Origin of the sequence: Mesorhizobium sp. M2D.F.Ca.ET.226.01.1.1 (assembly GCF_004022705.2) — a bacterium.
Classification (GTDB): domain Bacteria; phylum Pseudomonadota; class Alphaproteobacteria; order Rhizobiales; family Rhizobiaceae; genus Mesorhizobium.
The window spans coordinates 228,654-337,338 of record NZ_RZOY02000008.1 but is presented as its reverse complement, the minus strand read 5'-3'; the positions used below and the strand labels follow the sequence as shown (position 1 = coordinate 337,338).

Here is a 108,685-nt window from a genome sequence, read left to right as displayed (position 1 = left end):
GCCGAAATCTCAATAGACTAGTCCCAAATCCCGCTCGTCGAGCAGCTAACTTAGGGCACTAGGCCTTATCAGGGGCCTGCCACATATGCGAGTAGTCTATGCTACATGACAAGCTGAAGGAGTGAAGTGTGAGACAAGAATCAGACAATCGTCCGCCAGGTTTCGTTGATTGGGACAACCGGCCTGCCATTATTGGCAAAGGAGGTGCGTACGCTATGCTGGAGCCCAATTCTCCCTGGGTTCGCGTCAGTGCCGCAAGTGTCGGAAGTGATGGCGACCTGCTCGACGAAGAGGAGTGGCGCCAGCGCTTTGAAGAGGAGTTTGGCAAACTCGACCCGCCCTTGGAACTGGCCAGCACGCGGTCAAATGTTCCGTGGCATTGGCGAGACAGCAAGAAGTGAGGGCGCTGGGAGACAATCGACCACCAAACTTCGTCGATTGGGAGAACCGCCCTGCTATAATTGGTGTGGGAGGCGCCTATGCGATGCTTGAGCCGAACTCCGATCCGGGTCAGTGCCGTGGACGTTGCAAACAACGCCAATGTGCTAGATGAGCAGGAATGGCGTCACCAGTTCAAGGAGGAGTTTGGCGACCTCAAGCCGCCACTGGAGCTTGCCAACACACGATCCAATGTCCTGTGGCACTGGCGAGATGGCAAGAAATGAGAAAATTGTGGTGACACTGCACCATTTTCCCCACCGTCGTTTCGTCGTGGGCCGGCGCATGCGGCTGCGGTGGCTTCGCTCGCGTCCGAATCGAGACTGACCGCCCTCAGCCCGCGCACTGACCCCAAAACCTTCCAAGCCTCGCTTTCGCGGGGCTTTTTTTATGGAGCAGCCTTATGGCCCGACCTGCAACTGCCGCCGTTCGCCTGTTGACCGGCGAGCGCGAACCCGTGCGCCTGGCGACGACCGCGAACATCACCCTTTACGGCCTCCAGACCATCGACAGCGTGCTGACGCAAGTCGGCGACCGCGTGCTGGTCAAGGACCAGGCCGACCAGACCCAGAACGGCATCTACACCGCGAGCGAGGGCCAGTGGTTTCGCGCCGCCGACGCCCGCACTGCGCGCACCCTGCAAAAGGGCACGACCGTGCATGTGCAGGAGGGGGCCGTCTCGGCCGATCGCGTCTATGCGTTCGAGACGCTGGATCCGGAGATCGGCGCCGACCCGATCACGCTCAGCTTCTATCTCTCGCAGGACACGCTCGGCGATGCCGTGAATGCCGCCAATGCCGCGGCCGCGAGCGCGGCGGCCGCGGTGACCTCCAAGAACGCCGCCGCGACCAGCGCCACCAACGCGGCGGGTTCGGCGACAGCAGCGGCCGGCTCCGCCACCGCCGCGTCCACTTCCGCCGCCAATGCCGCGACCAGCGCCACCAATGCCGGCAATTCGGCGACGGCAGCGGCCGGTTCCGCTTCCACGGCAGCCGGTTCGGCAACCAGCGCCGGCGGCTCGGCAAGCGCTGCCGCCGGCTCGGCTTCCGCCGCCTCGAGCTCGGCCACCGCCGCCTCCGGCTCAGCCACCAGCGCCGCGACCTCGGCCACCAACGCGGCGGCAAGCGCCGTCGCTGCCGCCAATGCCGTGGCAGCGCTTGGCTACACTTTTTCCACCGGCACCGCCGATGCCGACCCCGGCAACGGCACGCTGCGGCTGAACAATGCCAGCGCCGCCTCCGCCACCGCGGCTTATATCGACAACCTCGATTCCAGCGGCGCCACGGTGAGCGGCATCCTGGATACGTTCGACGACAGCACCAACACCATCAAGGGCCAGCTCACGCTGCGCTCCAAGGCGTCAGCCGCAATCGCCTATGTCTACAACGTCACCGGCTCGGTGGTGGACGGAACGGGCTATCGAAAACTGACGCTGGCCTATGTCAGCGGCGCAGGCACCTTGCCGACCACAGCTGACGGCATCTGGCTGATCTTCACCCACGCCGGCGACAAGGGCGCGGATGGCGCCGGCGCGGGCGACTTCACCGGCCCGGCCTCATCGGCGACCGACAACATCGTGACCTTCGCCGGTACCACGGGCAAGGCCGGCAAGGACAGCGGCGTGGCCGTGGGGAGCTTGGTCGCCGGGCCAGCCTCGGCCGCGACCGACAATATCGCCACGTTCAACGGCACGACCGGGAAGCTGGTGAAGGATAGTGGCGTGGCGGTGGGGAGCTTGGCACCGAAAGCGAGCCCAGCTTTCATCGGCACGCCGACTGCGCCTACGGCGGCCGCAGGGACCAATTCAACCCAGATCGCGACGACCGCCTACGTGGACACCACTTTCGCACCTAAGGCCAATCCGACCTTTACCGGAATGCCGGCTGCACCGACTGCGGCACCAGGCACCAACACTACGCAGATCGCCACCACCGGATTCGTGAAGGCATCGATCGACGTGGTGCTAGGCGGTGTTTCAGCGGCGTTTGATACGCTGTCGGAAATTGCGGCGGCGATGCTGCTGAAGGCGGCTGATAATTTGGGCGTGACTGCGGGATTTACCACAGTCGCTGTCGACGACGGTACGAAGTCGAGTGGTACCTACACGCCAGCGCCGACCGGTGGGAATTATCGAAAGATCACGAATAACGGGGCATTCACGCTTGCTGCACCGACGACTGCCAATAGCTACAACATAGAGATCGACATCACGAACGGCGCGTCGGCCGGGGCAATCACCTTCTCAGGTTTGGCGGCTAACTTCCCTAAGGGCGACTCGCTTACGACGGTGAGTGGCCACAAGTTCAAATTGCATATCAGCAAGACCGATGCTGGCGTGACAGCTTTCATCGAGGCCCTCCAATGAGCATCGCCACCACCATCGGCAATAAGCTCAGGCTACATATCAGCAAGAACGATACCGACGTCACTGCCTAAATGAAGGTGCCGTAATGATCTACAGCATGCCGGAATATCACCCGCGCATCGGACCGATTGAAAGCTTGATCGGATCCATTTCGCGAAAAGGGCTGTCGAACGGGCTGAAACTCTGTCTCGATATCGGCGATTCTGTTTCTTACCCGTTCGGGTCCGGTCAAACGTGGTTCGATCGCAGCGGCAACGCCGTTGATTTCTTCCGTGGCGCATCCAGCTCTGTGCAGACCAGCGATCCGACCCCGAACGGCTCGGCGGGTGACTTCTCGAAAAACACATATTGGAGCTTCGACGGTGGAGACTATTTCCAGGCCAACACCGCCGCTTCGGGCTATTCGGCGGCTCTCGCTGGGTGGATCAGCAACATCCACAAGGACGGGGCCAAGTTCACGTTCTTCGCTTGGTTTTACCCGGCGGTGACCGGCACCTTTTGTATGTTGGGCACCTCGGGGGCGCAGGCGGCGGCAGACCGTGGCTTTCAATGGTGGTCATTCACCGGCAACAACAATATGGGATTTGCCCTCAAACATGGCTTTGGTGGCGTCGGCGATGCCAATCAATTCACGATAGGCGCGTGGAATTGTGTGGCCTTAAGCATTGACGAGGCACTCGGCACCAATAACGCAACCTTTTTCTCTAATGGTGCATTCAGCATTCAGAATTGCGATTACGTTGGCTCCGACACTGGCAACGCAACGAACACCATTATGGTGGGCGGTACCGGCAACACGGGCGATCTTCGCGGCCTAACGAACGGTTCGCGTCTTTCACAAATCGCAGTCTGGGAGGGTGTCGCGCTGACGCAAGCGCAAATTGGGGTACTCTACGACGCGACAAAGACCCGCTTTAAGTAGGCGGTGTTCAAGCCTGGGGTACGAGGTGCACTATAGTGAACCCTTTCGTCTTTAAATAGGCAAGTAGGGTAGGCAGAATAGTGACTGTGCGTGCATGTATATCATGCAAAAGAACAACGCCCGAGCCGCGTCGAAGTATCCGTCTTATGGCTTGGCGGTAAAGCAGTTGCGGCGACAGGAACTCTTTGCTGTCGCCGATATTGATATCGGCATCGAGCACCACGATTTTTCGCCCGCTGAGTTCATTGCGCAGCAACGGCGTGCTGAGCAGGAAGGGGAAGCGGAAAAAGGGCGCGGCCCGAAATCGCTGCTGTTGCAGCGCCGCTGCCACATTTTCCCTGCCTGCGTCGATTTCTTTCCTCGCGCTTTTAGGGTCGAGTTCTTTCAAATTGAGATGGGTGTTGGTGTGGCTTCCGATTGTGTGTCCTCTTTCTGCGACCATTCGCACAAGGGCAGGATACGCCATGGCTTGCGCGCCAATCATCAAGAATGTTGCCTTGACGCCAGCGTCGTCCAGCGCGCGCAGAACGGCTTCGGTATGTTCTGGGATCGGCCCATCATCGAAGGTCAGTACTAACTCCCGATGTCTCAACCTAATGTCAGCAATACTACCGACCTCGATCGTGCGGCCGCCCAAAGCTTGTGCCGGTTTTGGCGGCATGACGACGTCCCAAAGCTGCCAGCAGCACCGATACGCGATGGAGAGCATAACAGTCTCCCGGTCATTGGACATAGATAGACTGAGGAAAGCGGCTATCCGGTCTTTTGGTCGACCACAAGGGCTCGTTTAGTCAGCAGCAGTAGGTCAGGCATCCTCAAACCTGTCGGGCTATAATCGCGGAGAATGTCCAATTTTCAAGCGGCCTGGACGTCAACCGATCGCTCAAATTCCCAAGAGACGTCCCACGGAGTGCAATTTCCAGCGGGCACCTGCACTCGTCCTGAAGTCAGAAGAATGTCTGTCTAGGTAGAGCACCAAATCCGCGCCGGCAAATTTTTCCTCCACAACAGACCAACTCCAATGAGGCCCCCATGGACCGCAATTTCGCGCGCGCCCTTTCGCTCGTCTTGAAGTCGGAAGGAGGCTGGTCGGACAACCACGCCGATCCCGGCGGCGCCACCATGAAAGGTGTCACGCTTGCCACCTTCCGCCGCTATGTCAAAGGCGATGCCAGCAAGGCCGAGCTTCGCGCCATCACCGATGCCCAGGTAGCCACGGTTTATCGGCGTTTCTATTGGGATGCCGTGGCCGGCGCGGAGCTTCCCGATGGCATCGATTATGCCGTCTTCGACTTTGCCGTGAACAGCGGGCCGGGCAGGGCGGCGAAATATCTGCAGGCGGTGCTCGGCGTCACGCAGGATGGCCGTATCGGTCCGGAGACGCTTGCGGCCGCGAGGGCAAAGCCGGCCGGCGTCATCATCGATGCGCTCTGCGACGCGCGGCTTGCCTTCTTGGAAAAGCTGCTGACCTGGCCGAATTTCGGCCGGGGCTGGAGCGCGCGCGTCGCCGCGGTGCGCAGGCAGGCGCTGCTGATGTCGGCCGCGCCGCAGCAGACGACGGCAGCCGGGCCGCCGGTGCAAGCTGCCGCCGATGGCGCAGCGCCCGCGGCATCGCCGGTCGGCGGATCGCCCGCCACGGCGCAGGCGCCCGCCGCACAGCCAGGATCCACGCGCGCCGGGGCAGCCGGCATCCTCGCTTTGATCGCCCTGGCGCTCGGCTCGCTCACCGCTTGGGCCACTTATCTTCCCTGCAATCTCTTCGGAGTGCTCTGCCAATGATTGCCGTCATTATCCGCATCGCGCTGCGCTATCTCGCCGCCGCCCTTGTCGCCCGCGGCTTGTTCGGCGCGGACGACGCATCCGCATTCTCATCCGACCCGGACATCCAAATGGCGATCGAGGCGGGCATCGGCTTCGCCATCGCTGGCGCAACGGAGTGGTGGCACTGCCTCGCCCGCAAATTCGGCTGGGAGCACTGACCATGGAAAACCTCAAAGCCGTTCTCACTGAGCTCATCGAGAGCGCCAGGCCATATGTGATCGTCGGCGTCTCCTGCTTCGTTGCCGGCCTTCTCATCGGAGCGCTGCTATGAGCGCGCTGCTTGCCTGGCTTCTCACCAATCCCACGGTGCTGGCGATCGGCGCCGGTCTCGTCGGCGCGCTCGGCTGGGGCTTTCACCAGCGCCTCGCCGGCGCACGGGCCGAACGAAACAAACAGGCCGAGGCAGAGACCGCGGCCCGCAATGTCGCCGACCAGGTCGACAACGACATTGGCGCCTTGCCGGCGGAAGCGCTCAGGAAGGAGCTGAAATCATGGGCAAGGGATTGATCGTCGCGGTGGCCGTCGCCGCGATTGCCGGCTGCACGACGGCCAAGGGCGGCTTTTGCGCGGTTGCCTCTCCCATGCGCCTTTCCGCCCAGACCGTCGAGGCGCTGTCGGACCGGGAGGCAAGGGCGCTGCTCGCGCACAACCGCAAGGGTGAAAAACTCTGCGGCTGGAGGCCATGATGCACGATATCTTCGATCTTCTGGGCATCAAGGGCCAGGTCGTGGCGGCGGGGCTTGCCGGCGGTGTGCTGCGGGCGCTGTCGCGCCATCGCTACAAGCTGCGCGAGATGATTGCCTCGCCCATCTGCGGCGCGTTGGCCGCCGCCTACCTGACATTGCCTGCCGTCGCCTGGGTTCAGGCAAGCGGTCTGCCGATCCCGGATGCCGCCGACGACACCACTACGCTTGCCGCCGCCTTCCTGATCGGCGTGTCGGCGATGTGGATTTCGGACATCGTGTTCGAGGTGGTGATCCGAAGGTTCAAATCGAAATCCGACGAGTGATCGAGGCGGAGTCGCGGTGGGCAGGTTTTTGAAATACTGATACAGGCGCAACGGCATTTTTCCCGAGAACTTCGTGAACCATTTCATGTTCACAAGCGACATATCGCTGCAAATGGACATTCATTGGACGGAGAACCTCAGATGACCAAAGTGCTTCGTAATACTCTTTTTGCCTTTATTGCCGCCGCTGCATTCGCCGGTTCGGCAATGGCCGAACAGCAAGGATGCGCCAACACTTCGTCGAACAAGCTTTGGAGCGGTCGCTGCTGCGGCCTCGGCGACGGGTCCTGCCTTGGCGGCGGCCACGATCACGACCACGGTGGCCGGGGCCGGCAGCGCTGATCACCGCAATTTCGAACACCCGCCGCGCACTTGTCGGCGGGTGTTCGCCTTCGGTGACCGACTAATCACGGTGCAATACGCCAAGCCTTGGCGCACGGCCACTCGAGCCGCTGGAAGTAGCCAGCCACAACGCCTATCTATGGAGCAATCCAAAGGAGGTATGACATGGCTTCATCCAGCGAACGCGCAGTCCTTGCCGGGGGCTGCTTCTGGGGCATGCAGGATTTGATCCGGCGCTTGCCCGGCGTGATCTCAACGCGAGTGGGCTACAGCGGCGGCGATGTCCCCAACGCCACCTACCGCAACCACGGCACCCACGCCGAGGCGATCGAGATCATCTTCGACCCGGCCAGGACTGATTTCCGCGCGCTGCTCGAATTCTTCTTCCAGATCCATGATCCGACGACGAAGAATCGCCAGGGCAACGATATCGGCATGAGTTATCGCTCGGCCATTTACTACACCAGCGAAGACCAGAAACGGATCGCCGAGGATACGATCGCCGACGTCGATGCGTCCGGCCTGTGGCCCGGCAAGGTCGTCACCGAACTCGCCCCGGTGGGCCCGTTCTGGGAAGCCGAGCCCGAGCACCAGGATTACCTCGAGCGCTATCCGAACGGCTACACCTGCCATTTCCCGCGGCCGGGGTGGAAACTTCCGGTCCGCCAGAAGGCCGCCGCATCATAAATCAGCGGCGAGGAACTGTCGGATAGCTCCGACGCTTGGGATCAAGATCCAGCCCGTCATGCCGAAGGCATGGCGGGCTTTTTTGCGTTCCTGGGCTGCCTCGGCGGCCAAAACGGTGCCGTTTCACGCAAACGAGGAAACCGCTCTATCCATTTGTTTTCACGGACGGAAAACTGCGACACGCTTCCCGCAATTGCCTTGCGCCTCAGCCCTTGGCGCGGCGGCCTTCGTGCTCGTGGCTGCCGATCCAGTGCGCGCGGATACGGTCGCTGGCTTCCAGGTAAGCCATATCGATGAGATATGTCAGGAGCTTCTCGCCGTCCGCTTCCGCCTTCTGGCGAAGCTCTCGCAAGATCCCCTGCGCAAACTGCAGGTTTTCCATTTTGCTAGGCTGGTCCATGGGTGCCCCCAAATGTCTGCGCGGTAAGTTTGGCTGACTATGCTTGTATGAAGATTGCGGCCCGGCTCGCGGTGAAGCTGTGCCCGGTTGCACTGCCGTCCGATCAACGAACCTGTTGGACATCACGCGGAAATGTCGATATTTTGCGCGCCCAATCGGACAGCGACCATGCACGAAGATGAGGGCAGCACTCCTGACAAGCTCCAAGCCATGCTTGACGTGATTACCAGGAGCGAGCCCTTGGGCGCGAGCGGGCAGGCCGATTTCGGCCGGTTGAGGGCCGATGCCGTCAAAGCGGCCGGCGTGCTGATTGAATTCTACGGCGATGCGGCCCTGGAGCGGGCCAAGCTTATCGAGTGCCGGTCGCCCCAGTCGCATTTCGCGCGCCTGGTCACGGCTGAAGTGGGCAGGCGCGGCAAGCTGCAACCTGGAAGCTGATCCGGAAACGGTTGGCTTCAGGACGATCTTCGCCTCCTAAGTCTTCCGTCAAGCCGCTGCTCGACCTCATCCTCGATATTGTCCAGAAGATAGGACAGCATGTCATGACCGATTGATCGCGCGATGTCCTTCGCCAGCCCGACATGATTGTGGATCTCGCGCAGCGCCTGCTCCTCGCAGGCGGCATCCTTCGTCAGATCGACGAACCAGCCAGGATAGAGCGCTGCCTCGCCCACCTCATCGACGTAACATCGGCCGACGGCCAGGATCTTGCGCAGCCCCATTTTTTCCGAGCGGACCCTGTAGACCTCCCGGAAGCTGGACCTGCGCTCTATCGCCTTGCGGATAGCCAATCGAACCCGTGGACGGTCGTCCCGGTCGATGCTTTGCATGCATCGTTCCAGCGACGCGCCATGCGAAAACTCATCGAGGGTCAGACCGAAATAGTCTGAAAGATTGGCGTCGCCATAGACGCGGTCACGCTTGATGTCCCAGGTCCAGAACCCGTCGATCGGTGGATACCGCATATGCATGTTTCGGCCGTGTTCAGGCGCCGACGTCATGAAAACCGCCCCGTCCGGTTTCAAGATTCCACAACACTATGTATCAAAAATTGAAAGAAACAAAGTTGGCCTTTTGTACAAGGACTGAAGTCATAAGCGTTACTGCTCGCGGCAATTTCGAGCGTCATATTCGATATAACCAGAAGGAAAATGGTTAAAAAAATTTCTTGAGCCGAAAGAATTTTCACTTTGGCGTTGCAACTGCAGTTTGGTACTTCACCTGGTAAGCACAGGGAAAGGCGGGCAACACAGTCTCAGAGGTTGTATTGCCGCCAGAAACATGGTTAAAATCCTTATATTTTCTAAATGGACAAACTCTATTTCGCCGCGTTGCAAATGCTAGCGGCAGCGGCATGGCCGGCAAACCGACCGCCGGTTGAAAAACGCGAAACCCCAAGAGAAACTCCGAGAAAAGTCCGCGCGGATCAATAGCCGGCCATCCGTTTCCCGGACATTGCGGGAGACTTTGTCAGACTGAAGGTCACAACCGTTCAGGCTTAAGTCCTGTTAGAGCCAGACCTAGGCCGACCTTTGCTGCGGCTCTCGACCGAGGTCAGCGCCGGCAGCCGAATCATCGGCGATCCGATCGTGTTCAAACTGCTGTGCTTCGGGCACGGCCTGCAACCAGGACTCGCGGCGTCCCGTCCAAAGCTCGTAGCCCGGCACCAGCCCTTCGGTCGGCGCAATGTCCAGGCTGCCGATCGGGACCTCGACCGCATCCTCGCCGACGACCGGAACCCGGCTCCCGCAGGTGGGGCAAAAGCTTCGGGCGCCATAGGTGCTGGTGATGCCGGTGGTTTCGAACGCGCGAAGCGGCCACACCGCATAGGCATGAAAAGCCGATCCGCTTGTCTTGCGGCAGTCCTTGCAGTGGCAAAGGCCGACCCGCAGCGGCTCGCCAGTAACCTGGAACTGCACGCCGCCACACAGGCAACTGCCGCTGCGCATGATCTCGTTGGGCACGACCGTTCCTCCTGCAGCCTGATCCGGCGCGGCAACGCCGCCGTCCGTTACAATTCGCCTGGGGTCGGAACGGTTCCGCGCCCCAATGCATGTCGCCCAAAAGTGCCTGGCGGTTTCGGGAGGACGATATGCATTACAATAAAGACCCCAAGCGCGTCGGCGCTACGCTTTTTTGGCTGTGCGTGGCATCGTTCAGTTGGGGAAATTCAGGACCGGCTCCTCGCATCTATAGAGGCGGCATTGGCCATCGCGGGTAGGAACCGGCATCGATACCGGCACCTCCGGCCAGTCGCATTCATTGCCGAACTGGCGCACGAAGCGGTCATAGGTGTTGGGTCCGGTGGTCAGCACCGCGGCGTGCCGGCTTCGAACGAGCGCCTGCGCTTGGGCGCAAGTCATGCCGCGCGTGTCCTGGCGGGCGGCGTGGGCAGCGCTCGCGGCGCACGCAACGACGCCGGCAACAAATGCGATCGACAAATATCTCATGGACACCAGGCCCTCTCGGTTTTCCGGTGTCGAATATGGATCGGCGCTAGAACATCGCAAGATATTTCAGCAACGAGATGATACCGATGATGATGACGATGATCTGCGCGATCTGTCGCGCGCGGGCATCGAGCGGCAGGCGCTGTACGAGATAGAGCACCAGGATCACCACCAGGAAGGTGATCAAGACGCCGATAAGTACCGACACGCCCATATGCCTGCCTCCTTGCCAGATCGCCTGGATAGGCATGTGCCAACGTGGCTGGCCGGGAGATGGTTCCGCGCGGGTCGGGCTCATCGGCTGTGCTGTCCGAAAGCAGAACTGATCCGGCGGAACATGCGCGCGGCTCGCGAGTTCATTTCCTCGATAACAAAGCGCGGGATCGCAGTCAGAAAGAGGAAGAAACCATGGGCCTCGGCACAATTCTCATCATCATTCTCATCCTTGTCCTGCTTGGCGGCTTCAGCGGCCTTGGCGGCGGACCTTTCTACGGCACCGGCTATTATGGCGGCGGCGGCCTCGGGCTTGTCCTGCTTATCGTGATTATCCTGGTGGTGCTCGGTCGCATCTGACAGTCGCTAGGCTAGCGCTTCAGGGGCTCGCCAGCGCGTCCCTGAGCTTCGCCGCCAACTGTTCCATCGTGAACGGCTTGGCGATGAAGTGCACATCGTGGTCGAGCACGCCATTGTGCACCACCGCGTTGCGGGTGAAGCCGGTCATGAAAACCACTTTCAGCGAACGGGACTGCTTGCGTGCCTGTTCGGCCAGTTGGCGGCCGTTCATGCCCTGCATGACGATATCGGTCAGCATCAGCGCGATGGCGGTGTTCTCGCCAAGCTTGCGCAACGCCTCGTCGCCGCCGGCGGCCTCGATGACGGTATAGCCGAGCTCGAGCAGCGTGGCGGCCGTCGAAGCACGAACGCGGTCGTCATCCTCGACAAGCAGAACCGTTTCGTTAGCCTTAGCCGGGACATCGCTCCTGCCGCTTGTCCTTGCCGGCGTCGCCACTTCTTCCGAGCCGGTGAAGCGGGGAAGGTAGATTTTGATCGTCGTGCCTTCGCCGGCCTCCGAATAGATTTTGACATGCCCGCCGGATTGCTTGACGAAGCCGAACACCTGGCTGAGGCCGAGCCCCGTCCCTTTGGCCGCCGGCTTGGTGGTGAAGAACGGCTCGAAAGCCTTGGCTATGATGTCCGACGACATGCCCGCGCCGGTATCGGTCACCGCGATCATGACATACTGACCGGCCTTCACGTCCGGATGCGCCGCCGCATACGCCTCGTCGAGATGGCAATTGGCCGTCTCGATGGTGAGCTTGCCCTTGTCGTCCATGGCATCACGCGCGTTGACCGCCAGGTTGATGATGGCGTTCTCGACCTGACTGGGGTCCGCGTGCGTTTTCCAGAGCCCGCCCGCCAGCACCGTTTCGATCTCGATCGCATGGCCGAGCGTGCGGCGCAGAAGATCCGACATGCCGGTGACAAGACGGTTGGCGTCGAGGATTTGCGGCGCCAGCGGTTGCTGCCGGGAAAAGGCAAGCAGCCTGGCCGTGAGATTGGCGGCGCGCTCCGCGGCATCGGCGGCGGCCTCGACGAAGTTCTGCACGTCATGCTCGCCGCGGGCGAGCTTGCGCTGCGCGAGGTTCATGGCGCTGGTGATGATGGCGAGCATGTTGTTGAAGTCATGCGCGATGCCGCCCGTCAGCTGGCCCACCGCCTCCATCTTCTGCACCTGGCGAAGTTGCGCTTCCGCCTGTTCACGCGTCTCGATCTCCTTGAGCAGCGCGGCGTTCTTGGCTCTCAGCGCATCCTGCGCGGCGGCGACCTCCTGGAAGCGTCGGCCGGATTGGCGGATCGTGTAGATGCCGAGCAGGAAGATGCCCAGCAGTGCCGCGAACGAGCCGGCGCGCAGCCAGCCTTCGATCTGTTCCATACGCTCGCCGCGGGCGGCGAGGCTTGCGCCGTCGATGCGCCGTATCGCGTCGATGTTGGCGCGGATCTGGTCCATGTCCAGCCTGCCCCTGCCGCCGCGCACGATATCCAGTGCCTTTGCCGTGTTGCCTGTGTCGTAGAGCCTGATTGTCTCGGCGAGTTCCGCTTGCATGCGGGCAAGCGCGTCCTTGATGCCGACCACCTGCTGCGCCCTGTCGCTGCCGACGGGAAACATCTCATCGACGCGCTTGAGCAGCGCCGGCAGCGCCTCCACCGCATGCCGGTAGGGCAGGAGATAGTTTTTCTCGCCGGTCAGCAGATAGCCGCGCTGGCCGGTCTCTGCATCCTGGGCGAGCGAAAGCAGGCTCGAGAGCGTTTGCTGGGCTTCGATCGCTTCGAGGCTGGCGTCGCGGTCAGCGATCTGCGTTTCGGCAAGGATGGCGCGCCCACCGACGATCAGCGCGACGATGGCAAAGCCGGCAATGAGTGGGAGCGCTTGCCATCGCAGGGCGCGTCGCAGTCGGACGATCATTGCTTTGCCGGGCCTGACGAAACCGTGAAATTCGGCAAGTGGTAGGCGGCGGCAAAGCACAAGACAAGAGCGAGGTCGGCAATGCAATGACCGCGGCACGCTGGGCGAGCTTGGCTATGTCAAACTTTAATGACGCGGCCTTTTGCCGATGCCAAAATGCCCGGCTGCGCCCCGGTGGCGTTCGCGGCCGACAGGCGCGGCCTCATCGATCGCTAGCTGCCGCGCCCGCTGCATTCGAGACAGGCGATGCTGTGCCCCGGACAGTTAAGCCGGTGCGTGCCGCCTGGGCAGCAATGGCCGTTCGAACTCAGCCAGCGCGCGCAAACGAAAACCTTTTTGGCCCCGTGACAGCGGGGGCATTCCTGCGGACGCATCAATTCCTCCCGTGATGGGACGTGATGTTCCGCTTCAACGACCGTGTTCATCCGTTTCGTCCCCCAACGCCTGGATTATCGGTCACATATGTTAATTCACTATTCTTTACATTAGGGTTTATGAATGTGAAAGCACGAACGCGCCACAACGCTTTCAAACGCTTACGCGCTTCCTCTTTGCGCTGCCTTTGCTAAATGTGGTGCCGCCCGATGCGCGGACAGATTCTGCCGGGGCAGGGCAGGCAACGGGAAGCTTCTTGCAATGACATGGACCGGCGCGGGCGCGCTTTTCATTCTCGTGCTCACTTATGCCGGCGTCGCCGTCGGCCGTATTCCAGGCCTGCGCCTCGACCGCGCCGGTATCGCGCTTCTCGGCGGCGCCGCCATGATCGCCATCGGCGCGATCAGCATCGAGGATGCCTACAAAGCCATCAATTTCGACACCATAACGCTGCTGCTCGGCATGATGATCGTGGTCGCGCATCTGAAGGTGTCGGGCGCGTTTCGGGCGCTCGGCGGCTTCGCCATCGAGCATGCCCATGCGCCTTTGATGCTTCTGGTCATGGTGACGCTGTTGACCGGCGTGCTCTCGGCCTTCCTGGTCAACGACGCGATCTGCCTGGTGATGGCGCCGATCGTCGTTCACGTCACCCGCGTCATCAACCGCAACCCGGTGCCCTACCTCATAGCCACCTGCACGGCCTCGAACTGCGGCAGCGTCGCCACCATCACCGGCAACCCGCAAAACATGGTGATCGGCGCGCTGTCCGGCATTTCCTATCCCGCTTTCACGCTGGCGCTGGCGCCGGTGGCGCTGTTCGGCCTGCTCTGCGTCGTCGTCATTGTGCGCGTCGTTTACCGCACCGAGTTCTCCCGTCCCGCCGAGCTCAGCCCGGAAGTCTATCGCGGCCGAATGCTGCCCGGGCAGGTGCTGAAGGCCACCATCGTCTGCGTGCTGCTGGCGCTCGCCTTCTTCGCCGGTGTTCCCGTCGCAAAGGCGGCGCTGATTGCCGGCGCCTTCCTGCTGGTCACTCGGGCAATCAAGCCGCGGCGCATCTACCGCGAGATCGACGGGCCGCTGCTCTTCATGTTCGCCGGCCTGTTCGTGGTGGTGGCGGGCGCCGAGCGCACGCTGCTCACGCCCGACATGATCGCCTGGGCGAAGAACATCGGCCTCGACGATGTCTGGCGGCTCTCCGGCTTCACCGCGGTGCTGTCCAACATCATGAGCAATGTGCCGGCGGTGCTGGCGCTGAGGCCGTTCATTCCCGGCTTGGAGAACCCGGAGCGCGCCTGGCTGGTCGTGGCGATGAGCTCGACGCTTGCCGGCAATTTCACGCTGCTCGGCTCGGTCGCCAACCTGATCGTCGCCGAGCAGGCCAAGGCGGCGGGCAAGGAGCTTTCCTTCTCCGCCTTCTTCAAGGTCGGCCTGCCGCTGACGTTGGTGACGCTTCTCGCCGGCACCGCCTGGCTGGCGCTCACCTTCTAGCCACCGAGCTTTCTCGTGCCCGAGATATTTTGCGCAAAGTCATCGAAACGATTGCGCAAACGTTTCGATCATTCTAAGGTCCGCTCAGATCCGCCGGAGAGCGGACGGGAAACGCGAGATAGGGAGGGAGCGCTTTGCGAGCACTCCGCACGAGCCGCCATGCCGACAATGGCTGAGGTCGCGCGCCGCGCCGGCGTCTCGGTTTCGACCGTCTCGCATGTTGTCAATCGTACGCGTTTCGTCTCGCCCGAGAAGGCGCAGCTCATCAACGATGCCATTGCCGCCATGGGCTATCAGCCCAATGAGCTGGCGCGTTCGCTGAAAGTCGCCTCGACCAACAGCGTCGGGCTCGCCATTTCGGCCATCTCCAATCCCTACTTCACCGACATCATCTGCGCGGTCGAGGCAGAATGCGCGCGCCTTGGCCTGATGGTGTTCCTGTCGGATACGCAGGAAGACCCGGACCGCGAGCTTCAGGTCGTGCGGGCGTTCCATCAGCGCCGTGTCGACGGTGTGATCCTGGCGCCGTCCGGCTCGCCTCAGCGCGCAATTGACTATCTCACTGAAAAGAAGCTGCCTTGCGTGCTGATCGACCGGTTCGCTGACGACCGCTTCGATCAGATCGGTGTCGAGAACGAGGCGTCGATGCGCTCGTTGATAGATCATGTCGCTTCCTTCGGCCACAGGCGCGTCGGCTACCTCGCCGGTCAGCCAGGCCTCGCCACCACGCGCGAGCGTATCGAGGCCTTTCGCGCATCACTTGCGGCCAATGGACTTGAATGCCTGCCGCACTATGTCTCGACGGAGAATGTAGACACGGCGAGTGCCACGGCATCGACTCACGCGATCCTGTCGCTGCCTGCGCGCCCCACCGCTTTGGTTACCGGCAACAACATGACGACGATCGGGGCGGTCCGCGCTATCCGCGAGAAGGGTCTTTCGATCCCGGGCGACCTCTCGCTTGTCGGCTTCGACGATTTCGAATGGGCCGACTGCTTCGAGCCCAGGCTGACGCTGGTCGAACAGCCTTGCGCCGAGATCGGCCGCCAGGCGGCAACGCTGCTCAGCGAGCGCATCGCATCCAGCCATGCCCCGCCACGCGCTGTGCGGCTTCAAGCGACGCTGCACGCCCGCGAATCCTGCGCGAGGCCGGGTCACACGAGGTCGATATGAGCGCGCCGCTGCTTTCCGTCACCGGCGCCGTAAAGCGCTTCGGCGGCGTGCAGGCGTTGCGCGGCGTCGACTTCGATCTGAAGGCTGGCGAGATCCACGCGTTGCTCGGCGAGAACGGTGCCGGCAAGTCGACGCTGATGAACCTCTTGTCCGGCGTCTACACGCCGGACGAGGGCGAGATCCACATCGACGGCAAGCCGGTCACCTTCAACAACCCACGCGAGGCGCAAGCCGCCGGCATCGCCACCATCTTCCAGGAACTCGATCTCGTGCCCTCGCTCGATGTCGCGGCGAACCTCTTCCTCGGCCGCGAGTTGATACGGCCGGGCGGCATGCTCGACGTGCCTGCGATGCGTCGTGAGGCCAAGCGGCGGCTTGAGGCGATCGAGCTCGCCATCGACCCGGCGCGCCTTGTCGCGGACCTATCGATCGGTCAGCGCCAGGTGGTGGCGATCGTCAAGGCGCTGTCTTATGCGTCCCGCGTGTTGATCATGGACGAACCGACGGCCGCGCTTACCGTCGGCGAGGTCGAGCGTCTGTTCGAGATCATGAGGAAGCTCGCCGCCTCGGGGGTCGGCATCATCTACATATCACACCGGCTGGAGGAAGTACCTGAGATCGCCGATCGCGTGACGGTGATGCGCGACGGCCGTGTCGCCGGCATCACCGAGCCGCACGCACCCCAGGCCGAGCTGGTGCGCCTGCTGGTCGGGCGGCCGCTGGACGAGCTCTATCCCGAACGCGCCAGGAGCGCCGGCAAGGCACTGCTCAGCCTCAGGGATGCCAGCTTCCGGCTCGCCCGTGAAAGCGCCGGCTGGCAGCCCCCGACTGGCGTCTCGCTCGAGGTTAGGGAAGGCGAGATCGTCGGCCTGGCCGGCATCATGGGGGCAGGGCGCACTGAACTGCTCTCCGCGCTTTACGGCACGGGCCTTGCCGGCCGCTGGCAGGGCGAGGTGGCGGTCGACGGCAAGCCGGTGAGGCTCGATTCCATAAGCGCCGCGCGCAAGGCCGGCATCGCCTTCGTCACCGACGACCGGCGCGGCAGCGGCCTGATGTTACGCATGGCGGTCGGCCTTAATCTGGTGATGTCAGTGATCCGTCGCATATCGCCGGCCGGACTGATGTCGCCGCGCCGCCAGGCCGAGGCGGTGACGCGATCCTTCGGCCAGTTCGACATCCGCCCGAAAAACCCGGACATCGCCGTCGGCGCGCTGTCGGGCGGCAACCAGCAGAAGGTCGTGCTGGCCAAGGAAATCCTCGGCAACCCGCGCCTGCTCCTGCTCGACGAGCCGACCCGCGGCGTCGATGTCGGCGCCAAGGGCGAGATCTACGCGAGGCTCAGAGCACTTGCTGCGCAAGGGCTGGGTATTCTGGTCGCATCGAGCGAGATGCCGGAGCTGATCGGGCTCTGCGACCGCATCGTGGTGCTGCGCCAGGGGCGCAATGTGGCGGAATTCAACGGCGGCGTCGACGAGCACACCGTGCTTGCCGCGGCTAACGGCAGGGAGGCCTGATGTCGGATCAGAGGATTGAGGGGACGGCCAACTCTGTACCGTCAGGCACGGCGGCGCCCAGACATCGCGTCGACCCACTGGCCATCGTCGTGCGTTTTCAGAGCCTGATAGGCCTGGTGCTGGTGGCGATCGGCGGCGTCATCTTCTCGCCCCGGCGCCACGGCGAGATATTGTTTCTCAACCCAGACAACATCGCCAACATCGTGCGCGCCGTGTCCGAGACCGGCATCATCGCCATCGGCATGACCTTCGTCATCATCACCGCCGGCATCGATCTCTCGGTCGGCGCGGTGCTAGGCCTCTCGGCCGTCGTCACCGCCACCATGATGATCTCCGGCGGCTTCGGGCTGATCCCGACCATCCTCGCCGTGCTCGTCATGGGCGTCGTCTTCGGCGTCGTACAGGGCACAATCTCCACCCGCTTCCGTCTGGAGCCCTTCATCGTCACGCTGGCCGGCCTGCAGGCGGCGCGCGGCCTGGCGCTGATCGTGTCCGGCAACCAGTATATCAACATCTCCTATGGCGACGGGCCGGGCCTGGCACCGCCGGTCTTCGCGGTGCTGGGCGAGCGGCTATTCGACAACACCGTGCCTGTGGCGACCATCGTCTTCATCATCTTCGCCGCGATTGCCACGCTGGTGCTCAACACCACGCGCTTCGGCCGCTATGTTTATGCCGTCGGCGGCAACGAGCGCGCCGCCCGCATTTCCGGCGTGCCTGTGTCCATGGTGAAGATATCGGTCTACGCCATCACCGGCTTTGCCTCGGCACTTGCGGGCATCGTCCATGCCGGCCAGTTCAATTTCGGCAGTGCCAACGATGGCATGGGCTATGAGCTGACGGCCATCGCGGCCGTCGTCATCGGCGGCACAAGTCTGTTCGGCGGCGCCGGCTCCATGGTCGGCACCGTCGCCGGCACCATCATGCTCGGCGCTTTGGCCAATATCCTTCAGCTCAACAACATCACCCCCGCCACGCAGCTGCTCGCGACCGCCGCGATCATTGTGCTGGCGGCAGTGCTTCAATCCCTCGTTCGCCGCCGCGAGGGATTGGGTCGATAGGAGGTCGGCGGCAGCGTCCCGAAAGAGCAACCAAAGGTCTGGCACCCCGAGCCGGACAAGGAGGAGACTGAGCATGAGAACCACACTGAGAGGATCGCGCGTCCTTCGGGCCGCGCTGCTGGCCGGTGCCGGCCTTTGCATCGCCGGCGCGGCCCAGGCGGCCGAGCCGCTGGTGAAGGCCTGCGCCAAGGACGGCCAGTTCGTCATCGGCTTTTCGCAGGCCAACAATGCCGAGCCCTATCGACAGCACGTCAACGACGAGCTGACGGCGGCGGCCAAGGAAGTGCCGGGCTTCACGCTGCAGATCGCCGACGGTGCCGGCAACGTCAACACGCAGACCTCCCAGGTCGACAATTTCATCACCCAGAAGGTCGATGTCCTGCTGATCTCGCCCTTCGAGGCCGCTCCGCTGACGCCGGCCGTCAAGCGCGCCATGGATGCCGGCATTCCGGTGATCGAGCTCGACCGCAAGACGGTAGGCGATCCCGGCAAAGACTACACCGCCTTCATTGGCGGCGATAATTTCAAGATCGCCGAGGAAGCCGGCAAGTTCACGGCGACGAAGCTGTTGCCGGACGGCGGCGAGGCGGCGGTGCTGGAAGGCCTGCCGAGCTCGACGCCGGCGGTGGAGCGTCTCAACGGCTTCAAGGAAGGCGTGAAGGCGAACTCAAAGATCCAGATCGTCGCCGAGCAGGCCGCCGACTGGGTTCCGGACAAAGCCCAGACCGCCTTTGCCGCGATGCTGCAGGCGCATCCCGACATCAAGGTCCTCTATGCCTCGAACGACATGATGGCGGCGGGCGCGCTGCTGGCCGCCAAGGGCGCCGGCAAGGACGTCAAGATCATCGGCACCGACGGCCTGCCTGGGCCGGCCGGCGGCATCGAGGCGGTGGCCAAGGGCGATTGGGCGGCGACCTTCACTTACCCAACTGGCGCCAAGGAAGCGATCGAGATGTCGAAGAAGATCCTGCTCGACTGCGCGACATCGGTGGATGCGACGGTGACTGTGGATACCACCGCCATCACTTCGGAGAATGCCAAGCAGTTGGCGGGAAAGTAACTGCGGGGCCCTGCAATCGAAGTGTTGCGACAAGGCCCTCCGGGGCCTTGTTTGCTACCCGGCGGTCAAGTCGCCTCGCGGCTAAGGTTGGCCTGCCGCTGACGCCGGTCACGCTTTCGCAGACTCCGTCTGGCTGGCTTGGTTCTGAAGAGGCTGCCCTCGGATGCCTCGATCGACGCGCCGGGAGCGTCACGATCTAAGCTGCGTGTTTGCCTGCCATCCTCGCCCGTATCAGCGTCGCGGCGGCATGGCCGGCGGCGTTGACGTAGTCGGGATTGTGGTGGATCAGCATGCTGGAAAAGGCGCCGTCCATCAGCAGCACGATCTCGCGCGCCAGCATCTTCGCCTCGCCGACATGGTGGCTTGAAAGCGCGCCGGCCAGCCATTTTTCGAAATTGGTCTTGTGGCGCGCTCCGGCCTTCACCGCCGGATGCCCGGGCGTCGCCGCCAACTCGGCCGCCGTGCGCAGAAAACCGCAGCCCTTCCATTTGGGGTGGCGCGCCACCCGCGCCAGATTGGTGAAGATTGCTTCCACCTTTTTGTCCGCGCCGCCTTCGGCCGCTTCGAACCAGCCGGCCATCTGCTCGAGATTGGGCTGGTCACGGCCGTCGAGATAGGCCGCGATCAGGTCGTCCTTGCTCTTGAAATGATAGTAGAGCGTGCGCTTGGTGAGCCCGGCCTTCTCGGCCACCGCATCGACGCTGACGCGGCCGATGCCTTCGGCATAGAACAACCTGGTCGCCGCGTCGACGAGGCGTTTTCGGGTGGGATTGGGCTTTTCGCTCATCCCGCAAGTATACCGACTAGTGAATATACAAGCAATCGAAAGCCTGCTTCCTTCCCGCCGAACCGCTGGAAAGGATAAGTCATGACCGACCTTGTGCTGAGCGAGACGCGCGACCGCATCGCGATCCTCACCCTCAACCGCCCCGACAAGCTGAACGCGCTGAACTACGCGCTGATCGACCGGCTGCTTTCGCTCCTCGACCTGATCGAGACGGACGATGGCGTGCGCGCCGTCATCCTCACCGGGGCAGGGGAGCGCGCATTCTCCGCCGGCGCCGATATCCGCGAATTCTCATCGAGCGTAGCCGAAGGCACCGATGCCGTGCTCAGCGATTTCGTCATGCGCGGCCAGCGTCTGACGGCGCGGCTGGAAGCTTTTCGCAAGCCGGTGATCGCCGCCGTCAACGGCCTCGCCTTTGGCGGTGGCTGCGAGATCACCGAAGCGGTACCGCTGGCGATCGCCAGTGATCGCGCCTTGTTTGCAAAGCCCGAGATAAAGCTCGCCATGCCGCCGACCTTCGGCGGCACGCAGCGCCTGCCGAGGCTGGCCGGCCGCAAGCGCGCGCTTGAGCTGCTCCTCACCGGCGATGCGTTCTCGCCCGCCCGGGCGCTGGAGCTCGGTCTTGTCAATAAGGTCGTGCCGCACGCCCAGCTGATGCCGGCCGCGTTCGACCTTGCGCGGCGCATCACGGTCCACTCGCGGGCGGCGGTGGCGGGCATCCTCACCGCCGTGGCCCGAGGCATCAACCAGAGCATCGCCGAGGGCCTGCTGGTCGAAGCCGAGCAGTTCGCGCGCATGGCCCCTACGGCCGATCTGCGCGAAGGGCTCGATGCCTGGATGGAGCGGCGCCAGCCGGCCTATGACGGGTCACGGGCACACCGGCCGCGGGACGCGGTGCGCCAGACTGGGCGAGTTGGGACCAGTCCGTGATGACGGTTGCAAAGACGATGCGATCGCGAAGCGAGATTCCGGATCGCCCGCGATCCCTGGGCCGCGGCCCTATGCCGCCGACTTCAGATCCGTTCCTTCTGTTGGGCGCACGCGCGCGGCGGCCGCCAAGAGGTCGGTCTGGGTGATCAGGCCGAGGATGTGCCGCTCGCCATCGACGATTACCACGGCATGGCTGCGCCCGTCGGTCAGCACGGGCAGCAGGCTCATAGCCGGTGCGTCGGATGAGGCAGTGCCGGCCTTCGACATCACCTCTTTCACCGTATCGGTCGCTTTTGTCAGCTCGCGCAGACCGACCGCGCCGGTAAGTTTGCCGTCCGCGCCGACCACCGGCAAGGTGCGGATGTTGTGGTCGATCAGCTGTTTGCGTGCCTCGTCGGCCGTGGCCGTTTCCGGCACCGAGATCACATCGCGGGACATGATGTCCCGGCATAGCAGCGTGCGCTGCGAACGCACCATCGCCTGCAGCTCTACCTGGCGCAGCAGGCGCTCGAGGTCGTCGCGGTCGATGTCGAAGGTCTCGTCGAGGGCGGAGAGTGCGGCATCGACATCCTCGGGCCGGAAGCCGACGCGCTCGGCCGGCGGCCGGTCTGCGGTGCCGTGGCCGCTGGCGGCGGGTTGATGCACATGCGGATAGTTGCGCCGCGACAGCTTGTGGAAAAGGAAGCCGAGCGCAACCAGGATGGTTGAGTTCAGCGCTACCGGCACGAAGGGAAACAGGAAACCGGCCGCGGCGACGGCTGGTCCGCCAAGCACGCCGGTGAGCGCCGCGGCGCCGCCCGGCGGATGCAATGAGCGGGTGAACGACATGGCGGCGATCGCCAGCGCCACCGCAAGGCCGGAGGCGACGACCGGATCATGCACGAAATGCGCGACGGTGACGCCAACAAACGCTGAGATCGAATTGCCGCCAATGATCGGCCAGGGCTGCGCCAGAGGGCTCGACGGCACGGCAAAGAGCAGCACCGCGGACGCGCCCATCGGCGCCACCAGCATCGCCACATCCGCGCCTTTACCCATCACCAATCCGCTGATCACGCCGGTCAGCGCGATGCCGATCACGGCGCCGATGCAGGCAAGCAGCCGTTCGCGAAGCGTCGCGCCGGCAAGGATTGGAGCAAAGAGGCGGAACGCCATGGCTGGTCCTGAAAGTGCGAGAAAGTTTGCGGTGCCCGCAATGCCGCCGAAGCGGCGGATTTGAAAGCCAAACCAATCCGCGACTTCGTGGCTTTGGAGAATATTATTGCGCAGCGCCGCGTGTGTGGAATGCCTTCGGCGGCTTTTGCTATGTCAATCGCGCCAAGACGTTGTTTGCGCAATCGGTTCGGCAGGTCGCGGGTTGGCGCCGCTCACTTCGGCCGGACAGTGAACCCAAGCTTGCCCAGCACCTTCACTGCGCCGGTCTTGCCGCCCTCGAAGTCACCCGAGGCGAGCCTCTTGCCGGTGGCGAATTCATAGGCCGCACCGAGGATCGCCTTCGGTGGATAGATCCGGTCCTCCCGGGCCAGTTCGTAGGTCGTGGTCGGCGCAAAGCCATGTTCGGCAAAGAAGCGCGTCGCGCCCAACCGGTCGTATTCTTCCAGCGCGCGCTGAACATGCGCGGGGGTCACACTGTCCCAGGTAATCATGTCTCATCCCACTTCATTCCAAGAAAAGTGCTTCTCAGGTTTCCATCCGGAATTGCCTCACGGGCGACGGGTTTCGACATGGCGAATTGTCCTTTTCTGATCAGCCGAGGAAGTCGCGGATGGCGGCGGCGATGTCCCCGGCATGGGTTTCGAGCGCGAAGTGGCCGGTGTCGAGGAAGCGCACCACGGCATCCGGCATGTCGCGCTTGAACGCCTCGGCACCGGGTGGCAGGAAGAACGGATCGTTCTTGCCCCACACCGCGAGGAAGGGCGGCTTGTGGGTGCGGAAATAGGCCTGGAAGGCGGGGTAAAGCGCGACGTTGCTCTTGTAGTCGCCGAAGAGGTCGAGCTGGATCTCCTCATTGCCAGGGCGGGCGAGATAGAAGCTGTCCAGCGAATGGCCGTCGGGCGAGACCAGTTCCGCCGGCGCGCCATGCGTGTATTGCCAGGCAACCGCTTCCGGCTTGAGGAAGCCGCGCAGCGCCTCGCGGTTGGCGGGCGAAGGATCCCGCCAATAGGTCTGGATAGGGTTCCAGCCGTCGCTCAGACCCTCCTCATAGGCGTTGCCGTTCTGCGAGATGATCGCGGCGATGCGCTCGGGATGCTTCACCGCCAGCCTGAAACCGGTCGGTGCGCCATAGTCGAAGACATAGATGGCGTAGCGGTCGAAGCCGATCACCTCTGTGAAACGGTCGATGATCTCGGCGATACGGTCGAACGTATAGGCGAATTCGTTAGCCGGCGGCATGTCGGAATGGCCGAAGCCCGGCAGATCGGGCGCGACGATATGGAAACGGTCGGCGAGCAGCGGAATGAGATCGCGGAACATATGGCCCGAGCTCGGAAAGCCATGCAGCAGAAGCAGTTTCGGCGCGTCGGGCTGGCCGGCTTCGCGATAGAAGATGTTGAAGCCGTCGACATTCGCTGTCTTGTAAGCGGTCATTTTTCTCTCCATAACTGAATTGATATATTTTATAGGGTTACTCAAAGGTCGAAGCATCAGCCTCGCGCTGCCTCGATAATGATCTCGACCACTGCGTCGGGCGCGGTGACCATCGGTGTGTGGTCCAGCGGCTGCTGACGTGTTTGCGCCTTCATGCGTGCCGCCATGAAGCGCTGGGTTTCGGCGGCGATCATGCGGTCCGCCTCGGCGACCAAGAACCATGCCGGCCGATCGCCACAGCGGCAGCGCCACGGGAACCGTGATGCAGGCCGGCGAGATGGGCCGCTGGACCGCGCGCAGCACGGACAGATCCTGTGTCGAGGCGTTTTGGGCAAAGGCCGCCGCAAAGGCCTCATTGGGCAGATAGATCAATCCATGCGCGTCCGGCGTCAGTTTCGGAGCCCTTGGGTGCGGTTCGGCGCGGGTGAAAACGTCCGCCACCGTCTCGCCCTCGTCCGGCGCGAGCGCTGCGACATAGACCAGCGCCTTAACCTTCTCGCTTCGTGTGGCGCCGATCACCGCGCCGGCATAGGCGTGGCCGACGAGAATGACAGGTCCGTCGATGCGCTCCAGCGTCCGGTCGAGCGCGGCAACGTCGTCCTGGAACGTCGTCAGCGGCAGCGGCGCAGCCACGACATTGAACCCTTGCGCGGCCAGCACCGCGATGACCTTGGCCCAGCTCGATCCGTCCGCCCAGGCGCCATGGACCAGCACGACATTCACTTGCTTCGCGGACATGTCGCTTCCTCTTGTTGGGTGATAACCATATTGATTGAGTTAGAACGGTTACGACCTGGAGGCATAACTTGTCAAGAAGCTCCGAACCGGTTATCACGGAGTCGTGTTCACGGATGGACGCCACGGCGGAAGCCGCTTGGCGTGGAAATGGAGTTTTGATGGTTCGCTCCTCCGCGCTTTTTGTCGGCGATGCGCCCGGCCTCGATTTCCTCAATTCGATCGCGACCCCGCTCGACACGCCGGTCGATTGGATCGACGACGGCGAGGGCCTGCTGGACTGGCTGGAGCAGGCGCGGCTGGTGCCGGCGGAAGCGCTGGCGACGATTCGCGCCCAGGCGCTGCCCGGCGAGCTCGACAAGGTCGCCGGTCAGGCGCGGCATTTGCGCGAATGGTTCAGGGGCTTTGTGTATGCACATAAGGGGCGGGCGCTGATGGGCGCGGATCTGGCGGAGCTCGACCCGCTCAACCGCCTGCTGGAACGCGACGAGAGCTTCAGCCGGATTGCGCCGGCCGCCGGCCGCGCTCCGTTCGCGCTTCAGACGGCCCGCAAATGGCGCACGCCCGAGGCGCTCCTGCTGCCGATCGGAGAAGCGTTGGCCAAGCTCGTCTGCACCGAGGATTTCTCACATGTGAAGGCTTGCGAGGGACCGGCCTGCACGCTGCTTTTTGCCGATCATACCCGCGGCCACAGGCGCCGCTGGTGCAGCATGGCGGCCTGCGGCAACCGGGCAAAGCAGGCGGCGCACCGGCACCGCCACAAGGATCACTAGCATCCCGGGAGCAAGGGGCGCCTCGCTCCCGGGGTGCTGGATCGGATCAAGGGGCCACCTCGATATGGCCGTTCATGTTGGGATGAAAGCGGCAGAAATAGTCGACCGCTCCCGCCGCTTTCAGCGTGATCTTGCCCTTAGATTTTGCCGGGATCATCACGTCCCAGCCGCCTTTGACCGTGGCGGTGTGGGCGAGGATATCCTTGTTCGTCCATTCGATCGTATCGCCGACCTTGGCCTGAACGGTGGCCGGCGAGAACACCAGCTTGTCGATCGTCACCTCGATAGTCGCCGCGCAGGCCGGCGATACGCCGAGCGCCAGCGCCAATGCCGAGCCGAGAAGCTGCGGCCTCATTTCAGCATGCCGGCGACATGTTCGGCATGCTGTTCATGCCCCTGGAAGATCTTGAGGCCGGTCTCCAGCAGGCTCTTTAGCTCGGCATTGCTGGCCGACGGGATGAGCAGCGTTTCGAGCGCGCCGTTGACCTGCTTGTGATAGGCCACTTCGTTCTCGATATAAGCCCTGTCGAAGTCGGCGCCCTTGAGCTTCGCCAGCTTGGCGCGCTCTTCCTTCGCGGCTTTGGCCAGCGCCTTGCTGGTGTCATTGTCCTCGGGCGTGACTTTCAGCTTCTTCACCAGGTCGAGCGCCTGCTTGTTCACCGCTTCATGGTCGCGCTCCATGTCCTTGGCGAAGGCGACGATTTCCTTGTTTTTCGATTTCTCGATCGCCAGCTTGGCGGCCTCGATGTCGATCGTGCCGGCCGTATAAGCGATATGGGCGATCTGCGGGTCGGTGGGCTTCTCGGCGGCCAGCGCCAGCGGCGCGGTGCTGATCAGGAAAAGGGCCGCGAGGGCGGCGGTCGGTCGCATGAACATGGCATCTCCTTCGCCCGGCGCATCGGCTTCGGGCTTCATCTGAGGGTTGACGGCCATTGGATGCCGGGAAGCGAGAAACGTTCCCGGGAAAATCAGTCTTCGAAACCCAGGCGCTTCATCACCGCCTGGGTCAGCCGCTCGCAGCGCCGGCCGGCGAAGGGGAAGGCGTCGAGCAGCACTGGTCCGATCTCGTCGTCCAGCGCCTTGCGCACCAGGCTGCGCGCCCGGTGCAGACGCGTTTTTACGGTCTCGGGCCGCACGCCGAGCAGCTCAGCGGTTTCTTCTATGCTCAGCCCCTCGATGACACGGGCGACGAAAACGCTGCGATAGACATCGGGAAGGCTGTCGGTCGCCCGTTCGACGAGACCGAGGATCTGCCGCTGCGCCATGGTCCGCTCCGGATCGTCGCCTGGATTCAGGTGGGTTGGGTTTAAAGGAAACCGGATGATCTGCGCCTCCGGGCTCTCAGGCATCGCCACCATGCGCTTGCGCTTGCGTAGCCGGCCGAGCGCCTCGTTGATGACGATGCGCGACAGCCAGGTGGACAAAGAGGCCTCGCCGCGAAAGGCGCCTAGACTGGCGAAGGCGCGCATATAGGCTTCCTGCACGATGTCCTCGGCCTCGGCGTCGTTGCGCACCACGCCGCGCGCGATGCGGTAGAGCCGCTGGTTGTGCGTCTTGATGATGGCGCGGCACGCATCCGGATCGCGCGCCAGCGCCCTGCGCACCAGCGCCATGTCGCTGGCCGCTGCCGCGCCGATCCCGGCGGCCTCAATAGCGGGCCTTCTCATCTCGCTCCGATCCTCCGACAGTTTTTGCATCCGCGATTGGATGCGCCTGCCGGCAAAAAGGTTCCCGAGTTGATTGCGCGGACTATGCTATCGCTTCGCCCGATGCGTGTCTGCGGCTGCGAACGTGGCGGCCCGCGCCTGTCGGTCAGCCTGTCAACCGGCGGCAGCCGCCGCGGCGAGCCCGCGCGCGATGTCGGCCTTGAGATCTTCGACATCCTCCAGTCCGATCTGCAAGCGGATCAGCGGACCGGCGTACGAGCCTTTGGCGATGGTGCGGTCGCCGAGGAAGACCGGAACGGCGAGGCTCTCATAGCCGCCCCAGGAATAGCCGAGGCCGAAGATCTTGAGCGCGTCGAGGAAGGCGTGCTGTGCCTTCTGCCCGCCGCCATCGAACACGATCGAGAAGATGCCGCTCGAGCCGCAGAAGTCACGCTTCCAGAGCGCATGGTCGGGATGGCTTTCCAGCGCCGGGTGCAGCACCTGCGCCACGCCCGGCTGCGTCTCCAGCCAGCGCGCGATATCGAGTGCGCTCTTGCGGTGATGCTCGAGCCGCACCCCCATCGTGCGCAGGCCGCGCAGGACCTGGTAGATGTCGTCGGGTCCGGAACAGCAGCCGAGCGTGCAGAAGCCCTCATAGAGCTGCTTCCAATAGGCCTCGTTGGCCGACACCGTGCCGAGCAGCACGTCGGAATGGCCCGCCGGATATTTCGTCGCCGCATGGATCGAGATGTCGACGCCATGGTCAAGCGGCTTGAAATAGAGCGGCGTCGCCCAGGTGTTGTCCATCATCACGATCGCGCCCGCTTCATGCGCCGCCTTGGCGATCGCCGGGATGTCCTGCACCTCGTAGGTGTTGGATCCCGGCGATTCGGTGAACACCACCTTGGTGTTTGGCTTGATCAGCGAAGAAATGCCGGCGCCGATGCGCGGCTCGTAATATTCGACCTCGATGCCGAGCCGCTTCAGCATCGTATCGGCGAAGTGGCGCGTCGGGTGGTAGACGCTGTCGACGATCAGCAAGTGATCGCCAGCGGCAAGGAAGGTGAGCAGCGGCACCGTCACTGCCGCCAGCCCCGAAGGCACCGCGATGGTGCCGGCCGAGCCTTCCAGCGCATCGACGGCGAGCGTCAGCGCATCCATCGTCGGCGTGCCGCGCGTGCCGTAAGTGTATTTCTGGCTGCGGGCGGCCATCGAAGCGGCGTCGGGATAAAGCACCGTCGAGGCGTGTACGATCGGCGGGTTGACGAAGCCGAAATAGTCGCGCGGGTTGTTGCCGGAATGGGCAAGCCGCGTGTTGATGCCCATTTCGATACCGTCTTTAGCCATGGTTCGTCGCCTATCGAATGATTCAGGAGGAGAGCCATAAAGCGGCGGCAAAGCCCGCGCAACCGCGCCGGGTCCGCCAAAGGCCGGTCTTCCGATGGGCCAATCCAGCGGCGCGCGCGCTCAATAAAGCACCGCTATTGCCGAAGCGGATTTCGCCGCCCGGCCATGGATTCGCAACGGCGCAACTTGACTGATTTGTTCGCATCGCCTGCCGGTTTCATGGTGCTCCTGTCTGCAATTCAGGCATTTGCGGCAATTGCTTTTCAAACGTGTCGCAATTCGGTCATTTCCCTTGACCTCACGGGAATAATCGCCTTCGATGCGGTTCGTGAATGGGAGGCAGCGCATCGGCAACCGATGCGGGTCCGGGAGCGGACCTTAAGTGGGAGCTGCATTCACAAACGAAAAAAGATCAAGCGTCGCCTGGCAGCAGGGGCGCCTGTAACAGAAAAGGGTCTGTGGGTCATGAAACACATTGCATTGGGCATCCTTGGCGCCGCCGCGCTCGGGTTCATGGCGTCCGCCGCTTCGGCAGGCACGCTCGATACGGTGAAGCAGAAGGGCTTCATTCAGTGCGGCGTCTCGACCGGTCTGGCCGGCTTCTCGGCGCCGGACGACAAGGGTGACTGGAAGGGCATCGACGCGGATTTCTGCCGCGCCGTGGCGGCCGCCGTCTTCGGTGACGCTTCCAAGGTCAAGTTCACGCCGCTCAGCGCCAAGGAGCGTTTCACCGCGCTGCAGTCGGGCGAGATCGACATCCTGTCGCGCAACACCACCTGGACCAGCAACCGCGACAGCGCGCTCGGCCTGGATTTCGTCGGCATCACCTACTATGACGGCCAGGGCTTCATGATCAACGCCAAGAAGCTGCCGGGCGTGAACTCGGCGCTGCAGCTTTCGGGCGCCGCCGTCTGCGTGCAGAGCGGCACCACCACCGAGCTCAACCTCGCCGACTACTTCAAGAAGAACAAGATGGAGTACAACCCAGTCGTGTTCGAGAAGCTGGAAGAGGTCAACGCCGCCTATGATGCCGGCCGCTGCGACGCTTACACCACCGACCAGTCCGGCCTCTACGGCATCCGTCTGACGCTCTCCTCGCCGGCCGACCATGTCGTGCTGCCCGAGATCATCTCCAAGGAGCCGCTCGGACCGGCCGTGCGCCAGGGCGACGACCAGTGGGCGCATATCGCGCGCTGGACCTATTTCGCGCTGCTCAACGCCGAGGAAGCCGGCATCACGCAGGCGAATGTCGATGAGATGAAGACGTCGACCGATCCGAACATCCAGCGCCTCCTCGGCACCGAGCCCGATGGCAAGTACGGTGCCGATCTCGGCCTGTCGAACGATTTTGTCGTCAACATCGTCAAGGCTGTCGGCAACTACGGCGAAATGTTCGAGCGCAATGTCGGCTCGGGCAGCCCGCTCAAGATCGCGCGAGGGATCAACGCGCTGTGGACTAAGGGCGGCCTGCAATACGGCCCGCCGATCCGCTGATCGAAATGTGATCCGGGAGGCAGGTCGTCTGCCTCCCGGTTTCTCTTTCCAGGGGATGGTCCATGGCTTCGCAGGAAATCCTTCGCGAGGAGCCGAGTCGCGGCTCCTTCATCAATGACCCGAGAATACGCAGCCTGTTCTTTCAGACGCTGGTCGTGATCCTGCTGTTCAGCTCGATCTGGTGGATCGTCCACAACGTCATCGAAAACCTCCAGCGCCTGCACATTGCCTCTGGCTTCGGCTTCCTCTGGAGCAGGGCCGGCTTCGACATCTCCGACACGCCGATCGCCTACACGTCCGACTCGACCTATTTCCGCGCGCTGGTCGTCGGTCTGCTCAACACGATCATCGTTGCCGTCGCCGGCATCGTGCTTGCCACCGTCGTGGGCTTCACCATCGGCATCGGCCGCCTGTCGCAGAACTGGCTGATCCGCAAGATTTGCACGGTCTATGTCGAGATCTTCCGCAACATCCCGCCGCTGCTGGTCATCTTCTTCTGGTATTCCGGCGTGCTGGCCGTGCTGCCGCCGCCGCGCGAGAGCATCCATCTGCCGTTCGGCTCCTTCCTTAACCAGCGTGGCTTCTATTTGCCGCGCACTGTCTGGGGGGACGGCTCCTGGCTGATCGGTGTCGCATTCCTGCTGGCCATAGCAATGGCCTGGTTCGTCGCCCATAGGGCGCATCAGCGGCAGAGGGCAACCGGCCAGCAGTTTCCGGTGTTCTGGACCTCGGTCGCGTTGATCGTCGGCCTGCCGGTACTCGCCTTCCTGCTCAGCGGTATGCCGCTGACCTTCGATTTCCCGAAGCAGTCGACCTTCAACCTGACCGGCGGCTTCTGGATCAAGCCGGAGTTCCTGTCGCTTCTGCTGGCGCTTTCCTTCTATACGGCGGCCTTCATCGCCGAGATCGTGCGCGCCGGCATCAGGGGCGTCAGCAGAGGCCAGACCGAGGCGGCAGCGGCACTTGGCCTGCGTTCCGGTCCGATCCTGCGGCTGGTGGTCATTCCGCAGGCGATGCGCATCGTCATCCCACCGCTGACCAGCCAGTATCTAAACCTGACCAAGAACTCCTCGCTGGCCATCGCCATCGGCTATCCCGATCTGACGGCCACCGCCGGTACGGTGCTGAACCAGACCGGACAAGCGGTCGAGGGCGTGTTCATCATGATGATCGCCTATCTGGTGCTGAGCCTCGTGACGTCCTTCGTCATGAACATCGTCAACGCCAGAATGGCGCTGGTGGAGAGGTAGGGTCATGCAGGAACACGACACGTCCTGGGTGCGCACCGAGATGGCGCTGGCGCAGCCGGCGCCGGCGACGGAGCGCGGCGCCTATGCCTGGGTGCGCAAAAACCTGATCGGTTCGGTCGGCGACACCGTCCTTACCCTGCTGGGCATCGCCATAGTGCTCTGGGTTGTACCGCAGGTCATCAACTGGGCCTTCATCAATGCCGTGTGGACCGGCCCGGACCGCACGGTATGCACGACCGCCTCACAGGGCGGCATCCAGCCCGATGGCTGGACCGGCGCCTGCTGGGCCTTCGTCAACGCCAAATTCGGCCAGTTCATGTTCGGCACCTATCCGGTCGAGGAGCGCTGGCGGCCGATCCTGGTCGCCATCCTGTTTGTGGTGCTGCTGGTGCCGATGCTCATCCCGCGCGTGCCGCGCAAGGGGCTGAACGCCATCCTGCTCTTCGTGGCGCTGCCGATCGTCGCCTTCTTCCTGCTGGTCGGGGGCGTGTTCGGCCTGCCGCATGTCGAGACCCCGCGCTGGGGCGGGCTGTTGGTCACGCTCAGCCTGTCTTTCGTCGGCATTGCCGTGTCGCTGCCGATGGGCATCGTGCTGGCGCTCGGTCGGCGTTCGAAGATGCCGATTGTCAAATGGCTATGCGTCGTCTTCATCGAAACGGTGCGCGGCATTCCGCTGATCACGGTGCTGTTCTTTGCCAGCGTCATGCTGCCGCTGTTCCTGCCGGAAGGCGTCAGTTTCGACAAATACCTGCGAGCATTGATCGGCGTGTCGCTGTTTGCGGCAGCCTATATGGCCGAAGTGATCCGCGGCGGCCTGCAGGCGATCCCGAAGGGTCAGTATGAGGGCGCCGACTCGCTCGGCCTCGGCTATTGGCAGAAGATGGGCCTGATCGTGCTGCCGCAGGCGCTGAAGCTGGTCATCCCCGGTATCGTCAACACCTTCATCGGCATGTTCAAGGACACCAGCCTGGTGCTGATCATCTCGATGTTCGACCTGCTCGGCGTGGTGAAGCAGAATTTTGCCGACGCCAACTGGGCGACGCCGCAAACCGCGAAGTCCGGCCTGATCTTTGCCGCCTTCGTATTCTGGCTGTTCTGCTTCGGCATGTCGCGCTACTCAATGTACACCGAACGCCGGCTCGACACCGGCTACAAACGCTGATGCCTGTCGCCCAAAACTGTGGAGCGGTTTTGGGACATGCATCAAGAACAACGATAAGGGGAATTGGCCATGACCACCGAAAACGCCGTCAGCGCGGAAGACCTGAAGGTCGATGCCAAGAAGATGCACATCTCGACCACCGACGTCGCCATCGACATCGTCGGCATGCACAAATGGTACGGCGAGTTCCATGTGCTGAAGGACATCAACCTCAAGGTGATGCGCGGCGAGCGTATCGTCATTTGCGGCCCCTCCGGCTCCGGCAAGTCGACCATGATCCGCTGCATCAACCGGCTGGAGGAGCATCAGAAGGGCAAGATCATCGTCGACGGCAAGGAACTCACCAACGATCTGAAGAAGATCGACGAGGTGCGCCGCGAGGTCGGCATGGTGTTCCAGCACTTCAACCTGTTCCCGCATCTGACCATCCTGGAGAACTGCACGCTGGCACCGATCTGGGTGCGCAAGATGCCGAAGAAGCAGGCGGAAGAGATCGCCATGCATTTCCTCAAGCGCGTGAAGATCCCGGAGCAGGCGAACAAGTACCCGGGCCAGCTCTCCGGCGGCCAGCAGCAGCGCGTGGCGATCGCGCGCTCGCTCTGCATGAACCCGCGCATCATGCTGTTCGACGAACCGACCTCGGCGCTCGATCCGGAAATGATCAAGGAAGTGCTGGAGACGATGGTGGGCCTGGCCGAGGAAGGCATGACCATGCTCTGCGTCACCCACGAGATGGGCTTTGCGCGCAAAGTCGCCAACCGCGTGATCTTCATGGATCAGGGCCAGATCGTCGAGCAGAACACGCCGGCCGAGTTCTTCGATCATCCACGCCACGAGCGCACGAAGCTGTTCCTAAGCCAGATCCTGCACTGAGCGGCCACTCGATTGTCATCCTAGGGTGAAGCAAGGAGCGAAGCGACGAGCGCAGACCCTAGGATCCACGCCGTTACACTAAGGCGTTGCAACGGCTCAGAATTTTACTCCGCCGCACTTGATGGCGGACGTCACGGCATGGATGCTTGGGTCAAGCCCGAGGATGACGAAGTCACCAGGCGACCGACTTATCGCGCCCGATGAGAAGAGCGCTGCGATACCTTGCGACGCTGGTTGCCGCGGTGGCACTCGCCACGGCGCTCGGCACGCTGGTGCCGCGCCCGCTCTGGCCTGCCGCCGCGGCAGGTGAGGGCACGCGGCATATCCTGGTGCTGAAGAACCCGATCCACACCGATATCGCGATTCCCCTCGATGACGGCGTGCGCCGCCGCTTCGCCTTCCTGGCCGATGCCGGCCTGCCGACCGATGCGCCGAATGCGCGCTACATCGTCTTCGGCTGGGGCGGCCGCGCCTTCTACCTGGAGACGCCGACCTGGTCTGAGTTAAAGACGGTGCCGGTGGTGAAGGCGCTGACGCTTGATGCCTCGGTGATGCATGTCGATGTCGCGGGCGCCATCAAGGAGCCGCATTCCGATGTCGCTGGCTTCGACGTGGATGAACAGCATTTCTCGGCGTTGCTCGACTACATCGCCGCGAGTTTTCAGCAGGGTACGGGCGGGCCTGTGGCCATCGAGGATGCCGGCTACTCGACCTATGACCGTTTCTACGAGGCCAACGGCCATTTCAACGCGCTGGTCGGCTGCAATACGTGGACGGCGGCGGGACTAAGGGTTGCCGGCCTGCGCACGGGTTGGTGGAACCCGCTGCCAATGTCGCTGTGGTGGTCGATGGGGTTGTATGACTAGCTGGTTCTGCCTGTCGCGGAGCTACAAGATCGGGTTGAAGTACCGATTCGGTAGAGCGATTCTGGAATGTCGCTTGTGTCGACATCGTGGTCTGGACGCGCCTTAAGCGCAGCAATCTCCGTTCGTTGAGCATCAGTCAGCGGAGGCGGATTTGCGGGATCTATTTTGTATCGGATCACCTTGGCCATTATCCATCATACCCGGGCAAAGACATCGCTGTCGAACGAAAACGTCGCGTTCCTTCACACCCCCCTCTGTCCTGCCGTTCATCTCCCCCGCAAGGGGGGAGATTGGCAGCTTGGACGCCGGCTCCCGCCTCATGACGTCGGTGATTGGCGAAAGCCGCGGCGACAGCTGATCTCCCCCCTTGCGGGGGAGATGCCCGGCAGGGCAGAGGGGGTGCTGTCCCGCCGACCTATCCAGTTAGCCGTTTGACGATGATACCCTACCGCCGCGCCACCGGCCGCTCCTCCCACCCGTAGAGCCAGTCCAGATCCGCAGCGAGCTTCTCTACCGACCGCGTCGCCAGCACCAGGTTGCGCGCGATCGCCACCGGCCCCCTGGCATGCCAGGCCAGCCGGTTCAGCGCGCCGCGTTTCAGCACCCTTTCGACGCGCGGCCGTCGCAGATTCTCCCAGGTGGCAACGCTTTGCTTCAGGTCGCCCGGAAAATCGGCGACCAGATTGGCGAGCATCGAGGCGTCCTCTATGCCCATGGCCGCGCCCTGCGCCGCGAACGGCGTCATGGCATGCGCAGCGTCGCCGATCAGCGCGATGCCCTCCGGCATAGTCCACCGCCGTTGCTCGACCGTGTGGATGGGAAAGGCTGTCCACGGCCCGGCGAGCGCCACCAGCCTCGACAGCGTTGCCGCCGTGCCCAGCATGGCGCCGGAAAGGATCGCGGGGTCGGCGTGGCCTGACCAGCCTTCGGCGATGCGCTCGCCCTTGGTGAAGGCGGCAAGGTTGAAGGCGCTGCCCTTGCTTACCGGGTAGGCGACCATGTGGAAGCCGGGATGCAGGAAGGTGGTGACGCAATCGCTGGCGCCGATTTGCTCAAAAACCTGGCCGGCGGCGCTTTGTGCCGCAATCGTCGCGCGCCAGGCGAGCTCGCCGGAGAAGCGGCTTGCCGCAAAGCCGGCCGTCCCAGCAAGCGCGGCGCGAACCGAGGACCACACGCCGTCCGCGCCGAGCAGCAGGCCGCCTGCGGCCTGCGTGGCCTTGCCGTCGGTCTCGACCGTTGCGACAACACTTTGCGGGCCGGTGGCGATGCCGGTCACCTGCGCGCCGGTGACAAGCTCGATCTCCGGCCGTTGTGCCACCGTTGCCATCAGCGCCGCTTGCAGGTCGGCGCGATGTGCCGCGAGATAGGGAGCGCCCCAGCGGCTTTCACCCGCCGCTCCAAGCGGCACGCGCGCCAGCTCGCGCAGGTTCCTGGCGTCCTTCAGCACCACCGCTTCCGGCCGGATCGCGTTGGGCAGCAGGCGCTCGAGCACGCCCAGCCGGGCAAGGATGCGGGTCGCGTTGGGGGAAAGCTGGAGGCCGGCGCCGGCCGCTTCGAGCTGCTTGGCCTGCTCGAACAATTTTACCGGGAAGCCGCGCTCGGCAAAGGCAAGTGCTGCGGTCAGCCCGGCAATGCCGGCCCCGGCGATGACGATCTGCCGGGACCGTGTCTCAGTCATGGGCGGGGAAGGAGGTCAGGCGGCCTGGTCGACATAGAGGCAGCCGGCTGGCTGCGTTTCCGTCGCCTTCAGCGACGGCGAATAGCGGTAGAGCGTCGAGCAGTAGGGGCAGACCTTTTCATTGTCGTCGCCCATGTCGAGAAACACATGCGGATGGTCGAAAGGCGGGTTGGCGCCGGTGCACATGAATTCCTTGACGCCGATCTCGATGACCGGATGTCCCGCGTCGTTCTGGAAATGGGGGATGCTACCGCCTGCCATCGTCGTCTCCAATTGGGTTCGGCCAGTGGGTTTGACCAGCCTGCATCTGGAGCATAACAGGCCAGTTTGCAAGATCGATGAAATCAAACTGTCGCAAAAGGCTGGCAGAGGATAAGTTGAGCCGGTTAAGCGCATGCGGCTTGGCACGGAGCGATTCCGTGACGATCATGCGTCACAAAGACATGTTAGAGCGTCGCCGAACGGCAACGTGCGGCGTTCCAGGGCGGTTGCGGGCAAGAGCGGGAAACCATGAACGAACTGAAGCCGGTGCAAAGTGAATTCATCACCGTCGAGGCCGCAAGCCCCGACGGCGGCAATCCCGACCGTTTCGTCAACCGCGAGTTTTCCTGGCTGCAATTCAACCGGCGGGTGCTGGAGGAATCGCTGAACGAGCACCACCCGCTGCTCGAGCGCGTCCGCTTCCTGTCGATCTCGGCCGCCAATCTCGACGAATTCTTCATGGTCCGCGTCGCCGGCCTCGCCGGCCAGGTGCGCGAGGGCATTGCCCTGAAGAGCCCGGACGGACGCACGCCTGAGCAGCAGCTCGAGCAATTGCTGCGCGAGGTCGAGCGCCTGCAGGAGGACCAGCAGAAGAGCCTGTCGACGCTGATGGTTCTGCTCAACAAGGAAGGCATCGAGAGCATCACCCGCGATGCGCTGACCAAGGACGAGAAAGCCTGGTTGGAAGATCATTTCCAGGATCAGGTTTTCCCGGTGCTGACGCCGCTGTCGATCGACCCGGCGCATCCGTTCCCGTTCATTCCCAATCTGGGCTTTTCCATCGCGCTGCAATTGCGCCACCGCAAGAATGGCGAGGAGATGAGCGCGCTTCTGCGCCTGCCCGTGGCGCTCAGGCGCTTCATCCGGCTGCCCGATCGCAAGCACCATGTCCGTTTCATCCCGCTGGAGGAAGCGGTCGGCCTTTATATCGGCAAGCTTTTCCCCGGATATGAGGTCAAGGGCTCCGGCACGTTCCGCATCATTCGCGACAGCGATATCGAGGTCGAGGAAGAGTCCGAAGACCTGGTGCGCCTGTTCGAGACGGCGCTGAAGCGGCGCCGCCGTGGTTCGGTGATCCGCATCGAATTCGACACGTTGATGCCGGCCGCGCTGCGCGATTTCGTCGCCGGCGAGCTCGGCGTCTCGTCGAGCCGCATCAGCGTTTTGACCGGCCCGCTGGCGCTCAACCAGATTTCGGAGATCGTTGCCGTTCCGCGCGACGATCTCAAATTTGTCCCCTACAACCCGCGATTTCCCGAACGCATCCGAGAGCATGGCGGCGACTGCCTGGCCGCCATCCGCGAGAAGGACATCGTCGTCCACCACCCTTACGAATCCTTCGACGTGGTGGTGCAGTTCCTGCGCCAGGCGGCGGCCGATTCCGAGGTGGTGGCGATCAAGCAGACGCTCTATCGCACCTCCAACGACAGCCCGATCGTGCGCGCGCTGATCGATGCCGCGGAGGCAGGCAAGTCGGTAACGGCTCTTGTCGAGCTCAAGGCGCGCTTCGACGAGGAGGCCAACATCCGCTGGGCGCGCGACCTCGAACGCGCCGGCGTCCAGGTCGTGTTCGGCTTCCTGGAGCTGAAGACACACGCCAAGATGTCGCTGGTGGTGCGCCGCGAGGACGGCAAGCTGCGCAACTACGTGCATCTCGGCACCGGCAACTACCACCCGGTCACCGCGCGCATCTACACCGACCTGTCCTTCTTCACCACCGATCCGACGATCGCGCGTGATGTCGCGCAGATCTTCAATTTCATCACCGGCTATGCCGAGCCGGCCGAGGAGATGCGCCTTGCCGTGTCGCCCTTCACGCTGCGCAATCGCATCTTGAAGCATATCTCGGAGGAGATCATCCACGCCCACGAAGGCCGGCCCGCCCGCATCTGGATGAAGATGAACGCGCTGGTCGATCCGACCATCATCGACGCGCTCTATGAGGCCAGCCGCGCCGGCGTCGAGATCGACCTCGTCGTGCGCGGCATCTGCTGTTTGCGGCCGCAGGTGCCTGGCCTGTCGGAGAACATCCGGGTGAAATCGATCGTCGGCCGCTTCCTCGAGCACAGCCGCATCTTCTGCTTCGGCAACGGCCACGGCCTGCCGTCGGACGAGGCGATCGTCTACATCTCGTCCGCCGACATGATGCCGCGCAATCTCGACCGCCGCGTCGAGACCCTGGTGCCGATCACCAATCCAACTGTGCATGAACAGGTGCTTGGCCAGATCATGCTGGGCAACGTCATGGACAACCAGCAAAGTTTCGACGTATTGGCAGACGGGACCTCCCGGCGCGTCGTGCTGGAGGAGGGCGAGGAGCCGTTCAACGCGCAGGAATATTTCATGACCAATCCGAGCCTCTCCGGACGGGGTGACGCGCTGAAATCGCATGCGCCGAAGCGCATTGCCCAGTTCAAGCGCCGCAAGAAGAACGGCGCCGCGTGATCTCAGTTTCCCAGGGCCGGCTTCAGGACCGGCGGCCGCTGTCGATCATCGACATCGGATCGAACTCGATCCGTCTTGTCGTCTATGAAGGGCTGGCGCGCTCGCCGACGCTTCTGTTCAACGAAAAGATGCTGGCCGGCCTCGGCCGCGGCATCGTTTCGACCGGCAAGCTCGACCCGGAGGCGGTGACGCGCTCCATGGAGGAGTTCCGCCGTTTTCGCGCGCTCTCCGATCAGGCCGGCGCCGAGCATATGTATGTGCTGGCCACCGCCGCGGCGCGCGAGGCGGGCAACGGCCCCGATTTCATCCACCGCGCCGAGGATGTGCTGAAGACCGAGATCCGCGTGCTCACCGGCCGCCAGGAAGCCTATTATTCGGCGCTGGGCGTCATTTCCGGCTTCCACCCGGCCAACGGCATCGCGGGTGACCTTGGCGGCGGCAGCCTAGAGCTGATCGACGTCAACCGCGAGACGATCGGCGAGGGCATCACGCTGCCGCTCGGCGGCCTGCGCCTGCAGGACATGGCCAAGAACTCGCTTGTCCAGGCGCAGAAGATCGCGCGCCAGGAGCTGGCGCGGGCAAAGCTGCTCAAGGGCGGGCAGGGCAGGGTTTTCTACGCCGTCGGCGGCACCTGGCGAAACCTCGCCAGGCTGCATATGGAGATGACCAACTATCCGCTCGGCGTCATGCATCACTACGAGATATCGGCCGAGCGCGCGCTGGCATTCCTGAGGCAGGTGGCCAGGGGCGAGATCGAAAAGGTGAGGGGCATCGAGGGCGTCTCCAAGAACCGCCGCTCGCTGCTGCCTTACGGCGCCGTGGTGCTGCAGGAGATCATGGCGGCGATGCAGCCGTCGAAGATCGTCGTCTCGGCGCAGGGCGTGCGCGAGGGCTTTCTCTATTCGCTGCTGGACGCGGAGGAGCAGAAGTCCGACCCGCTGATCTCGGCGGCCGAGGAACTGGCGCTGTTGCGCTCGCGTTCGGTACACCACGCGCATGACCTGGTCGAATGGACCGGCAAGGCGTTCAAGGCCTTCGGCATCGACGAGACCGAAGACGAGGCGCGCTACCGCCAGGCCGCCTGCCTGCTCGCCGATATCGGCTGGCGCGCGCATCCCGAATATCGCGGCAGGCAGTCGCTCAACATCATCGCGCATGCCTCCTTCATCGGCGTCGACCATCCTGGCCGTGCCTATCTGGCATTGGCCAGCGCTTACCGCCATGACGGCATCCTCAACGACGGTATCGCGCCCGAGATCAAGGCGCTGGCGCCGCCGCGCGTTCTGGAGCGCGCCCGCGTGCTCGCCGCCATGATGCGCGTTGTCTACCTGCTCACCGCGGCAATGCCTGGCGTGATGCCAAGGCTGAAATGGGAAAGCCGCGGCAACGGCGCGCTGGCGCTGGTGCTGCCGGCCTCGCTTTCAGATCTCTATGGCGAACGCCCGGCCGGCCGGCTGGCGCAACTGGCGCGCATCACCAACCGCCGCCTGGTGCTGGCGGTTGAGGGCGGTCCGAGCGTTTCGGTGAAGTGACGGTTCAGGTCACCTCGGCGCTGATCCCGAAGCCACGCCCATCAGCCGACCATGCGCCGGCGCCGGCCATGGCCAGCGCCAGGAAACCGCCGGCAATGGCGATGTCCTTCATCAGCATCTGCTGGTGCAGGAAGGCTAACGTGGCGTCGTCGGCGCCCTGGCCGTAATGGCCGATGAAGCCGGCGACCACGCAAAAGGCGGCAAGCAGCAGCGCCACGATCCGTGTCTGGAAGCCGATCAGGATCAGCAGTCCGGCAATCAGCTCGAACAGGCCGGTGCCCCAGGCGGCCAAGGTCGGCAGCGGCAGGCCGAGGCCGGAGAAATAGCTGGTCGTGCCGGCTATGTTGCTGAGCGCTTGGAAGCCCGAGGGCACGAACAGAGCGGCCAGCAGGAGCCGCGAGATGAGAAGCAGTGCGTTGCGCAGCATGGCCACCTCCCTTGCCGTCTGCCGAACCAGTCTACGCCTGTAGGTGGAAAAACGAAAAAGCGGCGCGGAAAATTCCGCGCCGCTTTTGGCTCAAGCTTGGAAGGTAAACGCTCAGCCGCGCTTGGCGTCGATCGAATAGGCGCCGGCGCCCGAAGAGGCGAGCAGGATGAAGCCGCCGGTGATGGCGAGGTTCTTGAGGAACTGGATCATCTGCATCTGATCGGCCCAGCCGGTGTGAGCGACGAGACCGGTGGCGATCGTGAAGATGGCGAGCACCCAGGCGGCGATCCGGGTCTGGAAGCCGACGAGGATGGCGAGGCCGCCGAGCAGTTCGATCAGGCCGACGACAATGGCGGTCACGGTCGGGACCGGCAGGCCAAGCGCGCCGAAATAGGCGGCGGTGCCCGAAATGGCGGTAAGCTTGCCGAAGCCGGAAAGCAGGAAGATCACGGCCAGCAGGATGCGGCCGAGCAGGATCGTGGTGGAGCTGTTGGACTTGGCGCCGTTGCCGGCGACGGAAGAGTTGATGGACATGGCGGTTCTCCGAATGGGTTGAATGCCCAATCAGATAGACGATGCGGACTGTTCACCAAAAGACGCCTATATGACAACACATTGTTCACAGATCTAATGTTCTAACCTTTTGTAGCTAACGCGAAATTCATGTCGCGGGAATCGGCTGCGGGAGCAAATTCTCCCGCCGCAAAACTTTGAGCTGTGATTTGACGGGCCCTCTACCCCGGATGAGTCATGTCCTCTGGGCGCACCAGCCGGTCGTAATCGGCTTCGCTGACCAGTCCGGTGGCGAGCGCTTCCTCGCGCAAGGTCGTGCCGTTCTTGTGCGCGGTCTTGGCGATCTTGGCGGCGTTGTCGTAGCCGATGGTCGGCGCCAGCGCCGTCACCAGCATCAGCGAGCGCTCCAGCGCGGCCTTGATGTTGTCTTCCCGCGCCTCGATGCCGACCACGCAATTGTCGGTGAAGGACACGGAAGCGTCGGCCAGCAGCTGAACCGACTGCAGGAAGTTGTAGGCCATCAGAGGGTTGTAGACATTGAGCTCGAAATGGCCCTGGCTGCCGGCGAAGGTGAGCGCGGCATTGTTGCCGAACACCTGCACGCAGACCTGAGTCAGCGCCTCGCACTGGGTCGGGTTGACCTTGCCAGGCATGATCGAGGACCCCGGCTCGTTCTCCGGCAGCGACAGCTCGCCAAGACCCGAACGCGGGCCGGAGCCGAGCAGGCGGATGTCGTTGGCGATCTTGAACAGCGCCGCGGCGGCCGCGTTGATGGCGCCATGCGAGAACACCATGGAATCATGCGCCGCGAGCGCCTCGAACTTGTTCGGCGCGGTGACGAAGGCAATGCCGGTAATCGAAGCGATGCGGTCGGCGACTTTCTCCGCGAAGCCTACCGGCGCGTTGAGCCCGGTGCCGACGGCGGTGCCGCCCTGCGCCAGCTCCTGCAAACCGGGCAATGTCTGCTGGATGCGCTTGATCGACGAGACGACCTGCGCGGCATAGCCGGAGAATTCCTGGCCGAGGGTCAGCGGCGTGGCGTCCTGCGTGTGCGTGCGGCCGATCTTGATGATGTGGTTGAAGGCCCGCGCCTTGGCGTCGAGCGCCTTGTGCAGATGGTGCAGCGCCGGAATCAGATGATGCACGACCCGCTCGGCGCAGGCGATATGCATGGCCGTCGGATAGGTGTCGTTCGACGACTGGCTCATATTGACGTGGTCGTTCGGGTGCACCGGCTTCTTCGAGCCCATGACGCCGCCGAGCATCTCGATCGCCCGGTTGGAGATCACCTCGTTGGCGTTCATGTTGGACTGCGTGCCCGAGCCCGTCTGCCACACCACCAGCGGAAAATGCGCGTCGAGCTTGCCGTCGATGACTTCCTGCGCGGCCTCGACAATCGCCTTGCCGATCGCCGGATCGAGCCGCTTCATCTCCATGTTCACCTCGGCCGCGGCGCGCTTGACGATGCCAAGCGCGCGCACGATCGAGGCCGGCTGCTTTTCCCAGCCGATCTTGAAATTGCCCAGCGAACGCTGCGCCTGCGCGCCCCAATAACGGTCGGCCGCCACCTCGATGGGACCGAACGTATCGGTTTCGGTTCTGGTCTTTTCAGCGCTCACGGCAAATCTCCGGTCTGTCGATTTGGGCAAGGGCGTATCGCGTTGCACAAACGGCATCAAGCGGAGATTGCGGGCGGGGAAGATGCAAATCGGTTGAAGGCAACGCCAATCTCCCCCCTTGTAGGGGAGATGCCCGGCAGGGCAGAGGGGGACGCGAAGGATCACGGCGTCTGACTCTATGCAAACTCCCCCGCGCACCAACAGGAAGTGCTCAATGGGCTGAAACGCTGGCGGGACAGCGCCCCCCTCTGGCCTGCCGGCCATCTCCCCCACAAGGGGGGAGATCAGCTAATCACCCTGCTGTATAGCCGCCATCCACCGCAAAGATGCCGCCGCTGGTCCAGGCGGCCTCGTCGCTGGCGAGATGGACCGCCATGCCGGCGACATCCGAAGGGCGGCCGATGCGGCCGAGCGGATAGCTGCGCTCGACATAGGCCTTGAGCTCGGCCTGCGCTTCGGCCGGCAGGTTGAGGATCGTTTTGCGCCGCATGGCGGTGTCGATGGTGCCCGGCGCGATGGCGTTGACGCGGATGCCGCGCGGGCCGAGCTCGAAGGCGAGCGATTTGGTCAGCGAGTTCAGCGCGCCCTTGGACAGCGAATAAAGGCTCGACGGCCGCTTGGGGATCATCTTGTGGGCGAAGTAGGACGAGATGTTGATGACCGAGGCGCCGGCGCTCAGATGCGGCAAAAGCTGCTGGGTGAGGAAGAACACCGCCGTCACGTTGAGCGCGAAGGAATTCTGGAACTGCTCGGCGCTCACCGTCTCGAACGGCGCCAGATAGGCGACACCCGCATTGTTGACGAGGATGTCGAGCGGCCGGCCGGATCGCCCGACATGGCCGGCGACGGCACCGATGCCGGCGTCCGTAGCGAGATCGGCCGACAGCGTTTCGATCGCGGCGTTGCCTTTCCCTTGCCGGGCTATCGTGTCGCGCGCCGCTTCCAGCTTGCCCGCATCGCGCCCGACGATCAAGAGATCCGCGCCCTCGCGGGCGAAGGCTAGCGAAATCGCCAGGCCGATGCCGTCCGACCCGCCTGTGACCAGCGCCCATTTGCCATGAAGTCGCATCGCCATGCTCCCTGCAATGGAGCGGCAATGCGGCACTGAAGGGCGCGAGGGGTCAAGCCGAGGACCTATCGCTCGGTATGAACTTTATCGGCCCGAGACAAGTTCGGCAGGGGCAGGCTGGCGCAGGGCAAGCCGACATGCGACATAATCCTTGACCTGCCGCACCGCCTGCTCGCGGCTGACGCTGCCCGGCTGCAGGCCAAGCCTCAGCCACAGCCCATCGATCAGCGCGGTGACGCCGAGCACGATCTCCTCGGCCAGTTCCGGCGAGGCGAGGCCGCGCAGGCCGGACAGAAGATTCGAGCGCATGCGCGCATGGATGACCTTCTGGATGCGCGCCAGCTTCTCGTCGCGCGGCACCTCGGCGCAGAGCGACAGCCAGGCATGGCAGAGCGGCGCCAGGAACAGGTGCTCCTCGAAATTGCCCTCGATCACCGCGTCCAGCCGTTCCATCGGCGTCCGCGCCCGCTGAAGCCGGGCTACCACCGCGTGACAGAGCACGGCGTTGGCTTCGCGCATGGCGTGCTCGAACAGCTCCTGCTTGTTGCGGAAATAATGCAGCACAATGCCCTTCGAGGCGCCGGCCTGGGCCGCGACCTTTTCCAGCGTCGCGCCGGCGATGCCTTCGCGCTCCAGAACGGCAAACGCCGCCTGCCGCAACTCCTTGCGGCGTATGTCGCTGAGGCGCGTGAGCTTCACCGGACTGATCCTTGCATGGCGAATCCATGTTGACATTTTCGTCCGCCCAGATCAATCATTGACCGGTGGGACAATAGCATGACCAATTGGTCAAAGATCGATATCAAACTGATCGATATGAGGAGAACCGGAATGTTGCGCATGCTTGCGAATGGCGTCTGTTTCGCGGCTCTGATGATGGCTTCCCAGGGGGCGTGGGCTGCTGAAGCCGAAAGCTGCAGGGCGGTGCGCATGGCGGAGCCTGGCTGGAATGATCTGGCCTTCACCACGGGCGTGGCCAAGGTCCTGCTGCAGGCGCTGGGCTACGAGCCGCAGAGCGAGGTGCTCGGCATCAACGTCATATACGAGGGCATGAAGAACAAAGACCTCGACCTATTCCTCGGCTATTGGGATCCGGCGATGGTCACCTATTATGAGCCTTACAAGAAAGACGGCACGATCGAGAATGTGCGGGTCAATTTGGTCGGCGCCAAGTACACTTTCGCCGTGCCGACCTATGTCTGGGACGCCGGCGTCAAGGACCTGTCGGATTTGCACAAATTCGCCGACAAGTTCGGCAAGAAGATGTACGGCATCGAGCCCGGCTCGAACCAGTTGATGATGGACGCCATCGCCGATCCGCAGTTCGGCCTCAATGGTTGGCAGGTGGTGGAGTCGAGCGAGGCCGGTATGCTTTCGGAGGTCGGCTACGAGATCAAGGAGAAGCAGTTCATCGTGTTCCAGGGCTGGGCGCCGCATCCGATGAACACCATGTACGACTTCAAGTACCTGACCGGCGGCGACAAATTCTTCGGCCCGAATTTCGGCGCCGCCACCGTCACGACGCAGGTGCGCAAGGGTTTTCTTCAGGAATGCCCGAACGTTGCGCAGTTCTTGAAGAATCTGGCCTTCGACATCGACATGGAAAATGTCGGCATGGGCTACCTCATCAATGACGGCATGAAACCGGAGGACGGGGCGCTTAAGGCGATCACCTTGCACAAGGATCGCCTCGATGCGTGGCTGGCCGGCGTCACCACCTTCGACGGCAAGCCCGGCCTCGCCGCGGTCAAGGAAAAGCTCGGGCTCTGAGCGTGGTGGTATTGGACCTTCCGGACCAGGAGGCCGAGCAGGCCGCCTGGGCCGGCCGCAAGCGGATCGTCGATGTCGGCGGTCTCGACCTTGCCTATGTCGAGAACGCCGGTTCGGAGCCGCCGTTGCTCTTGGTGCATGGCTTCACCGACACCAGCCGCAGTTTTTCGCTGCTGGCGCCCCACCTTTCCGGGCGCCGGCTGATCATGCCGGATCTGCGCGGCCACGGCGCCTCGCAGACGGGCGAGGGCTGCGGCGTCGCCGATTTCGCCGACGACATGGCCAGGCTGATCCGGCGCCTGCGGCTCGATCGGCCGGTGGTCGTCGGGCACTCGCTGGGCGGCATGGTGTCGATCATGCTTGCCGCACGGCATCCGGAATTGATCGGCGGGCTGGTGATCATGGCGAGCGCGCTAAAGCCTGATTTCGCATCGGATCACCCGCTGATCGGCGGTGTAGCCGCATTGCGCGATCCGATCTCGCCGTCCGATCCGTTCTATGACTGGTGGCATGCCTGCGGACCGGGCGTACCGCGGGCTTTTCTCGACGCTCTCGCGCAGGACGCCTCCGCGATTCCCGCAGCGCGGTGGCGCGCCATTCTAGAAGAAGTCCGCGGCACCGATCTGACTGACGCGGCCCGCGCCGCGCGGGTACCGACGCTGATCATCGCAGGCGGCCGCGATCCGCTTTTCGGCGAAGCGCACCAGCAGGCACTGGCCAAGGCTCTGGCCGGGTCTCGACTGGTGTGGGCGCAGGATTGCGGCCACAACCCGCATTGGGAAGACCCGGCCTTTGTTGCCGAGACAATCGGCCGGACCTTCGGTGGAGGCTGAACTCAGCCGAACATAGAGCGCAGCGTCGACACCGGGTTTCCGATGAAGCCTAACGCATGCAGGATCATCGCTATCGCGAAGGCGACGATCAGGACCCGGCTGGCGATGGCGAAGGCAAAGCCCAGCGGGTTGCTGTCGATCTCGAAACGATAGATGTCGTCATAGGCCACGCCGGAGGACAGCGATCTGTATATGCCCCAGACCGCTGCCAGTGCCAGAAGGCCGAAGAGCGTTGCGGTGAACCATTGCGGCATGAGCGGCATCCAGTTGGATGGCGGCATCATAGGCCTTGTCGATTAAGCAATCGCTGATGTGCCGAGCAACGAACGCGCGGTCGGCGAGAGCCGCAGCACTTCTGTCGGCCGCGCCAGGCTCTGTTCCGCAGATCGCTGGAAGGCCTGCAGGGCAGGCGAGACGCCAAGCGGTGCCCGGCTGAAAGCATGGCTATTCTCATTGTCGAAGCCGGCGGCGGACACGAAGACGTTCTCGCCTGTCCGCACTGGCAGGCGCGGGAAGGTGTTTTCGGCGCTCTCCGTCACGAATGCTCCCAGCAGGCGGGCGCCTTTCGCCGCAAGCTGCGGAACCGCCTCTGTTCGAAATAGCTCGGCAAAGCCCGCTTCAGCGCCCGGTCGCAAATGATGAATCGAAATTTCAACAAAACCGGGCAATTGGCTGCGATCGCTCATTTCGGCCTCGGCCGCCGTCGGCCGCTTCAATCCCGACAGGTCGAAACCCGCACCCGGCCACGCCGGCTTCAGAAGCAGCACATCGTCGGAATCGATCATCGTCGCATTGGCGGCATCCCGGTGCGCGGCCCACACCGGGCCGCCATAGAAGGCGCTCAGCGCGTCCTTTCGCGTCTCCATGTCCTCGAAGCCGCGCAGCCAGACGAACATGTCGGGACGGTCGACGTCGCGGAACTGGCCGATGACGGTCATGCCCGTCGCTTCCTGGGTCTCGACGAACTCGCGGTCGAAGAGCGCGATCAGCGTTTCGCGCTGCCCCGGCTTCAGCGTGTATTGCCGCAGCTCGACCACGGGCGAGGCAAGGCGGGAAGGTCGGTTCATGGCAGGAATCTCAAAACAGGGTGATTGTCCTGTTTATAAAACAGACCGGTTGTCCTGTTTTGTCAATCTGCTATTTTCTTTCCCTTCTCCCCCTGTGGGAGAAGGTGGATCGGCGCGCGGCGCCGAGACGGATGAGGGGTGTTGGCAGGAGTGCCGTCGATGCCAAGCTGGAGCACCCCTCATCCGTCGCCTTCGGCGACACCTTCTCCCACAAGGGGAGAAGGGGAGATCGCGTATGGCTCGCAAAAAGCGCACCAACGACCCGGAAGGCATGCGCCGCCGCGTGCTCGACGTGGCCGAAGACTTTTTCCAGGCGCGCGGCTATCACGCCTCGAGCCTTGGCGATCTGATGGCGGCGGCGGGTGTCACCGGCGGCGCGCTGCATCATCATTTCCCGACCAAGAAGGCGCTGGCGCTGGCGGTAATCGAGGAGCGAGTGGCGGCCGCGGTCCGGGAAACCTGGATCGAGCCGGTGCTGGCGGCATCCTCGGCCCGCGAAGGTGTGCGCGCCGTGTTCGAGGCGGTGGCGGCGGAGCTCGAAGAGCAGGGCTATGTGCGCGGCTGTCCGCTCAATAACCTGGCGCATGAATTGTCGCTGGCCGATGACGAGTTTCGGCTGGCGCTGGCCAACATCTTCGCCGGTTGGCGACAGGCCATTGCCGACAAGGTGCGGGCTGACCAGACGAATGGCGGGGAGGGCGGCACCGATCCCGATCGCTTCGCGGCGCTTGCCGTCGCCGCCTATTCCGGCGCCATGTCGATGGCCAAGACATCGCAGGATGCCGGGTTCTTGCGGGAGTGCTTGAAGGAATTGGAGAGCCTCCAGCTGTCGTCCGGTGGATCGACCGTGAGGCGACGCCGCAGGGTGTTGCTGCGATAGGAGCTAGCCGGATAGAGCAGTGGAAAGGATCGCCTTCGCTTGAAACCCAAGCGCCGCCGCCACTACTCCTTCAGCGGCTTGATCGTCTCGAACCCCACCTCGCTCTGCGCGCTCGTCCCTTCGTCATAGCGACGCGCCAGCACCGCCTGCAGGTCCGGCGAATAGAGCGCGGTGAAGCTGTCGATCACATTGCCGGAATCTCCGGTGATCGTTTCGCTGACCACCAGCACATTGTATTTGCAGTCGCCGAGCTTGTAGCTGTCCTTGCCCTTGACGGCGAGCGCCAGCGTCTCGGTGCCCTTCGGTGGCTTCTTCGACGACAGCCGCACGAAAACGGTCTTGCTCTTGGCGCCGGCCTTGAGCGGAAAAAGCTTCTTTAAGTCGCCGAGCGGGATCATCGACAGCCGCCCGGTGTCGCTGTCGCGGAAAACTTCGATCAGCCCGGCATAGAGGTATTCTGTCTGTGGCGAGTCCGACTGGTATTTGTTGGCGACCGCGACCATGCCGCCGGGCGCTGGCCGGAACTCGCTCCTGATGCCCGCCTTTTCGAGGACGAAGCCTGCCTTTGCCGATTTGGCGTCGACGCAGTCCGCGGCCTCAGCGGTGCCGGCGAAGGCGAGCACGGCGAGCGTCATAGCGGTTGCAAGGGCTTTCATGCCTTCCTCTCCTGGATGCATTCTGCAAGAAATGACAGCCCCCCGCCGCGCTGTCGACCCAGGAACTTTTCTTGCCTTGGCATGAAAAGTCTCCAAAGCGCCGACTTGGGGCCAAACTGGACGAGGCGCCGTCGAGCGTGTTCAATCAACGCTTTCGCCAAGCAATTCCAGACGTGAAAAAGGCCGTCTCGCGACGGCCTCTTCCCTGATGCCACCAAGACATGACAGCTACATGGATCAGAACGTCTTGCGGACCTTGTCCTTCACGTCGCCATAGGCCTTCTGCACCTTGCCGACGAGCTTGTCGGCGGCGCCTTGGACCTGGGTCCGCCGGTTGCCGGTGGCCTTGCCCGCCGCCTGCTTGAGCGAACCCTTCACTTGCTTGGCAATACCCGCGACCTGATCCCTGTTCACCATGCGCGCATCTCCTGGGTTTCATCCGGGTCTCTCAACGTGCCGAGCCGATTTGGGTTCCGGACTGCGGCGACGTCTTTGCACCGCCAGTCTGCGAGAATGAAGATTGCAACCAAGCAAGGAAAGTTGACTCGATTGACTGAACCCCAACTGATAACGAACGAAATTATCCTGCGTATTCTGCAAATCGCTCTCATCGAAATTCGTGCGGCCGATAGTCTGGACAAAGCCCGAATGCTCGCCGACGCGTTTCACAATGCACCGGTAATGATCGCTTCTGGCCGTGAGCCGCAAGAGACTTGGGCACGAATTCTCGATACTGCCAGCAGGCTTGAGATCGAAACTTACGTCGCGTCGCTGCTGGGCCACGTTCGATCCTAGCGAAATTCAGCCTGACAAGCTAACTTTTCAGCCGCGGTTGCATCGCGCAACGCAATCCGGCTAGGGTTCGCCGCGGCTGCGGGTGAGGGCAGCCGGGGGAACCGGGTTTTGCGTCTTCGCGTGGCTGTTGTCGCAGTGCTGATGGCCGTGGCCGGCTGCGTCGCCGACGATGTCGGGCCGATCAACGTGCTGACCACCGAGGTTGGCCACCCGTCGCCCACCTACATTCCCGATCCCGCCGATGACGGCTCGACTGTCGTGGGCCTGGCCTTTTCCGGCGGCGGCACGCGGGCGGCGGCCTTTTCCTACGGCGTGCTGCGGGCGCTGGACGACGTCGTCATCGACGAACGGCCGAAACGGCGCACGCTGGTCGACGACATAAGGATGATCTCCGGCGCCTCCGGCGGCGCCATCACCGCCGCTTATTTCGGCTATAAGGGCAGGAACGGCTACCAGGATTTCCGCGAGCGTTTCCTGACCCAGAACGCGGAAGCCGACCTCAGGGAGGCGATCTCGCCGGTCAACCTGGTGCGTGCCTATTATGGCGGCGTCAACGACCGTAGCGGCTTCGCCAAATGGCTGAACGACCATCTCTTCGATGGCGCGACCTTCAAGGCGTTGCACAAGCCGAACGGCCCGATCGTCTGGATCAACGCGTCCGACATCTACAACCGCACGCCGTTCCTGTTCACCTACGACACCTTTGCAGCACTCTGCAGCGATCTCGACAAGGTGCGGCTTGCCGATGGCGTCGCTGCCTCCGCCGCCGTGCCCGTCGTCTTCGCGCCGATCGTGGTCGCGGCGACCAGTCCCGATTGCGGCTACCACCGGCCCGGGTGGCTGAGTGAGGCGTTGGCCGACCGCAACGCCTCGCTGCGGCTCAAGGCCTATGCCGGGGCGCTCGACGCCTATCAGAACGCCGGCCCGCATGACTATGTGAAGCTGCTGGATGGCGGCCTCACCGACAATATCGGCGTCACCGGCTTCACGCTCGAACGCTCCGCCGCCGGCACGCCCTATGGACCGCTGTCGCCCTTGGAAGCGGTGCGCCTGAACACGCTGATCTTCATCGTCGTCGACGCCGGCAGCGGCAGCAACAAAGCCTGGACGAAGTCGCTGCATGGACCGAAGGCCAGCGAGCTTTTCAATGTGACGACCAGCACCACATTTGCCGCCTCGGTGCGCGACGAATTCGATGCGCTGACGCTCGCCGTCTCGCAATGGAAAGGCGAGCTGGTGCGCTTCCGCTGTGGCCTGCCGGGCTCGACCGTTTCGGCCTATCGCGGCTCGGCCGGCGGCTGGAACTGCCGAGATGTGCGCCTCGTCGTCCAGCATCTGTCCTTCGCCGATCTCGACCCGGCAACCGAAGCGAAGCTGAACGACATTCCGACCAGGCTCAGGCTGCCGGTGGATCAGGTCGACCTCCTGATCGGCGCCGGCCGCAAGGCGCTCGAGATCAACCCCGACATAAACGCGGCGGTCGCCGCGATCCAGGCCCGCGCCGGCATCAGGCCGCCGGCGATCATGACGGCTGCAGCGAATTGACATCATCAGGAGACAGTCTTGGCAGAATTCACCCTCTATATCGGCAACAAGTGTTTTTCTTCATGGTCGCTCAGGCCATGGGTGGCGATGAAGCATCTGGAAATGCCCTTCGAGGAAGGCTTCGTGCGCCTGCGTACGCCGCAGACCTTCGCCAATCTTGCCAAAGTGTCGCCGACCGGGCTTGTGCCGGTGTTGAATCATGATGGCAGGATCGTCTGGGAAACGCTTGCCATCCTTGAATATCTGGCAGACCTGTTTCCCGAAAAAAAGCTATGGCCGGATGATCTCGGCGCCCGCGCTCTGGCGCGGTCGGTGGCGACCGAAATGCATTCCGGCTTCCGCGAGGTCCGTTACGGCTGGCCGATGAACCTGCGCCGGCCGAAATCGCACAAGCCGCTCGATGCCGAGGGCGAGGCGCAGCGGGCGAGGATCGAGGCGATCTGGCGCCAGTGCCGCGAACAGTATGGCCAAGGTGGCCCGTTCCTGTTCGGCCATTTCACCGCTGCGGATGCCATGTATGCGCCGGTAGTCACGCGCTTCGACACTTATGGCGGCGAACTGGCGCCGGTCACCCGCGCCTATGTCGATGCGGTGCTGGCGACGCCGGCGATGCGGCACTGGTACGCGGAGGCGGCGAAGGAGCCCTGGCCCGAGCCGGGGCCGCACGAACAGGATTAGGCAGGCGGCGGCTTCAACAACGGTTTTGGATCCTGGAGGACCACGATGGCCAGTACCGACGAAGCGGATGCGACCAAGGCGCCCAAAATCTTCCATTGCCGGCTGATCCCGCCGCGGCCGGATTTCGCCTTCACCATGTCGGAGGAGGAAAGGGCGCTGATGGGCCGGCATGCCGACTATCTGCGCGAGAAGCTGCGCGAAGGCGTCATGATCATGGCAGGTCCGGTCGCCGATCCGGCAGGCCCCTGGGGGCTGCTGATCTTGCGTGCCGGCAGCGACGCCGAGGCGAGGGCGGTGACCGATGGCGACCCTGTTTCGAGATCGGGCCGCGGCTTCCGCTATGAAATCCTGCCGATGTTGAGCGTGATCATGTAGGCGGCGCACAAAAAGAACGCCTCTCGCGCGTTTTATGGCGCGGAAGGCGTCCTTGTGCTGTTAGCCTTCTTTCGACTGCTGACGGCATTGCAACAACGCCCCACTTAGGCGGCGGTTCCCTAATTCGGCAAAATAATTGACGTCGGTTCGCGGACGTCACGACCGGATTGGTATGATCGGCAACCGCAGGTCTTTTCCGTTCCGCTTGCCCGATTGTGTGCTAGGAACCGGTCGACCGCGATGTGAGTCACCGACGCTTTTCAGGGATCGACATGGCCATCAAATTTTCCGCCAAGGAGCAGCCGGCTCCGGCCGCCACGAAACCAGCCAAGCCGGCCGCCGCGCCGCAAGCCGACAAACCGCTCGACGTCGATCTCCTCGGGCAGCCGCCCCAGAAGCCGCCGCGCAAGACCAGGAAGAAGTAGAAGATTGCCGCACGAGGCCGACCACAGTCGCTTGCCTTGGCCGTCCGTCACGGCGGCCGATTTCGGCTGGCCGGCAGGCGATGGCGCGGCCGTGTTCGACTGCCAGAGCTGCGGCGCCTGCTGCTCCTATTCGGCCGACTGGCCGCGCTTCTCGACCGAGGAGGACGCGCAGCTCGACAGCATCCCGGAGAAATTTGTGTCGGCCGACCTGTCCGGCATGCGCTGCGACGGCGTGCGCTGCTCGGCACTCAGCGGCGAGGTCGGCAAGCACACCGCCTGCGGCATTTACGACATCCGCCCCGATGTCTGCCGCGCCTGCATGCCCGGCGGCGATGACTGCCTGATGGCGAGAGCGGCGCATGGGTTCGAACTGCCAATCTCCCCCCTTGTGGGGGAGATGCCCGGCAGGGCAGAGGGGGGCGCTGTCCCGCCGGCGCCTCAGGCGAGCTTCGGTCGAACGTCGAAGTAGATTTCAAAAGAGGAAACTGCGAGGTCGCATTCCTTCGCGCCCCCCTCTGGCCTGCCGGCCATCTCCCCCACAAGGGGGGAGATCGCGCTCTCCACCCGCTTGCCTCACCCCGCACCTCCCGGTAGCTTCCCCCGCCGGGCAGGGCCGCGGAGGAACGCATGAGCATAGAATTTCTGTTGACGTCGCTGATTATCGTGGCCTCGCCCGGCACCGGCGTCCTCTACACGCTGAGCGCCGGCCTTTCGCGCGGCGCGCGCGCCGCGGTCATCGCCGCTTTCGCCTGCACGCTGGGCATTATCCCGCATATGGCGGCCGCCATCACCGGCCTTGCCGCGGTGCTGCACACCAGCGCCGTCGCCTTCGAGACGCTGAAATATCTCGGCGTCGCCTATCTGCTCTACATGGCCTGGAACACGCTGAAGGAGAAGGGCGGGCTGAGCATCGACGAGGATGCTGCGCCGCGCTCGACCGCCAGGACCATCACCACTGGCATCCTCGTCAACGTGCTGAACCCGAAACTGTCGATCTTCTTCTTCGCCTTCCTGCCGCAATTCGTCAGCACCACCGAGCCGCATGCTTTCGCCAGGATGCTGGAGCTCTCATGCGTCTTCATGCTGATGACCTTCGTCATCTTCGCCATCTATGGCGTGTTCGCGGCCTCGGTGCGCAGCCATATCGTGTCGCGGCCGAAAGTCCTGACTTGGATGCGCCGCAGCTTCGCCGGCGCCTTCGTCATGCTTGGCGCCAAGCTGGCGTTGGCGGATCGCTAGCTGCCCGGTGCGCTCCCGGTTTCGGGAGCAGCCCGAACCCCCAGCCGCCAGGCCGAGGGCGGGACGCCGATCATCTTCTTGAAAGCGCGGCTGAAGGCGGCTTCGGACTCGTAACCGATGTCCGCCGCGATGCTGGCGACGTTGCTGTTGCCGGCGCTCAGCAATTCCGAGGCGATCTGCATGCGCCATTTGGCGAGATAGTGCATCGGCGGCATCCCGACGATTTTGGTGAAGCGCTCCGCAAGCACCGTGCGCGACAAGGCGGACTCCTTCGCCAGCGCTTCCACCGTCCAATTGTGTGCCGGCCGGTCGTGGATCAGCGCCAGCGCCTTCGCCAGATGCGGATCGCGCAGGCCCGCCAGCCAACCGGTCTGCTGCGGCGGCAGCGACTCCACATAGCGGCGCAGCACGTCGACGAACATCAGTTCGCTGAGCTTGGTCAGCACCGTCTCGCTGCCGGCCCGCTTCTCGGCCACCTCCGAGACCGCCAATTTGATGAACTGGCCGAGCCACCCGCCGTCGCCTTTGACGTCTCCGGCCTTGATGACGGGCGGCAGCGCTTCGAGCAGCGGATTGAAGGGCAGGGCATGGCAGGCGAGATAGCCGCAGACCAGCCGCGCCGACAGCGATCCGTCCTTGACGTAGTTGATGGGGAAGGGCGTCTGGCTTGCGGCCGCGATCTCCAGAACGTCCGCCGTCGGCGGATCGGCCCGCAGGTCTGGCGTGCTCGACATGATATGCGGGTCGCTGTGGGTGAAGACCACGACCTCGCCGGCCTCTACCGGGATCGCCTCGTGGCCGACGATGCGGGCAAAGCAGCGGCCCTCGGTGAGCACGTGATAGGAAATCAGGTGATCCGCGCCGGGCAATATCCTCGGCAATATCGAGGCGGGCGCCGGCGAGCACACCGCCCACGGGTCCTGGGCCTCGATATCGAAAAACGTCGCGCCGGTGAGGCGCACCGTTTTCAGAAGATCAAACAGAGCATCCCCGGCCATCCACCCGTGTTCCCAAGAGCAATTCCAGGAAAAGTGTGAGCGGTTTTCCGTCCGGAATTGCGTCAAAACAAAAAGATAGTGCGGTTCGCCGTTTCCGTGAAACGGTGAAACCTGCGCGGCAATCCGGCGCGACATCCCTTTCCAGTTCCGGACGCGCTGTCAAGTGAGGCGGACGCCCCGTCATTCCGTTCATTGCCGGAAGTTTTAAACCGCTGCGGCACCGCGCGGTGTCGTCTCAAGCGGCGCTGAACGCGGTCGAACCGAACCTAGATAAGGATCAAGAGTCATGACGGTACATAAGGGCGGATGTTTTTGCGGCGCCGTGGAAATCGAAGTCCACGGAACCGCCGAGGCAATGGGTTACTGCCATTGCAGTTCCTGCCGTTCGTGGTCGGCGTCTCCGGTGAACGCTTTCACGCTGTGGAAGCCCGGGAACGTCAAGGTCACCAAAGGCGCGGAGTTTCTGTCCGGCTTCGAGAAGTCCGCGATGAGCGACCGCCAGTTCTGCACCAAATGCGGCGGGCATCTGATGACGGACCATCCGCCGCTCGGACTGGTCGACGTCTATGCGGCCACCATACCGACGGTGGAATTCACGCCGGGGGTCCACGTCAACTACGCTGAGACGGTCCTGCCGATGAAGGACGGGCTGCCGAAGCTCAAGGATTTTCCGACCGAGCTCGGCGGCTCCGGCATCGCGGTCCCGGAATAGGTCAGGACGATGGCCGACGACCTCAAGCAACCGCAATTCACGACAGGAGAACAACAATGGATATCGCGACGTTTCGCGCCACGCAGGAGCCGATCAAGGATCTTTATCGCAAGAACGCGCGGGCCGCGCTCCTTACCTTGAAGGCCAAGGGCAGCGCCGACGACACAAGGGTGACCTGCAAGGTCGAGACCGGGCGCGGGCTCGCGCTGGCCGGCATCCACCCGAAGGCCGGCGGCAGCGGCCAGGAGCTTTGTTCCGGCGACATGCTGCTGGAGGCGTTGATCGCCTGCGCCGGCGTTTCGATGCGGGCGGCCGCGGCCGTGCTCGACATTCCGATCAAGTCGGCGGAAATCTCAGCCGAGGGCGATGTCGACCTGCGCGGCACGCTTGGCGTCACCGAAGGCGTGCCGGTCGGCTTCAAGGAAATCCGCCTGCGCTTCGACATCGAGTCGGATGTCGAGCAAAGCCGGCTGACCCAACTCATGGAGCTCACCGATCGCTACTGCGTGATCTTCCAGACCATCCAGCGCAGCCCGAAGACCTTCGTGAAGCTCAACAGGGTGGCGTCGTAACAATTTGCCCGGAGCCCAGATCGTGGCGGGCGGGTTCCGGGCTGGCCTGAGCGCGGCTTTCCGCGCCAGGCCCTATCCTTTGACGTAGCCCATCGCCTCGACGATTTTGCCGTCGGCGACGCGCATAAGGTTGACGCCGCGCAGCGAGCTGCCGTCGGACATCCAGAAGCGCCAGCGGATCGTGGCGCGGTCGCCGGCCACAAAAGTCTCTTCGAGGTCGAAGCGGGTGCCGGGTCCGGTGGCGATCGCCGACCACAATTCGACGCAGGCCGCCTTGCCGACGCGGCGAGCGCCATCCGGCGCCGGCGTGGTGTTTTCGATCACGCAATCCTCCGCAACCAATTCGTCGAGCGCCGAAGGGTCGTGACGCTGGAAGACGTGGTTGTAGCGCCGCATGATTTCCGCCGTCTCGGCGGAGCGCTTGGCCGCGGCGACGTCGATGGTCAATTCCTGGGTCATTGGATTTCTCTCCTGTCGTTTCATTAAGCTACGAGGCTGGCCTTGAGCGTGATCGTGGCGACGCCGGCCAGCGCCCGCGAGACGAGGCAGGCCGCCTTGGCCTTGTGCGCCAGCCGCTCGAAATCCTGGGCCGAAATGCCGGCGACGCTGGCGTCCGATTGGAGTTCGATGCGGGTGATGGTCGGCCCGGCGGTGGTGGCGCCGAGATGCACCTTGGCGATCGTATGGATGCTCTCGGCGGTATGGCCTTCGCCGCCGAGTATGGCGCTGAGCGCCATCGAGAAGCAGCCGGCATGCGCCGCCGCGATCAGCTCCTCAGGATTGGTACCCGGGCCATTTTCGAAGCGCGACGGGAAGGAATAGGCGCCTTCGAACACGCCGCTGCCCAGTCTGAGCCGGCCCGATCCTTGCTTCAGCGTGCCCTGCCATTGGGCTGAAGCCTCGCGAATTGTCATGGCTGATCTCCTCTCAGGTGTTGCGAAAAAAAATGCGGTGGTCATGCGCCGTCGATGACGACTTTGCCGAAGACGTCGCCCCGATCGAAATAGCGGTAGGCCTCGCGCGCCTCGGCGAATGGGAAGACCTTGTCGATGACCGGCTTCAGCCGGTGCGTGGCGACAGCGGCAAGCATCGCCTCCAGCCCGCTGCGGCTGCCGACGAAGAGGCGGCCGATGGTGACCAGGCTGCGCTGATAGATGGCGCCCGGGATCTCGACAGACTTGCCGTTCTTGTCCTGTACGGTGAGCAGCACGATGCGTCCGTAAAGCGCGCTGGCGATCAGCGACTGCGCGAAAGTCACCGGGCCGCCGGTTTCGACGACGAGGTCGATGCTGCCGGTCGCTGCGCGCAGCTCCATGCCCCATTCGCGTGTTTCATCTGCAGCGACGACGAGGTCGGCGCCGAGCGCCCGCAGCCTCTCGGCTTTCTTAGCGCGCGAGGTGACCGCGGCCACGCGACAGCCCATGAGCTTGGCGAATTGCAAGGCAAACAGGGCGACGCCGCCTGAGCCAATCACCAGAACCCATTGTCCCGGCTTTGGAATCTCGGCGCCGGTGAGCGCGCTCCAGGCGGTCAGCCCGGCGCAGGTGAAGGTCGCGGCTTCCTGCCAGGAGAGATGCTCGGGCAGCCGCACGGCCCATTGCTCGTCGAGCAGCGCATATTCTGAGAGCATGCCGTCCAACGTGCAACCGAGCTGGTCGACGATGCCAGGATGCATGCGGCCGTCGATCCAGCGCGCGAAATAGCTGCCGGTGACGCGGTCGCCGATGGCAAAGCGTGTGACACGGTCGCCGACGGCCACCACTTCCCCGGCGCCGTCGCTCAGCGGCACGACGCCCGCGCGCGGTGCCAGAGGATAGGTGCCGTTGAGGATCATCGTGTCGCGGCGGTTGAGCGAGGTGGCGCGCACCCGCACCAGGATCTGGTTCGCCGTTGGCTGGGGCATTGCTGCCTCACGCACCACCAGCTTCTCTATGTCGCCGAATTTCTCGAACCGGTAGCTCAGCATTGTTGCCTCCAAAATATGTAGACCGATTTACATATTATGTAGACCGATTGTCATATTAGGAGCAAGGCCTATAATGCGCTCCTCCTGACAGGGATTGACAGTAAGAGAGGTCGACGTGGCGACGGACACACGCACCCGCATGATAGAGGCGACCACGCTGCTCATCCGGCAGCGCGGCTATCACGGCACGTCGCTGAACGACATTTTGAGCGCCAGCGGCGCGCCGCGCGGCTCGCTCTATTTCCATTTCCCTGGCGGCAAGGACCAGCTAGTCGTCGAGGTGACGCGGGCCAGCGTCGCCAACGTCACGGAGCGGCTGGGCGCGGCACTGTTGGAGGAAAGCGACCCGGCCGTTGCCGTCCATCACATCTACCAGTCGGTCGCGCGCATGCTGGAGGACTACGAGTTCTCGCTCGGCTGTCCGGTCGCGCCGGTCGTGCTCGATGCGCCGAACGATGTGCCGGACCTGGTCGAAATCTGCCGCTCCGCCTTCGAGCAATGGATCGGGCTGCTGCGCCAGGCCTTCGTCCGGGCAGGGGTGCCGGAGCGGCGCGCGCAGGCGCTGGCGTTGCTGGTCGAATCCTCGCTGGAAGGCCTGATGGTGATCGCCCGCGCCACCCGCGACCGCACGCCAGTGCAGGCGGTGGCCGACGAGGTCGCCGCGCTGGTCGAGCAGGCGGTGCTGGCCGGCAAGGTCGCGCAGCAAGCGGAGAGCGCGGCGTAACTAACTTCCCTAACAAAAAGGGCGCCTTTCGGCGCCCTTTCCGTATGCATCAGCTTGGTAGGCTGGATTAGAAGTCCATGCCGCCCATGCCGCCCATGCCGCCGCCGGGCATGCCGCCCGGCATACCGCCGGCAGCTTCCTTCTTCGGAGCTTCGGCGATCATGGCTTCGGTGGTGACGAGCAGGCCGGCGACCGAGGCCGCGTCCTGGAGAGCGGTGCGCACGACCTTGACCGGGTCGACGATGCCCATGGCGATCATGTCGCCATACTCGCCGGTCTGAGCGTTGAAGCCGAAGGTCGCGCCCTTGTTCTCGAGGATCTTGCCAGCGACGATCGAAGCTTCAGCACCGGCGTTCGACGCGATCTGGCGGGCCGGAGACTGCAGCGCGCGACGCACGATGTTGATGCCGGCAGCCTGGTCGGAGTTGACGCCGGTAGCCTTGACAGCAGCCGAAGCGCGCAGCAGGGCCACGCCACCGCCGGCGACGATGCCTTCTTCCACGGCCGCGCGGGTCGCGTTCAGAGCGTCGTCAACGCGGTCCTTCTTTTCCTTGACTTCCACTTCGGTCGCACCGCCGACGCGGATCACCGCAACGCCGCCGGCGAGCTTCGCCAGACGTTCCTGCAGTTTCTCCTTGTCGTAGTCCGAGGTGGTCTCCTCGATCTGCTGCTTGATCTGGGCGACGCGGCCCTGGATCTCGGCCTTCTTGCCGGCGCCGTCGACGATGGTGGTGTTCTCCTTGGAGATCGACACCTTCTTGGCGCGGCCGAGCATGTTGAGGCCAACGTTCTCGAGCTTGATGCCGAGGTCTTCCGAGATGACCTGGCCACCGGTGAGGATGGCGATGTCTTCCAGCATGGCCTTGCGGCGGTCACCGAAGCCCGGAGCCTTGACGGCGGCGATCTTCAGGCCACCGCGCAGCTTGTTGACAACCAGCGTGGCCAGGGCCTCGCCTTCGACGTCTTCCGAGATGATGAGCAGCGGCTTCGAGGTCTGAACGACAGCTTCGAGGACCGGCAGCATGGCCTGCAGGTTGGAGAGCTTCTTCTCGTGCAGCAGGATGTAGGCGTCTTCCAGATCGGCGACCATCTTGTCGGCGTTGGTGACGAAGTAGGGCGAGAGGTAGCCGCGATCGAACTGCATGCCTTCGACGACTTCCAGCTCGGTCTCGGCGGTCTTGGCTTCCTCGACGGTGATGACGCCTTCGTTGCCGACTTTCTGCATCGCTTCCGCGATCATCTTGCCGACCGACTCGTCGCCATTGGCCGAGATCGTGCCGACCTGGGCGACTTCCTCGGAGGTCTTGATCTTCTTGGCGGCCTTGCCGAGAGCGGCGACGACTTCGCTGACGGCGAGGTCGATGCCGCGCTTGAGGTCCATCGGGTTCATGCCGGCGGCAACGGCCTTGTTGCCTTCCTGCACGATCGCCTGGGCGAGAACGGTAGCGGTGGTCGTGCCGTCGCCGGCGATGTCGTTGGTCTTCGAAGCGACTTCGCGGACCATCTGGGCGCCCATGTTCTCGAACTTGTCCTCAAGCTCGATCTCCTTGGCGACGGTGACGCCGTCCTTGGTGATGCGCGGTGCGCCGAACGACTTGTCGATGACGACGTTGCGGCCCTTGGGGCCCAGCGTGACCTTCACCGCGTCGGCGAGGATGTTGACACCGCGCAGCATGCGCTCACGGGCATCGCGGGAGAATTTTACGTCTTTTGCAGCCATGGTTAGCTCCTGACAGGGGCTCGGGAAGAGCCCGAAAACTCAGTTGATGGAGAGGCCGAAATTCAGCCGATGATGCCCATAATGTCGGATTCCTTCATGATCAGAAGGTCTTCGCCATTGAGCTTGACTTCAGTGCCCGACCACTTGCCGAACAGGATGCGGTCGCCGGCCTTGACGTCCAGCGGCACGAGCTTGCCGCTTTCGTCGCGGGCGCCGGAGCCGACGGCGATGATCTCGCCTTCCTGCGGCTTCTCCTTCGCCGTATCCGGGATGATGATCCCGCCGGCGGTCTTGGATTCGGATTCGACCCGGCGAACGACCACGCGGTCATGAAGCGGGCGGAACTTGGACTTTGCCATGTTTTCTTCCTCGAATGAGAACGGTGAGAACTGTTCCTCCATCCGGCGAGGCCGCCGGATATAAGTTAGCACTCACCTAGGGCGAGTGCTAACGTGGCGCTGAGATAGGCCGGTGGGTTTCGAGAGTCAAGGCGCGCGCAAGGGGCAAGCGGCGCGAAATTTTTCTCAGGCGAAACGTCACTATGAAAAGCGCCGGCTGTCGCGAGACACAGACGAGCAATCTCACCTGTCAGTCCGAGCGCTTCGGCGAGCGCAGCACAAGCAGCGGGCAGCGTTCGGCGAGGCCGTATGTACCGGTCGAGGCCAGCCGGACATCATCGAAGAAGGTCTTGGCTTCCTCGATGAGCGATGCAGTTCGACTCCGTCATGCATGAGCGCAAAGCGGTGCTGCTCGATGCCAACAAGATGCCCGGCCGTGCCCGCAACCTTTCGAGCTTCATCGCCGCCGGCAATGCCAATCTTGCCGACGGCTTCGAAGGGCTGATCCGTCAGGTCATACAACGATCGCCTAGATGTTCATGCCGCCCGATACTTCGATCCGCTGGGCGTTGACCCAGCGATTGTCGTCGGAGAGCAGCGAGGCGATCATCGGCCCGATATCGTCGGCGACACCGGCGCGGCCAAGCGCGGTCATCCCGGCCACGACGCGGTTGATCTCGGCGTCGTCGCGCACATGGCCGCCATTGAAGTCGGTGGCGATCGCGCCGGGCGCCACGGTGTTGGCGGTGATGCGGCGGCCGGCAAGCTCCTTGGCGAGGTAGCGCGTGAACACCTCGACGCCGCCTTTCATCATCGCATAGGCGGACGAGCCCGGCACCGAGAAGCGCGCCAGCCCGCTCGACACGTTGATGATGCGGCCGCCGTCGTTGATCAGCGGCAGCAGCGCCTGGGTGAGGAAGAACACGCCCTTCAGATGGATGTTCATCAGCGAGTCGAATTCCTCTTCCGTTGTCTCGGCGATCGGCTTGCGCAGTCCTATGCCGGCATTGTTGACCAGATAGTCGAAACGGTCGCGCTGCCAGGTCTCGTGAAGCGTCTTCTTCAATGTCTCGACGAAAACCGGGAAGCTGGCGACGGTGCCGGTGTCGAGCTCAAGTGCTGCAGCCCGGCCGCCGGCTGCTTCGATTTCGGCAATGGCAGTCTTGGCCTCATCGACGCGTGAGCGATAGGTGAGGACGACGTCGACCCCTTTGCGGGCGAGGTGAAGCGCGGTGTTGCGGCCGAGGCCGCGGCTGCCGCCGGTGATGAGGGCGATGGGACGGGTGGTCATGGCGAAATCTCCTTCTCTTCGGATGGAGATGCATATACTCGCCTAAGAAGGCGATATAATCGGGCATGGATTGCCAACACTATTCAGTCTGTGCGAACAATCAGCCATGGATCGTTTTGACAGCATGCGGCTCTTCACCCGGGTCGTGGAGCGGCGCAGCTTCACCGCGGCCGCCGCCGATCTCGGCCTGCCGCGCTCCAGCGCCACCGCCGCGATCAAGCAGCTGGAGAAGCGTCTGGGCGTGCAATTGCTCCGCCGCACCACACGCCATGTCACCACGACGCCCGACGGCGAGGCCTATTACCAGCGCTGCATCGGCATCCTCGCCGACATCGAGGATGCCGAGGGCGGCTTCGAAGCCCGCGAGCTGCGTGGACGCCTCAGCGTCGACGTCAATGGCCACATGGCGCGCACGTTCCTCTTGCCAGAACTGCCGGCACTGCTTGCCAGATATCCGGGCCTGTCGGTCCATATCGGCGAGGGGGACCGCCTTGTCGATCTGGTGCGTGAAGGCGTCGACTGCGTGATCCGGGCAGGCGTACTTCCCGACAGCGACATGATCGTGCGACGTCTCGGCATCGCGCGCGAGATCACCGTCGCGAGTCCCGCCTATCTCGAACGCTACGGTGTGCCGCGCACGTTGGATGATCTTGCCGGCCACATGATGATCGGTTTCGTGTCGTCGCGCACGAGGCAGCTGATGCCGCTGGAATTCACCGTCGACGGCAAGGTTCGAGAAGTTGTCCTGCCATCGCGAGTCACCGTCGCCAATTCAGACACAAGTGCCGCGCTGGTCCGGCTGGGCTTCGGGCTGTTCCAGGCGCCAAAACTCCGTTACGCCGACGACATCGAGGCCGGCCGACTGGTCGAGGTGCTTCCCGACAATCCCCCCGACACCGACGCCGATCTCGGTGCTCTATCCGCCGAGCCGCCAGCTTTCGCCAAGGGTGAGGGTGTTCGTCGACTGGCTGGTGGAAATTCTGGGGCCGAAGCTGGATTCCTGATCGCGCTCAGAGAAACAGCCGCAACTGCGCGTGGATGATCGAACGGTAGTCGTCGATCGTGCGCCGGCCTTCCTCCTTGTCCTGCGTCAACGCCAGCCGCACGACGCCGCCGGCGAGCTGGAAGATCAGGAACACCACGCGCCCGAACGCCTCGCGCTTCCCGGCTTGAAGCATTGGCGCGACATGGTCGCAGAACATCTTCGCCTGGTGCCGCGTCTCGGCGATGTCGAGATGCTGCAGCGCCTTGTCGGCCTGGATGGCGTTCTGCAGGTCCTGGATCGCCGGGTCCGCCGCGACGCGACCGTAATAGTCGTCGAGCAGTCGGTCGGCCGCCGCGGTCACGTCGCCAGGCCCGCTTATCCCGGCGATGATCGCACCGAAGCGCGCGCGGCTTTCCTCGGAAAACCGCTCATAGAGCATCGCCAGGATCGCCGACTTCGACGGAAAGTAATGATACACGGTGGCGATCGGTCCGCCGGCCAGCGCGCCGACCTCCTTCATCGTCACCGCGTCGATGCCCTTTTCGCCGATCAGCCGCATGGTCGTGGCAAGGATCGCGTCGATGCGCTCGCGGCTGCGCTCCTGCTTCGGCCTGCGCCTGGGTTCCGTCGCTATTCGATTTGCATCCGTCATTGTCCGCATCTTTCCCGGAAAAGTGCAAATTCGCGGTTGACAAGAAACATGATCAAGTATCAGTTTTGCTAAATGCTGACAACTTGTCAGTTTTTCGATCGAGCTGCAAGGGAGGCACCTCGTGACGGCATCGCAAGCCGCGCAAGCGGAAAATGGCGATTGGCTTGTCGGCAATCCGACCGGTCTGCAACTGGCCTCTGCGCTGTGGATCGGCTCGGTCGGCCTGCTCATCCTTGGGCTGCAGCCGGTGCTGCTCGGCGCGCTCTACACCGAAGGCCATGTCACCGGCGACGAACTGGCACTGGTCGCCACCGCCGAGATGATCGCGATTGCCATCGGCTCCGCGATCGTGGCCATGCTGCTTCCCGCCAGGAACATACGTTGGAAGAGCGCGGTGCTGCTCGTGCTTTTAGCGCTCGCCAATTCCTGGACCGCTTATGCCGGCAGTCCCAATGCGCTGATCGGCGCACGCACGCTGGCTGGCTTGGCGGAGGGCGGACTGGTCGCCGTCGCGACGGAGCTGATCGCCCGCTCGCGCCGGGCCGAGCGCATCGGCGGCTATTTCGTCACGCTGCAGACCTTGGCGCAATGCGCGCTGGCGCTGATTCTCGCGCTCTATGCGGTGCCGAGAGCGGGCTCGGCCGGCGGCTTCATCGCGCTGGGCATCGTCTGCCTGCTGTCGCTGGCCGTCGCCTGGACCGTGCCGGATGACTACGCAGACCTGCCCAAGGAAGAGCAGTTTCGCAATGTCGCGACCGTGCCGGCGATCACCGCGCTCTTGTCGATCTTCTGCTATTTCATGTTCTTCGGCGCCGTCTGGGCTTTTCTCGAGCCGATCGGCGCGCAGTTTGGCATCGATAGCCGCACCGTCGGCCTGATGGTTTCGGCAAGCCTTGCCGCGCAGGTGATCGGCGCCCTCACCGCGACCGTCTTCGAGGCGCGCATCGACTATCGTTTTGCCATCACCATCATCGGCATTGTCGCGGCGATCAGCTCGATCCTGCTTGCCTCCGGCCCGCGCCTTTCGGTGTTCTGGGCGGTGGCGCTGGTGATGGGCTTCATCCTGCTCTTCATCGTGCCCTACCAGATCCGCCTCGCCATCACCGCCGACGAGACGCGAACCGCGGTGCTCCTGGTGCCGGCCGCGCAACTCTTCGGCCTCGCCATCGGCCCGATCGCCGCCTCGCTGCTGATCGACGGCGCGAACTTCCGGCCGGTGCCTGAATTCGCCGCCGCCACCGCTTCGGCCAGCGTGGTTTTGCTCGGCGTCTTCATGCTGGTCGCGCGCCGGCGCGGTAAGGCTTGAGCGGGAGGATTGGGATGGCAAACGCCTGGAGCAACTGGTCGGGTTTCGTCACAGCATGCCCGAAATCGATCCCGACCCCGGCCGATGTCGGCGAACTGGCCGAGCTGGTGCGCTCGGCGCCCCGTCCGCTGCGCGTCGTGGGTGCCGGCCATTCCTTCACACCGCTGGTGCAGTCGGACGGCACCATCGTCTCGCTGGAGAAGATCGAGGGGCTGGTCTCGCATGATGCCGCGAACAACCGGGCACGGGTGAGGGCGGGAACCAGGCTCGGCGCCCTGATGCACATCCTGCAGGACATCGGCCAGGGCCTGCCCAATATGGGCGATATCGACAAGCAGGCGATCGGCGGCGCGCTGGGCACGGCAACGCATGGCTCCGGCCCGACGCTCGGCGCCTATCACACGCAGCTCGAGGCGGTGCAACTCGTCGACGGGCAGGGCAAGCTGCGCGAATACAGCCGGGCGAGCGACCAGAACATGATCCACGCCACCGGCGTCGCACTGGGCAGCTTCGGCGTGCTTACTGAAGTGACGATGAACAACATCGCGACCTACCGGCTGCGCCGGCGCAAATGGGTGCTGCCGATCGGCGACATGCTGCGCGATTTTGAAAAGATGATGGCGGCGCATCGTTCGGCCGAATTCTACTACATCCCGTTTTCCGGCTACGCCCAGTTCATCGCCAGCGATCTCAGCGACGCGGCGCCCACGCCGCGGCCGACCGAGAACGACGAGGAGGGGCTGGCGACCTTGCGCAAGCTGCGCACCGTCTTGCGCTGGCTGCCGTCGCTGCGGCGGGCGCTGATCAAGGGCGCGGTGAAGAAGGTGCCCTCGGAGGACTATGTGCAGGACTGGCTCAACGTCTACGCCAGCGACCGTCAAACCAAATTCAACGAGATGGAGTACCACCTGCCTTACGAGGAAGGTCCGAAGGCCTTGGCCGAGATCATCGCGCTGACGGAAAAGCACTTTCCGGAAGTCTATTTCCCGATGGAGGTGCGTTCGGTGGCGCCCGACGAATTCTGGCTTTCGCCCTTCCACAAGAGGTTGACCTGCTCGATCGCCATCCACCACGATGCGGCGAGCGATCCGTTGCCTTTCATGCGAGCCGCCGAGCCGATCTTCCGCAGATATGGCGGCCGGCCGCATTGGGGCAAGATGCACAGCCTGAAGGCGGCGGATTTCAAGAAGATCTATCCGCGCTGGGACGAGGCGCTTGCCGTGCGCCACGACATCGATCCGGACAACCGTTTCGTGTCGCCCTATATGGCCGGCCTGTTCGGCATCGAACGATGAGCGCCTATTTCATCGAGCTATCTAAGGCATTGCAGGCCGCGGACATTTTCCGGCCCTGCCTGGTGCTCGACCGCGACCGGCTGGACGGCAACATCGCGCAGTTGAAAAAGAGGCTGGCGCCGGGTCTCGCGGTGCGGCTGGTCGACAAGTCGCTGCCTTGCATGCCGCTCCTTTCGCACATCGCCAGGGCGCTTGGCACCAACCGCTTCATGACCTTCCATCCGCCGGTGACGCAGGCCGTGCTCGACGCTTTTCCCGAGGGCGATCTGCTCTACGGCAAGCCAATGCCGGTCGGCGCCGCCAGGGCAGCGCTGACCCAAGGCAGCGCCGGCTGGTGGTCGCGTGTCTGCTGGCTGATCGACGCGCCTGAGCGGCTGACCGAATATGGTGCACTCGCTTCCGCGCTCGACACCGAGTTGCGCATCGCTTTCGAGGTCGATGTCGGCCTGCATCGCGGCGGTTTTTCGAGCCCCGCCGAGATCAGGGCGCTGACGATACCGGAACGCCTGCGCTGCGAAGGCATCATGGCCTATGAGGCGCATGCGCCGGAGATACCGGGCCTGTTCGGCGGTACGGCCAAGGCGCTGAAGCAGGCTTCGGCCAAGGCCGCCGAGTTCGTCACCTCCCTCGATCCGGACCAGCGCCGCACCTTGAACATCGGCGGCTCGAAGACGGCGCTGCTGCATGGCGGCGGCGTCGCCAATGAAGTGTCGATCGGCTCGGCCTTCGTCCTGCCCAGCGACTTCGACACGCCCGGCCTGGGCGGTTTTCAGCCGGCGGCCTTCATCGCCACGCCGATCCTCAAGGCGCTGGATCCGATGCTGCCCGGTCCCCCGGCGGTTTCCAGGGCGTTGCAAGCGCTTGGCCTCTTCCCGCGCAAGGGCTGCTATCTCTATGGCGGCAAGTGGATGGCCGAACCGGTGTTCCCCGAAGGCATGAAGCCGAACGGCCTGATCGGGCTGTCGTCCAACCAGCAATTCATGGGCCTGCCGGCGAGCGCGGATGTGAAGCCCGGGGACTATGCCTTCCTGCGGCCGACGCAGAGCGAGGCGGTGCTGCAGCATTTCGGGGCGATTGCGGTGTTTGCCGAAGGACGGATCGTGGAGTTCTGGCCGGTGCTGCCGATGGGCTAGGGCTATTTAGCCCCAATCGGATAATGCTTGGTTTCGTAAGCCTCGATCAGGGTGGCTAGAACGTCAAAGCGATAGGCTTCAGGGCTATCTGCAACCGGTTCATTATCGAAATAGGGAGCAATCTCGGCAATCGCACAGTCGTACTCAGCCTCGTTATTAATGGGTCGAATGTTTTCCATCGCACGTCTCCGCAGCTATCTTGCCATACTCGGCGAGACTGTCGAGATACCGGTTCGCGTGATCGCCGGGGGTCGTTTCAAGAATTAATTGACTCAGTCAACTAAATGATTGATCCTGTCCAAGGCAGGAGGACTTCCCATGACCATCCACGATCACCCCGGCAAGGAACGCATCGATACCGTGCGCGCCTTCAACCGCTTCTACACCCGCCAGATCGGCGTGCTCGAGGAAAGCTGGCTGAAAAGCAGCTTCTCGCTGACCGAGGCGCGGGTGCTTTATGAGCTTGCCCACCGCGACGGCCTCGTTGCCAGCGACCTGGTTCGCGATCTCGGTCTCGACCCGGGCTATGTCAGCCGCCTCTTGAAGAAATTCGAGGAGCGCGGCCTGGTCGAACGCGAGGCAAGCGAGGCGGACGCGCGCCGGTCTTCGATCGCGCTGACGCCCGCGGGACGAGAGGCTTTTGCGCCGCTCAACCAGGATTCGCACGACCAGGTGCGCGCGCTGCTCGACCGTCTGGCGCCCGCTGACCAGGAGCGGCTGGTCAAGGCCATGCGCACCGTGCAGGACCTGCTTGGCGACAGGCCCGAACCCAAGGTGCCCTATATTCTGCGGCCGCTGCAGGTCGGCGACATCGGCTGGGTCACGCGCCGCCAGGGCATGCTCTACGCTGAGGAGTATGGCTGGGACGAAACCTACGAGGCGCTGGTCGCCGAGATCCTCGGCGAGTTCGTCAAGAATTTCGTTCCGCAATGGGAGCGCAGCTGGATCGCCGAGCGCGAAGGCGAGGTGGTCGGCTCGGTCTTCGTCGTGCGCAAATCGCCGAAGGTGGCGAAGCTCAGGCTCCTCTACGTCGAGCCCTCCGCGCGCGGCCTCGGCATCGGCCGGCGGCTGGTCGATGAATGCATCACCTTCGCCCGCGCCAAGGGTTACCGGACGCTGACGCTCTGGACCAACGACATACTGGGCTCGGCCCGCCGCATCTACCAGGCCGCCGGCTTCAAGCTGGTCGATGAAGAAAGGCACCATTCCTTCGGCAAGGACCTTGTCGGCCAGACCTGGAACCTGGAGCTTTAGTTCTTCCCTTCCCCCCTTGTGGGGGAAGGTGGCCGAGCGAAGCTCGGTCGGATGAGGGGTGCTCCAGGGAATGCCGACGTCTCGCTTCGCTGGAACACCCCTCATCCGTCTCGGCGCTGCGCGCCGATCCACCTTCTCCCGCAAGGGGAGAAGGGAAGGCGTCTCAGCCCTTCACCGGCACCCAGATCTCTAGCCCGCCATTGCCGGTGTGCGCGTCGAACTCGGGGCCGTAGCGCTCGAATTCCGGTGCGTCGGCGATCTCGTGGCCGGAGGCAGGCAGCCATTTGTTCCAGATCGTGTTGACGGTGCGGCGGATGGTCGAGATGTGCTCGCGATGCGCGAACACCGCATATTTCTGCGCCGGCACCCGCACGCGGTAAAAGTCCTTCGGCAGATCCGAGAAATCCTTCACCTCGATGCCCACCACATAGTCGAAATTGCCGGCGTCGTCGCCGTTGAGGCAGACGCCGTAGAAGACGCCCGGCACCTCGCCGGGAATGTTGCCGATATAGGGCGCGAAACGCTGCCATTGCATCGGGATGCCGGCGCTGGTCTCGCAGCTGTAGCGCTCGCCGAGCCCGGCGACGAGAAACGGGCGGCTGGTCTCGAAGCGCGGCGGCTCGAGCGTGGTGAGAAGTGAACTGTCCATGAGGATAGGCTCCACGAGATCGAGGTTTCGGGTCGAGCCTTGCGCGCGCACCAGTTCCGGCGTGGTGCCGAACGCATCGCGAAAAGCCCGCGTGAACGCCTCATGCGAACCATAGCCGACATCGAGCGCGACCGAGAGAATGTCGGGCGCGCCGCCGGCAAGCTTGCGCGCCGCTTCGCTGAGCCTGCGCGCCCGCATATAGCCCATGACCGACCGCCCTGTGGCCGCGCCGAAGGCCCGCGTCACGTGGAAGCGCGACACGCCGCTGCTTGTCGCGACGTCGTCTAGCGAGATCGCATCCGGCAGATGGCTTTCGACAAACCAGAGCGCTTTCTCGGTCGGGTTCATGGCTCCTCGCATTTGGCGCGGCGACCCTAGCCGCCGCCCCGACTGCCAGTTTGATCGAAATTGCGCAGTGAGCAATAATGGCAACGCGCATGCCGGGTCGAGTGGAGCGACTTGGCATTATGCGCGGCAGGCGGGAAGGGGTGTCCCGATGACGACGGCGACGGCCGATCAGGTCTTCCGGTTTGGCGGGTTCACGCTCGACCTCGCCATGGGCACGCTGCGCGGCGTCCACGAGCCTCTGTTCCTGCGCCCGAAATCCTATGCGCTGCTTTCGCATCTTGCCCGCAACATGGGCCGCGTCGTGCCGAAATCGGAGCTGATGGATGTCGTCTGGCCCGGCGTCTATGTCACCGAGGATTCGCTCACCCAGTCGGTGCGCGAAATCCGCAAGGTGCTGGGCGACGATATGGTGCGCACAGTTTCCAAGCGCGGCTACATGCTGGCCGCGGAAGCCGAAGCGGCGCCGGAGATCAGCACCCAGCCGATCGTCGCGGTGGTGCGCTTCCGCAATGAGAGCGGCGATCCGGCCGACGAGGCGATGGTCGACGGCTTCGCCGAGGACCTGATCAACGGTGTCGCGCGCTTCGGCACGGTCACGGTGCTGGCGCGCAACTCCAGCTTCTCTTTCGCCTCCTTTGGCCGCGCCGAGTGGCCGCAGATCCGCGCCCGCATCGGCGCGGACTATTTGGTCGAAGGGTCACTGCGCCGGCAGGGCGAGCATGTCGTGGTTGCGGTCAGTCTGGTGGACATCGCCACCGGCAGCCAGCTCTGGGGCGACCGATTCCAATCGCATGGCGAAGGGCTGTTCGCGATCGAACGCGAGATCGTCGAGCAGATCGTCAGCCGGCTGGTCACCCGTGTCGCCAATGCCGGGCTGGAGCAGGCGTCACGCAAGCCCGTCACCAGCCTTGCCGCCTATGAGCTGCTGCTGCGCGGCTTCGCGATGCTGCGTGATCCCGCCCAGACCGACCAGCGAAGCGCCGAAGCCCTGTTCGAGGCCGCGATCGCCAAGGATCCGAACTATGGCCTTGCCTATACCTATCTCGGGCTGGTGCGGGCCTTGGACGGCGAGTTCGGACGCGCCAGCGATGCGGTTCTGGAAAATGCGCGCGACCTTGCCGACAAGGGCTTGGCGCTCTCGCCGGACCAGCCGACGGGACACCGCGTGCAGTCGCTGATCCGCCTCTATATGCGCGACCACGAGGCGGCCGAGCATCACATGCGCATCGCGCTGCAGCTCAACCCCTATGATGCCGACAGCATCGAGCAGATGGGCATGCTGCTCACCATGCGGGGGCGGCCGCTCGAGGCGCTGACCTGGCTCGCGCGCGGCATCCGCATCGATCCCTTGCACCCGCACTGGTACCAGTTCGACCGCGCGCTGGCGCTCTACATGATGGGGGAATACCGGCAGGCGGCCGACGCGCTGGAGCTGGCGACGCGTCCGGCCCCGTGGATCCGCACGCGGCTGGCGGCTTGCTATGCCCAGATGGGCGAGATGGAAAAGGCGCGTCGGCAGATCTCCCTGATCGGCGAGGGCGATCCGTTCTCGCCGCTCGATTATGCCTTGCGCGGCGTGCCGTTCGAGAACCAGGCCGATGCCGAGCATCTCGCCGAAGGCGTCAGACTTGCCCTCGGCGAGATTCCGCCCGGGGCGGATCAATCGGCCACGACCACGATGTAGCGGCCCTGATAGAGCCGGTAGTAGGTGCCGCCGCAGCGCCACACGTCGAAGCCGTTGACCTTGGTGCGCACGCAGCCGGCGGGCAGCGTGGCGACCCAGGCCGTGGTGTGCCGCAGCACGCGCCACGTGGCGGTACGCCGGGCAACGCCGGCGGCGCTGCGCGGCGTCCAGGGCGCGCCGATGCGGGCCTCGGCGGTGCCGACCAGCGACAGCGCTGGCACGGCGCTGCCGACGATCTCGAAGGTGGTGAGCGCGAGGGCGAGCAGGGCTGCTGCCGAGCGGTATTTCTTCAGGGATTTCATAGTCATGTGGGTTTCTCCAGATGTTGGTTGAAGTCTAGCGGGAGGATTGAGCGGCAGGCCGGGTCGAACCCGCCTGTGCCGCCAGGTGAGCCACGAGCGCCGTGCCCGCGGTTGTGGTGTCGCCGCCGACAAGCCTGTCGGCGACGACGAGATCTGTTCAGGCCGCTATGGCCTGCGGTTCGGCGGCGACTGTCTCCTGGTCGGCCGCAGCGATGGTCTCGGCCGGCGCCTTGATGCGGAACCAGGCGACGTAGAGCGTCGGAAGGAAGACCAGCGTCAGCACGGTCGCCACCATCAGCCCGCCCATCACGGCGTAAGCCATCGGTCCCCAGAACACGGTCGGCGCGATCGGGATCATGCCGAGGATGGCGGCCGCAGCCGTCAGCAGGATCGGCCGCAGCCGGTGCGTGGTGGCGCTGATCACCGCCGCCCACGGCTCTTCGCCGGCGGCGATATGCTGGTCGATCTGCGCGATCAGGATCACCGAGTTGCGGATCACCATGCCTATCAGCGACATCACGCCGAGGATCGCGACGAAGCCCATCGGAGCGCCGGAGATCAGCAGCGCGCCGGCGACGCCGATGATGGCCAGCGGAGCGGTGAGCAACACCAGCGCCAGGCGCTGGAAGCTCATCAGCTGGACCATCAGCACCGTCGCCATGATGAACAGCATCAACGGGAAGACCACGAAGATGCTGACCTTGGCCTTGGCGCTGTCCTCGATCACGCCGCCCTGTTCGACTCTGTAGCGCGCCGGCAGCTCGGCCTTGAACGCGGCGATGGCGCTTCCCAGGCGCTTCGACACGGCGGTGGCGTTCTCGCCGGGGGCCACGTCGGCCTGCACCGTCACGGTCGGCAGGCGGCCACGGCGCCAGATCAGCGGCGGCTCGGTCTGGTAGGTGAGCTTCGCCACCTGTTCGAGCGGCACGCGGCGTCCGCCTGAAGCGCTGATCGTCAGGCCGCGCAGCGTGTCGATGCTGGCGCGTTCGGAGTCCACGGCACGGGCGACGACGTCGATCAGGTAGGTGTCGTCGCGCATCTGGGTGATCTTCGAACCGGACAAGATCGCGTTGATCGTCTCCGACAGCTGCTGCGAGGAGATGCCCAGCGCGCGTGCCCGGTCCTGGTCGACCTCGACCTTGATGACCTTGGCAGGCTCGTTCCAGTCATAGTTGATGTTGCGCACTGCGGCGTCGCTGCCCAGCACCTGCGCGAATTGCTGCGCGAGGCTGCGCGTCTTGTCCGGGTCCGGACCCGAGACGCGGAACTTCAGCGGCCAGCCGACCGGCGGGCCGAGCTCCAGCGGCGTGACGCGAGCCATGACGTCGTCGAAGCCGGTCGACAGCTCCTTCTCCAGCCGGTCGATGACCGCCTGGCGCACGGCGTGGCCCTTGGTCACCACCACCGCCTGGGCGAAGAAGTCGTTGGCGAGCTGCGCGTCGAGCGGCAGGTAGAAGCGCACCGCGCCCTGGCCGACATAGAAGCTCCAGTGGTCGATGTCGGGATCGGAAGCGAGCAGCTTCTCGACGCGCTCGACAACTGCATCCGTCGCCTTGATCGAGGCGGTGCGCGGCAGCGTGAGGTCGAGCATCACTTCGGGCCGGTCGGACTTCGGGAAGAACTCCTGGCCGACGAAGCCCATGGCCACGACCGAGAGCGCGAACACGCCGGCCGTCGCCGACAGCACCAGCCACTTCGCCCGCATTGCGGCTTCAAGCAGCACCCGGAAGCCACGGGCGATGCGCGACGGCTGATGGCTGCCGCCATGACCCTTGATGCGATCGGGCAGCAGGAGGACGCCGGTGAGCGGCGTGAACAGCACTGCGACCACCCAGGAGACGACAAGCGCGATGGCAACGACCGCGAACAGCGAGAAGCAGTATTCGCCGGCGCCGCTCTTGGCGAAGCCCACCGGCACGAAGCCGGCGATCGTCACCACCGTGCCGGTCAGCATCGGGAAGGCGGTCGAGGTGTAGGCATAGGTGGCGGCCGAGATCTTGTCGTAGCCTTCCTCCATGCGGGAGATCATCATCTCGACCGCGATCATCGCATCGTCGACCAAAAGGCCGAGCGCGATGATCAGCGCGCCGAGCGAGATGCGCTGCAAGGAGATGCCGAAATACTCCATGGTGACGAAGGTGATCGCCAGCACCAGCGGGATGGCGACCGCCACAACGACGCCCGGACGCCAGCCGAGCGCCAGCAGCGAGACGGCGAGCACGATGGCGATCGCCTCGCCGAGGCTCTTGGTGAATTCGCCGACGGATTCTTCGACCACATGCGACTGGTCGGCGACCATGCCGAGCTCGGCGCCGAGCGGCAGCTCGGCCTCCATCTCGTGCATCTTCTCCTTGACGTTCTCGCCCAGCGCCAGCGCGTCGCCGCCTGAAGTCATCGAGATGGCGATGCCGACGGCGGGCTTGCCGTTGAAACGGAACATCGGCTGCGGCGGGTCGGAATAGGCGCGCTTGACCTCGGCGACGTCGCCCAGGCGAAAGTAATGGCCGTTGGCGTAGAAGTTGATCGCCTTCAGGCTCTCTTCAGAGGTGAAGGAGCCGGAAACGCGGATGGCGATGCGCTCCGGGCCGGCATCGACCGTGCCGCTCGGCGTCAACGCGTTCTGCGTTTGCAGCGCCTGCGTCAGCGTGCCGACGTCGAGGCCTAGCGCCGCCACCTTCTGCGTCGAGAATTCGAGATAGATCTTCTCATCCTGCTGGCCGATCAGGTCGACCTTGGCGACGTCCTTCACGGTGAGTAGCCCGGCGCGCAGGCTGGTCGCCATATCCTTCAGCTCGCGATGGCTGAGGCTGTCGGAAGTGAGCGCGTAGATCAGCGAATAGGTGTCGCCGAACTCGTCGTTGAAGAACGGACCCTGCACGCCGGACGGCAGCGTCGGCTTGATGTCGTTGAGCTTCTTGCGCACCTGGTACCAGAGCGGCTGCACCTGGTCGCCGGCAACCGTGTCCTTGAGGTTGACGAAGACGACGGATTCGCCGGGCTTGGTGTAGCTCTTGACGTAGTCGAGGTCGGGCAGCTCCTCGAGCTTCTTCTCGATGCGGTCGGTGATCTGCTCGACCGTCTCGCTGGTGCTGGCGCCTGGCCACATCGTCTTCACCACCATAGTTTTGATGGTGAAGGGCGGGTCCTCCTCGCGGCCGAGGCCGCGATAGGCATAGAGGCCGGCGAGAGCGGCCGCGATCATCAGGTAGACGATGAAGCTGCGGTGGCGCAGCGCCCATTCGGAAAGATTGAAGCTGCTCATGACAAAATCCCTCTCGGCGCGCGCGAAGGCGCGTTCCGCCGGCTTCTGCCGGCTGGCCAAAGCAAGTGATGGATGGGTTTCTGTCAGCGCCCGCCATGGGCGGGCACTGTCGCTGGTCAGGCCAGGCTATGCATGGTGCCCGGCACGCGATAGGGCGCGCGCTCCGCCGTTCTCGGCTTGATGGCGAGGCCGGCGAGATAGCGCTGGAAGCCTGCTGCCTCCTGCGCCGGCGAAGCGAGCGCGACATGGCCGTCCGGCCTCACCAGATAGGCGGCGTCGCGCTGCAGGCCGGCTTTCGCGGCGGTCTCTGACCAGGCGAAGGCGTGAACCGGAATGCCGGTCGATGCCAGCATCGCCCGGAAATCGCAGGTGACCTCGCCATAGACATGGACCTGCCAGTCGAGCGAGCGCAGCGGCTCGAAATTGTCGCCGTTGGGGCCGAGGACATAGGGCAGGCGGTCGCCGCCGCTGACCTTGCCGGCCTTGCCCGCGCTGATTGGGCCGGCGCGGTACTGGATTGCTGCCTGCGAGATCACGCCGAAGAAGGCGCGTGAGCCGAAAGAGGTGTGGAGCAGCGCGTTCAAAATCTTCGGCATCAGATAGCGACGGAACAGCCCGATGAACCGCGAGCGGCTGGTGATGAAGCGGAAAGCGGTGTCGGTGCTCTCGATCAGCTTGCGGGCGAAGGCGATGCGTTCCGGCTCGTAGCTGTCGAGCAGGCGCGGATCGGCCCGGCCCTGGACCACGGCGGCAAGCTTCCAGGCGAGGTTCACAGCATCGCCCATGCCGGTGTTCATGCCCTGGCCGCCGGCCGGGCTGTGGATGTGGCCGGCATCGCCGCAGAGGAACACGCGCCCGACGCGGAAGCGCTCGGCCACGCGGTGGTGGACGCGGTAGGTCGAGAACCAGTTGACCTCGTCGACCGTGACGCCGGTGTCGCGCTCGACATCGGCGCGGATCGCCTCGAAGGTGATCGTCTCGTCGGTCTCATGCGCCTTCGGCACGATGCCGATCAACCGGACCGAACCGGACTGCCGCACCGGCATCACGATGGCGAAGCCATAGGCGCTGACCGTCGTGTCCAGGCCGTTGCGGGTGATTTCGCCGCGCCCCTTTACGTCGGCGACGTAGAAGGACTGCTCGTATGCGCCGCCGGGAAAGCCGACCTTTAGCCCATGGCGCACGGCGCTGTGGGCACCGTCGCAACCGACAAGATAGGCGGCGCCGACGGTTTCGGTCCGGCCTTCCTTGCTCAAGGTCGCGACGACCGCGTCACCTCTGTCCTGGAACGCGACGAGCTCGGTTCTCCGCTCGACCGTGACGCCGGCGCGCTCCAGATGCGCGATCAGCACGCGCTCGTGGATGTCCTGCGGCAGCGCGAAGGCGAAGGAATAGGGGCTGACGCCGCGGCCGAAATCCGACAGCGGCAGCCTCGCGGCGACGCCGGCCGGCGTATGCACGGTGAGCCGTTCGATCTTCACGCCCGCGGCAAGCACGTCGTCGACGATGCCGATCTGTCGGTGGAACTCCAGCGTGCGCGCCTGGACGGCCAGCGCCCGCGATGTCTCGCCGGGAGCGGCGGCCTTGTCGAAGATGCGCACCGGCACGCCGAGCCTGGTCAGCCATAGTGCGAGCGTCAGACCGGTCGGGCCGGCGCCGGCGATCAGGACTCTTGTCTTAGACACAGTCATTTTGCTTCTCCTTCAACGATACGGACTTTTTCGTGTTCCCGCAGCCGGTTTACGCCGGCTGTGACGACCCGGTCGCCCTTGGCGAGCCCGTCGCTGACGACGACGCGGTCGGTTTCGTAGCGGGCTATGGCGACAGGCTTCAGTTCCACCGCCGAACTGGCATCGACCACCCAGACGGCCGGCTGGCCGTTTTTGTCGAACAGCGCGCTGCCGGGCAGGGTCACGACCGGGGCGCCCGCGATCTCGACGCGGCCGGCGACACTTGCGCCGAAGCGCATCTCGTCCGGTGCGTTCTCGAGCGACACCTTCACCTGGAAGGTACGGGTGGCGGCGTCGGCCATCGGCGCGATCTCGCGCACCGTGCCGGTTGTCGAGATCGCCGGATTGCTGAGCAGCGAGACGGTGACGGCGGGAATCTGCTTGCCGCGTTGGTCGCTGGCAAAGGCGGCTTCCGCGATCGAGAACACCGCGTCGCGGCTTTTCGGATCGGCGACGCGCACCACCATCTGCCCGACATTGACGGACTGGCCGGCTTCGGCGCCGGTGGCGGTGACGATGCCGTCGAACTCCGCATGCAGCTCGGTATAGCCGAGCTGGTCCTTGGCCATCGCGAAGGCGATGTTGGCGGATTTCAGCTTGGCCTCGGCCGAGCGCAAATTCTTCAGCGTCGCGTCATGGTTGGCGCGTGTCGTAAAACCCTTGGCGAGCAGGGCGCTGATGCGTGCTTCGGCGGCACGGGCTTCGACAACAACGGCCTCGGCCGCCGCGACATCGGCCTCGGCGCTGGCCAGTCGATTGCGGTAATCCTGGTCGTCGACGCGGGCGAGAACCTCGCCCTTCTTCACTGTCGCGCCGATTTCGGCGATGCGCCGGATGAGCTTGCCGGAAACGCGAAAACCGAGATCGCTCTCCAGTCTCGGCTTGATCTCGCCGATGGCGACGCGGTTATCCACGGCGGGTGCCGGCGAGACCGAAACTGCCTTGACCAGCTTGGTTTCGGGCGTGCCCGGCGCGGCGTTCGATGCCTCGCTTCTGGCGCCAAGCCAGACCAGGGCGGCGCCGCAGGCGAGGGCGGCGATCGAGCCGGCGATCAGGCGGTGCCTCAGCGGCTTGTTACGAAAGAGTGCGGCAATCATGGTGTCTCCATGCCCAAATTTGCGGCCGCGCTTGGGAGGACGCGGCAGGCTGAAATCGTGCTGGCTGCGAGGCAAATCGGTGTTTCGGCTGTCTTGCGCCGGCCAGAACGTTTTGCGATTTCGGCGGCGCGAAATCCCGAACGGTTTCTGAAAATTTTCCGATGTTTGGGTGAGACGGCCTTTTTGCGTCGCTGCCGTCACATGCTGAAACGGGCGCTCACACCGTCCAGAAATAGCGCACGATGTGGAAGAAGATCGGCGCGGCGAAGACCAGGCTGTCGGTGCGGTCGAGCATGCCGCCATGGCCTTCGATCAGATGGCCCCAGTCCTTGACGCCCTGGTCGCGCTTGATCGCCGAGGCGACGAGCCCGCCGAGAAATCCCATCGTGCAGGCGACGAAGGCGACGGCCGAGGCCTGCAGCGGCGAGAACGGCGTGATGAAGGAGAGCAGCGCGCCGAGCAGGCTCGACGCGACCAGTCCGCCGATCAGCCCCTCCCAGGTCTTCGACGGCGAGACATTCGGCGAGAAGCGATGCTTTCCGAACAGCTTGCCGAAGATGTATTGCAGCACGTCGCTGCCCTGCACGACGATTATCAGGAAGGCGACGAGCAGCAGGTTGCGGCCCTCGAAGCCGGGCACGTTGAGCGTCAGCAAGGCAGGAACATGGCTGACGCAATAGACCGAGATCATGATCGCCCATTGCTGCGCCGAGACGCGTTCCAGAAAACGTTCGGTATCGCCATGCAGCGCCGTGATCGCCGGCATCAGAAGGAAGCAGTAGACCGGAATGAAGATGACGAACAGCCCGTACCAGGCCGTCCACACCAGCCAGTACTGGAACGGGATGACGATGCCGAACATGCCGAGCAGCACCCAATGGTCGCTGCGCCGGCTGTGCGTCAGCGTCACGAATTCGCGCAGCGCCGCGAACGAGATCAGCGCAAACAGGATGGTCATGCCGTAGCGGCCGAAGAAGAAGGCGACCGTCATCAGCGCCACCATCACCCACCAGGCGTTGATGCGCTGGGTGAGGTTGACCAGCGTCGGGCTCAAAGGCTTTGGCGCGCGCATCGAAAGAATGCCGGCGGTGATGCTGGCGGTGCTCAGCACCACAAAGAGGCCGATAATGAGAATGCTGATTTCGTGGCGCATCAATCGTCTCGGTCGGGGCGGGGGTCGAGCGCCAGAAGGGCTTCGCGGGCGCGCTGCAGGAAGGCGCGGCGTTCCTCGCCCGGCGCGACCGCGACCGGCGCGCCGAAGACGACGCGGCAAAGCAGCGGCACCGGCAGGAACTGGCCCTTGGGCAGCACGCGCGACATGTTCTCGATCCAGCATGGGATGAGCTCCACATCCGGCCGCGCCATCGACAGATTGTAGAGGCCGGAGCGGAACGGCAGCAGCTCGTCGCTGGTGTTGCGGGTGCCTTCCGGGAAGATGATCAGCGAGTGGCCCTGTTCGAGCACGGACAGCATGATCGAGATCGGGTGCTCAGCCTCGCTCGTCCAGGTCCGGCTGATCAGCACTGAGGACAGCATGTCCTCGGCGATGAACCGGCGCAGCCGCGACTTGCCCCAATATTCGGCCGCGGCGATCGCATGCGTCTTGGCGCGCTCCGTCTCACTGAGGCAGGCCGACAGCAGGATGAAATCGCCATGGCTGGTGTGGTTGGCAAAATAGATGCGCTGGCGGTCAGACGGCTGGCTGCCGCTCCAGATCGGCCGCACACCGGTGACCGCCCAGGCCATCGCCGAGAGGCCGACCGAGGTTACCGTCTGCAACAGCGTATAGGTGCGCAGCGCAAGCTTGCTCATCTGGGCATCCAGAAACCGGCGGTGAGGAAGGCGACGACGAAGACCGCGAAGGCGAAACGCTGCCGGGTAAGCAGGCGGCGGGTGCCAGCGATGCGGTCGTCAAGCGCACGCGGCGTTGGCTGAGCGGGCTTCAGCCGCATGCGCGCCAGCATGTCGTCGACCGCGGCACCCCCGGAAATCTCGTCGCCATGCGTCGCCATCAGCCGGAACAGCAGCGCGTCGAAGACGAGAAGCGCCGAGAGCCCGAGCACGACGACGGCGCTTGCCGCCGCGATCAGCAGCGCCAGCACCGCAAGCGGCGCATGCAGCGCGCCGCGCGCCGAAGCGACCAGTGGCGCGACGCTGTCGCCAGCGATCACGATGGCGGCCGGCCATGCCGCCTGTTTGATCAGCATGGCGGCGAAGGCGGCGGTCTTGCGCTGATAGGCCTCGTCGCTCATGCCGGCTCGTCCAATCCGACCTGAAGATGCACTGGACGGCCGGACGCGGCGAGCTGCTTGCGGGCCTGCGCCGGCGTGTGCGAGCGGCCGGTGGCGACCAGCCAACGGGCGACGACTGTGGCGCTGCGTTGGAAGCCCAGCGCGCAGCAGACCAGCACCGTGCCTTGCCGGCACGCCGGCTCGATCGCCGTCGCCGCCTGGTCGAGCATATCACCGGGAGGCGAAAGCAGATCGAGCATGGCAAAGCTCATCCAGCGCCCGGTCGCATCGCGCGGCCGCTCCAATTCGGCGGCGAGGTCGATCACCGTGCCGAAGGCGTCGGCTTCAGCGGCGTCGGGAAACCGTCCAAGAAACACGCCGTCGGTGACGCTCACCACCGGCGGCAGCCTGCGCGTCCAGGCCCAGACATTGACCCTGGCGCCCAGCCGGTATGGCAAGAGCAGGATACGGCTTGCCAGCGACACACGGCCGTCGGCCGTCTTCTGGAATACTTTCACGCCGGCTCCGGCATAGGCGAAAGCGACGATGGCGAGCGCCAGCGCCGGCCACAAGAGCACAAGCGCGATGGCCGAGAAGAAGGCGCCGGCAGACGCGCCGGCGAGCGCCAGGATCGCGCCCAGCCCGTAGTAAAACGAGAGCCGCCTGGCCTTGGTATCGGCGGTGAGGCGAAAACCGGCGAAGGGCAGCTCGCCCTTGGCCGGAAACAGCCAGAGCGCGAAGAAGCCGAGGAGCGCGCCGGTCGGGATGTCGATGAAATGATGCTGCCAGGTCGTCAGCACCGAGCCGCCGATCAGGAAGCACCAAAAGTGCCAGAGCCTGAGCAAGGGGCGGGTGAGACGCTGGCGCCAGTGATCCCAGATGATCACCAGAAGCGCGATATGCAGGGACGGCGCCTGGTTGAACGGCTTGTCGAAACCGCCGAGCACGGCAAACAGAAAGCCGGGCAAGCCCGTCGTTGCCGGCCGCACGAAGGTGGCGGTCAGCGGAAACAGGATGAAGCAGGAGACGGCGATGACCTGCGCGGTGAGGTAGCGGCCGGCCAGCCGGTTCACGCCCTGCCGGCTGTCGTTGAGCAGCAGCGACAGGGCGTAGAACAGGTTGATCGACCAGTAGGGCACGATCGTCCAGGCAAGGAACGGAACGTGGTGCTCCCAGGAGAAGACGATGCTGCCGACTTGATTGCGTGTCGAGGCCAGCCAGTTGGCGAAGCCGTAGGTCGAGTAGAAGAACGGCGCCAGGAAGGCGAGCCACAGCGCTGCCCGGATGACGACACGTCCATAGGATTCGGCGGCTGGGCTGGCTGAACGTGACGGGGGCTCGGCACTGGTCGGCATGCGTGGGCGGTTCCTAAACCCGCCTTGCCAGCGAGACGGTGAAGATGCCCCACTGGTCGATGCGCTGGTCGAGCTTCTCGAAGCCGGCTGCCTCGACCAGCTGGTCCATCTCGGCTTGCGTGCGCCGCCGCATCACCCAGGCCTGGCCGCCGCGATGCGATGTCAGGCTGCGCGCGATCATCTCGAGCTGCGGGTGCCAGGGCTGGTTGGTGTAGATCAGCAGGCTGCCAGGTTGCATGGCGCGGGCCAGGCCGCCGAGCGAGCGGGCGATCATCGCATTGTCGGCGAACAGCTCGTAGAGGCCGGAGACGATGGCGAGGTCCGGCCCAGGGTTCAGCGTGGCCAGCCCGTCGGCATCGAAGGCGTCGGCGCGGCGGAACGAGACGCTTGCCGGCATCTGCCGCTCAGTGATCAGCTTGCGGCCGAGTTCGACATTGATGTCGGAATAATCCTGCAGGCGCACGCTGGCCGGCTGCTCGGCGCTCTTGCCGATCGCGTCGAGCACATAGCGGCCGTGGCCGGCGGCGATGTCGAGGATATGGCCCGGCCGTCCGGCGGCCTTCAGCGTTGCCAGTGCCTGGCCGATCAGTTCCTCGAGGTTGAGTTTGCGCTGGCGGATGCCGCGCCAGCCGATGGCGTCGAGGAAAGTCCGGTCGACCATGCGGCCGATCGGCCCCAATCCCCGCGCGTCGTTTTCGTAGACATAGTCCAGCGTCGAGCCGGAATCGAAGCCGGTGCCGACGCCGATCTTCATGCCGCGCGAGAACCAGCTGCCGATGCGGATGGAGGCGCGGCTCATCGCCCAGTAGAGGCCCTTGAGCGATAGGAGATCGAGCGGCGAGGCGAGCCTGTCGGCCTCGTCACGGGTGTAACCGGCAATGTCCGCCTGCTTCAGGTCGACAGCTTCAGCCGGCGAAGCAAACTGCCCTTCGATAAACGGGCGGATCAGGTCGAGCGCCTTGGCGCGGTCGCGTTCGCCCAGCGTGTCGTGGAAGAAGCCCGGCAGCACATGCCGTTCCTTCACGCGGCAGCCGAGATTGACGAAGAACTCGTGCTGCGGCCCGTGCCGCACCACCCAGTCGCTGCCGGACAGGAGAAGCTGTGTCGGCACGGTGATGGCGCGGGCATCGGAAACGATGCGCGAGGCATGCTGGTAGAGCTCGACCAGAATGTTCGACGCGATCGGCCGCGTGATCAGCGGATCGTTCTCGAAGGAGGCGATGCGCACCGGGTCATGGGTGAGCAGGCTGGCCTTGACGTAGGAATTGACGAAGAAGCGCCCCTTGAGCTTCTGCCACAGCGCAATGCCTTCCTTGGCGAAGGGCACATAGAGCTTGACCGAGAAGGCCGGCGAGGCGAGCACCATGGCGCGCAGCTTCGGCGCATAGTCATGCACCCAGGCGGCGGCGAGCACGGCGCCGAACGACTGCGCGATCAGCGCGATATCCTGTGCGGCAAAACCGTCCTTCGCGGCGATCTCGCGCATGAAACAGTCGATATCGCGCATAAGTGCGGCAAAGGACGGGGCATAGCCCCGCTCGCCGGCGGAGCGGCCGTTGCCGCGCGCATCCCAGGCGTAGAAGGCATAGTCCGGCATGCTGAGTTCGTCGACCAGATGCGCCATGCGGCCGCCATGCTCGTGGCCGCGATGGAAGAGCACGACCGCGCCCTTGGCCTCGGCCGAGGCCGCCGGCCAGAAGCGGTAGAAGATCTCCGTGCCGTCATGGCTGCGGAAGCTGCGTTCCTGCGCCTGCCGCGCAACGCTCCCAGCCGGCGCGGTAGCGATCTGTTCGTGAAGCATGCTGTTCCCCTCGGACGGCATCGCGGGCCTCGATGCTTAGCCGGTCTTGCCAGTAAGGCCGGCGCGTATCCGGTTTATGGCGGTCAGCAGCGAAAGCGTAGCCATGGCCGGAAACACAAAAGGCGCGATCGCCGCCGGCCACAGCCCGACGGCGCATAAGGCCGCCACCACGCCGAGCCCCAGCGCCCTGTCGCTCTTGCCGAACGGTCCGGCATAGTTGCGCCCGATCCCTGCGGGAATGCCGAGCACGCCGGCGAACTCGGTGAGCATCGCGGTAATGGCAAAGGCGACGACGCCCAAGACGCCAAACTGCGGCAAGGCGGCGAAGGGCAGGATGAGCGCCAGGTCGGAGACGACGTCGCAGATTTCGTTAAGATACATGCCAAGCGTGGAGGCCTGGCCATGTTCCCGCGCCAGCATGCCATCCATGGCGTTGAGCGCCATGCGCACGAACAGCACCAGGGGAATGAGCAAGAGAAGCAGGCGCGAACTGGGCGCCGCCACGATCGCCAAGCCGGCTGCGATCGAGAGGCCGGCTGCCAGCAGGGTGATGCCGTTGGCTGTCATCCCCATGGCCGCCAGCCGGCCGACAAGCGGCCGCAGCCTGTCCTGGAAGGCCGGCTTCAGCGCATAAAGCGTCGGCATTGCGTGATCCCCCGATCCACGGCTCAAGCTTTACCATGAGCGAGCATGGAGGCGCTAGCGTGCGACAGAAAACACGGTGAATTTTCAGACGGTTGACGCCGCGCTGTGAATGCATCGCCTCAAGCCGTCACGGCGGGATCGCCGTGATCGCGGCTATGCAAGCTCACCGCATCTGCTTGCGCAGCCAGTACTGCAGCTTGACCAGGTGCCGCTCCGGCGTGCGCTCGAAGCGGCGGACGTCGATCAGCGTCACGCCGCCACCGTCCGACAGCGTGTGCAGGCCGGTGTCGAAGCCATCGAGCCACCCCTCGGGCGACAGCCGCTTGACGATTTCGGCCGAAAATTCCTCCGGCGTCAGGCGCTCGATCCGCAACAGGTTGATGGCTGTGCCGTAGCCCGTTGCGCAATCCTGGGTCGGCACATACAGCTGGCCATCATGCTCGAAGGGCGAGCCGCCGAGCCGCGACGATGCGCGTCCCGTGCGCACCGGATTTTGCGGATGCTTGGTCCAGGGGCCGGTCAGGCTCTCGGCGAAAGAGGCATGCAGCTCGCGCATGTCCCGTTCGTTGGGACCGTTGAGCGCATAGAGCATCCACCAGCGCTCCTGGTGGCGAAACACAGCCGCGTCGACCGCCGGCTCGTCCAGCAGCACGGCGACCGGCTGCCACGCCTTTGGAAAATCGGTCGCCTTGTAAAGCGTGAGGCGCCCGCTCTTGAAGGCCTCAGGCAGCATGAAGATATCCTCCCCCTGCCGGATCAGGAACGGATACGAGAGGTGGAACGGCTCCTTCAAGGCGACGCCGCGCTCCTTGAGCGTCCAGTCCCGGTCGTAGCTGTAGTAGTGGATCTCGCCGCGTCTCACCCGGTGGTCGTAGGCCTCGACCAACACCGTGAAACGGTCGCCATGGAAGAGGCCGAACGGGTCGGCTATGAAGCGGTACGACCCTTGAGGCGGCAGCCAGACGACCCGGCTCTTGTCCAGGCCTTGCGGGGCAAGTGCGTTGCCGATCCGATCCGGGACGATGCCCGTCTGCCAGATGTCGAACATTGTTTCGCTCCCTGCCGCGCCGGCGCATCTATGTAGCAAACCGCGCAGCCCCGCAAACCGCGTATGCGGCACTGTGGGCGGGAAGCCTTGTTCCGTAAGGCGTGGCCAGGCTTCACATTTTTGTAAATTGCCCTCGGCAGTGAATTCGCGATACGGCTGGCCGCCGGCTCTGTTCGCTTTACCATTTGTTGGGCTGGAGCGCGCCTTCTTTGCCCGGTCACCCTCAGGGAAAAGTATCGATCAGCAGGCAGCGATCCCGCCAATCGCCATTTAACTGTCATGACTTTCAACAGCAAAAAAATCGACAGAGTTATTTTTACAGAAAGCTCACCCGATATCGGCGGACAAGAACGGCAATTGCTGATCCAGATGCGATCACTCCTGGCGTCTGGGACCGACGTGGTGCTTGCCTGCCGCCCGGATTCTCGGGTTGGGGCTTTAGCTGCGACAATGAACATTCAGACTGTGACACTTCCATTTAGAAACAGTGCGGACCCACGCACGATAATCGGCTTATATAGGCTGATCGCTACAATGCGGCCCGCCGCATGCTTCTGTCATAGCGGTCATGATACGAATAACCTTGCAATTGCTGCAAGAATTTTCGGTCGTAATCGTCCACGTCTGATTAGGTCTAAAGCATACCTGGTCGGAAAAATATCAGAATATAGCTACAACTATTTCGTAGACGTTACATTCGCTCCAAGCAAGTATTTGCGGTCAAGAATTCTGTCCAATAGCCGGGTCGATCCTAAACGGGTCGAAGTGATTTATCCGGGTGTGGATTTCGAAAAACTCGACGCGGATTGTTACCTTGATCTTCCTTCCGATCTTTCTCGCTGGATCGAAAGGAAGCGCGGCACGCTGATCGTGCAGGTGGGCATGCTCCGCGGGGAGAAGGGCCACCTTTTGATGCTTGACGCAATATCGAAAGTGCGTTCGCGATGGCCCGCGCTTCATTTTGCAATTGTTGGATCGGGACCCGAGCAAGAGTCGATCAAGCAACGGGCAATCGAGCTTGGCCTTTATGATCAAATCTGGATGGGTGAACTGCCATCCGTCGCGGCGATCCTGAAAAAGGCGGATCTCGTCGTTATGCCTTCGGTCGTCGAAGCGTTGGGTCAGGCTCAAATTGAGGCGGCGGGACTCGGCATCCCAATCGTGGCAAGCAATATTGGCGGTATTCCGGAAACAATCTCTCATCTGGAAACCGGTCTGCTGGCCGAGCCAAATGCGAATGATTTTGCGCAATGGCTGGACTATGCGCTGTCTCACCCGGACGACATGCGCATGATGGCTCACCGCGCTCAAGCGGATGTTCGGTCCCGGTTTAGCATTGAAAACAACGCCAGCGCGCTCAAATCCTTGATCACACGGCAGGTTCGTTGACGGCTTGCAGTGCTGGCGCGCAGTCGTCCATCCGCAAAGCTCCTCTTGAATAATAAGCACGCTTATTATATCTATCGCTCATGGTTTCAGATGGCATCGACAGATTGGGATTTTTGATCCACGACGTGCAGCGTCTCATGCGCAAGCGCTTCGAGGCGCGCGCCAGCGGGCTGGGGCTTTCCTCGGCGCAATGGCGACTGATGGTGCGTGTCGCGAAGGAAGAAGGCATCACCCAGGCGCGGCTGGCCGAACTGCTCGAAATCGAGCCGATCAGCGTCTCGCGGCTCGTCGACCGCATGGAAGAGGGCGGCTGGATCGAGCGCCGCCAGGACGCCACCGACCGGCGCGTGCGCATGATCTTCCCGACCGAGAAGGCGAGCGCCGCCTATGCCGATGTCAAAAGCCTTGCCGGCGAGGTCTATGAGGAGTCCTTGACCGGCGTTTCGCCGGAAGACCGGCGCATCCTGATCCGGGTTCTGGATACGATCGTGCAGAACCTGACGGATGGCGAGGCATCATCCCTGGAAAAGATCAAGAGCAGGGAAGGGGCGGCAGCATGAGCGCGGCAGCCAAGAGAGAAGACGACAACGTAACCAAGCTTGCGTCGGCGCAGCCGGTCGCTGAAGCCCCGGCACAGCCGGCGGCCGCTCCGGTCACGGCGGCGCCTGAGCCTCAGCCGGCCCCCGCCGCCCCGAAGAAAAAGCGCCGTATCGGCGGCTTCCTGTTGATGGTCGCCCTGCCGTTGGCGCTGCTTGCCGGCGGGTCATATGTCTGGGTGACGGGTGGCCGCTACCAGGAGACCGAGAACGCCAATTTGCAGCAGGCCAGGATTTCGGTCGCCTCCGACACGGCCGGCCGTATCGTCCAGGTCGGCATCGCCGACAACCAGCTGGTCAAGCAGGGCGATCTTCTCTTCGTCATCGATCCCGAGCCTTACAGGATCGCGCTGGCCCAGGCCGACGCCGCCGTCGCCGCCGCGCGCCTCAATGTCGAGCAGCTGCGCGCCGCCTACAGCCAGGCGATGGCGCAGGAAAAATCCGCCGGCAGCGAGGTCGACTACGCGCAGTCGCAATACGATCGCGCCGCCGATCTGGCGCAGAAGGGCATCAACGCCAAGGCGTCCCTCGACCAGGCCCGCAACGATCTCGACAAGGCCAGGCAGCAGCTCGCGGTGGCCGAGCAGGGCATCGTCAGCGCCAAGGCAGCGCTTGGCGGCAATCCCAACATCGAGACCGACAAGCATCCGACCGTGATGTCGGCCCTGGCCGCGCGCGACAAGGCCGCTTACGAACTGGCGCAGACCACGGTGAAGGCGCCGGCCGACGGCGTCATCTACCAGGCTGCCTCGTTCAAGGTCGGCCAGTATGTCTCCGTCGGCACGCCGCTGTTCGCGCTGGTCGAGACCGGCGACACCTGGATCAACGCCAATTTCAAGGAAACCCAGCTCACCCACATGAAGCCTGGCCAGAAGGCCGAGATCGTCGTCGACACCTATCCGGGCCGCACCTTCGAGGCAACCGTCAAGGCGATCGGCGCCGGCACGGGGGCGGAGTTCTCGCTGCTGCCCGCGCAGAACGCCACCGGCAACTGGGTCAAGGTCACGCAGCGCATTCCGGTGCGCCTGGAACTGACCGATCCCGACGCCAGGATGGCGCTGCGCACCGGCATGAGCGCCACCGTCACCGTCGACACCGGCGTGTCGCGCGGCCTGCCGTCGATCTTCGGCCACGCCACGGCAGGAGAGAACGCGCAGTAACGCACCCTAAATTTGGGGGCGGAGCAGGGATTGGCCTGATGGGAGGAGTGGGAAGGATAAGCGTTTAAGGTCAGCCGCTTGGCGGCGGATCAAAACCGAAACCTTCGACACGACCCCTCGGTCCTCAGGTTTCCGGGCGGCAGGCATCCGCTCCAGCAGAGACTTTAGGTCGATGTAACCCCCACATCGATAGTCGCGTCCCACCGCGATGAGGGTCTCTCAACGGAAGGCATTGCCGCCCGGAAACCCAGTGTACATTTTTTTGTTACCTGCTGGAAGTTCAGCATCATGAGCACGCCCGAACCTTTCAAGGAAGTGCCGCATCGCGGGCTGATCACCGTCGCGCTGATGCTGGCGACGATCATGCAGGCGCTCGACACCACGATCGCCAATGTCGCGCTGCCGACCATGACGGGCGACCTCGGCGCGTCGCCCGACAACATCAACTGGGTGCTGACCTCCTATATCGTGGCGGCGGCGATCATGACGCCGGTCACCGGCTGGCTCGCCGACCGGCTCGGCCGCAAGGAGCTGTTCCTCGCCTCCGTCGTCGGCTTCACCATCTTCTCCATGCTCTGCGGCCTTGCTTGGAGTCTCGAGACGATCGTGCTCTTCCGTCTGCTGCAGGGCGTGTTCGGCGCGGCCATCGTGCCGCTGTCGCAGACCTTCCTGCTCGACATCAACCCGAAGGAGCGCCATGGCCAGGCGATGGCGATCTGGGGCGCCGGCATCATGCTTGGCCCGATCCTGGGCCCGACGCTGGGCGGCTGGCTGACGGAAAACTTCAACTGGCGCTGGGTGTTCTTCATCAACCTGCCGGTCGGCATTTTGGCCTTTCTCGGCATGGCCGCCTATCTGCCAGTCATCCCAAAGCGCCTGCGCGGCTTCGATTTCTTCGGCTTCGCCATGATCTCGCTCGGGGTCGGCGCGCTGCAGCTCCTGCTCGATCGCGGCGGCGAGGTCGACTGGTTCAACTCGGCTGAGATCTGGATCGAGCTCGCTCTGTCGCTCACCGGCTTCTGGGTGTTCACCATCCACACGGTGACATCAGAGCATCCCTTCATCGATCCAAAGATATTCCTCGACCGCAATTTCGTGACCGGCCTGGGGTTCATCTTCGTCATGGGCGTGCTGATCCTGGCCTCGATGTCGCTCTTGCCGCCGATGCTGGCCAACATCTTCGGCTATCCGACCGTGACGATCGGTGTCGTGCTGGGTCCGCGCGGCATCGGCACGATGATCTCGATGCTGGTGGTCGGCCGCATCATGCACAGGTTCGATGCGAGGATCCTCGTCGCCATCGGCTTCCTGCTGACGGCGCAGTCGCTCTACACCATGGCAAGCTTCACGCCGCAGATGGACAATTGGCTGATCCTCACCTCGGGCGTCATCCAGGGTCTCGGCATGGGCATGGTGTTCGTGCCACTGTCGACGGTCGCCTTCGCCACGCTCGACGCGCGCTACCGCACGGACGCCACCGCGCTGTTCAGCCTGGTGCGCAATCTCGGCTCCTCGATCGGCGTGTCGGTGGTGGCGGCGCTGATGGTGCGCAACACGCAGATCAACCACACCGAGTTGTCGGCCTTCATCAACCCCTACAATCCCAACCTGTGGGCCGCTTCGCGGGCGGCCGCCAGTGGAGACCCCTCGGCCCTTTCGCAGGTCGACCGCGCGGTGAACGCCCAGTCGATGATGATTTCCTACATCAACGACTTCAAGATCCTGATGGTCATGACGCTGGCCGCGATCCCCTTCGTCATCCTGCTGCGCAAGCCTAAGGCGGCGCCTGCCGGTGGGGCGCCGGCGGCGCATATGGACTGATCGGCTTGCCCGATTCTGGGCCGCTCCAGCGGCACTATCTGCCCAGCACCAGCGCCCAGTAGCGCAGCGCCGGATCGCGGCCGTCGCGCACATAGGCGAGGCCGAAGCGGCTGAAATCCGGATCGAGCATGTTGCGGCGGTGGCCGTCGGAGTGCATCCAGATGTCGAACAGTTTTTGCTGGTCGAAGCGGCCTTCGGCGATGTTTTCAGCCGCCGCGCCCCTAACGCCATTGTCCTTCATGCGCGAGGCGAAATCCTTGCCCCAGCCGGTGGTGTGGCTCATGCGTTCGCGCGACGCCATGTAGCCGGCCTGCTGGAGCGCGGCCTGTTCGAGCTGCGCATCAGGGGTCAGCGCCGGCAGTCCAGCCGATGTGCGGATCGTGCTCAAGGTGCTCGTGGCGGAAGACGAAGCGCCGGCGCCTTCGCCGGTCGGCACCGTGACGGTGCTGCAGGCGGCGATGCCGGCAAGCGCTGCCAGGCCTGCGGCCTTGAACAATGTGCGGCGGTTGAGGAGGGCGATGGTGGAGATGCTCATGCGGCCTCTGATACCGGCGATCATGGCTTTTGCCGGGCAACCCATGAAAATCGGGTGAAGCGGCGACTTTTCCCGGAAGATCGGTTATCATCCCGGCGTTCTTGAAAGTGGCAGCCACGGGCGGCCACCCAGGCGGTGACCGACCCCCGGACAACAACGGAGGACGGTGATGGCCGGTTTTCATGTCATGACGGACGCGTACGGCGCGCATGTGCAGCCCACGGTGCGCCACATCTCGACCGCGGACCTTTGGGACGCGCTGAAGCTCGGCGCCGAGGATTTCTGGGCCAAGCCTTCGCATTACGTGTTCCTGTGCCTGATCTATCCGATCGTCGGCCTGATCCTGACGCAATGGAGCTCCGGTTCGAACGCCATCCAGCTCGTCTATCCGCTGATGTCCGGCTTCGCGCTGATCGGCCCGTTCGCGGCGATCGGCCTCTACGAGATCAGCCGCCGACGCGAGCTTGGCATGAGCAGCCGCTGGCACCATGCGCTGGACGTGCGCCATTCGCCGGCGCTGCCGTCGATCGCCGTCATCGGCATCCTGCTCTTCGCGCTGTTCCTTTTGTGGCTATTCACCGCGCAGTCGCTCTACACCAGCCTGTTCGGCGCCGAGCCGCCCGCCTCGGTCGGCGCTTTCGTGCGTGACGTGCTGACGACCGGCAAGGGCTGGACGCTGATCCTCGTCGGCAACGCCGTCGGTTTCGTTTTCGCCGTTGTCGTTTTAGGCACCACCGTCGTCGCCTTCCCGCTGCTGCTCGACCGCGATGTCGGCGCCGTCTCGGCGATTGAGACATCGGCCCGCGCGGTGATGGCCAACCCGCTGACGATGGCGCTCTGGGGCCTGACGGTCGCCATGTTGCTGGTGGTCGGTTCGATCCCGCTGTTTGCCGGGCTCGCAGTCGTCATGCCGATCCTCGGCCACGCGACCTGGCACCTCTACCGCAAGGTGGTCGAGCCGGAGCAGATCCGGCCCGTCCGCCGTCCGAGGTAGGGGTGGGCCCGTAGGGTGCGTTGAGATTCAGGTCAGGTCAGGCCGAGTCGAGAGTGGTGGCTTCCGAGGACCGGCCTACGCCGGCCGTAGCCTTTATAGGGCGGAGACCCTTATGAGGGCTTCGGCCGGCGAAGGCCGGAGCGGAGCGTACTTGAAGTACGTGAGCACCGGAAGCGCAGGAAGCCGCCGTTCGCAGGCCGGCCTCACCTGAATATCAACGCAACCTATCTTGCGCCTCGGTCGCCATCTTGAGTGCCAGCGCCGTCAGCACCGTGCCCATCATCCAGCGCCGGACGACCAGCCAGAACGGCCGTCCGGCGAGGAAAGCCGCGATCGAACCGGCGGTCACCGCGATCCGCAAAATTTGTCCTGGTAACTAAGGTAATGTAAGGGCGCGGGGCTAGTTTCTGTCTGCCCAGGTAGGCCCGTTGCCGTAGCGGCAACGGACCTATGCCCCAACGCACCCCACCAGCATTCTGCGCCTCCGCGCTTTGATACGCCATAACCTGAGCCGGCGACTGAAGTCGCAAACATCAAAGGCATTGGTCCCAACACTGACAGCGAACCACGCATCATCCTCGGTTCGCAGGTTAGGGTATTTTAGCAATCGCTGATATGATGTCTCAGGCCGGTTGACTCACAACGGCCGGCTTAGGCCCGACGGTTATCCATCAACGCTACCCAACGGAACCGCCGGGCCGCTCTTGGCCTACCGATTCCGGCCTACTTCCAACGAATGCGTGCCGATCATCTCGGCAGAGGCGTATCTTTACGCGAGCCGGTGCCATCCGAGAGTCCTCGCCGGTTAGGCCCGGCGCTTGCTGGCCGTCCCCGCCAGCCAGCCGGGCCACTCCCGGACTCCGTCGTCGACTGCGGATGTACCAGCGGCGACGGAGCTGGCCTTATGAGCAAGGCGCTCAGCCCTTCCGCTGCTGCTTCGCAGCGTCCTCCGTTTGCACGACGGAAGGTTGAGTGATTGCAGCTATAAATTGCTGCAGCCGGTGCCGTGCCATGTATCTAGTCCGTGCCCCCGCCGGTCAGGCCCGGCTCGCGGAGCCTACCCCGCTCCGCGCCGGGCCGCCGCCAGTGCGCGTTTTCCTGTCGCCGCCACCGTGCGCCCTTGGGGGCCAGGCGCCCTTCGCTCCGCCGCTTGTCCTACGCCGCCCTTGCCTCGATCGCACTCTGGCGGCTTCCTTTGTCAGCGCCATGCACTGCAGAGCCCTTGAGGTCGCCGAGTTCATTCCAGAAGATGGTTGGCCTGCTCGCTTGTGGCTGACGAAGCCGAACCCCGCAACTGCTCAAGATGAGCGACGTGCTCTTCCTGCGCCTTTTGGAACTTGCGCAAGAACTTCCGCGCTTCACCTGTGGGGTGACCGTCCTGCGCCAGCCTGTCGATCAGGGCTCGTTGGCGCGCGATGATCGCTTCGCCTTCCCGAACATGGCGCTCTGCCATTTCCAGCTGGGTCTCGCGCAGCATTTGGCCACCCTCAATTGGTCAAAACCTGCCTGTTATTTTGTCACCGACATATCTGATTTCAAGCGTGTCCTGGTCGCGAAGGCTCTCCGCGTTTCTGTATGCCGGAGGAACAGCGAGCGGCATCAAATCGTTCTTTGAAATGAGCCTCGATGATGACCTTGAGATGACGAAACGGCACGTCGAGATCGGCGAGCGGACCCTGATGCGACAGCATGACATCATCGCCGAGATGCAACGCAAAGGGCTGTCTTCCGACGACGCCCTAAGGTTCCTGCATTTGCTGGAAGATATCCAGTCGCTGCACCGAGAGCACCTATCCAGGCTGCTGCGACAAGCGTCTGACAAACCGACATAGCGAGGGCCGCCAGCGCGCGTTTTCCCCGGCCGCTGTCCTACGCCGCCCTTCCCTCGATCGCCCTCCGGCCAAGGAACCACAGTCACCTCTTCTCGTTGTTGGAAATGCTTCTCCACGAGCACATCAGCATGGCGCGACGCCACGTTCTGGCTGGCGAGGGACATGTCGTCCGTCAGCATGAACGAATAGCCCGACTGCGGTCTAACAATCTCCCGACAGTGGACGCATTGAAGTTCCTGGATTTGTTGGAACAAGTTCACGCCTTCCAGCGGAAACACCTATCGCAGTTGTTGTCGAAATTGGACCTGTCAGGATCTGTACATTCGCCAGCGCCAAGGAAGGTGATGCAGGGTCCGGCCGACGACGTGTTCTCGATTTCTGATCCAATCGTCCGGCTTGCGCTACAGCTTCAGAACGAAATCAGATTGAGGGGGCTGAAAGCTAAGCCTCCGAAGAGCACGCTTCACTAGCTGCCTATCTCGCTATCATACCTCGGCATCCGGCTCCCTCTGGCGCCGGCCTGCGGCCTGAATTTGGGCAAGCAGGCGGCCTGGGCGGCAATGCAGACCCCGTTGAGTGCATCCTGCTGCGCCCTCGCGCTTGTAGACCTCGGGCAGGGGTTGCCAATCCTTTGGCTTCAGCTTCATGCACCACTTTCGCCGCGCGGTAGCCCCAATGGCCGATCCCGACGAGATCGCTGCCGACATTGAGCTTCGGGAAGTTCAACATCCGGGCTTGTCGATTACGTCCTCGCCGTCGCCGTCTTTCCATGGCGTGAAGCCCTTGCCGGGCCGGTTGGTCAACTCGTCATCGCGCATGGCGGCGGATGATGCATAAGCCGCGACTTATTCGCAAGCTGTACCGTTGTAGGACGGGAATGCTGGCATCGGCCTTGCAAGGCAGGATTGCCGGGTTGATCTCCGGCAGCTCGTCGGGCTTGAGGCTGTAGTTGGGGGCCTCGCCCGGCGAGTTCCTTGCGAAACCGGTGGAAAAGGCATAAAAATGTATATTAATGCAAGGATGCTAATTTAGCCTCTACGTTAGCCGACTCTCCGCACCGAGTCGGTTAGGCCCGGCGGTTCAAACTCAACGCCCCCAACGCGGAACTGTCGGGCCACTGCTACGGACACGGCGTCCACCCCTTCCGCTGCTCGGCGTCATCGCATGGTTGGTGAACTGCAGGTTCCGATCATTGATCAGCCCCCAATGCGAGCCGCTCTATCAACTCGGCGACGTCGAGAACGGCGCGGCGCGTGCACTGAAAGATATTTTTGCCAAGGGTGTCTTCAACGAACGGATATTTATTGCCCATGGCGATCTCCAAAGAGGTCGCCCCATCCGAGTTCGAAATAAGGCCTCGGGTGCGCCTGCCAAGGGGCTTACGCGATCGCACCATGTCGATCGCAGATGTTTTAGCTACCTTGCATATGCGACGGAACCCCCAGGACCGCCCAGGCCGGTGCCCGCTTAGGCAATCTCCAAGAGAGAGGCGCCGGCCACCCTTAGCCCGCCGCTAGGTGTGGGGGCACACCAGCGGCGGGCTATCGGGCACTATTCAGGATTGGATTGAAAGAGCCCGCCCGTCATGGGGCCAGACGGGCTCTTTATCGGGCCTCCCTGTTGGACCCGCGTTGCCAGTGTGGGCCTGGTTGCGAGACACCCCACCCGACGCGGCGCGCGCTGGAGGGCGCAGCCCGCGCCGACTGATAAGTCAACCTTACCCATAGCCGGATGTTCCCGCAGGCCGCAGCCAGACTCAATGTTATGGGCTAAGCCCTAGCGCAGATGCCCCCTCAGCACTGCGGCTTTCATTCTGGAACGGGTATATGAGAAGCCCGCCGCCGGGCGGGTAACCAAGGCGGCGGGCTTTTGCTTGGGTGTTAGTGCCAGGCGGCCTCTACGGGGGACGATAACCGCCTGTGTCGATAACGAGAAGATTGGCGTTCGGTTCCAAAGACGAAACACTGTCTGTGCGGCTAGTGACGAGCCACGTTCCGCCCAAGAGGAACCGCTCTGGGCCGGAACAAGGCTTCGCGATCATCGTTGGTCGGTGATCGAACGGAGCGCCATGCATGAAAAGCTATGTGGTGGAGATCATGGATGGGGAAGCAGTGGCCGGCCAGCAGATAGCGATAGCGGAAACACCCGTAGACGCAGCGAGACTGGTGACTGGTCGAGAGGTCCACGAGAGGGGGGATGAAATGGAATGGGTTCGGGTGACGGATGAAGCGGACGCTGCCGTGTCTTGGTTCGCCTTCAAATGATCTGGCGGACGTCATCAGTGCCGCACCAAGGCGCCGACGACGGCCAGCGCAGCAATGAGGGCGGTCGCGCCCGCGCTCTGGCGCTCCGCCTGGCTGAAAGCCTCGCTACCGGCCTCGCTATCGGTGTGGGCTTCGCCATCGTCCACGCGATCGCCGGGTAAGCACCGACCTTAGGTCGCGCCGATATGCGCCGTCATGTCGGCGGGAATGCAGCCGCAGCCACGCTTGCACCGCTGAGCGAGCATGTCGATGTGACCGTGCTAAATGCATGCGCATGGATGCCGCGCATGCTGGGAAACGCCGGGGTGTCGTTGAAATCTTCGATTACATTGTCGAGCGTACCGGCTGTAGAAGCGCCATTCGCAGCGACGACGAGCGCAACGCCGTCAGTCGGTACGGTGATCGTCACGGCGTCGGTTCCCCCTTGGGTGTCCGAGGCCGTGATCGATCCGCCGGTCATTTGGTAAACGGCATAGGTGAGGCTCGCGGTCGAGCTAGACCAGCTTATGTCAACGGTGGCCGTCGTTTGGCCCGATATAGGCGAACCTGAGCCGCTGTCTACAGCCCAGATTTCAGCATTGATGACCGAGTCCGAATTGGCGGAGCGGACGATGCGGCTGCATGCCTGCCCGCCCACGGTGACACTGCCGGCCTGTCAGCCAATCTATGCACGGTCGAACGTGGGTTGAAATGGATCACAACAAGGTCGGCGTCCCGTCACACCCCCCTCTGTCCTGCCGGACATCTCCCCCGCAAGGGGGGAGATTGGCAGCTCCCGCGCTGGCCCTAACCAACGACCCGCAGGTTCGACAATTCGTTCGCGATTTCCTTGAAATTGTCCGACAGCGTCGCCCCCGTCGCGTTCCAGAACAGCTTGGCCGGTTTGCTGGGATCCGTCGGGTCCTTGCGGAAGCGGGAGTCGGAGGAGCAGGCCTTCAGCGCGGCCATCGCTTTCTGATCGCTCGAGCTGGTCGACGACATGTCGAGCGCCACTGTCATCACCATGATATTGGCCGCCTTGGCGTTGTCGCACAATTTCGCCATCTGCTCGTTCATTGCCGCGGTGTAGTTGCTCGACGAATAGTTGAACTGGCCGATGGCATTCGACGTGCCGCCGAACAGGCGGGTGACCGAGGTGCCGTTATAGCCGACACCGGTGTAGCCATAGGCGGCATAGGTCGATTTGTTGCCGGCCGGGTCGGAACTGACCGTCGAATAGGTGTTCTCGCCGTCGGTGAGCACGATGACCACCTTGTCGTTGCCGCGCTCGGTTTCCGGACGCCCCTCGGTGAAGGGCGGGGCGCTCGACACGGTGCGCCAGCCCCAGGCCATGCCTTCGGGCACATTGGTGTTGCCGTTTGGCTGCATAAGGTCGATCGCCGCCTTGATGGCGGCCAGCCCATCCGTCTGTGTGACATCGGTGAGCGGCGTGATCGGCGTCGTCGTGCAGCTGTAATTGGGACCCGCGCCCGAACTGAGGGTCGGAGCATCGATTGGCCGCGGCTGAAAATATTTGGCCATGTTCGATTGCCTGGCCTTGCCGGTCGTGCTCGACGGATCGTCGTTCCACCAGCTGTTGGCGGCGCCGTAGGTCGTGGGGTTCGGCTCGAGAGGGTTTTGAGTAACCTTCCAGTGATTGCCGGGTTCGTCCGGCGCGAACATCGGCACGAACATGGTCGCGGGATCGCCGACACCGATACCTGTGTTGTTCGGGCCGCCAGAGGCCGGTGTGTCGTCGACATTGTAAGGGTAGGGGCGGACCTCGACACAGCCCTGCCAACTGGCAAACGGTCCGTAGGTGTCGTTGTAATCATATTCCGTATGGCTGTGCGAACAGGTGTGGTTCGAACGATATGTGTCGCAGACGGTGCGCGCGCTGCCGACGATGCGCTCGTGGCTGGTCACCACCTTCATGTCTTGGTAGAGCTCAAAGCGGCTGAGAACCTGGTTTTCGTCGTCGCCCCAGCCGGTACCTTTCTTGTACCAGATGCCATTGATCTTCTGGGCATACTTGTCGGGGGCATTAAGCGTCGACCAGTCGAAATTCTCATTGGCGATCGGTGACAGGCCATAGACGTCCATCCAGGAGGCGTTGTCGTTGTCCGACCCCACATTGACCGAGGCCGCGAAGGGCACGAGGCTGAACTGCACCGGCTTGTCGATCTGCTTGATCTGCGCCGCCTGCTGCGCCAGCGTGTCGACAAGCTGCTTGGCGGCCTGCTTGAGCAGGTCGATGCGCTTTTGTCCCGAGCCGGTGCCGGGCGTCGTCATCGAGCCCGAATTGTCGAGCACCATCGCCACTTCCAGCGTGTTCTTCAGCCGCACCTGGGAGTCCATGCCGAGCTTGATCGGCTTGTTCGCATCGACCGTGGATGTACCGACGAGCAGCGAGGACGATGGATAGAAATAAGGATGGTAGTTCAGCGTCGCGCTCATCTTAAGCAGGCCGCCGCCAGCCTGGTTGGTGGGCAGCGTGATGTTGAGCGCTACGTTGGCGGGGTCGATATTGTTGAGGTTGGCGTTGAAGAAGTCGACGGCGTAAGCTCTGATCTGATCGTCCGTGGCGCCTTCGGCAAGCCGCCGCGCCGCGGCGAAATTGGCGGCGTCGAGCGCGTTCAGCACCATCTGCTTCTGGCGGTTGAGCTCGCTGAAATCGACGGCCACCGCCACCGCTCCCATCAGCGGCACCATGGCGACTGCGGTCATGAGGGCGTAGTTGCCGCGGCGGTCACGACAGAATTGATGCCAGAATTTGCGCATTGTTGTTGAAGCGGCCCCCCGCCGGCGGATTCTCTATCGGGCCACATTTCCACAAAACGCTGAAGGACCGGTTTGGCAAACCGGTCGATTGCTTAACGGCGGCTTCACCAACCGCTAACCAAACCGATTGCCGCGGCACCCCCGTACGAATGAAAAACGCCCGCCTCGCGGGCGGGCGTCGTCGACGGTTTGTCGTGCCGCTCAGCTGACGATGCGCAGGTTCGACAGTTCGTTGCCGATCGCCTTGAAGTCGTCCGACAGGGTCGCGCCGGTCGAATTCCAGAACAGCTTCGCCGGCTTGGTCGGGTCGGTCGGATCCTTGCGGTAGCGCGAGTCCGACGAGCAGGTCTTCAGAGCCGCCATCTGCGCCGCCTCGGCAGTGTTGGTGGAGTCGAGATCGAGCGCGATGGTCATGACGATGATGTTGGCGGCCTTCGCGTTGTCGCACAACGTGGCCAAATGCTCGCTCATCGCTTTGGTGTAGTTTGCGTTCGAATAATCGGTCTTGCTGACGCTTGAGCTGGTGCCAAGGAACGGCCGGCCATAAGTGTATGTGCTCCCGAACGGCTTCGTCTGGCTGCTCGAGCCGTTGCCGTAGGCAAGGTATCCCAGGGAGGAATAGATGGCCTTGTTGCCGGAAAGGTCATTGCCACCCTGGTTCCAGTTCGTGCCTGAATAGCTTTGCGCGGTCACCGACGTCGGCGTGTAATAGGTGTTGGCGCCGTCGGTGAGAACGATCACCACCTTGTCATTTCCCTTCTCGGTCTCCGGGCGGCCTTCGGTAAAGGGCGGGGTGCTGGAGAGCGTGCGCCAGCCCCAGGCCATGCCTTCCGGCACATTGGTGGCGCCGACATCGACCATGGCGTCGATCGCGTTTTTGACCGTGGTGGCGCCGGCCGAGGTGGAGACATCGGTCAGCGGCGTGATGGCGGTCGTGCTGCAACTGGTGTTCGGCCCGGCATTGGAGCCGTAGGCAGGGGTGACCTTGTTGCCGTAGTTGAAATATTTCGGCATGTATTTCTGGCGCGTCGGATCGTCGGTGCTGGACGTCACGTCGAGATGCCAGTTGTTGTTTGCCGGCCGGGAATAGTTATCCGTACGATCGGTTTCGTCGGGCGCGAACATCGGCACGAACAGCGTCGCCGGTGTCGAGGTCGAGGCGGCCGTATCCTGGATATTGTAGGGATACGGGCGCGATTCCACGCAACCGCTCCAGCTTGCGATCGGGGCGTAAACTATGTTCGAGGAGCAGGAGCCGTTCGAGGTGGTGCACGACGAAATGCGCTGCATCCATTTGTAAAGCGAGAACCGCGTCAGCGGCTTGTCCTTCTGAGTCGGATCCCAGTCCGTGCCGCGCGCATACCAGATGCTGCCGACCTTCTCGACGTATCTCTGCGGCCAGGGGGAGTTGCCCTGCGTCATCGTCGTCCAGTCGAAATTCTCGTGCTGGATGGGCGAGATGCCGTCCTGATCCATCCAGCTAGCTGTTGAGTTGCTCGAGCCGATATTGATCGAGGCGGCGAACGGAACCAGGCTGAACTGAACCGGCTTGGACACCTGTTTCATCAATTGCGCTTGTCCCGACAGCTGATCGACAAGCTGCTTGGCGGCGCTCTTCAAGAGGTCGAACCGCACCTGGTTCGAGCCGTGACCGAGTTCGGTCATTGAGCCCGAATTGTCGAGCACCAGCGACACTTCCAGCGTGTTCTTGAGCCGGATCTCGGACCTTGCCGAGAAGTTGAGGTTCGTCTGGCCGGCCGTTCCGCCGAGCAACGCGACCGCGGCCGGCAGGAAATACGGCTTGTAGGTCATCGCTGCTTCGAGAACCAGCGTGCCGCCGCCCGCATTGTTGTTCGGCAAGGTGACCGTCAGCGTCGTGTTCGCCGGAAGGACGTGCCTGAGATTGGCCTCGAAGAATGTCTTGGCATAGGCTTTGGCATCGGCATCGGTGGCGCCGCCGACGATCTGCTGTGCCGTCGCGATGCCCGCGGCATCGAGCGCGTTCAGCGTCTCCTGCCTCTCCCGCACCAGCTCGGTATAGTCGACTGCCAAGGCCACGCCGCCCATCAGCGGTATCATCGTGATGGCCGTCATCAAGGCATAATTGCCACGTCTGTCGCGAAAAAAATCGAGGATCATTGCGCATACCCCCCGCCAAGGATCCATGTTGATATACGACCATGGTCGTAGTTGAGATGCTACCATGGTCAAAAATCGTTAAATTTCAGCTTGCGCGAAACAATCAAGAACGCACCGCCTCTTTGACCGGGCATTAACCCTGTGCGGCGACGGTCCGCCCAGGGCCGATGCCCGTTGCCTGTTCGCGCTTGAGGGAAAGCTGGTGACAGGATGAGGCGCTTCGGCTATGCGGGGCGCTGCGGCCTTCAGCGCGACGCCTTCAAGATCAAAACCAGGGACACGGCATGGCGGATTCGCCTGACATCATCGCTTCGCTCGACGATCTGGCGGGGCGCTACGCCGCCATCCTGTGCGACGTATGGGGCGTCGTGCACAATGGCGAATGGCATTTTCCGGCCGCAGCTGCCGCGCTTGCACGGGCGCGCGCCGCCAACGTGCCTGTCGTGCTGATCACCAATTCGCCGCGTCGTAGCGCCGATGTCGTCGCCCAGATGAAAGTCATCGGCGTTCCCGCCGATGCCTGCGACCGGGTCGTCACGTCCGGCGACGTGACGCGCGACCTGATCGCCGAGGGACCGAGGAAGATCTTCCATATCGGCCCAGAGCGCGATTTCACCCTTTATGACGGGCTCGACGTCGAGCTCGTCGAGGAGTTCGAGGCCTCGGCTATCGTCTGCACGGGGCTCTATGACGACGAGGTGGAGAAGCCCGCCGACTATGCCGATTTGCTGCAGCGGCTGCGCGCCCGCAATCTGCCGTTCATCTGCGCCAATCCGGATATTCTGGTGGAGCGCGGCGAGCGTACCATCTGGTGCGCCGGCGCGCTCGCGCGCGATTACGCGCAACTGGGCGGCCGCACGCTGATCGCCGGCAAGCCTTTCGCGCCGATCTACGATGTCGCCATGAAGGAGGTCGCAGGCCTGCTTGGCCGCGCTGTTGAGCGCAGCGAGGTTCTGGCCATCGGCGACGGCATGATGACCGATGTCAAAGGCGCGGCCGACAACGGCTTCGACGTGCTCTATGTCTCGGGCGGCATCCATGCCCGCGACTATGGCGATCCGCTGCGGCCGGATCCCGAAAGGCTGGCGGGCTTCCTCGAAAAGCACGGCTACCGGCCGGTCGCCGTCATTGCGCGTCTGCAATAGATTGATCATCTGGCCATGACGGGCATCTCGACATGACGCAAGCCTTCGAACGTCTTTCCACGGTCACGCCGCTGCCCGCGCATCTGCGCGGCGGCGTCGTCGCGATCGGCAATTTCGACGGCGTCCATCGCGGCCACCAGTCCGTGCTGGACCGCGCCCTGGCCGAGGCCAGCCGCACCGGTGTGCCCGCTCTGGTGCTTACCTTCGAGCCGCATCCGCGCAAGGTGTTCCGGCCGCAGGTGCCGCTCTTCGTGCTGACGCCGCCGCCGATGAAGGCGCGGCTGCTCGCCGGACTTGGCTTTGCTGCTTTGGTCGAGCAGCCGTTCACGCGCGAATTTGCCTCGCTCTCGGCCGAGGCTTTCGTGACCGACGTGCTGGAAAAGAAACTCGGTATCAGCCATGCAGTCACCGGTTTCGACTTTCACTTCGGCAAGGACCGCCAGGGCGGCCCGGCCTTTCTGATGGCGGCGGGCGAACGGCACGGCTTCGGCGTGACCCTGGTCGACGCCTTCCGCGACGAGGGCGCAGAGGTGGTCTCCTCGAGCCGCATCCGGGAACTGCTTGCCGAGGGCAAGGTGGAGGAGGCCGCCGGCCTGCTCGGCTACCGCTTCACCGTCGAGGCCGCAGTGATCGGCGGCCAGCAGCTTGGGCGCACCCTCGGTTTTCCGACCGCCAACATGCGGCTTTCGCCGGAGGCGGCCTTGAAGGAAGGCATTTACGCCGTCCGCTTCCGCCGCGCCGACGGCACCCTTCACGACGGCGTCGCCAGCTTCGGCCGCCGCCCGACCGTCGAAGACAATGGCGCGCCGCTGCTCGAGACCCATGTCTTCGATTTTTCCGGCGATCTCTACGGCGAGACCTGCGAGGTGTCGTTCTTCGGTTTCCTGCGCCCGGAACTCAAATTCGAAGGCCTCGACGCGCTGGTGGCGCAGATCAGGCAGGACGAAGCCGAGGCGAGGGCGCTGCTGGCGGGTGTGCGCCCGCTGTCGCAGCTGGACGCCGCGATCGCGTTCTGATCGCCTGCTGCGTCTACCGCTTCAGCGCCAGCCCGATGGCGATGAAGCTCCAGCCCTGGAACACCAGGTCGATCGCCAGGAATATGCCCAGCACCCAGAGGCTGTTCACCGGCCAGCCCATAGCGATCATCAGGCCGAGCAGAATGGTGATGATGCCGGCCGCGAGCAGCCATCCCCAGCCTTGCTCGGGCCGGTGGTTGAAGGCCACCCAGGATCTGAGCAGCCCGGAGGCGACAAGCGCGATGGCCAGCAGCAAGGTGAGCACCGCCGAGGCGAGCAGCGGATTGTCGAAGGCGAAGAAGCCGGCGACCGCATAGAGGAGGCCGCTCAGCAACCAGTAGAAGAACCGCCCCCAGGTCCTCACGCCGAAGGCATGGACGATCTCGATGGCGCCGGCCATCAGCATCAGCCAGCCGACCACATAGACCGAGGCTACCGTGGCGATGAACAGATTGCCGAAGGCGATGCCGCCGAAGATCAGCAGCAGCACGCCGAGCGCCACGAACCATCCCCATTTGTCCCGCGTCCGGCCGATTGCGTCTTTCAGCGCGTCACCTTGCAAGGTCATGCTGTTTCTCCCTCGAATATTGCCGCGCCGCTGCGGGTGAAAGAGAGGGTAATCCTGATGACCTGGTGCGTCCAGCGAGCAGGACGGGTGCACCGCAGGACTGCTTTCGAAGGCTCGCTGCCTGGCGATCAATCGCCCCGCTCAGCTTCCGCCGGTTGGAGACTAGCGGTGGACGGATGCCGGCCCTCGACGTTGCCAGGGCTGAACTCGTCCGCGAACGGCGCTAGCGCCGCCTCCAGCGTCTCGCGGCCAGCCAGCTCCCAGCTTCTCGGCACGAATTCTCCAGCCTTCGCCTCATATGAAGCGCGAGCCTCCGGCGAGGTGATCCAACTGCGCATGGCGTTTTCCCATCCCTCGACATCGAGCGGATCAAGGCAGAGCCCGAACGGGCCGACCACTTCGGCGATGGCTCCGCCGGTCGAGGCGATCAGAGCCTTTGCGTAGGCCAGCGCCTCGACGGGGGGCAGCCCATACCCTTCATAGATTGACGGATAGACGCAGAACGCGCTGTCTCGGTAGAGGAGGGAGAGCGTCCCGTCATCGACGTTGTCGAGATGGATGAGGCTCTTGCCATAGTCGGGATGGCTGTGAAGACTGGCCAGGATGCCGTCGACCATCCAGCCGCCGCGTCCGACGAAAACCAGCTTCATGCCGCTACGCGCGACCGTCCCGTCCAGAGAGAGGCGCCGCCAGACATCCATGAGCAGCGAATGGTTCTTACGTGGTTCGATCGTCGAAACGAACAGGATGTAGCGACCCGTCTCAAGTCCGTCCGGAAGACGGCCGTCCGCGTTGGATTTGCGGGCAGTGTCGCAGCCGAGAGGAACCAGTTTCAGCTCCGGCAGGGGCAAGCCAAGCTTGGCGGCATGCTCCTCGACGTCGGCGGTGACCCGCTTCGACGTCAGGATGAACCGGTCCGCCAGCCTGATCGCCAAGGCCACATAGTCCGTGAATCGCTTGACGTCATGCCGCTTGTACCAGTCGGGAAACTGGATCGGGATGATGTCGTTCAAGAGCACGATCAGCCTCGCGCCTGCCGAGCGGCACGCGCGCGAAATGACCCCGATATCGGTGTGCGACCAATCGTTGTTCATCAAAAGCAGATGGTCGCCGGGCGCCGGCTCGTATTTGTTGCCGGCCACCGTCCGCAGCGGCACGATCCTGACGCGCGAACCGTCGTCGCGAGCGACCAGCCGTCGCTCGTTTGGCTTCATCAGCCGGTTTTCGATCCGCTCAAGCAAAGGAACAAGACTGCTGTCCGGATTGTGCCGGATGAACGCGCCGATTTCCGTTATCAGGATCCGGCGCGGTCTTATGATCGCCATCAGCGCCTGCCGTGCCCAGTTCGGCCATCGATCGTAAAACTTTATCTTGATGCGGGCCGGGTCCGGATAAAAATGCATATCGCATGAGATGTCTCCGGCGATGATTTCCGCCGCCAGTTGCGGCGAGACCTGCCTGAGGACCCGGTCGACCGGGTCGAACACCGTGAACGCGACATCGGACGCCTTGAATGCGGCCGCTGCCGCTGTGTAGCGACGTTGCACCCGGACCAGGCCGACCGGAGGACCGAGCCAGCGCGCCATGCTGGTGAGATCGACGACAAGACGCATCAGTTGGGGCCCGCTTTTGCAGGGCGCGCGATCATTCTGCGCCAGGCCAGTCGGGGTCCAAGCGCCAGCGCCTTGAAGGAGGGGGCGCCGACAGCTGCGAGCAACAGGAGCTTGCAAGTGACGGCCAAGGGGATGCCCGGGGTCCGAAGCAGCAACTCGATGTCGCGTCTTTCAAGGCTGGATATGGCGGCTCCTGTGGCGGCGCGCCATGCCAGGAAGGCCGCGATGGCTTGCGCGGGGTTGCCGCTTGCGTCGAACGGCTCGGCGCGCGAGCGACGCAATAGCGCCGACTGTCTGGCCAGCGCCGCGGCCGCTTTCTGCTGGTCTTCCTTCACGCGCGAGATCTGTCCGGGATGCGAGCGCAATTTGACCAGCCGCGCATCCATGTTGGCCAGCTTTCCCGTCTCGGAAAGCCGCAGCCACAGGTCGTAATCCTCGGCATAGGTGAAGGCGCGGCGATAGCCTCCCGCGTGCCGGACGACCTCGGTCCGGATCATCACCGTCGGATGAAGCACGGGATTGTATCTGGCAAGCGTGTCCCGCAACTCGTCCCCGTCGCTGGGAACGTCCATCGGCCCCAATGGTTGTCCGTTCCGGTCGATTTGCAAGCCCGCTGTCCCGAGCAGCTGCAAGCCCGGATCCGCGTCGAAACACGCCGCCTGCAGGCGCAGCCTGTCGGGCAGCGAGACATCGTCGCAATCCATCCGTGCCACAAGAGGGGCCCGCGCGAGCGAAATCCCCATATTGAGCGCGTCGACAATCCCCTTGCCGCGATTGGCCACAACCATGACGCGGCTATCGCGGTCGCCGATCGAGGTGGCAATCGCGGCGCTGTCGTCGGATGATCCATCGTCGACGACGATGACTTCGATATCCGCCAGATCCTGATCCAGCACGCTTTGCAGGGCGTCGCCGAGATACAGCGCGCCGTCTCTCACCGGAATGACCACACTTACGGACGGCAATAAGAACTTCCTCGTGTCTGCCGGACGTGATGACCTTTAAATTGTCGAATGCGGCATGACGGTGCCGGTAGCCGATCCCATCATTTGTGTCGAGCCCTCAACCTCTCTGTCGCGCCGGTGTGGGCGTGCCCTGAAGGATGGGATCGAGCAACCGCAAAACCGCCTTGCGTTTTTCAGCCTTCAGCGCGAGGTCGCCGTCAAGGCCGACTTCATGAAGCCAGCTTCCCCGCCATTCGCAATAGGCTTGTCCGATTTCAATCCCGGGCAAGACCGCGAACGCGGTTATCGGCCGCTGCGGCACCGCGTTCGGGTCCACACCCTGGTAGAGCACGTCCCAGTTGGCTCCGCCGGTATCGAGCCCCGCAAACCAGTCAAGCCCGAAATCGAGAGGCTCGTGGCCGACGGCGTCGAACCGAAAGAAACAATAGCCCGCCCATAAGAACCATCGGGCGCCTGCCCAGCGCAAATCGCCGTAAAACGCCGCCCCTTCAAGAGGTTCGAAAGGATCGCAGGGCTGCGTCGGGAAAAGGTCCTGGTCCAGAAACCCGAACGCGGCCGGTGCCGCGGGTTTCAGTACATTGTGCCACATCCAGTTGAGCGCCGCGCCATGGGAGCGGCTCGGGTTTTTCACGGTCCATGGATTGGCCGGCAGCCTGACATAGGCCGCGCCGTGGGCCGCGCATACCTGCCTGTTCTCGCGGGCGGCGGCTTCACTGACGCTGTTGTCCGCCACGATATGGAGATCGTGACGAACAAGTCCTCTGGTCAGGCGCAACTGCAGATCCAGGCACTGCGCGTCGGCGAAGGCGATCGTAAGCAGGACATGGCGCCCCCGGGCGATATCGCGGAGGTTCGGGATGTCGCCATCCCCGGCCGGCTGGCCCAGGAACCTACGGTCGATCTTCCGGTAGCGGGCGGTCTTGATGGCATGTGTCAGCGGCTGCAGCCTCAGCCATTGCCGCCAGTTGTATTCGCGCAGGGCCTTTGGCACGGGTATGGCAGCTTTCAGGCGAAGCCGGCTTGGCAGCCACAATTAATCCATGAAATCTTCACAATCGCGCTCCGGTTGATTTTTTTTTGAAAAGCTCGAACGCAACAGCATCCAGGTCTCTTGATAACCCGCTATATACAGCATAATCGTCTTTTCAACACGACTGACACTAAGCGCCCTGCTTTGTTTGTTTGAAGGAAGAAGTCTACGGCGCGCCCGCAGCTCTCCGCTCGATCGGACTTGGGTAAATGGCGCTTGCCGGAACATACAATGAGAATTTGCTGCGCAATCTCTGCCCTGTTTATGAATGGGGGTCTGCAAAGGGATTGTCTCAACATCAGCGACCGCCTGCTCAAGCGCGGCCATAGCGTGACGATCCTGACGACACGCCAAGTCGGCCATGTCGAGAGTTCGGCGACCATAAAGGTCAAGCCGGCACGGGTCATTTCCAATCCGGGCACCGAATATGCCCTGGGAACGACCCTGTCGACGGCCAGGCGCGACTTCGACTGCGTGGTCGGTTTCAACAAGATGGCCAATCTGGACATCTACTATGCCGGCGACCCACCTTATTTTGCCTCGAAACTTGGTTGGTGGCGGCCTCTTTCGCCGCGCTTCATGCGCCAGCAAAAGCTCGAATCGATGATCTTTGCTCCTGGCAACGCGGTGCAGATCATTGCGCTCAGTGAACACCAGGCAGCGCTTTACCGCGATTTCTGGCGGACGGAGGAATCGCGCATTCACGTCGTCGGACCGACGCTCGATCCGAAACGCTACAGGCCGGAGCTGCTGAGCGGCGACCGCATTGAAATTCGCGATCGTTTTGGGCTCCCCCGCGACGCGGTCATCGCCCTGAGCATCGCCAACAGATTGAAGGTGAAGGGCCTCGACCGGGCGGCAAAGGCGCTTCAGCCTTTGGCGAACATCCATTGGCTGGTCGCCGGCCTTCGAAAGAACAGCGAGGAGGAGGCCAGGCTTCGCGGCCTGATTGCCAAGTTGGGCATGTCGGAAAGGGTGACCCTGCTGGGCATCCAGGAGGACATTCCGGCGATCGTGGTCGCGAGCGATTTCATGCTGCACCCGGCTCGCCTGGAAAATACCGGCACGGTGATCCTGGAGGCTCTCGCGAATGGCTTGCCGGTCATTGCGTCGGACGCCTGCGGATACGCAAAATATGTCGAAGCGAGCGGCGCGGGGCTGGTCGTTGCCAGTCGCGACGATCCCGAAATCTGGCGGCAGGCAATCCTGAAAGCCAGCGATCCGGCGATACGAGCCCATTGGCACGAGGCGGCCCTTGCCTTTCACGCGTCGACGCCGCTTACAGGCGGGCTGGAAGCAGCTTGCGATCTGATCGAAACGTCACGTCGCAGCCGCGGCGCGGCGTAGGGCGGTGGTGGCGCTATGGATTGCCAAAGGCGATCCGCCAAAGATGGATAGCGGCACGCCTGAACGCGAAGAACCACTCCACTTGTCGCGCGTCCGGGCGCATCCGATGTCCTCGCTATTGCAAAGATGCCCCGAAGCTGGTGTCATCCCGGTTTGCATCACTTGGGAGGTACGGTGATGACGCGCTCTTTCGGGCTCGCCCTGTTTTCCTCAACGCTCGCTCTGTGTGCCGCCATTTCGGCTTCGGCAGCCCAGCCCGGCGATCCGCCCCCCGGTATAGCCAAGATAGAAACGGTCGTCGTCATCTTCGCGGAGAACCGCGCCTTCGACAATCTCTATGGCCATTTTCCCGGTGCCGACGGCATCGACAAGGCGAGCGAGGAAAGCCTGCGGCAGCGCGATCGCGACGGTTCGGTGCTGTCCGAACTGCCGCCCGTGTGGGATGGCTTGACCGCGAAGGGCGTCACGCCGCCGGTGACGCAGGCGATGACGGAACACCTCGCGAACCAGCCGTTCACCGTCAACGACGCGAAGGGTTTCAACGTTCCGCTCACTGTCGTGACGCACGACCTCTGGCATCGCTAC

General features: G+C 63.7%; 117 protein-coding genes and 3 pseudogenes (2 of these 120 only partly in view). 60 read left to right on the top strand and 60 right to left on the bottom strand.

The window, feature by feature from the left end; translation table 11 throughout:
- From EN869_RS20585 to EN869_RS20570, 5 genes are all read left to right on the top strand, one after another.
- A protein-coding gene (locus tag EN869_RS20585; RefSeq protein ID WP_127227267.1) for a hypothetical protein crosses the window boundary here: on the top strand, positions 1–16 show its end. It extends 1,745 nt beyond the left edge of the window; only the last 16 of its 1,761 coding nucleotides appear in the window; its start codon lies beyond the left edge, outside the window; the stop codon is at positions 14–16.
- Positions 17–215: 199 nt separating this feature from the next.
- Positions 216–401, top strand: coding sequence for a hypothetical protein (locus tag EN869_RS20580; protein ID WP_127227268.1), 186 nt, complete (start codon positions 216–218; stop codon positions 399–401).
- Positions 402–518: 117 nt separating this feature from the next.
- Positions 519–665 (top strand): hypothetical protein, encoded by a 147-nt coding sequence (locus EN869_RS34490; RefSeq protein ID WP_167507060.1) that lies wholly within the window; start codon positions 519–521, stop codon positions 663–665.
- A gap of 176 nt (positions 666–841) precedes the next feature.
- Positions 842–2,803, top strand: a complete 1,962-nt coding sequence (locus tag EN869_RS20575) for a hypothetical protein (protein WP_127227269.1) — start codon at positions 842–844, stop codon at positions 2,801–2,803.
- 85 nt (positions 2,804–2,888) lie between these two features.
- Complete coding sequence (locus EN869_RS20570) at positions 2,889–3,725, top strand: LamG-like jellyroll fold domain-containing protein (RefSeq protein ID WP_127227270.1); 837 nt, start codon at positions 2,889–2,891, stop codon at positions 3,723–3,725.
- A 7-nt stretch (positions 3,726–3,732) separates the two neighbouring features.
- Here the strand turns inward: EN869_RS20570 and EN869_RS20565 are convergent, their stop codons facing one another.
- Positions 3,733–4,434 carry a polysaccharide deacetylase family protein gene (locus tag EN869_RS20565; RefSeq protein WP_167507059.1) on the bottom strand — a complete coding sequence of 234 codons (702 nt, stop codon included), beginning with the start codon at positions 4,432–4,434 and terminating at the stop codon, positions 3,733–3,735.
- Between the two features lie 323 nt (positions 4,435–4,757).
- Here EN869_RS20565 and EN869_RS20560 point away from each other — a divergent pair, with 323 nt between their 5' ends.
- From EN869_RS20560 to msrA, 7 genes are all read left to right on the top strand, one after another.
- The gene (locus tag EN869_RS20560) at positions 4,758–5,504 is read left to right on the top strand and encodes a glycosyl hydrolase 108 family protein (RefSeq protein ID WP_127227272.1); all 747 of its coding nucleotides are present in this window, start codon (positions 4,758–4,760) and stop codon (positions 5,502–5,504) included.
- Positions 5,501–5,704 (top strand): hypothetical protein, encoded by a 204-nt coding sequence (locus EN869_RS20555; protein ID WP_127227273.1) that lies wholly within the window; start codon positions 5,501–5,503, stop codon positions 5,702–5,704. Before EN869_RS20560 ends, EN869_RS20555 begins: the two co-directional genes overlap by 4 nt.
- Positions 5,705–5,813: 109 nt before the next feature.
- On the top strand, positions 5,814–6,053 hold the full coding sequence (locus EN869_RS20550) for an ABC transporter permease (RefSeq protein ID WP_127227274.1): 240 nt from the start codon (positions 5,814–5,816) through the stop codon (positions 6,051–6,053).
- Positions 6,038–6,232, top strand: a complete 195-nt coding sequence (locus EN869_RS20545) for a hypothetical protein (RefSeq protein WP_127227275.1) — start codon at positions 6,038–6,040, stop codon at positions 6,230–6,232. Before EN869_RS20550 ends, EN869_RS20545 begins: the two co-directional genes overlap by 16 nt.
- On the top strand, positions 6,232–6,555 hold the full coding sequence (locus EN869_RS20540; protein ID WP_127227545.1) for a hypothetical protein: 324 nt from the start codon (positions 6,232–6,234) through the stop codon (positions 6,553–6,555). The genes EN869_RS20545 and EN869_RS20540 overlap by 1 nt, the downstream gene beginning before the upstream one ends.
- A 141-nt stretch (positions 6,556–6,696) precedes the next feature.
- Positions 6,697–6,897, top strand: a complete 201-nt coding sequence (locus tag EN869_RS20535) for a hypothetical protein (protein WP_127227276.1) — start codon at positions 6,697–6,699, stop codon at positions 6,895–6,897.
- A gap of 165 nt (positions 6,898–7,062) precedes the next feature.
- Positions 7,063–7,584 carry a peptide-methionine (S)-S-oxide reductase MsrA gene (gene msrA, locus EN869_RS20530; RefSeq protein WP_127227277.1) on the top strand — a complete coding sequence of 174 codons (522 nt, stop codon included), beginning with the start codon at positions 7,063–7,065 and terminating at the stop codon, positions 7,582–7,584.
- A 205-nt stretch (positions 7,585–7,789) separates the two neighbouring features.
- On the opposite strand, the gene EN869_RS34485 is transcribed toward msrA, so the two are convergent.
- The gene (locus EN869_RS34485; protein ID WP_167498612.1) at positions 7,790–7,966 is read right to left on the bottom strand and encodes a hypothetical protein; all 177 of its coding nucleotides are present in this window, start codon (positions 7,964–7,966) and stop codon (positions 7,790–7,792) included.
- A gap of 186 nt (positions 7,967–8,152) precedes the next feature.
- On the opposite strand from EN869_RS34485, the gene EN869_RS20525 reads away from it, so the two are divergent.
- Positions 8,153–8,422, top strand: coding sequence for a hypothetical protein (locus EN869_RS20525; RefSeq protein ID WP_127227278.1), 270 nt, complete (start codon positions 8,153–8,155; stop codon positions 8,420–8,422).
- Positions 8,423–8,439: 17 nt separating this feature from the next.
- Here the strand turns inward: EN869_RS20525 and EN869_RS20520 are convergent, their stop codons facing one another.
- The 4 genes from EN869_RS20520 to EN869_RS20505 all read right to left on the bottom strand — a co-directional run bounded on the left by EN869_RS20520 (position 8,440) and on the right by EN869_RS20505 (position 10,648).
- Positions 8,440–8,949 (bottom strand): PAS domain-containing protein, encoded by a 510-nt coding sequence (locus EN869_RS20520; RefSeq protein ID WP_167498613.1) that lies wholly within the window; start codon positions 8,947–8,949, stop codon positions 8,440–8,442.
- Between the two features lie 555 nt (positions 8,950–9,504).
- Complete coding sequence (locus EN869_RS20515) at positions 9,505–9,933, bottom strand: GFA family protein (protein ID WP_167498631.1); 429 nt, start codon at positions 9,931–9,933, stop codon at positions 9,505–9,507.
- A gap of 207 nt (positions 9,934–10,140) precedes the next feature.
- A complete protein-coding gene (locus tag EN869_RS20510; protein ID WP_127227546.1) occupies positions 10,141–10,434 on the bottom strand; it encodes a hypothetical protein in 294 nt (97 codons plus the stop codon).
- Positions 10,435–10,480: 46 nt separating this feature from the next.
- A complete protein-coding gene (locus EN869_RS20505; protein WP_127227281.1) occupies positions 10,481–10,648 on the bottom strand; it encodes a Thivi_2564 family membrane protein in 168 nt (55 codons plus the stop codon).
- A gap of 194 nt (positions 10,649–10,842) precedes the next feature.
- Between EN869_RS20505 and EN869_RS20500 the strand changes: the two genes are divergently transcribed.
- Positions 10,843–11,007: a DUF3309 family protein gene (locus EN869_RS20500; RefSeq protein WP_127227282.1), complete on the top strand. Its 165-nt coding sequence runs from the start codon at positions 10,843–10,845 to the stop codon at positions 11,005–11,007.
- 19 nt (positions 11,008–11,026) lie between these two features.
- On the opposite strand, the gene EN869_RS20495 is transcribed toward EN869_RS20500, so the two are convergent.
- On the bottom strand, positions 11,027–12,898 hold the full coding sequence (locus EN869_RS20495; RefSeq protein WP_245489432.1) for a CHASE3 domain-containing protein: 1,872 nt from the start codon (positions 12,896–12,898) through the stop codon (positions 11,027–11,029).
- Between the two features lie 636 nt (positions 12,899–13,534).
- On the opposite strand from EN869_RS20495, the gene EN869_RS20490 reads away from it, so the two are divergent.
- From EN869_RS20490 to EN869_RS20470, 5 genes are all read left to right on the top strand, one after another.
- Entirely contained in the window at positions 13,535–14,761 is a 1,227-nt protein-coding gene (locus EN869_RS20490) for an anion transporter (RefSeq protein ID WP_127227283.1), read from the top strand.
- A gap of 159 nt (positions 14,762–14,920) precedes the next feature.
- Entirely contained in the window at positions 14,921–15,934 is a 1,014-nt protein-coding gene (locus EN869_RS20485) for a LacI family DNA-binding transcriptional regulator (protein WP_127227284.1), read from the top strand.
- Positions 15,931–17,448 (top strand): sugar ABC transporter ATP-binding protein, encoded by a 1,518-nt coding sequence (locus EN869_RS20480; RefSeq protein WP_127227285.1) that lies wholly within the window; start codon positions 15,931–15,933, stop codon positions 17,446–17,448. The genes EN869_RS20485 and EN869_RS20480 overlap by 4 nt, the downstream gene beginning before the upstream one ends.
- Positions 17,448–18,509, top strand: coding sequence for an ABC transporter permease (locus EN869_RS20475; RefSeq protein ID WP_127227286.1), 1,062 nt, complete (start codon positions 17,448–17,450; stop codon positions 18,507–18,509). The genes EN869_RS20480 and EN869_RS20475 overlap by 1 nt, the downstream gene beginning before the upstream one ends.
- 73 nt (positions 18,510–18,582) lie before the next feature.
- Complete coding sequence (locus EN869_RS20470; RefSeq protein ID WP_127227287.1) at positions 18,583–19,569, top strand: substrate-binding domain-containing protein; 987 nt, start codon at positions 18,583–18,585, stop codon at positions 19,567–19,569.
- A gap of 196 nt (positions 19,570–19,765) precedes the next feature.
- Here EN869_RS20470 and EN869_RS20465 read toward each other — a convergent pair whose 3' ends face one another.
- Positions 19,766–20,356, bottom strand: coding sequence for a TetR/AcrR family transcriptional regulator (locus tag EN869_RS20465; protein ID WP_127227288.1), 591 nt, complete (start codon positions 20,354–20,356; stop codon positions 19,766–19,768).
- 81 nt (positions 20,357–20,437) lie between these two features.
- Here EN869_RS20465 and EN869_RS20460 point away from each other — a divergent pair, with 81 nt between their 5' ends.
- Entirely contained in the window at positions 20,438–21,286 is an 849-nt protein-coding gene (locus EN869_RS20460) for a crotonase/enoyl-CoA hydratase family protein (RefSeq protein WP_127227289.1), read from the top strand.
- 69 nt (positions 21,287–21,355) lie between these two features.
- Here EN869_RS20460 and EN869_RS20455 read toward each other — a convergent pair whose 3' ends face one another.
- From EN869_RS20455 to EN869_RS35115, 4 genes and pseudogenes are all read right to left on the bottom strand, one after another.
- Positions 21,356–22,441, bottom strand: a complete 1,086-nt coding sequence (locus tag EN869_RS20455; protein WP_127227290.1) for an HPP family protein — start codon at positions 22,439–22,441, stop codon at positions 21,356–21,358.
- 212 nt (positions 22,442–22,653) lie between these two features.
- Positions 22,654–22,932, bottom strand: coding sequence for a hypothetical protein (locus EN869_RS20450; protein ID WP_127227291.1), 279 nt, complete (start codon positions 22,930–22,932; stop codon positions 22,654–22,656).
- A 100-nt stretch (positions 22,933–23,032) separates the two neighbouring features.
- Entirely contained in the window at positions 23,033–23,875 is an 843-nt protein-coding gene (locus tag EN869_RS20445) for an alpha/beta hydrolase (RefSeq protein WP_127227292.1), read from the bottom strand.
- 246 nt (positions 23,876–24,121) lie between these two features.
- Positions 24,122–24,613: pseudogene (locus EN869_RS35115) on the bottom strand (alpha/beta fold hydrolase); the annotation flags it as partial.
- A 158-nt stretch (positions 24,614–24,771) separates the two neighbouring features.
- Here EN869_RS35115 and EN869_RS20435 point away from each other — a divergent pair.
- Positions 24,772–25,383 carry an ABATE domain-containing protein gene (locus tag EN869_RS20435; RefSeq protein WP_210213839.1) on the top strand — a complete coding sequence of 204 codons (612 nt, stop codon included), beginning with the start codon at positions 24,772–24,774 and terminating at the stop codon, positions 25,381–25,383.
- A 46-nt stretch (positions 25,384–25,429) separates the two neighbouring features.
- On the opposite strand, the gene EN869_RS20430 is transcribed toward EN869_RS20435, so the two are convergent.
- The 4 genes from EN869_RS20430 to EN869_RS20415 form a co-directional block, all read right to left on the bottom strand.
- Complete coding sequence (locus EN869_RS20430; protein WP_127227294.1) at positions 25,430–25,738, bottom strand: cupredoxin family copper-binding protein; 309 nt, start codon at positions 25,736–25,738, stop codon at positions 25,430–25,432.
- On the bottom strand, positions 25,735–26,259 hold the full coding sequence (locus EN869_RS20425) for a DUF4142 domain-containing protein (RefSeq protein WP_127227295.1): 525 nt from the start codon (positions 26,257–26,259) through the stop codon (positions 25,735–25,737). The genes EN869_RS20430 and EN869_RS20425 overlap by 4 nt, the downstream gene beginning before the upstream one ends.
- A 92-nt stretch (positions 26,260–26,351) precedes the next feature.
- A complete protein-coding gene (locus EN869_RS20420; RefSeq protein ID WP_127227296.1) occupies positions 26,352–27,050 on the bottom strand; it encodes an RNA polymerase sigma factor in 699 nt (232 codons plus the stop codon).
- Between the two features lie 153 nt (positions 27,051–27,203).
- Positions 27,204–28,376, bottom strand: coding sequence for a cystathionine beta-lyase (locus EN869_RS20415; RefSeq protein ID WP_127227297.1), 1,173 nt, complete (start codon positions 28,374–28,376; stop codon positions 27,204–27,206).
- A 465-nt stretch (positions 28,377–28,841) separates the two neighbouring features.
- On the opposite strand from EN869_RS20415, the gene EN869_RS20410 reads away from it, so the two are divergent.
- From EN869_RS20410 to EN869_RS20390, 5 genes are all read left to right on the top strand, one after another.
- Positions 28,842–29,870, top strand: coding sequence for an amino acid ABC transporter substrate-binding protein (locus EN869_RS20410; protein WP_127227298.1), 1,029 nt, complete (start codon positions 28,842–28,844; stop codon positions 29,868–29,870).
- 62 nt (positions 29,871–29,932) lie between these two features.
- Positions 29,933–31,120 carry an amino acid ABC transporter permease gene (locus EN869_RS20405; protein WP_127227299.1) on the top strand — a complete coding sequence of 396 codons (1,188 nt, stop codon included), beginning with the start codon at positions 29,933–29,935 and terminating at the stop codon, positions 31,118–31,120.
- 4 nt (positions 31,121–31,124) lie between these two features.
- Positions 31,125–32,282 (top strand): amino acid ABC transporter permease, encoded by a 1,158-nt coding sequence (locus EN869_RS20400; protein WP_127227300.1) that lies wholly within the window; start codon positions 31,125–31,127, stop codon positions 32,280–32,282.
- A 69-nt stretch (positions 32,283–32,351) separates the two neighbouring features.
- Complete coding sequence (locus tag EN869_RS20395; protein WP_095819976.1) at positions 32,352–33,155, top strand: amino acid ABC transporter ATP-binding protein; 804 nt, start codon at positions 32,352–32,354, stop codon at positions 33,153–33,155.
- Positions 33,156–33,355: 200 nt separating this feature from the next.
- Positions 33,356–34,021, top strand: coding sequence for a TIGR02117 family protein (locus tag EN869_RS20390; protein WP_127227301.1), 666 nt, complete (start codon positions 33,356–33,358; stop codon positions 34,019–34,021).
- A 445-nt stretch (positions 34,022–34,466) separates the two neighbouring features.
- Here the strand turns inward: EN869_RS20390 and EN869_RS20380 are convergent, their stop codons facing one another.
- Complete coding sequence (locus EN869_RS20380) at positions 34,467–35,699, bottom strand: FAD-dependent monooxygenase (protein ID WP_127227302.1); 1,233 nt, start codon at positions 35,697–35,699, stop codon at positions 34,467–34,469.
- Positions 35,700–35,714: 15 nt separating this feature from the next.
- The gene (locus EN869_RS20375) at positions 35,715–35,960 is read right to left on the bottom strand and encodes a zinc-finger domain-containing protein (protein WP_027169907.1); all 246 of its coding nucleotides are present in this window, start codon (positions 35,958–35,960) and stop codon (positions 35,715–35,717) included.
- A 249-nt stretch (positions 35,961–36,209) separates the two neighbouring features.
- Between EN869_RS20375 and EN869_RS20370 the strand changes: the two genes are divergently transcribed.
- Positions 36,210–38,405, top strand: a complete 2,196-nt coding sequence (locus EN869_RS20370) for an RNA degradosome polyphosphate kinase (RefSeq protein WP_127227303.1) — start codon at positions 36,210–36,212, stop codon at positions 38,403–38,405.
- Entirely contained in the window at positions 38,402–39,937 is a 1,536-nt protein-coding gene (ppx, locus tag EN869_RS20365) for an exopolyphosphatase (RefSeq protein ID WP_127227304.1), read from the top strand. Before EN869_RS20370 ends, ppx begins: the two co-directional genes overlap by 4 nt.
- A gap of 4 nt (positions 39,938–39,941) precedes the next feature.
- Here the strand turns inward: ppx and EN869_RS20360 are convergent, their stop codons facing one another.
- From EN869_RS20360 to betI, 5 genes are all read right to left on the bottom strand, one after another.
- Positions 39,942–40,364, bottom strand: coding sequence for a DoxX family protein (locus EN869_RS20360; protein WP_127227305.1), 423 nt, complete (start codon positions 40,362–40,364; stop codon positions 39,942–39,944).
- A 111-nt stretch (positions 40,365–40,475) separates the two neighbouring features.
- Positions 40,476–40,898, bottom strand: a complete 423-nt coding sequence (locus EN869_RS20355) for a DoxX family protein (RefSeq protein WP_127227306.1) — start codon at positions 40,896–40,898, stop codon at positions 40,476–40,478.
- A gap of 200 nt (positions 40,899–41,098) precedes the next feature.
- A complete protein-coding gene (gene fumC / locus EN869_RS20350; RefSeq protein ID WP_127227307.1) occupies positions 41,099–42,496 on the bottom strand; it encodes a class II fumarate hydratase in 1,398 nt (465 codons plus the stop codon).
- Between the two features lie 292 nt (positions 42,497–42,788).
- Complete coding sequence (locus tag EN869_RS20340; RefSeq protein ID WP_127227308.1) at positions 42,789–43,565, bottom strand: SDR family oxidoreductase; 777 nt, start codon at positions 43,563–43,565, stop codon at positions 42,789–42,791.
- An 84-nt stretch (positions 43,566–43,649) separates the two neighbouring features.
- Positions 43,650–44,300: a transcriptional regulator BetI gene (gene betI / locus EN869_RS20335; RefSeq protein WP_127227309.1), complete on the bottom strand. Its 651-nt coding sequence runs from the start codon at positions 44,298–44,300 to the stop codon at positions 43,650–43,652.
- 96 nt (positions 44,301–44,396) lie between these two features.
- On the opposite strand from betI, the gene choX reads away from it, so the two are divergent.
- Complete coding sequence (gene choX, locus EN869_RS20330; RefSeq protein WP_127227310.1) at positions 44,397–45,335, top strand: choline ABC transporter substrate-binding protein; 939 nt, start codon at positions 44,397–44,399, stop codon at positions 45,333–45,335.
- A gap of 5 nt (positions 45,336–45,340) precedes the next feature.
- Complete coding sequence (locus EN869_RS20325) at positions 45,341–46,168, top strand: alpha/beta hydrolase (protein ID WP_245489434.1); 828 nt, start codon at positions 45,341–45,343, stop codon at positions 46,166–46,168.
- 2 nt (positions 46,169–46,170) lie between these two features.
- Here EN869_RS20325 and EN869_RS20320 read toward each other — a convergent pair whose 3' ends face one another.
- Positions 46,171–46,452 (bottom strand): hypothetical protein, encoded by a 282-nt coding sequence (locus EN869_RS20320; protein ID WP_127227311.1) that lies wholly within the window; start codon positions 46,450–46,452, stop codon positions 46,171–46,173.
- Positions 46,453–46,464: 12 nt separating this feature from the next.
- Entirely contained in the window at positions 46,465–47,235 is a 771-nt protein-coding gene (locus EN869_RS20315; RefSeq protein ID WP_127227312.1) for an NIPSNAP family protein, read from the bottom strand.
- A gap of 235 nt (positions 47,236–47,470) precedes the next feature.
- Between EN869_RS20315 and EN869_RS20310 the strand changes: the two genes are divergently transcribed.
- Positions 47,471–48,115 (top strand): TetR/AcrR family transcriptional regulator, encoded by a 645-nt coding sequence (locus tag EN869_RS20310; RefSeq protein ID WP_127227313.1) that lies wholly within the window; start codon positions 47,471–47,473, stop codon positions 48,113–48,115.
- 62 nt (positions 48,116–48,177) lie between these two features.
- Here the strand turns inward: EN869_RS20310 and EN869_RS20305 are convergent, their stop codons facing one another.
- Together EN869_RS20305 and EN869_RS20300 are read right to left on the bottom strand one after the other, a co-directional pair.
- Complete coding sequence (locus EN869_RS20305) at positions 48,178–48,771, bottom strand: hypothetical protein (RefSeq protein WP_127227314.1); 594 nt, start codon at positions 48,769–48,771, stop codon at positions 48,178–48,180.
- A 237-nt stretch (positions 48,772–49,008) separates the two neighbouring features.
- On the bottom strand, positions 49,009–49,188 hold the full coding sequence (locus EN869_RS20300; RefSeq protein WP_127227315.1) for a CsbD family protein: 180 nt from the start codon (positions 49,186–49,188) through the stop codon (positions 49,009–49,011).
- 96 nt (positions 49,189–49,284) lie between these two features.
- On the opposite strand from EN869_RS20300, the gene EN869_RS20295 reads away from it, so the two are divergent.
- From EN869_RS20295 to EN869_RS20270, 7 genes are all read left to right on the top strand, one after another.
- Positions 49,285–49,566, top strand: coding sequence for a hypothetical protein (locus EN869_RS20295; RefSeq protein WP_127227316.1), 282 nt, complete (start codon positions 49,285–49,287; stop codon positions 49,564–49,566).
- A gap of 141 nt (positions 49,567–49,707) precedes the next feature.
- A complete protein-coding gene (locus tag EN869_RS20290) occupies positions 49,708–51,111 on the top strand; it encodes a patatin-like phospholipase family protein (RefSeq protein WP_127227550.1) in 1,404 nt (467 codons plus the stop codon).
- An 18-nt stretch (positions 51,112–51,129) separates the two neighbouring features.
- Positions 51,130–51,789 carry a glutathione S-transferase family protein gene (locus tag EN869_RS20285; protein ID WP_127227317.1) on the top strand — a complete coding sequence of 220 codons (660 nt, stop codon included), beginning with the start codon at positions 51,130–51,132 and terminating at the stop codon, positions 51,787–51,789.
- 45 nt (positions 51,790–51,834) lie between these two features.
- Entirely contained in the window at positions 51,835–52,164 is a 330-nt protein-coding gene (locus EN869_RS20280; protein ID WP_127227318.1) for a YciI family protein, read from the top strand.
- A gap of 272 nt (positions 52,165–52,436) precedes the next feature.
- A complete protein-coding gene (locus tag EN869_RS34480; RefSeq protein WP_167507041.1) occupies positions 52,437–52,589 on the top strand; it encodes a hypothetical protein in 153 nt (50 codons plus the stop codon).
- A gap of 91 nt (positions 52,590–52,680) precedes the next feature.
- Complete coding sequence (locus tag EN869_RS20275; protein WP_167507063.1) at positions 52,681–53,058, top strand: YkgJ family cysteine cluster protein; 378 nt, start codon at positions 52,681–52,683, stop codon at positions 53,056–53,058.
- A gap of 158 nt (positions 53,059–53,216) precedes the next feature.
- Positions 53,217–53,828: a LysE family translocator gene (locus tag EN869_RS20270; protein WP_127227320.1), complete on the top strand. Its 612-nt coding sequence runs from the start codon at positions 53,217–53,219 to the stop codon at positions 53,826–53,828.
- Here EN869_RS20270 and EN869_RS20265 read toward each other — a convergent pair.
- Positions 53,825–54,826 (bottom strand): AraC family transcriptional regulator, encoded by a 1,002-nt coding sequence (locus EN869_RS20265; protein ID WP_167507058.1) that lies wholly within the window; start codon positions 54,824–54,826, stop codon positions 53,825–53,827. The two genes, EN869_RS20270 and EN869_RS20265, sit on opposite strands and share 4 nt — an antisense overlap.
- Before the next feature lie 286 nt (positions 54,827–55,112).
- On the opposite strand from EN869_RS20265, the gene EN869_RS20260 reads away from it, so the two are divergent.
- Positions 55,113–55,538 carry a GFA family protein gene (locus EN869_RS20260; protein ID WP_127227322.1) on the top strand — a complete coding sequence of 142 codons (426 nt, stop codon included), beginning with the start codon at positions 55,113–55,115 and terminating at the stop codon, positions 55,536–55,538.
- Between the two features lie 56 nt (positions 55,539–55,594).
- Complete coding sequence (locus EN869_RS20255) at positions 55,595–56,110, top strand: OsmC family protein (protein WP_127227323.1); 516 nt, start codon at positions 55,595–55,597, stop codon at positions 56,108–56,110.
- 72 nt (positions 56,111–56,182) lie between these two features.
- Here the strand turns inward: EN869_RS20255 and EN869_RS20250 are convergent, their stop codons facing one another.
- Genes EN869_RS20250 through EN869_RS20240 form a run of 3 tightly spaced genes read right to left on the bottom strand, consistent with a single transcriptional unit; the run spans position 56,183 to position 58,076 of the window.
- Positions 56,183–56,569, bottom strand: coding sequence for a nuclear transport factor 2 family protein (locus tag EN869_RS20250; protein WP_127227324.1), 387 nt, complete (start codon positions 56,567–56,569; stop codon positions 56,183–56,185).
- Between the two features lie 23 nt (positions 56,570–56,592).
- Positions 56,593–57,024 (bottom strand): OsmC family protein, encoded by a 432-nt coding sequence (locus tag EN869_RS20245; RefSeq protein WP_127227325.1) that lies wholly within the window; start codon positions 57,022–57,024, stop codon positions 56,593–56,595.
- A gap of 41 nt (positions 57,025–57,065) precedes the next feature.
- Positions 57,066–58,076, bottom strand: coding sequence for an NAD(P)-dependent alcohol dehydrogenase (locus tag EN869_RS20240; RefSeq protein WP_127227326.1), 1,011 nt, complete (start codon positions 58,074–58,076; stop codon positions 57,066–57,068).
- 115 nt (positions 58,077–58,191) lie between these two features.
- Here EN869_RS20240 and EN869_RS20235 point away from each other — a divergent pair, with 115 nt between their 5' ends.
- On the top strand, positions 58,192–58,800 hold the full coding sequence (locus EN869_RS20235; RefSeq protein ID WP_127227327.1) for a TetR/AcrR family transcriptional regulator: 609 nt from the start codon (positions 58,192–58,194) through the stop codon (positions 58,798–58,800).
- A gap of 67 nt (positions 58,801–58,867) precedes the next feature.
- Here EN869_RS20235 and groL read toward each other — a convergent pair whose 3' ends face one another.
- From groL to EN869_RS20215, 3 genes are all read right to left on the bottom strand, one after another.
- Entirely contained in the window at positions 58,868–60,520 is a 1,653-nt protein-coding gene (gene groL, locus EN869_RS20230; protein WP_127227328.1) for a chaperonin GroEL, read from the bottom strand.
- Between the two features lie 62 nt (positions 60,521–60,582).
- On the bottom strand, positions 60,583–60,879 hold the full coding sequence (gene groES, locus EN869_RS20225; RefSeq protein WP_010915433.1) for a co-chaperone GroES: 297 nt from the start codon (positions 60,877–60,879) through the stop codon (positions 60,583–60,585).
- A 508-nt stretch (positions 60,880–61,387) separates the two neighbouring features.
- The gene (locus EN869_RS20215) at positions 61,388–62,149 is read right to left on the bottom strand and encodes an SDR family oxidoreductase (RefSeq protein ID WP_127227329.1); all 762 of its coding nucleotides are present in this window, start codon (positions 62,147–62,149) and stop codon (positions 61,388–61,390) included.
- Between the two features lie 106 nt (positions 62,150–62,255).
- Here EN869_RS20215 and EN869_RS20210 point away from each other — a divergent pair.
- A pseudogene (locus EN869_RS20210) lies at positions 62,256–63,153 on the top strand (LysR family transcriptional regulator).
- Positions 63,154–63,159: 6 nt separating this feature from the next.
- On the opposite strand, the gene EN869_RS20205 reads toward EN869_RS20210, so the two are convergent.
- A complete protein-coding gene (locus EN869_RS20205; RefSeq protein ID WP_167498615.1) occupies positions 63,160–63,786 on the bottom strand; it encodes a TetR/AcrR family transcriptional regulator in 627 nt (208 codons plus the stop codon).
- Positions 63,787–63,907: 121 nt separating this feature from the next.
- Between EN869_RS20205 and EN869_RS20200 the strand changes: the two genes are divergently transcribed.
- Genes EN869_RS20200 through EN869_RS20190 form a run of 3 tightly spaced genes read left to right on the top strand, consistent with a single transcriptional unit; the run spans position 63,908 to position 67,520 of the window.
- Positions 63,908–65,092, top strand: coding sequence for an MFS transporter (locus EN869_RS20200; protein ID WP_127227330.1), 1,185 nt, complete (start codon positions 63,908–63,910; stop codon positions 65,090–65,092).
- Between the two features lie 14 nt (positions 65,093–65,106).
- A complete protein-coding gene (locus EN869_RS20195; RefSeq protein ID WP_127227331.1) occupies positions 65,107–66,387 on the top strand; it encodes a D-arabinono-1,4-lactone oxidase in 1,281 nt (426 codons plus the stop codon).
- A complete protein-coding gene (locus tag EN869_RS20190; protein WP_127227332.1) occupies positions 66,384–67,520 on the top strand; it encodes an alanine racemase in 1,137 nt (378 codons plus the stop codon). Before EN869_RS20195 ends, EN869_RS20190 begins: the two co-directional genes overlap by 4 nt.
- Before the next feature lie 2 nt (positions 67,521–67,522).
- Here EN869_RS20190 and EN869_RS20185 read toward each other — a convergent pair whose 3' ends face one another.
- Positions 67,523–67,699, bottom strand: coding sequence for a transcriptional regulator (locus tag EN869_RS20185; protein ID WP_127227333.1), 177 nt, complete (start codon positions 67,697–67,699; stop codon positions 67,523–67,525).
- 139 nt (positions 67,700–67,838) lie between these two features.
- Here EN869_RS20185 and EN869_RS20180 point away from each other — a divergent pair, with 139 nt between their 5' ends.
- Positions 67,839–68,774 (top strand): helix-turn-helix domain-containing GNAT family N-acetyltransferase, encoded by a 936-nt coding sequence (locus EN869_RS20180; protein ID WP_127227334.1) that lies wholly within the window; start codon positions 67,839–67,841, stop codon positions 68,772–68,774.
- Positions 68,775–68,937: 163 nt separating this feature from the next.
- Here EN869_RS20180 and EN869_RS20175 read toward each other — a convergent pair whose 3' ends face one another.
- On the bottom strand, positions 68,938–69,771 hold the full coding sequence (locus EN869_RS20175; protein ID WP_127227335.1) for an AraC family transcriptional regulator: 834 nt from the start codon (positions 69,769–69,771) through the stop codon (positions 68,938–68,940).
- A 148-nt stretch (positions 69,772–69,919) separates the two neighbouring features.
- On the opposite strand from EN869_RS20175, the gene EN869_RS20170 reads away from it, so the two are divergent.
- A complete protein-coding gene (locus tag EN869_RS20170; protein ID WP_127227336.1) occupies positions 69,920–71,455 on the top strand; it encodes a winged helix-turn-helix domain-containing protein in 1,536 nt (511 codons plus the stop codon).
- Here the strand turns inward: EN869_RS20170 and EN869_RS20165 are convergent.
- The 11 genes from EN869_RS20165 to EN869_RS20115 form a co-directional block, all read right to left on the bottom strand.
- Positions 71,431–71,763 (bottom strand): hypothetical protein, encoded by a 333-nt coding sequence (locus tag EN869_RS20165; protein WP_127227337.1) that lies wholly within the window; start codon positions 71,761–71,763, stop codon positions 71,431–71,433. The two genes, EN869_RS20170 and EN869_RS20165, sit on opposite strands and share 25 nt — an antisense overlap.
- A gap of 151 nt (positions 71,764–71,914) precedes the next feature.
- Entirely contained in the window at positions 71,915–75,019 is a 3,105-nt protein-coding gene (locus EN869_RS20160) for an efflux RND transporter permease subunit (protein WP_127227338.1), read from the bottom strand.
- 116 nt (positions 75,020–75,135) lie between these two features.
- A complete protein-coding gene (locus EN869_RS20155; RefSeq protein ID WP_127227339.1) occupies positions 75,136–76,710 on the bottom strand; it encodes an FAD-dependent monooxygenase in 1,575 nt (524 codons plus the stop codon).
- Positions 76,707–77,846: an efflux RND transporter periplasmic adaptor subunit gene (locus EN869_RS20150; protein ID WP_127227340.1), complete on the bottom strand. Its 1,140-nt coding sequence runs from the start codon at positions 77,844–77,846 to the stop codon at positions 76,707–76,709. Before EN869_RS20150 ends, EN869_RS20155 begins: the two co-directional genes overlap by 4 nt.
- 217 nt (positions 77,847–78,063) lie before the next feature.
- Positions 78,064–78,999 carry a phosphatidate cytidylyltransferase gene (locus EN869_RS20145; RefSeq protein WP_127227341.1) on the bottom strand — a complete coding sequence of 312 codons (936 nt, stop codon included), beginning with the start codon at positions 78,997–78,999 and terminating at the stop codon, positions 78,064–78,066.
- The gene (locus EN869_RS20140) at positions 78,999–79,658 is read right to left on the bottom strand and encodes a lysophospholipid acyltransferase family protein (RefSeq protein WP_127227342.1); all 660 of its coding nucleotides are present in this window, start codon (positions 79,656–79,658) and stop codon (positions 78,999–79,001) included. The genes EN869_RS20145 and EN869_RS20140 overlap by 1 nt, the downstream gene beginning before the upstream one ends.
- Positions 79,655–80,098, bottom strand: coding sequence for a hypothetical protein (locus EN869_RS20135; RefSeq protein WP_127227343.1), 444 nt, complete (start codon positions 80,096–80,098; stop codon positions 79,655–79,657). Before EN869_RS20135 ends, EN869_RS20140 begins: the two co-directional genes overlap by 4 nt.
- A complete protein-coding gene (locus tag EN869_RS20130; protein WP_127227344.1) occupies positions 80,095–81,432 on the bottom strand; it encodes a phosphatase PAP2/dual specificity phosphatase family protein in 1,338 nt (445 codons plus the stop codon). Before EN869_RS20130 ends, EN869_RS20135 begins: the two co-directional genes overlap by 4 nt.
- 13 nt (positions 81,433–81,445) lie before the next feature.
- A complete protein-coding gene (locus EN869_RS20125) occupies positions 81,446–83,233 on the bottom strand; it encodes a bifunctional alpha/beta hydrolase/class I SAM-dependent methyltransferase (RefSeq protein WP_167507057.1) in 1,788 nt (595 codons plus the stop codon).
- Positions 83,234–83,269: 36 nt separating this feature from the next.
- The gene (locus tag EN869_RS20120; protein ID WP_127227346.1) at positions 83,270–83,878 is read right to left on the bottom strand and encodes a CDP-alcohol phosphatidyltransferase family protein; all 609 of its coding nucleotides are present in this window, start codon (positions 83,876–83,878) and stop codon (positions 83,270–83,272) included.
- A gap of 163 nt (positions 83,879–84,041) precedes the next feature.
- Positions 84,042–84,926, bottom strand: coding sequence for a hypothetical protein (locus EN869_RS20115; RefSeq protein WP_127227347.1), 885 nt, complete (start codon positions 84,924–84,926; stop codon positions 84,042–84,044).
- 279 nt (positions 84,927–85,205) lie between these two features.
- On the opposite strand from EN869_RS20115, the gene EN869_RS20110 reads away from it, so the two are divergent.
- The 4 genes from EN869_RS20110 to EN869_RS20095 all read left to right on the top strand — a co-directional run bounded on the left by EN869_RS20110 (position 85,206) and on the right by EN869_RS20095 (position 89,892).
- A complete protein-coding gene (locus EN869_RS20110; protein WP_127227348.1) occupies positions 85,206–86,315 on the top strand; it encodes a glycosyltransferase family 4 protein in 1,110 nt (369 codons plus the stop codon).
- Between the two features lie 80 nt (positions 86,316–86,395).
- Positions 86,396–86,875, top strand: coding sequence for a MarR family transcriptional regulator (locus EN869_RS20105; protein WP_112130300.1), 480 nt, complete (start codon positions 86,396–86,398; stop codon positions 86,873–86,875).
- Positions 86,872–88,071, top strand: coding sequence for an HlyD family secretion protein (locus EN869_RS20100; RefSeq protein ID WP_127227349.1), 1,200 nt, complete (start codon positions 86,872–86,874; stop codon positions 88,069–88,071). The genes EN869_RS20105 and EN869_RS20100 overlap by 4 nt, the downstream gene beginning before the upstream one ends.
- A gap of 288 nt (positions 88,072–88,359) precedes the next feature.
- Positions 88,360–89,892, top strand: a complete 1,533-nt coding sequence (locus EN869_RS20095; RefSeq protein ID WP_127227350.1) for a DHA2 family efflux MFS transporter permease subunit — start codon at positions 88,360–88,362, stop codon at positions 89,890–89,892.
- Between the two features lie 34 nt (positions 89,893–89,926).
- Here EN869_RS20095 and EN869_RS20090 read toward each other — a convergent pair whose 3' ends face one another.
- Positions 89,927–90,427, bottom strand: coding sequence for a CAP domain-containing protein (locus EN869_RS20090; RefSeq protein ID WP_127227351.1), 501 nt, complete (start codon positions 90,425–90,427; stop codon positions 89,927–89,929).
- 169 nt (positions 90,428–90,596) lie between these two features.
- On the opposite strand from EN869_RS20090, the gene EN869_RS20085 reads away from it, so the two are divergent.
- A complete protein-coding gene (locus tag EN869_RS20085; protein ID WP_127227352.1) occupies positions 90,597–91,421 on the top strand; it encodes a DUF2189 domain-containing protein in 825 nt (274 codons plus the stop codon).
- Positions 91,422–91,635: 214 nt separating this feature from the next.
- On the opposite strand, the pseudogene EN869_RS20080 reads toward EN869_RS20085, so the two are convergent.
- Positions 91,636–91,776 (bottom strand): annotated as a pseudogene (locus EN869_RS20080) (LysE family translocator); the annotation flags it as partial.
- A gap of 882 nt (positions 91,777–92,658) precedes the next feature.
- On the bottom strand, positions 92,659–92,898 hold the full coding sequence (locus EN869_RS20075) for a hypothetical protein (RefSeq protein ID WP_127227353.1): 240 nt from the start codon (positions 92,896–92,898) through the stop codon (positions 92,659–92,661).
- A gap of 64 nt (positions 92,899–92,962) precedes the next feature.
- On the opposite strand from EN869_RS20075, the gene EN869_RS20070 reads away from it, so the two are divergent.
- Positions 92,963–93,253 carry a hypothetical protein gene (locus EN869_RS20070; protein ID WP_127227354.1) on the top strand — a complete coding sequence of 97 codons (291 nt, stop codon included), beginning with the start codon at positions 92,963–92,965 and terminating at the stop codon, positions 93,251–93,253.
- Positions 93,254–93,928: 675 nt separating this feature from the next.
- A complete protein-coding gene (locus EN869_RS34475) occupies positions 93,929–94,090 on the top strand; it encodes a hypothetical protein (RefSeq protein WP_167498617.1) in 162 nt (53 codons plus the stop codon).
- A gap of 352 nt (positions 94,091–94,442) precedes the next feature.
- Here EN869_RS34475 and EN869_RS35520 read toward each other — a convergent pair whose 3' ends face one another.
- Positions 94,443–94,565 (bottom strand): hypothetical protein, encoded by a 123-nt coding sequence (locus EN869_RS35520; protein WP_281015723.1) that lies wholly within the window; start codon positions 94,563–94,565, stop codon positions 94,443–94,445.
- Positions 94,566–95,325: 760 nt separating this feature from the next.
- Between EN869_RS35520 and EN869_RS20065 the strand changes: the two genes are divergently transcribed.
- Positions 95,326–95,517, top strand: coding sequence for a hypothetical protein (locus EN869_RS20065; protein ID WP_127227355.1), 192 nt, complete (start codon positions 95,326–95,328; stop codon positions 95,515–95,517).
- Between the two features lie 17 nt (positions 95,518–95,534).
- Positions 95,535–95,678, top strand: a complete 144-nt coding sequence (locus tag EN869_RS34470; protein ID WP_167498618.1) for a hypothetical protein — start codon at positions 95,535–95,537, stop codon at positions 95,676–95,678.
- 32 nt (positions 95,679–95,710) lie between these two features.
- On the opposite strand, the gene EN869_RS20060 is transcribed toward EN869_RS34470, so the two are convergent.
- The 3 genes from EN869_RS20060 to EN869_RS20050 all read right to left on the bottom strand — a co-directional run bounded on the left by EN869_RS20060 (position 95,711) and on the right by EN869_RS20050 (position 100,416).
- Positions 95,711–95,926, bottom strand: coding sequence for a hypothetical protein (locus EN869_RS20060; protein ID WP_127394975.1), 216 nt, complete (start codon positions 95,924–95,926; stop codon positions 95,711–95,713).
- A gap of 377 nt (positions 95,927–96,303) precedes the next feature.
- The gene (locus EN869_RS20055) at positions 96,304–98,277 is read right to left on the bottom strand and encodes a pilus assembly protein (RefSeq protein WP_167498619.1); all 1,974 of its coding nucleotides are present in this window, start codon (positions 98,275–98,277) and stop codon (positions 96,304–96,306) included.
- A 201-nt stretch (positions 98,278–98,478) separates the two neighbouring features.
- Positions 98,479–100,416, bottom strand: coding sequence for a pilus assembly protein (locus EN869_RS20050; protein WP_127227358.1), 1,938 nt, complete (start codon positions 100,414–100,416; stop codon positions 98,479–98,481).
- 284 nt (positions 100,417–100,700) lie between these two features.
- Here EN869_RS20050 and EN869_RS20045 point away from each other — a divergent pair, with 284 nt between their 5' ends.
- Together EN869_RS20045 and EN869_RS20040 are read left to right on the top strand one after the other, a co-directional pair.
- A complete protein-coding gene (locus EN869_RS20045; protein ID WP_127227359.1) occupies positions 100,701–101,561 on the top strand; it encodes a TIGR01459 family HAD-type hydrolase in 861 nt (286 codons plus the stop codon).
- A gap of 32 nt (positions 101,562–101,593) precedes the next feature.
- On the top strand, positions 101,594–102,577 hold the full coding sequence (locus EN869_RS20040; RefSeq protein WP_127227360.1) for a bifunctional riboflavin kinase/FAD synthetase: 984 nt from the start codon (positions 101,594–101,596) through the stop codon (positions 102,575–102,577).
- Positions 102,578–102,590: 13 nt separating this feature from the next.
- Here the strand turns inward: EN869_RS20040 and EN869_RS20035 are convergent, their stop codons facing one another.
- The 5 genes from EN869_RS20035 to EN869_RS34465 all read right to left on the bottom strand — a co-directional run bounded on the left by EN869_RS20035 (position 102,591) and on the right by EN869_RS34465 (position 107,080).
- Entirely contained in the window at positions 102,591–103,145 is a 555-nt protein-coding gene (locus tag EN869_RS20035) for an HdeD family acid-resistance protein (RefSeq protein WP_127227361.1), read from the bottom strand.
- Positions 103,146–103,273: 128 nt separating this feature from the next.
- Complete coding sequence (locus EN869_RS20030; RefSeq protein ID WP_127227362.1) at positions 103,274–104,758, bottom strand: glycosyltransferase family 1 protein; 1,485 nt, start codon at positions 104,756–104,758, stop codon at positions 103,274–103,276.
- Positions 104,758–105,708 carry a glycosyltransferase gene (locus tag EN869_RS20025; RefSeq protein ID WP_281015725.1) on the bottom strand — a complete coding sequence of 317 codons (951 nt, stop codon included), beginning with the start codon at positions 105,706–105,708 and terminating at the stop codon, positions 104,758–104,760. The genes EN869_RS20030 and EN869_RS20025 overlap by 1 nt, the downstream gene beginning before the upstream one ends.
- A gap of 112 nt (positions 105,709–105,820) precedes the next feature.
- Positions 105,821–106,714 carry a hypothetical protein gene (locus EN869_RS20020; protein ID WP_245489435.1) on the bottom strand — a complete coding sequence of 298 codons (894 nt, stop codon included), beginning with the start codon at positions 106,712–106,714 and terminating at the stop codon, positions 105,821–105,823.
- Between the two features lie 42 nt (positions 106,715–106,756).
- Positions 106,757–107,080 (bottom strand): hypothetical protein, encoded by a 324-nt coding sequence (locus EN869_RS34465; protein WP_167498608.1) that lies wholly within the window; start codon positions 107,078–107,080, stop codon positions 106,757–106,759.
- A gap of 3 nt (positions 107,081–107,083) precedes the next feature.
- On the opposite strand from EN869_RS34465, the gene EN869_RS20015 reads away from it, so the two are divergent.
- Positions 107,084–108,100 (top strand): glycosyltransferase family 4 protein, encoded by a 1,017-nt coding sequence (locus EN869_RS20015; protein WP_245489436.1) that lies wholly within the window; start codon positions 107,084–107,086, stop codon positions 108,098–108,100.
- A gap of 177 nt (positions 108,101–108,277) precedes the next feature.
- Positions 108,278–108,685, top strand: the 5' end (the start) of a protein-coding gene (locus EN869_RS20010; protein WP_245489437.1) for an acid phosphatase. It continues 1,137 nt past the right edge of the window; 408 of the gene's 1,545 nt are visible here — the first part of the coding sequence; the start codon lies at positions 108,278–108,280; the stop codon falls past the right edge of the window.

What these genes read in the sequence shown, in the direction of transcription:
- groES (WP_010915433.1), bottom strand. Translation starts at nt 60,879, where the DNA reads ATGGCAAAGTCCAAGTTCCGCCCGCTTCATGACCGCGTGGTCGTTCGC.
- EN869_RS20245 (WP_127227325.1), bottom strand. Translation starts at nt 57,024, where the DNA reads ATGACAATTCGCGAGGCTTCAGCCCAATGGCAGGGCACGCTGAAGCAA.
- EN869_RS20390 (WP_127227301.1), top strand. Translation starts at nt 33,356, where the DNA reads ATGAGAAGAGCGCTGCGATACCTTGCGACGCTGGTTGCCGCGGTGGCA.
- EN869_RS20445 (WP_127227292.1), bottom strand. Translation starts at nt 23,875, where the DNA reads ATGACCGCTTACAAGACAGCGAATGTCGACGGCTTCAACATCTTCTAT.
- EN869_RS20545 (WP_127227275.1), top strand. Translation starts at nt 6,038, where the DNA reads ATGGGCAAGGGATTGATCGTCGCGGTGGCCGTCGCCGCGATTGCCGGC.
- EN869_RS34475 (WP_167498617.1), top strand. Translation starts at nt 93,929, where the DNA reads ATGGCCGATCCCGACGAGATCGCTGCCGACATTGAGCTTCGGGAAGTT.
- EN869_RS20165 (WP_127227337.1), bottom strand. Translation starts at nt 71,763, where the DNA reads ATGACTATGAAATCCCTGAAGAAATACCGCTCGGCAGCAGCCCTGCTC.
- EN869_RS20260 (WP_127227322.1), top strand. Translation starts at nt 55,113, where the DNA reads ATGACGGTACATAAGGGCGGATGTTTTTGCGGCGCCGTGGAAATCGAA.
- EN869_RS34465 (WP_167498608.1), bottom strand. Translation starts at nt 107,080, where the DNA reads ATGGCCGCGCTTGAGCAGGCGGTCGCTGATGTTGAGACAATCCCTTTG.
- EN869_RS20510 (WP_127227546.1), bottom strand. Translation starts at nt 10,434, where the DNA reads ATGAGATATTTGTCGATCGCATTTGTTGCCGGCGTCGTTGCGTGCGCC.
- EN869_RS20320 (WP_127227311.1), bottom strand. Translation starts at nt 46,452, where the DNA reads ATGATGCCGCCATCCAACTGGATGCCGCTCATGCCGCAATGGTTCACC.
- EN869_RS20340 (WP_127227308.1), bottom strand. Translation starts at nt 43,565, where the DNA reads ATGCGACTTCATGGCAAATGGGCGCTGGTCACAGGCGGGTCGGACGGC.
- EN869_RS20450 (WP_127227291.1), bottom strand. Translation starts at nt 22,932, where the DNA reads ATGATTACCTGGGACAGTGTGACCCCCGCGCATGTTCAGCGCGCGCTG.
- EN869_RS20470 (WP_127227287.1), top strand. Translation starts at nt 18,583, where the DNA reads ATGAGAACCACACTGAGAGGATCGCGCGTCCTTCGGGCCGCGCTGCTG.
- choX (WP_127227310.1), top strand. Translation starts at nt 44,397, where the DNA reads ATGTTGCGCATGCTTGCGAATGGCGTCTGTTTCGCGGCTCTGATGATG.
- EN869_RS20135 (WP_127227343.1), bottom strand. Translation starts at nt 80,098, where the DNA reads ATGAGCGACGAGGCCTATCAGCGCAAGACCGCCGCCTTCGCCGCCATG.
- EN869_RS20095 (WP_127227350.1), top strand. Translation starts at nt 88,360, where the DNA reads ATGAGCACGCCCGAACCTTTCAAGGAAGTGCCGCATCGCGGGCTGATC.
- EN869_RS20130 (WP_127227344.1), bottom strand. Translation starts at nt 81,432, where the DNA reads ATGCCGACCAGTGCCGAGCCCCCGTCACGTTCAGCCAGCCCAGCCGCC.
- EN869_RS20125 (WP_167507057.1), bottom strand. Translation starts at nt 83,233, where the DNA reads ATGCTTCACGAACAGATCGCTACCGCGCCGGCTGGGAGCGTTGCGCGG.
- EN869_RS20050 (WP_127227358.1), bottom strand. Translation starts at nt 100,416, where the DNA reads ATGATCCTCGATTTTTTTCGCGACAGACGTGGCAATTATGCCTTGATG.
- EN869_RS20515 (WP_167498631.1), bottom strand. Translation starts at nt 9,933, where the DNA reads ATGCGCAGCGGCAGTTGCCTGTGTGGCGGCGTGCAGTTCCAGGTTACT.
- EN869_RS20195 (WP_127227331.1), top strand. Translation starts at nt 65,107, where the DNA reads ATGGCAAACGCCTGGAGCAACTGGTCGGGTTTCGTCACAGCATGCCCG.
- EN869_RS20295 (WP_127227316.1), top strand. Translation starts at nt 49,285, where the DNA reads ATGAAGATTGCAACCAAGCAAGGAAAGTTGACTCGATTGACTGAACCC.
- msrA (WP_127227277.1), top strand. Translation starts at nt 7,063, where the DNA reads ATGGCTTCATCCAGCGAACGCGCAGTCCTTGCCGGGGGCTGCTTCTGG.
- EN869_RS20410 (WP_127227298.1), top strand. Translation starts at nt 28,842, where the DNA reads ATGAAACACATTGCATTGGGCATCCTTGGCGCCGCCGCGCTCGGGTTC.
- EN869_RS20375 (WP_027169907.1), bottom strand. Translation starts at nt 35,960, where the DNA reads ATGGCAGGCGGTAGCATCCCCCATTTCCAGAACGACGCGGGACATCCG.
- EN869_RS20480 (WP_127227285.1), top strand. Translation starts at nt 15,931, where the DNA reads ATGAGCGCGCCGCTGCTTTCCGTCACCGGCGCCGTAAAGCGCTTCGGC.
- EN869_RS20300 (WP_127227315.1), bottom strand. Translation starts at nt 49,188, where the DNA reads ATGGTGAACAGGGATCAGGTCGCGGGTATTGCCAAGCAAGTGAAGGGT.
- EN869_RS20115 (WP_127227347.1), bottom strand. Translation starts at nt 84,926, where the DNA reads ATGTTCGACATCTGGCAGACGGGCATCGTCCCGGATCGGATCGGCAAC.
- EN869_RS20145 (WP_127227341.1), bottom strand. Translation starts at nt 78,999, where the DNA reads ATGCGCCACGAAATCAGCATTCTCATTATCGGCCTCTTTGTGGTGCTG.
- EN869_RS20355 (WP_127227306.1), bottom strand. Translation starts at nt 40,898, where the DNA reads ATGTCCATCAACTCTTCCGTCGCCGGCAACGGCGCCAAGTCCAACAGC.
- EN869_RS20045 (WP_127227359.1), top strand. Translation starts at nt 100,701, where the DNA reads ATGGCGGATTCGCCTGACATCATCGCTTCGCTCGACGATCTGGCGGGG.
- EN869_RS20120 (WP_127227346.1), bottom strand. Translation starts at nt 83,878, where the DNA reads ATGCCGACGCTTTATGCGCTGAAGCCGGCCTTCCAGGACAGGCTGCGG.
- EN869_RS34480 (WP_167507041.1), top strand. Translation starts at nt 52,437, where the DNA reads ATGGCCATCAAATTTTCCGCCAAGGAGCAGCCGGCTCCGGCCGCCACG.
- EN869_RS20540 (WP_127227545.1), top strand. Translation starts at nt 6,232, where the DNA reads ATGCACGATATCTTCGATCTTCTGGGCATCAAGGGCCAGGTCGTGGCG.
- groL (WP_127227328.1), bottom strand. Translation starts at nt 60,520, where the DNA reads ATGGCTGCAAAAGACGTAAAATTCTCCCGCGATGCCCGTGAGCGCATG.
- EN869_RS20185 (WP_127227333.1), bottom strand. Translation starts at nt 67,699, where the DNA reads ATGGAAAACATTCGACCCATTAATAACGAGGCTGAGTACGACTGTGCG.
- EN869_RS20505 (WP_127227281.1), bottom strand. Translation starts at nt 10,648, where the DNA reads ATGGGCGTGTCGGTACTTATCGGCGTCTTGATCACCTTCCTGGTGGTG.
- EN869_RS20290 (WP_127227550.1), top strand. Translation starts at nt 49,708, where the DNA reads ATGGCCGTGGCCGGCTGCGTCGCCGACGATGTCGGGCCGATCAACGTG.
- EN869_RS20490 (WP_127227283.1), top strand. Translation starts at nt 13,535, where the DNA reads ATGACATGGACCGGCGCGGGCGCGCTTTTCATTCTCGTGCTCACTTAT.
- EN869_RS20500 (WP_127227282.1), top strand. Translation starts at nt 10,843, where the DNA reads ATGGGCCTCGGCACAATTCTCATCATCATTCTCATCCTTGTCCTGCTT.
- EN869_RS20180 (WP_127227334.1), top strand. Translation starts at nt 67,839, where the DNA reads ATGACCATCCACGATCACCCCGGCAAGGAACGCATCGATACCGTGCGC.
- EN869_RS20475 (WP_127227286.1), top strand. Translation starts at nt 17,448, where the DNA reads ATGTCGGATCAGAGGATTGAGGGGACGGCCAACTCTGTACCGTCAGGC.
- EN869_RS35520 (WP_281015723.1), bottom strand. Translation starts at nt 94,565, where the DNA reads ATGGGCAATAAATATCCGTTCGTTGAAGACACCCTTGGCAAAAATATC.
- EN869_RS34485 (WP_167498612.1), bottom strand. Translation starts at nt 7,966, where the DNA reads ATGGAAAACCTGCAGTTTGCGCAGGGGATCTTGCGAGAGCTTCGCCAG.
- EN869_RS20415 (WP_127227297.1), bottom strand. Translation starts at nt 28,376, where the DNA reads ATGGCTAAAGACGGTATCGAAATGGGCATCAACACGCGGCTTGCCCAT.
- EN869_RS20075 (WP_127227353.1), bottom strand. Translation starts at nt 92,898, where the DNA reads ATGCTGCGCGAGACCCAGCTGGAAATGGCAGAGCGCCATGTTCGGGAA.
- EN869_RS20175 (WP_127227335.1), bottom strand. Translation starts at nt 69,771, where the DNA reads ATGAACCCGACCGAGAAAGCGCTCTGGTTTGTCGAAAGCCATCTGCCG.
- EN869_RS20170 (WP_127227336.1), top strand. Translation starts at nt 69,920, where the DNA reads ATGACGACGGCGACGGCCGATCAGGTCTTCCGGTTTGGCGGGTTCACG.
- EN869_RS20315 (WP_127227312.1), bottom strand. Translation starts at nt 47,235, where the DNA reads ATGAACCGACCTTCCCGCCTTGCCTCGCCCGTGGTCGAGCTGCGGCAA.
- EN869_RS20400 (WP_127227300.1), top strand. Translation starts at nt 31,125, where the DNA reads ATGCAGGAACACGACACGTCCTGGGTGCGCACCGAGATGGCGCTGGCG.
- EN869_RS20035 (WP_127227361.1), bottom strand. Translation starts at nt 103,145, where the DNA reads ATGACCTTGCAAGGTGACGCGCTGAAAGACGCAATCGGCCGGACGCGG.
- EN869_RS20370 (WP_127227303.1), top strand. Translation starts at nt 36,210, where the DNA reads ATGAACGAACTGAAGCCGGTGCAAAGTGAATTCATCACCGTCGAGGCC.
- EN869_RS20495 (WP_245489432.1), bottom strand. Translation starts at nt 12,898, where the DNA reads ATGATCGTCCGACTGCGACGCGCCCTGCGATGGCAAGCGCTCCCACTC.
- EN869_RS20215 (WP_127227329.1), bottom strand. Translation starts at nt 62,149, where the DNA reads ATGACCACCCGTCCCATCGCCCTCATCACCGGCGGCAGCCGCGGCCTC.
- EN869_RS20105 (WP_112130300.1), top strand. Translation starts at nt 86,396, where the DNA reads ATGGTTTCAGATGGCATCGACAGATTGGGATTTTTGATCCACGACGTG.
- EN869_RS20560 (WP_127227272.1), top strand. Translation starts at nt 4,758, where the DNA reads ATGGACCGCAATTTCGCGCGCGCCCTTTCGCTCGTCTTGAAGTCGGAA.
- EN869_RS20425 (WP_127227295.1), bottom strand. Translation starts at nt 26,259, where the DNA reads ATGTTCATGCGACCGACCGCCGCCCTCGCGGCCCTTTTCCTGATCAGC.
- EN869_RS20140 (WP_127227342.1), bottom strand. Translation starts at nt 79,658, where the DNA reads ATGAGCAAGCTTGCGCTGCGCACCTATACGCTGTTGCAGACGGTAACC.
- EN869_RS20420 (WP_127227296.1), bottom strand. Translation starts at nt 27,050, where the DNA reads ATGAGAAGGCCCGCTATTGAGGCCGCCGGGATCGGCGCGGCAGCGGCC.
- EN869_RS20575 (WP_127227269.1), top strand. Translation starts at nt 842, where the DNA reads ATGGCCCGACCTGCAACTGCCGCCGTTCGCCTGTTGACCGGCGAGCGC.
- EN869_RS20240 (WP_127227326.1), bottom strand. Translation starts at nt 58,076, where the DNA reads ATGCTGAGCTACCGGTTCGAGAAATTCGGCGACATAGAGAAGCTGGTG.
- EN869_RS20265 (WP_167507058.1), bottom strand. Translation starts at nt 54,826, where the DNA reads ATGGCCGGGGATGCTCTGTTTGATCTTCTGAAAACGGTGCGCCTCACC.
- EN869_RS20190 (WP_127227332.1), top strand. Translation starts at nt 66,384, where the DNA reads ATGAGCGCCTATTTCATCGAGCTATCTAAGGCATTGCAGGCCGCGGAC.
- EN869_RS20395 (WP_095819976.1), top strand. Translation starts at nt 32,352, where the DNA reads ATGACCACCGAAAACGCCGTCAGCGCGGAAGACCTGAAGGTCGATGCC.
- EN869_RS20255 (WP_127227323.1), top strand. Translation starts at nt 55,595, where the DNA reads ATGGATATCGCGACGTTTCGCGCCACGCAGGAGCCGATCAAGGATCTT.
- EN869_RS20155 (WP_127227339.1), bottom strand. Translation starts at nt 76,710, where the DNA reads ATGACTGTGTCTAAGACAAGAGTCCTGATCGCCGGCGCCGGCCCGACC.
- EN869_RS20535 (WP_127227276.1), top strand. Translation starts at nt 6,697, where the DNA reads ATGACCAAAGTGCTTCGTAATACTCTTTTTGCCTTTATTGCCGCCGCT.
- EN869_RS20310 (WP_127227313.1), top strand. Translation starts at nt 47,471, where the DNA reads ATGGCTCGCAAAAAGCGCACCAACGACCCGGAAGGCATGCGCCGCCGC.
- betI (WP_127227309.1), bottom strand. Translation starts at nt 44,300, where the DNA reads ATGTCAACATGGATTCGCCATGCAAGGATCAGTCCGGTGAAGCTCACG.
- EN869_RS20520 (WP_167498613.1), bottom strand. Translation starts at nt 8,949, where the DNA reads ATGCGGTATCCACCGATCGACGGGTTCTGGACCTGGGACATCAAGCGT.
- EN869_RS20150 (WP_127227340.1), bottom strand. Translation starts at nt 77,846, where the DNA reads ATGATTGCCGCACTCTTTCGTAACAAGCCGCTGAGGCACCGCCTGATC.
- EN869_RS20305 (WP_127227314.1), bottom strand. Translation starts at nt 48,771, where the DNA reads ATGAAAGCCCTTGCAACCGCTATGACGCTCGCCGTGCTCGCCTTCGCC.
- EN869_RS20360 (WP_127227305.1), bottom strand. Translation starts at nt 40,364, where the DNA reads ATGCTGCGCAACGCACTGCTTCTCATCTCGCGGCTCCTGCTGGCCGCT.
- EN869_RS20430 (WP_127227294.1), bottom strand. Translation starts at nt 25,738, where the DNA reads ATGAGGCCGCAGCTTCTCGGCTCGGCATTGGCGCTGGCGCTCGGCGTA.
- EN869_RS20485 (WP_127227284.1), top strand. Translation starts at nt 14,921, where the DNA reads ATGCCGACAATGGCTGAGGTCGCGCGCCGCGCCGGCGTCTCGGTTTCG.
- EN869_RS20160 (WP_127227338.1), bottom strand. Translation starts at nt 75,019, where the DNA reads ATGAGCAGCTTCAATCTTTCCGAATGGGCGCTGCGCCACCGCAGCTTC.
- EN869_RS20110 (WP_127227348.1), top strand. Translation starts at nt 85,206, where the DNA reads ATGACTTTCAACAGCAAAAAAATCGACAGAGTTATTTTTACAGAAAGC.
- EN869_RS20555 (WP_127227273.1), top strand. Translation starts at nt 5,501, where the DNA reads ATGATTGCCGTCATTATCCGCATCGCGCTGCGCTATCTCGCCGCCGCC.
- EN869_RS20055 (WP_167498619.1), bottom strand. Translation starts at nt 98,277, where the DNA reads ATGCGCAAATTCTGGCATCAATTCTGTCGTGACCGCCGCGGCAACTAC.
- EN869_RS20065 (WP_127227355.1), top strand. Translation starts at nt 95,326, where the DNA reads ATGAAAAGCTATGTGGTGGAGATCATGGATGGGGAAGCAGTGGCCGGC.
- EN869_RS20270 (WP_127227320.1), top strand. Translation starts at nt 53,217, where the DNA reads ATGAGCATAGAATTTCTGTTGACGTCGCTGATTATCGTGGCCTCGCCC.
- EN869_RS20280 (WP_127227318.1), top strand. Translation starts at nt 51,835, where the DNA reads ATGGCCAGTACCGACGAAGCGGATGCGACCAAGGCGCCCAAAATCTTC.
- EN869_RS20435 (WP_210213839.1), top strand. Translation starts at nt 24,772, where the DNA reads ATGGTTCGCTCCTCCGCGCTTTTTGTCGGCGATGCGCCCGGCCTCGAT.
- EN869_RS20380 (WP_127227302.1), bottom strand. Translation starts at nt 35,699, where the DNA reads ATGACTGAGACACGGTCCCGGCAGATCGTCATCGCCGGGGCCGGCATT.
- EN869_RS20465 (WP_127227288.1), bottom strand. Translation starts at nt 20,356, where the DNA reads ATGAGCGAAAAGCCCAATCCCACCCGAAAACGCCTCGTCGACGCGGCG.
- EN869_RS20250 (WP_127227324.1), bottom strand. Translation starts at nt 56,569, where the DNA reads ATGACCCAGGAATTGACCATCGACGTCGCCGCGGCCAAGCGCTCCGCC.
- EN869_RS20455 (WP_127227290.1), bottom strand. Translation starts at nt 22,441, where the DNA reads ATGGCGTTCCGCCTCTTTGCTCCAATCCTTGCCGGCGCGACGCTTCGC.
- EN869_RS20100 (WP_127227349.1), top strand. Translation starts at nt 86,872, where the DNA reads ATGAGCGCGGCAGCCAAGAGAGAAGACGACAACGTAACCAAGCTTGCG.
- EN869_RS20205 (WP_167498615.1), bottom strand. Translation starts at nt 63,786, where the DNA reads ATGACGGATGCAAATCGAATAGCGACGGAACCCAGGCGCAGGCCGAAG.
- EN869_RS20570 (WP_127227270.1), top strand. Translation starts at nt 2,889, where the DNA reads ATGATCTACAGCATGCCGGAATATCACCCGCGCATCGGACCGATTGAA.
- EN869_RS20460 (WP_127227289.1), top strand. Translation starts at nt 20,438, where the DNA reads ATGACCGACCTTGTGCTGAGCGAGACGCGCGACCGCATCGCGATCCTC.
- EN869_RS20085 (WP_127227352.1), top strand. Translation starts at nt 90,597, where the DNA reads ATGGCCGGTTTTCATGTCATGACGGACGCGTACGGCGCGCATGTGCAG.
- EN869_RS20525 (WP_127227278.1), top strand. Translation starts at nt 8,153, where the DNA reads ATGCACGAAGATGAGGGCAGCACTCCTGACAAGCTCCAAGCCATGCTT.
- EN869_RS20090 (WP_127227351.1), bottom strand. Translation starts at nt 90,427, where the DNA reads ATGAGCATCTCCACCATCGCCCTCCTCAACCGCCGCACATTGTTCAAG.
- EN869_RS20565 (WP_167507059.1), bottom strand. Translation starts at nt 4,434, where the DNA reads ATGCTCTCCATCGCGTATCGGTGCTGCTGGCAGCTTTGGGACGTCGTC.
- EN869_RS20405 (WP_127227299.1), top strand. Translation starts at nt 29,933, where the DNA reads ATGGCTTCGCAGGAAATCCTTCGCGAGGAGCCGAGTCGCGGCTCCTTC.
- EN869_RS20030 (WP_127227362.1), bottom strand. Translation starts at nt 104,758, where the DNA reads ATGCGTCTTGTCGTCGATCTCACCAGCATGGCGCGCTGGCTCGGTCCT.
- EN869_RS20580 (WP_127227268.1), top strand. Translation starts at nt 216, where the DNA reads ATGCTGGAGCCCAATTCTCCCTGGGTTCGCGTCAGTGCCGCAAGTGTC.
- EN869_RS20040 (WP_127227360.1), top strand. Translation starts at nt 101,594, where the DNA reads ATGACGCAAGCCTTCGAACGTCTTTCCACGGTCACGCCGCTGCCCGCG.
- EN869_RS20550 (WP_127227274.1), top strand. Translation starts at nt 5,814, where the DNA reads ATGAGCGCGCTGCTTGCCTGGCTTCTCACCAATCCCACGGTGCTGGCG.